This is a genomic window from Corallococcus macrosporus (genome assembly GCF_017302985.1).
Lineage (GTDB): Bacteria > Myxococcota > Myxococcia > Myxococcales > Myxococcaceae > Corallococcus > Corallococcus macrosporus_A.
The window spans coordinates 2,610,344-2,723,715 of the sequence record NZ_JAFIMU010000007.1; the positions used below are offsets into that span (position 1 = coordinate 2,610,344).

At 69.7% G+C, this 113,372-nt stretch carries 98 protein-coding genes and 1 tRNA gene (2 of these 99 running past the window's edge); 63 read left to right on the forward strand and 36 right to left on the reverse strand.

Annotated elements, in window-relative coordinates; genetic code table 11:
* On the reverse strand, positions 1 to 207 hold the beginning of the coding sequence (locus JYK02_RS23175) for a malonic semialdehyde reductase (protein WP_207054088.1). It extends 396 nt beyond the left edge of the window; only the first 207 of its 603 coding nucleotides appear in the window; its start codon is at positions 205 to 207; its stop codon lies beyond the left edge, outside the window.
* 129 nt (positions 208 to 336) lie between these two features.
* Between JYK02_RS23175 and JYK02_RS23180 the strand changes: the two genes are divergently transcribed.
* Positions 337 to 687, forward strand: a complete 351-nt coding sequence (locus JYK02_RS23180) for a winged helix-turn-helix transcriptional regulator (RefSeq protein WP_207054090.1) — start codon at positions 337 to 339, stop codon at positions 685 to 687.
* Between the two features lie 28 nt (positions 688 to 715).
* Here the strand turns inward: JYK02_RS23180 and JYK02_RS23185 are convergent, their stop codons facing one another.
* From JYK02_RS23185 to JYK02_RS23195, 3 genes are all read right to left on the reverse strand, one after another.
* Positions 716 to 1,462 (reverse strand): SDR family oxidoreductase, encoded by a 747-nt coding sequence (locus tag JYK02_RS23185; protein ID WP_207054091.1) that lies wholly within the window; start codon positions 1,460 to 1,462, stop codon positions 716 to 718.
* Between the two features lie 166 nt (positions 1,463 to 1,628).
* Entirely contained in the window at positions 1,629 to 2,852 is a 1,224-nt protein-coding gene (locus JYK02_RS23190; protein WP_207054094.1) for a PLP-dependent aminotransferase family protein, read from the reverse strand.
* Between the two features lie 2 nt (positions 2,853 to 2,854).
* On the reverse strand, positions 2,855 to 3,325 hold the full coding sequence (locus JYK02_RS23195; RefSeq protein WP_207054096.1) for an Lrp/AsnC family transcriptional regulator: 471 nt from the start codon (positions 3,323 to 3,325) through the stop codon (positions 2,855 to 2,857).
* Between the two features lie 242 nt (positions 3,326 to 3,567).
* Here JYK02_RS23195 and JYK02_RS23200 point away from each other — a divergent pair, with 242 nt between their 5' ends.
* From JYK02_RS23200 to JYK02_RS23220, 5 genes are all read left to right on the forward strand, one after another.
* Positions 3,568 to 4,254 (forward strand): TetR/AcrR family transcriptional regulator, encoded by a 687-nt coding sequence (locus JYK02_RS23200; protein ID WP_207054098.1) that lies wholly within the window; start codon positions 3,568 to 3,570, stop codon positions 4,252 to 4,254.
* A 9-nt stretch (positions 4,255 to 4,263) separates the two neighbouring features.
* Entirely contained in the window at positions 4,264 to 5,259 is a 996-nt protein-coding gene (locus JYK02_RS23205) for a 3-oxoacyl-ACP synthase III family protein (protein ID WP_014400603.1), read from the forward strand.
* Positions 5,260 to 5,299: 40 nt separating this feature from the next.
* Positions 5,300 to 6,856: an acyl-CoA synthetase gene (locus JYK02_RS23210; RefSeq protein ID WP_207054100.1), complete on the forward strand. Its 1,557-nt coding sequence runs from the start codon at positions 5,300 to 5,302 to the stop codon at positions 6,854 to 6,856.
* A 48-nt stretch (positions 6,857 to 6,904) separates the two neighbouring features.
* Positions 6,905 to 7,960, forward strand: coding sequence for an alpha/beta hydrolase (locus JYK02_RS23215; RefSeq protein WP_207054102.1), 1,056 nt, complete (start codon positions 6,905 to 6,907; stop codon positions 7,958 to 7,960).
* A 143-nt stretch (positions 7,961 to 8,103) separates the two neighbouring features.
* Complete coding sequence (locus tag JYK02_RS23220) at positions 8,104 to 10,101, forward strand: esterase/lipase family protein (protein WP_207054104.1); 1,998 nt, start codon at positions 8,104 to 8,106, stop codon at positions 10,099 to 10,101.
* A gap of 54 nt (positions 10,102 to 10,155) precedes the next feature.
* Here JYK02_RS23220 and JYK02_RS23225 read toward each other — a convergent pair whose 3' ends face one another.
* Both JYK02_RS23225 and JYK02_RS23230 read right to left on the reverse strand, forming a co-directional pair.
* Positions 10,156 to 10,749 carry a DUF4276 family protein gene (locus tag JYK02_RS23225; protein ID WP_207054106.1) on the reverse strand — a complete coding sequence of 198 codons (594 nt, stop codon included), beginning with the start codon at positions 10,747 to 10,749 and terminating at the stop codon, positions 10,156 to 10,158.
* Entirely contained in the window at positions 10,746 to 11,909 is a 1,164-nt protein-coding gene (locus tag JYK02_RS23230) for an AAA family ATPase (protein WP_207054108.1), read from the reverse strand. Before JYK02_RS23230 ends, JYK02_RS23225 begins: the two co-directional genes overlap by 4 nt.
* A 201-nt stretch (positions 11,910 to 12,110) precedes the next feature.
* On the opposite strand from JYK02_RS23230, the gene JYK02_RS23235 reads away from it, so the two are divergent.
* The 8 genes from JYK02_RS23235 (at position 12,111) to JYK02_RS23270 (ending at position 21,434) form a co-directional block, all read left to right on the forward strand.
* Entirely contained in the window at positions 12,111 to 13,601 is a 1,491-nt protein-coding gene (locus JYK02_RS23235) for an acyl-CoA synthetase (RefSeq protein ID WP_207054110.1), read from the forward strand.
* A 148-nt stretch (positions 13,602 to 13,749) separates the two neighbouring features.
* Positions 13,750 to 14,487, forward strand: a complete 738-nt coding sequence (locus JYK02_RS23240) for a response regulator transcription factor (protein WP_207054112.1) — start codon at positions 13,750 to 13,752, stop codon at positions 14,485 to 14,487.
* Positions 14,484 to 15,926 (forward strand): ATP-binding protein, encoded by a 1,443-nt coding sequence (locus JYK02_RS23245; protein WP_207054114.1) that lies wholly within the window; start codon positions 14,484 to 14,486, stop codon positions 15,924 to 15,926. Before JYK02_RS23240 ends, JYK02_RS23245 begins: the two co-directional genes overlap by 4 nt.
* A gap of 45 nt (positions 15,927 to 15,971) precedes the next feature.
* Positions 15,972 to 17,306: an efflux RND transporter periplasmic adaptor subunit gene (locus JYK02_RS23250; RefSeq protein ID WP_207054116.1), complete on the forward strand. Its 1,335-nt coding sequence runs from the start codon at positions 15,972 to 15,974 to the stop codon at positions 17,304 to 17,306.
* A gap of 60 nt (positions 17,307 to 17,366) precedes the next feature.
* Positions 17,367 to 18,113 carry an ABC transporter ATP-binding protein gene (locus JYK02_RS23255; RefSeq protein ID WP_207054117.1) on the forward strand — a complete coding sequence of 249 codons (747 nt, stop codon included), beginning with the start codon at positions 17,367 to 17,369 and terminating at the stop codon, positions 18,111 to 18,113.
* Positions 18,110 to 19,342 (forward strand): ABC transporter permease, encoded by a 1,233-nt coding sequence (locus JYK02_RS23260; protein WP_207054118.1) that lies wholly within the window; start codon positions 18,110 to 18,112, stop codon positions 19,340 to 19,342. Before JYK02_RS23255 ends, JYK02_RS23260 begins: the two co-directional genes overlap by 4 nt.
* Positions 19,342 to 20,733, forward strand: a complete 1,392-nt coding sequence (locus JYK02_RS23265) for a TolC family protein (RefSeq protein WP_207054119.1) — start codon at positions 19,342 to 19,344, stop codon at positions 20,731 to 20,733. The genes JYK02_RS23260 and JYK02_RS23265 overlap by 1 nt, the downstream gene beginning before the upstream one ends.
* Before the next feature lie 335 nt (positions 20,734 to 21,068).
* A complete protein-coding gene (locus tag JYK02_RS23270) occupies positions 21,069 to 21,434 on the forward strand; it encodes a helix-turn-helix transcriptional regulator (RefSeq protein ID WP_120529550.1) in 366 nt (121 codons plus the stop codon).
* Between the two features lie 52 nt (positions 21,435 to 21,486).
* Here the strand turns inward: JYK02_RS23270 and JYK02_RS23275 are convergent, their stop codons facing one another.
* From JYK02_RS23275 to JYK02_RS23290, 4 genes are all read right to left on the reverse strand, one after another.
* Positions 21,487 to 23,019 carry a response regulator gene (locus JYK02_RS23275; RefSeq protein WP_207054120.1) on the reverse strand — a complete coding sequence of 511 codons (1,533 nt, stop codon included), beginning with the start codon at positions 23,017 to 23,019 and terminating at the stop codon, positions 21,487 to 21,489.
* Positions 23,012 to 25,063 (reverse strand): hybrid sensor histidine kinase/response regulator, encoded by a 2,052-nt coding sequence (locus JYK02_RS23280; RefSeq protein ID WP_207054121.1) that lies wholly within the window; start codon positions 25,061 to 25,063, stop codon positions 23,012 to 23,014. Before JYK02_RS23280 ends, JYK02_RS23275 begins: the two co-directional genes overlap by 8 nt.
* Positions 25,060 to 25,698 (reverse strand): hypothetical protein, encoded by a 639-nt coding sequence (locus tag JYK02_RS23285; RefSeq protein WP_242588857.1) that lies wholly within the window; start codon positions 25,696 to 25,698, stop codon positions 25,060 to 25,062. Before JYK02_RS23285 ends, JYK02_RS23280 begins: the two co-directional genes overlap by 4 nt.
* 70 nt (positions 25,699 to 25,768) lie before the next feature.
* Positions 25,769 to 26,428, reverse strand: coding sequence for a cobalamin-dependent protein (locus JYK02_RS23290; protein ID WP_207054123.1), 660 nt, complete (start codon positions 26,426 to 26,428; stop codon positions 25,769 to 25,771).
* Positions 26,429 to 26,722: 294 nt separating this feature from the next.
* On the opposite strand from JYK02_RS23290, the gene JYK02_RS23295 reads away from it, so the two are divergent.
* From JYK02_RS23295 to JYK02_RS23305, 3 genes are read left to right on the forward strand one after another with little or no spacing between them, the layout of a single operon-like run.
* Positions 26,723 to 27,202: an RNA polymerase sigma factor gene (locus tag JYK02_RS23295; RefSeq protein WP_014400585.1), complete on the forward strand. Its 480-nt coding sequence runs from the start codon at positions 26,723 to 26,725 to the stop codon at positions 27,200 to 27,202.
* Complete coding sequence (locus tag JYK02_RS23300; RefSeq protein ID WP_207054124.1) at positions 27,199 to 28,041, forward strand: ActD-like protein; 843 nt, start codon at positions 27,199 to 27,201, stop codon at positions 28,039 to 28,041. The genes JYK02_RS23295 and JYK02_RS23300 overlap by 4 nt, the downstream gene beginning before the upstream one ends.
* Positions 28,038 to 30,305 (forward strand): caspase family protein, encoded by a 2,268-nt coding sequence (locus tag JYK02_RS23305; RefSeq protein ID WP_207054125.1) that lies wholly within the window; start codon positions 28,038 to 28,040, stop codon positions 30,303 to 30,305. The genes JYK02_RS23300 and JYK02_RS23305 overlap by 4 nt, the downstream gene beginning before the upstream one ends.
* A 48-nt stretch (positions 30,306 to 30,353) precedes the next feature.
* On the opposite strand, the gene JYK02_RS23310 is transcribed toward JYK02_RS23305, so the two are convergent.
* Complete coding sequence (locus JYK02_RS23310; RefSeq protein WP_207054126.1) at positions 30,354 to 30,857, reverse strand: DUF6748 domain-containing protein; 504 nt, start codon at positions 30,855 to 30,857, stop codon at positions 30,354 to 30,356.
* A gap of 262 nt (positions 30,858 to 31,119) precedes the next feature.
* On the opposite strand from JYK02_RS23310, the gene dnaN reads away from it, so the two are divergent.
* From dnaN to recF, 15 genes are all read left to right on the forward strand, one after another.
* A complete protein-coding gene (gene dnaN, locus JYK02_RS23315; RefSeq protein WP_207054127.1) occupies positions 31,120 to 32,226 on the forward strand; it encodes a DNA polymerase III subunit beta in 1,107 nt (368 codons plus the stop codon).
* A gap of 112 nt (positions 32,227 to 32,338) precedes the next feature.
* A complete protein-coding gene (locus JYK02_RS23320; RefSeq protein ID WP_207054128.1) occupies positions 32,339 to 33,547 on the forward strand; it encodes a hypothetical protein in 1,209 nt (402 codons plus the stop codon).
* Between the two features lie 190 nt (positions 33,548 to 33,737).
* Complete coding sequence (locus JYK02_RS23325; RefSeq protein ID WP_207054129.1) at positions 33,738 to 34,607, forward strand: nucleotidyltransferase domain-containing protein; 870 nt, start codon at positions 33,738 to 33,740, stop codon at positions 34,605 to 34,607.
* A 5-nt stretch (positions 34,608 to 34,612) separates the two neighbouring features.
* Positions 34,613 to 36,586: an SAVED domain-containing protein gene (locus JYK02_RS23330; RefSeq protein WP_242588858.1), complete on the forward strand. Its 1,974-nt coding sequence runs from the start codon at positions 34,613 to 34,615 to the stop codon at positions 36,584 to 36,586.
* Between the two features lie 63 nt (positions 36,587 to 36,649).
* Positions 36,650 to 37,195: an RNA polymerase sigma factor gene (locus tag JYK02_RS23335; RefSeq protein ID WP_207054130.1), complete on the forward strand. Its 546-nt coding sequence runs from the start codon at positions 36,650 to 36,652 to the stop codon at positions 37,193 to 37,195.
* Entirely contained in the window at positions 37,195 to 40,188 is a 2,994-nt protein-coding gene (locus JYK02_RS23340; protein ID WP_242588859.1) for a CHAT domain-containing protein, read from the forward strand. The genes JYK02_RS23335 and JYK02_RS23340 overlap by 1 nt, the downstream gene beginning before the upstream one ends.
* A gap of 45 nt (positions 40,189 to 40,233) precedes the next feature.
* The gene (locus tag JYK02_RS23345; protein WP_207054132.1) at positions 40,234 to 40,656 is read left to right on the forward strand and encodes a hypothetical protein; all 423 of its coding nucleotides are present in this window, start codon (positions 40,234 to 40,236) and stop codon (positions 40,654 to 40,656) included.
* A complete protein-coding gene (locus JYK02_RS23350) occupies positions 40,653 to 42,071 on the forward strand; it encodes a hypothetical protein (protein ID WP_207054133.1) in 1,419 nt (472 codons plus the stop codon). The genes JYK02_RS23345 and JYK02_RS23350 overlap by 4 nt, the downstream gene beginning before the upstream one ends.
* Before the next feature lie 9 nt (positions 42,072 to 42,080).
* The gene (locus JYK02_RS23355; RefSeq protein ID WP_242588860.1) at positions 42,081 to 43,220 is read left to right on the forward strand and encodes an SMODS domain-containing nucleotidyltransferase; all 1,140 of its coding nucleotides are present in this window, start codon (positions 42,081 to 42,083) and stop codon (positions 43,218 to 43,220) included.
* Entirely contained in the window at positions 43,217 to 45,028 is a 1,812-nt protein-coding gene (locus JYK02_RS40795) for a ThiF family adenylyltransferase (RefSeq protein WP_207054134.1), read from the forward strand. The genes JYK02_RS23355 and JYK02_RS40795 overlap by 4 nt, the downstream gene beginning before the upstream one ends.
* Before the next feature lie 6 nt (positions 45,029 to 45,034).
* Entirely contained in the window at positions 45,035 to 45,520 is a 486-nt protein-coding gene (locus tag JYK02_RS23365) for a Mov34/MPN/PAD-1 family protein (RefSeq protein WP_207054135.1), read from the forward strand.
* Positions 45,521 to 45,743: 223 nt separating this feature from the next.
* The gene (locus tag JYK02_RS23370) at positions 45,744 to 47,069 is read left to right on the forward strand and encodes an SAVED domain-containing protein (protein ID WP_347402557.1); all 1,326 of its coding nucleotides are present in this window, start codon (positions 45,744 to 45,746) and stop codon (positions 47,067 to 47,069) included.
* A 105-nt stretch (positions 47,070 to 47,174) separates the two neighbouring features.
* The gene (locus JYK02_RS23375; RefSeq protein WP_207054137.1) at positions 47,175 to 47,975 is read left to right on the forward strand and encodes a hypothetical protein; all 801 of its coding nucleotides are present in this window, start codon (positions 47,175 to 47,177) and stop codon (positions 47,973 to 47,975) included.
* On the forward strand, positions 47,972 to 48,868 hold the full coding sequence (locus JYK02_RS23380) for a type VI immunity family protein (protein ID WP_207054138.1): 897 nt from the start codon (positions 47,972 to 47,974) through the stop codon (positions 48,866 to 48,868). The genes JYK02_RS23375 and JYK02_RS23380 overlap by 4 nt, the downstream gene beginning before the upstream one ends.
* 88 nt (positions 48,869 to 48,956) lie before the next feature.
* Positions 48,957 to 50,087: a DNA replication/repair protein RecF gene (gene recF / locus JYK02_RS23385; protein ID WP_207054139.1), complete on the forward strand. Its 1,131-nt coding sequence runs from the start codon at positions 48,957 to 48,959 to the stop codon at positions 50,085 to 50,087.
* Here recF and JYK02_RS23390 read toward each other — a convergent pair.
* Positions 50,084 to 50,470, reverse strand: coding sequence for a hypothetical protein (locus JYK02_RS23390; protein ID WP_207054141.1), 387 nt, complete (start codon positions 50,468 to 50,470; stop codon positions 50,084 to 50,086). The genes recF and JYK02_RS23390 overlap by 4 nt on opposite strands.
* Before the next feature lie 247 nt (positions 50,471 to 50,717).
* Between JYK02_RS23390 and JYK02_RS23395 the strand changes: the two genes are divergently transcribed.
* From JYK02_RS23395 to JYK02_RS23450, 12 genes are all read left to right on the forward strand, one after another.
* Positions 50,718 to 51,224, forward strand: a complete 507-nt coding sequence (locus JYK02_RS23395; RefSeq protein ID WP_207054143.1) for a hypothetical protein — start codon at positions 50,718 to 50,720, stop codon at positions 51,222 to 51,224.
* Positions 51,221 to 52,015 carry an MlaE family ABC transporter permease gene (locus JYK02_RS23400; RefSeq protein WP_207054145.1) on the forward strand — a complete coding sequence of 265 codons (795 nt, stop codon included), beginning with the start codon at positions 51,221 to 51,223 and terminating at the stop codon, positions 52,013 to 52,015. Before JYK02_RS23395 ends, JYK02_RS23400 begins: the two co-directional genes overlap by 4 nt.
* A 13-nt stretch (positions 52,016 to 52,028) precedes the next feature.
* Positions 52,029 to 52,856: an ABC transporter ATP-binding protein gene (locus JYK02_RS23405; RefSeq protein ID WP_207054147.1), complete on the forward strand. Its 828-nt coding sequence runs from the start codon at positions 52,029 to 52,031 to the stop codon at positions 52,854 to 52,856.
* Complete coding sequence (locus tag JYK02_RS23410) at positions 52,853 to 54,043, forward strand: MlaD family protein (protein ID WP_207054149.1); 1,191 nt, start codon at positions 52,853 to 52,855, stop codon at positions 54,041 to 54,043. The genes JYK02_RS23405 and JYK02_RS23410 overlap by 4 nt, the downstream gene beginning before the upstream one ends.
* A gap of 127 nt (positions 54,044 to 54,170) precedes the next feature.
* A complete protein-coding gene (locus tag JYK02_RS23415) occupies positions 54,171 to 55,076 on the forward strand; it encodes a zinc metalloprotease (protein ID WP_207054151.1) in 906 nt (301 codons plus the stop codon).
* A gap of 228 nt (positions 55,077 to 55,304) precedes the next feature.
* Complete coding sequence (locus JYK02_RS23420; RefSeq protein ID WP_207054153.1) at positions 55,305 to 56,204, forward strand: zinc metalloprotease; 900 nt, start codon at positions 55,305 to 55,307, stop codon at positions 56,202 to 56,204.
* 155 nt (positions 56,205 to 56,359) lie between these two features.
* Complete coding sequence (locus tag JYK02_RS23425) at positions 56,360 to 57,523, forward strand: pyridoxal-phosphate-dependent aminotransferase family protein (protein WP_347402558.1); 1,164 nt, start codon at positions 56,360 to 56,362, stop codon at positions 57,521 to 57,523.
* A gap of 269 nt (positions 57,524 to 57,792) precedes the next feature.
* On the forward strand, positions 57,793 to 58,422 hold the full coding sequence (locus JYK02_RS23430) for a DUF2378 family protein (protein ID WP_207054155.1): 630 nt from the start codon (positions 57,793 to 57,795) through the stop codon (positions 58,420 to 58,422).
* 190 nt (positions 58,423 to 58,612) lie between these two features.
* On the forward strand, positions 58,613 to 60,241 hold the full coding sequence (locus JYK02_RS23435) for a sensor histidine kinase (RefSeq protein ID WP_207054157.1): 1,629 nt from the start codon (positions 58,613 to 58,615) through the stop codon (positions 60,239 to 60,241).
* On the forward strand, positions 60,238 to 60,615 hold the full coding sequence (locus tag JYK02_RS23440) for a response regulator (RefSeq protein ID WP_207054159.1): 378 nt from the start codon (positions 60,238 to 60,240) through the stop codon (positions 60,613 to 60,615). The genes JYK02_RS23435 and JYK02_RS23440 overlap by 4 nt, the downstream gene beginning before the upstream one ends.
* Before the next feature lie 115 nt (positions 60,616 to 60,730).
* The gene (locus tag JYK02_RS23445) at positions 60,731 to 62,899 is read left to right on the forward strand and encodes a cation:proton antiporter (RefSeq protein WP_207054161.1); all 2,169 of its coding nucleotides are present in this window, start codon (positions 60,731 to 60,733) and stop codon (positions 62,897 to 62,899) included.
* Positions 62,900 to 62,904: 5 nt separating this feature from the next.
* The gene (locus JYK02_RS23450) at positions 62,905 to 63,723 is read left to right on the forward strand and encodes a helix-turn-helix domain-containing protein (RefSeq protein ID WP_207054163.1); all 819 of its coding nucleotides are present in this window, start codon (positions 62,905 to 62,907) and stop codon (positions 63,721 to 63,723) included.
* Here JYK02_RS23450 and JYK02_RS23455 read toward each other — a convergent pair.
* Entirely contained in the window at positions 63,720 to 64,478 is a 759-nt protein-coding gene (locus tag JYK02_RS23455) for a GNAT family N-acetyltransferase (protein WP_207054165.1), read from the reverse strand. The genes JYK02_RS23450 and JYK02_RS23455 overlap by 4 nt on opposite strands.
* Before the next feature lie 110 nt (positions 64,479 to 64,588).
* Between JYK02_RS23455 and JYK02_RS23460 the strand changes: the two genes are divergently transcribed.
* Together JYK02_RS23460 and gyrB are read left to right on the forward strand one after the other, a co-directional pair.
* Positions 64,589 to 65,044: a hypothetical protein gene (locus tag JYK02_RS23460; RefSeq protein ID WP_207054167.1), complete on the forward strand. Its 456-nt coding sequence runs from the start codon at positions 64,589 to 64,591 to the stop codon at positions 65,042 to 65,044.
* A 122-nt stretch (positions 65,045 to 65,166) separates the two neighbouring features.
* The gene (gene gyrB / locus JYK02_RS23465) at positions 65,167 to 67,623 is read left to right on the forward strand and encodes a DNA topoisomerase (ATP-hydrolyzing) subunit B (protein WP_207054169.1); all 2,457 of its coding nucleotides are present in this window, start codon (positions 65,167 to 65,169) and stop codon (positions 67,621 to 67,623) included.
* Positions 67,624 to 67,743: 120 nt separating this feature from the next.
* Here gyrB and JYK02_RS23470 read toward each other — a convergent pair whose 3' ends face one another.
* Together JYK02_RS23470 and JYK02_RS23475 are read right to left on the reverse strand one after the other, a co-directional pair.
* The gene (locus tag JYK02_RS23470) at positions 67,744 to 68,301 is read right to left on the reverse strand and encodes a hypothetical protein (RefSeq protein ID WP_207054170.1); all 558 of its coding nucleotides are present in this window, start codon (positions 68,299 to 68,301) and stop codon (positions 67,744 to 67,746) included.
* A gap of 147 nt (positions 68,302 to 68,448) precedes the next feature.
* On the reverse strand, positions 68,449 to 71,298 hold the full coding sequence (locus JYK02_RS23475) for a serine/threonine-protein kinase (protein WP_242588861.1): 2,850 nt from the start codon (positions 71,296 to 71,298) through the stop codon (positions 68,449 to 68,451).
* A 295-nt stretch (positions 71,299 to 71,593) separates the two neighbouring features.
* On the opposite strand from JYK02_RS23475, the gene JYK02_RS23480 reads away from it, so the two are divergent.
* The 3 genes from JYK02_RS23480 (at position 71,594) to JYK02_RS23490 (ending at position 74,677) form a co-directional block, all read left to right on the forward strand.
* Positions 71,594 to 72,937, forward strand: a complete 1,344-nt coding sequence (locus JYK02_RS23480) for a hypothetical protein (RefSeq protein ID WP_207054174.1) — start codon at positions 71,594 to 71,596, stop codon at positions 72,935 to 72,937.
* A complete protein-coding gene (locus JYK02_RS23485) occupies positions 72,934 to 74,055 on the forward strand; it encodes a metallophosphoesterase family protein (RefSeq protein ID WP_431603491.1) in 1,122 nt (373 codons plus the stop codon). The genes JYK02_RS23480 and JYK02_RS23485 overlap by 4 nt, the downstream gene beginning before the upstream one ends.
* A gap of 124 nt (positions 74,056 to 74,179) precedes the next feature.
* Positions 74,180 to 74,677, forward strand: coding sequence for a hypothetical protein (locus JYK02_RS23490; RefSeq protein WP_207054175.1), 498 nt, complete (start codon positions 74,180 to 74,182; stop codon positions 74,675 to 74,677).
* 71 nt (positions 74,678 to 74,748) lie between these two features.
* Here the strand turns inward: JYK02_RS23490 and JYK02_RS23495 are convergent, their stop codons facing one another.
* The 8 genes from JYK02_RS23495 to JYK02_RS23530 form a co-directional block, all read right to left on the reverse strand.
* Entirely contained in the window at positions 74,749 to 76,122 is a 1,374-nt protein-coding gene (locus JYK02_RS23495) for a hypothetical protein (RefSeq protein ID WP_207054176.1), read from the reverse strand.
* 35 nt (positions 76,123 to 76,157) lie between these two features.
* Positions 76,158 to 79,271 carry a TonB-dependent receptor domain-containing protein gene (locus tag JYK02_RS23500; protein ID WP_207054177.1) on the reverse strand — a complete coding sequence of 1,038 codons (3,114 nt, stop codon included), beginning with the start codon at positions 79,269 to 79,271 and terminating at the stop codon, positions 76,158 to 76,160.
* Between the two features lie 146 nt (positions 79,272 to 79,417).
* Positions 79,418 to 79,849, reverse strand: coding sequence for an ExbD/TolR family protein (locus JYK02_RS23505; protein WP_207054178.1), 432 nt, complete (start codon positions 79,847 to 79,849; stop codon positions 79,418 to 79,420).
* Between the two features lie 16 nt (positions 79,850 to 79,865).
* The gene (locus JYK02_RS23510; RefSeq protein WP_207054179.1) at positions 79,866 to 80,273 is read right to left on the reverse strand and encodes a biopolymer transporter ExbD; all 408 of its coding nucleotides are present in this window, start codon (positions 80,271 to 80,273) and stop codon (positions 79,866 to 79,868) included.
* Positions 80,257 to 81,018, reverse strand: coding sequence for a MotA/TolQ/ExbB proton channel family protein (locus tag JYK02_RS23515; protein ID WP_207054180.1), 762 nt, complete (start codon positions 81,016 to 81,018; stop codon positions 80,257 to 80,259). Before JYK02_RS23515 ends, JYK02_RS23510 begins: the two co-directional genes overlap by 17 nt.
* Before the next feature lie 31 nt (positions 81,019 to 81,049).
* The gene (locus tag JYK02_RS23520; RefSeq protein WP_207054181.1) at positions 81,050 to 81,826 is read right to left on the reverse strand and encodes an energy transducer TonB; all 777 of its coding nucleotides are present in this window, start codon (positions 81,824 to 81,826) and stop codon (positions 81,050 to 81,052) included.
* 82 nt (positions 81,827 to 81,908) lie between these two features.
* The gene (locus JYK02_RS23525; protein WP_347402559.1) at positions 81,909 to 83,129 is read right to left on the reverse strand and encodes a glycosyltransferase family 87 protein; all 1,221 of its coding nucleotides are present in this window, start codon (positions 83,127 to 83,129) and stop codon (positions 81,909 to 81,911) included.
* Between the two features lie 42 nt (positions 83,130 to 83,171).
* Positions 83,172 to 84,563, reverse strand: coding sequence for a dihydrolipoyl dehydrogenase family protein (locus JYK02_RS23530; protein ID WP_207054182.1), 1,392 nt, complete (start codon positions 84,561 to 84,563; stop codon positions 83,172 to 83,174).
* A gap of 386 nt (positions 84,564 to 84,949) precedes the next feature.
* On the opposite strand from JYK02_RS23530, the gene JYK02_RS23535 reads away from it, so the two are divergent.
* The 5 genes from JYK02_RS23535 to JYK02_RS23555 all read left to right on the forward strand — a co-directional run bounded on the left by JYK02_RS23535 (position 84,950) and on the right by JYK02_RS23555 (position 88,424).
* Complete coding sequence (locus tag JYK02_RS23535) at positions 84,950 to 85,354, forward strand: ribosome-binding factor A (protein WP_207054184.1); 405 nt, start codon at positions 84,950 to 84,952, stop codon at positions 85,352 to 85,354.
* Positions 85,351 to 86,508, forward strand: a complete 1,158-nt coding sequence (locus JYK02_RS23540; protein ID WP_207054186.1) for an RtcB family protein — start codon at positions 85,351 to 85,353, stop codon at positions 86,506 to 86,508. The genes JYK02_RS23535 and JYK02_RS23540 overlap by 4 nt, the downstream gene beginning before the upstream one ends.
* Before the next feature lie 159 nt (positions 86,509 to 86,667).
* Positions 86,668 to 86,741: transfer RNA gene (locus JYK02_RS23545), tRNA-Gln, on the forward strand.
* Between the two features lie 58 nt (positions 86,742 to 86,799).
* Positions 86,800 to 87,330 carry a non-proteolytic archaemetzincin-like protein gene (locus JYK02_RS23550; protein ID WP_207054188.1) on the forward strand — a complete coding sequence of 177 codons (531 nt, stop codon included), beginning with the start codon at positions 86,800 to 86,802 and terminating at the stop codon, positions 87,328 to 87,330.
* A gap of 137 nt (positions 87,331 to 87,467) precedes the next feature.
* Complete coding sequence (locus JYK02_RS23555) at positions 87,468 to 88,424, forward strand: TolB family protein (protein WP_347402560.1); 957 nt, start codon at positions 87,468 to 87,470, stop codon at positions 88,422 to 88,424.
* Here the strand turns inward: JYK02_RS23555 and JYK02_RS23560 are convergent.
* From JYK02_RS23560 to JYK02_RS23575, 4 genes are read right to left on the reverse strand one after another with little or no spacing between them, the layout of a single operon-like run.
* Positions 88,421 to 88,969 (reverse strand): DUF3592 domain-containing protein, encoded by a 549-nt coding sequence (locus JYK02_RS23560; protein ID WP_207054192.1) that lies wholly within the window; start codon positions 88,967 to 88,969, stop codon positions 88,421 to 88,423. The genes JYK02_RS23555 and JYK02_RS23560 overlap by 4 nt on opposite strands.
* A gap of 10 nt (positions 88,970 to 88,979) precedes the next feature.
* A complete protein-coding gene (locus tag JYK02_RS23565) occupies positions 88,980 to 89,516 on the reverse strand; it encodes a DUF3592 domain-containing protein (protein ID WP_207054194.1) in 537 nt (178 codons plus the stop codon).
* Positions 89,517 to 89,524: 8 nt separating this feature from the next.
* Positions 89,525 to 89,995 carry a DUF3592 domain-containing protein gene (locus JYK02_RS23570; RefSeq protein ID WP_207054195.1) on the reverse strand — a complete coding sequence of 157 codons (471 nt, stop codon included), beginning with the start codon at positions 89,993 to 89,995 and terminating at the stop codon, positions 89,525 to 89,527.
* Positions 89,996 to 90,055: 60 nt separating this feature from the next.
* Positions 90,056 to 90,478: a DUF3592 domain-containing protein gene (locus tag JYK02_RS23575; RefSeq protein ID WP_207054196.1), complete on the reverse strand. Its 423-nt coding sequence runs from the start codon at positions 90,476 to 90,478 to the stop codon at positions 90,056 to 90,058.
* Between the two features lie 172 nt (positions 90,479 to 90,650).
* Between JYK02_RS23575 and JYK02_RS23580 the strand changes: the two genes are divergently transcribed.
* Entirely contained in the window at positions 90,651 to 91,139 is a 489-nt protein-coding gene (locus tag JYK02_RS23580) for an ankyrin repeat domain-containing protein (RefSeq protein WP_207054197.1), read from the forward strand.
* Between the two features lie 76 nt (positions 91,140 to 91,215).
* Here the strand turns inward: JYK02_RS23580 and JYK02_RS23585 are convergent, their stop codons facing one another.
* Entirely contained in the window at positions 91,216 to 93,426 is a 2,211-nt protein-coding gene (locus JYK02_RS23585) for a (Fe-S)-binding protein (RefSeq protein ID WP_207054198.1), read from the reverse strand.
* 455 nt (positions 93,427 to 93,881) lie between these two features.
* Between JYK02_RS23585 and JYK02_RS23590 the strand changes: the two genes are divergently transcribed.
* The 4 genes from JYK02_RS23590 (at position 93,882) to JYK02_RS23605 (ending at position 98,994) form a co-directional block, all read left to right on the forward strand.
* The gene (locus JYK02_RS23590) at positions 93,882 to 94,043 is read left to right on the forward strand and encodes a hypothetical protein (protein ID WP_207054199.1); all 162 of its coding nucleotides are present in this window, start codon (positions 93,882 to 93,884) and stop codon (positions 94,041 to 94,043) included.
* A gap of 457 nt (positions 94,044 to 94,500) precedes the next feature.
* Positions 94,501 to 95,877 carry a vWA domain-containing protein gene (locus tag JYK02_RS23595; protein WP_207054200.1) on the forward strand — a complete coding sequence of 459 codons (1,377 nt, stop codon included), beginning with the start codon at positions 94,501 to 94,503 and terminating at the stop codon, positions 95,875 to 95,877.
* A gap of 165 nt (positions 95,878 to 96,042) precedes the next feature.
* Entirely contained in the window at positions 96,043 to 98,358 is a 2,316-nt protein-coding gene (locus JYK02_RS23600; RefSeq protein WP_207054201.1) for a protein-disulfide reductase DsbD family protein, read from the forward strand.
* A gap of 48 nt (positions 98,359 to 98,406) precedes the next feature.
* Positions 98,407 to 98,994 carry a redoxin domain-containing protein gene (locus JYK02_RS23605; RefSeq protein ID WP_207054202.1) on the forward strand — a complete coding sequence of 196 codons (588 nt, stop codon included), beginning with the start codon at positions 98,407 to 98,409 and terminating at the stop codon, positions 98,992 to 98,994.
* A 58-nt stretch (positions 98,995 to 99,052) separates the two neighbouring features.
* On the opposite strand, the gene JYK02_RS39850 is transcribed toward JYK02_RS23605, so the two are convergent.
* Positions 99,053 to 99,949 (reverse strand): oxygenase MpaB family protein, encoded by an 897-nt coding sequence (locus JYK02_RS39850; RefSeq protein WP_207054204.1) that lies wholly within the window; start codon positions 99,947 to 99,949, stop codon positions 99,053 to 99,055.
* 287 nt (positions 99,950 to 100,236) lie between these two features.
* On the opposite strand from JYK02_RS39850, the gene JYK02_RS23615 reads away from it, so the two are divergent.
* Entirely contained in the window at positions 100,237 to 100,473 is a 237-nt protein-coding gene (locus JYK02_RS23615; protein WP_207054205.1) for a hypothetical protein, read from the forward strand.
* Between the two features lie 34 nt (positions 100,474 to 100,507).
* Complete coding sequence (locus JYK02_RS23620; protein WP_207054206.1) at positions 100,508 to 101,122, forward strand: DUF6992 family protein; 615 nt, start codon at positions 100,508 to 100,510, stop codon at positions 101,120 to 101,122.
* A gap of 15 nt (positions 101,123 to 101,137) precedes the next feature.
* Here JYK02_RS23620 and JYK02_RS23625 read toward each other — a convergent pair whose 3' ends face one another.
* The 7 genes from JYK02_RS23625 to JYK02_RS23655 all read right to left on the reverse strand — a co-directional run bounded on the left by JYK02_RS23625 (position 101,138) and on the right by JYK02_RS23655 (position 108,624).
* A complete protein-coding gene (locus JYK02_RS23625) occupies positions 101,138 to 102,052 on the reverse strand; it encodes a S1C family serine protease (protein WP_207054207.1) in 915 nt (304 codons plus the stop codon).
* Between the two features lie 12 nt (positions 102,053 to 102,064).
* The gene (locus JYK02_RS23630) at positions 102,065 to 102,955 is read right to left on the reverse strand and encodes a S1C family serine protease (RefSeq protein ID WP_207054208.1); all 891 of its coding nucleotides are present in this window, start codon (positions 102,953 to 102,955) and stop codon (positions 102,065 to 102,067) included.
* A gap of 162 nt (positions 102,956 to 103,117) precedes the next feature.
* Positions 103,118 to 104,293: a hypothetical protein gene (locus tag JYK02_RS23635; protein WP_207054209.1), complete on the reverse strand. Its 1,176-nt coding sequence runs from the start codon at positions 104,291 to 104,293 to the stop codon at positions 103,118 to 103,120.
* 191 nt (positions 104,294 to 104,484) lie between these two features.
* The gene (locus JYK02_RS23640) at positions 104,485 to 105,342 is read right to left on the reverse strand and encodes an ROK family protein (protein ID WP_207054210.1); all 858 of its coding nucleotides are present in this window, start codon (positions 105,340 to 105,342) and stop codon (positions 104,485 to 104,487) included.
* Positions 105,339 to 106,532 carry a glycosyltransferase gene (locus JYK02_RS23645; protein ID WP_207054211.1) on the reverse strand — a complete coding sequence of 398 codons (1,194 nt, stop codon included), beginning with the start codon at positions 106,530 to 106,532 and terminating at the stop codon, positions 105,339 to 105,341. Before JYK02_RS23645 ends, JYK02_RS23640 begins: the two co-directional genes overlap by 4 nt.
* On the reverse strand, positions 106,533 to 108,026 hold the full coding sequence (locus JYK02_RS23650; protein ID WP_207054212.1) for an asparagine synthase C-terminal domain-containing protein: 1,494 nt from the start codon (positions 108,024 to 108,026) through the stop codon (positions 106,533 to 106,535).
* 58 nt (positions 108,027 to 108,084) lie between these two features.
* Positions 108,085 to 108,624 (reverse strand): hypothetical protein, encoded by a 540-nt coding sequence (locus JYK02_RS23655; RefSeq protein WP_207054214.1) that lies wholly within the window; start codon positions 108,622 to 108,624, stop codon positions 108,085 to 108,087.
* Positions 108,625 to 108,749: 125 nt separating this feature from the next.
* Between JYK02_RS23655 and JYK02_RS23660 the strand changes: the two genes are divergently transcribed.
* Together JYK02_RS23660 and JYK02_RS23665 are read left to right on the forward strand one after the other, a co-directional pair.
* Positions 108,750 to 110,678 (forward strand): RecQ family ATP-dependent DNA helicase, encoded by a 1,929-nt coding sequence (locus JYK02_RS23660; RefSeq protein ID WP_207054216.1) that lies wholly within the window; start codon positions 108,750 to 108,752, stop codon positions 110,676 to 110,678.
* Between the two features lie 304 nt (positions 110,679 to 110,982).
* Positions 110,983 to 113,372, forward strand: the 5' portion of a protein-coding gene (locus tag JYK02_RS23665; RefSeq protein ID WP_277991436.1) for a TerB N-terminal domain-containing protein. 58 nt of this gene lie beyond the right edge of the window; only the first 2,390 of its 2,448 coding nucleotides appear in the window; its start codon is at positions 110,983 to 110,985; the stop codon falls past the right edge of the window.

The following is a 113,372-nucleotide window of genomic DNA, read 5'->3' on the forward strand; positions in this document are numbered from 1 at the left end:
GAGCCTCTCCTTGGCCTCGCGGCTCTTCACGAACACCAGGCGCACCGGCTGGCTGTTGACTGCGGTGGGCGCCATGCGCGCCAGCTCGTAGATGCGGCGCAGCGTCTCGTCCGTCACCGGCCGGTCCTGCCAGCCCGAGTGCGTGCGTGCCTCGATGAAGAGCTGCTCCAGCGCGTCCGTGTCCAGGGCCGTGTTCGTCGTCGCCATGCGGGGTGTCCTTTGTTGCGAACACCCCATGGCTACCCGTGTCACTTTTATTTCGCAAGTTACTTCCAAAAAGTAAGTGCGTGCCGCGAAAAGAGGGCGGGCGCTATACTCGGGGCGGAGGCGGACACGATGCATGACGACTCAAGCCCGCTGTGCACGCGTTTCCTGGCGGCGGCGGACCTGCTGGGCCGGCGCTGGACGGGCGTCATCCTGCGCATCCTGATGGACGGGCCGTGCCGCTTCGGGGAGCTGACGGAGCGCATCGGCACCATCAGCGAGCGCGTCCTGTCGGAGCGGCTCAAGGACCTGGAGGCCGAGGGCATCGTGGAGCGCCACGTGGACCCGGGTCCGCCCATCCGCTCCGAGTACCGTCTGACGCAGAAGGGTCAGGCGTTCTGGAAGGTCATCGACGAGCTGGGCAAGTGGGCGGAGAAGTGGGTGGAGGTGAAGCCCGCGCCCCGGAAGCGCAAGAGCGCCTGAGTCCGGAGCGCGGTGGAAGCTGCGCGGCCTAGAAGTTGTGGCCGCCGTCCACGTCGATGGTGCGGCCGTTGAAGTAGTCGCACTCGACGATGAACTTCACGGCCTGCCAGATGTCCTCCGGCTCGCCGATGCGGCCCACCGGGATGGCGGCCACCAGCGCGTCGCGGGCCTTCTGGTTCATCCCCTGCGTCATGGGCGTTTCAATCATGCCCGGGGCGATGGCGCCCACGCGGATGCCGAACGGCGCGAACTCACGCGACCAGGTGACGGTGTTGGCGGCGAGCGCGGCCTTGGCGGACACGTAGTTGGACTGGCCGCGGTTGCCGTGCCGCGCGATGGACGACATGTTCACGATGACGCCGGGGCGCTGGTCCGTCTCCACCATCTTGGTGACGACCTCGCGCACCATCAGCGTGGCGCCGGTGAGGTTCACGCCGATGACCGCGTTCCAGTCCGCCGTGGACAGCTTCTTGATCTGCCCGGTGGTGCGGTCCTTCTTCACGAGCAGCGCGTCGCGCAGGATGCCCGCGTTGTTGACCAGGCCATTGAGGCCGCCCATGGCGCCGTGCGCCCACTGCACGAAGTCCGTGACGTCCTGCTCGTTGGACACGTCCAGCTTGCGCCGGTGGATGCCCGCCGGCAGCGCCGCGAGCTTCTCCTCGTTGACGTCGCCAACGGCCACCTGGCCGCCCGCCTCACGGATGCGCTGGGCGAAGTGCGCGCCCATGCCCTGCGCGCCACCCGTCACGATGATCTTCAGGTCCTTCAGCTGCATGTGCCTCTCCTTGGGCGTTCCGAAAAAACGCGCGCAGGGTACGCACACCGCACGGGCGCTGGCCAGCGCCGCGGAGGCTGAAACCTGAATCAAGCTTCAACTTTTTGGGAGGCCCCGGTCCCCGACGCGGTGCGTTGGGGGCCGGGCTGCCCGGAACGACGGACGGCTACAGCGCGTCGGAGATGACGGAGCCCAGCCGCTTCATGCCCTCGACGATGAGCTCGGGCGGGCGGTTGGAGTAGTTCAGCCGCATGAACTGGGGCTTCTGGTCGTTGGCGAAGAAGGGCGCGCCGGGGACGAAGGCGACCTTCTGCTCCACGGCCAGGGGCAGGAGCTTCGCCGCGTCCAGGCCGCCGGGCAGCTCCACCCAGAGGAACATGCCGCCGTCCGGCCGGGTCCACTGGGTGCCCTGGGGCATGTGGGCCTTGAGCGCGTCCAGCATCGCGTTGGCGCGCTGGGCGTAGATGGGCATCAGCGCCTGGATGTGGCCCGCGTAGTCGAACGTCTCCAGCAGCCGCGCCGTGGCGCGCTGGGCGAGCGTGGCGGTGTGCAGGTCCGTGGCCTGCTTCGCGATGGTCATCGGCTTGAGCAGCGCCTTGGGGCCCGTCACCCAGCCCAGGCGCAGGCCGGGGGCCAGCGTCTTGGAGAAGGTGGACAGGGACAGCACCACGCCCTGGTCGTCCAGCGACGCCAGCGACGGCAGGTGCACGCCCTTGAAGCGCAGCTCGCCGTACGGGTCGTCCTCCAGGATGACGAAGCGGTGCTCCTGCGCCAGCCGCACCAGCGCCTTGCGGCGCTCCAGGGACAGGGTGGTGCCCTTGGGGTTCTGGAAGTTGGGGATGACGTAGAGCAGCTTCGGCTGGCGCTTCTTCAGCAGGGCCGCCAGGTCGTCCGTGTCCATGCCCGCGTCGTCGCTGCGCACGGTGGCGAACTCCACCTCGTAGCCGCCGAAGGTCTGCAGCGCCGCCAGGTAGCTGGGGTCCTCCACCACCACCAGGTCGCCCGGGTCGAGCAAAATCTTCCCCGCCAGGTCCAGGCCCTGCTGCGAGCCGCTGGTGATGAGCACCTGGTCCGCGTGGACGTTCTGGCCCTTGCGAGCCAGGTGCCCGGCGATCCACTCGCGCAAGGGGGCGAAGCCCTCCGTGGTGCTGTACTGGAGCGCGGAGCGCCCGTCCGCGTCGCTGGCGAAGGTGTCCGCGAACGCCTTGGCGATGGCGTCCTTCGGGAAGAGCTCCGGGGCAGGCAGGCCGCCCGCGAAGGACAGGATGTCCGGGCGCTCGGCGATCTTGAGGATCTCCCGCACCGCGGACGTCTTCATCCGGGACATGCGCTGGGACAGCCGGTAGGCCGGAGGAGGGGGCAGGGGTGCACTCATAGCGTCCGCGCTCATGTTCATTCTCCGTTCAACAGCTCATCGGGGACACGCACGTGCGTGTCTTCCTTCAAGGTCGACAGGACGATGGTGGTGCTCGTGCGGGTCACACCTGGAATGGTGCGCAGCGTCTCCACGAGCAGCGAGTCCAGCGTCCGCGTATTCGCGGTCTTCACCTTCAAGACGTACGAGTCCTGCCCCGCGACCCGGTGGGCCTCCAGCACGTCCTCCAGCTCGGCGACCTTCTTCGCGAAGCCTTCGAAGTGCTTGGGGTGCTCGATGCTCACCCCGATGAAGGCGGTGATGTCTTTTCCCAGCTGCGTCGCGTCCACGCGCGCCGTGTAGCCGGTGATGACGCCCTTCTCCTCCAGCTTGCGGATGCGCTCCGCCACCGCCGGCTGGGACAACTTCACCCCGCGTGACAGCTCCAGCTGCGTGGCCCGGCCATCGCGCTGAAGCATGTCCACGATTCGATAATCCAGGGCGTCCATGGGGCTTGGGACCTTATTTTTATAAGCATCCTTGGCAGACGGCGGTGAAGTTATATGCAGATGCCGGGGAATGCAAGTCCGTTTGCATGCAAAAGGGTTGACGTGGGTGAAGGGTCCTCCACCCGACCCTGGACGTCTGCCGGGGACGTGTTTGACGCCCTGCGTCCGTGTCTGTCTTTGACGCAAGGAGCCATCCATCCGCTTTGACAGGGCGGTCGGCCGGGTGCTACCCGTTCTGAAAGATGAATCGCCCTTCAACTTCAGAACGCGTCCCCGTCACGCCGCGCGGTCAGCGGACGCGGCAGAAGCTGTTGAAGGCCGCGGAGGCGGTGTTCGGCGACAAGGGCTACGAGCGCGCGTCCATCGCGGACCTCACGCGCAAGGCCAGCGTCGCGCTGGGCACCTTCTACGTGTACTTCCCGGACAAGCAGTCCATCTTCGTGGAGGTGGTGGACGAGCTGGGCGCGCGCCTGCGCCGCCTCATCGCGGAGTCCACGGCCGGGTGCACCACGCGCCTGGAGGTGGAGCGCGAGGGCCTGCGCGCCTTCTTCCAGTTCGTGCGCCAGCACCCCAACCTCTACCGCGTGGTGCGGCAGGCGGAGTTCGTGGACGCGGACTGCTACCGCCGCTACTACGACCGCTTCGCCAAGGGCTACGTGCGCGGCCTCACGCAGGCCATGGACAAGGGCGAGGTGCGCCGGATGGATCCGGAGGCGCTCGCCTACTGCCTCATGGGCATTGGCGACTTCCTGGGCATGCGCTGGGTGCTCTGGGAAGAGGACATGGGCCTGGAGCGCGTGCTCGACACGGCGATGGCGCTCCTGTCCCACGGCCTGCCCTCGCCTCTGCAGCCCGTTCCCGCGAAGCCCTCGAAGCCCACCCCCCCCAAGCCGTCCCCCCGCCGTCCGTCACGCGGTCCCCGGAGCTGAATCACCGTCATGCGTTACGCGAACATCCTGTCCACCGGCCGCTACGTCCCCGAGAAGCTCCTCACCAACGCCGACGTGGAAAAGATCCTCGGCGAGAAGGTGGACGAGTGGCTCCAGCAGAACGTGGGCATCAAGCAGCGCCACGTGATGGCGGACAACCAGGCCACCAGCGACCTGGCCGTGGCCGCCGCGAAGGAGGCCCTGGCCCGCGCGAAGGTGGACCCCAAGGAACTGGACCTGGTGCTGGTGGCCAGTGACACGCCGGATTACCTCTCCCCGGGCACGTCGTCCGTGGTGCAGGCGAAGCTGGGCGCGGTCAACGCGGGCACCTACGACATCAACGCCGCGTGCGCGGGCTGGGTGACGGCGCTGGACGTGGCGTCCAAGACGATTTCGTCGGACGACAGCTACCAGCGCATCCTGGTGGTGGGCGCCTACGGGATGACCCGGTACGTGAACTGGAAGGACAAGAAGACCTGCACGCTGTTCGCGGACGGCGCGGGCGCGGTGGTGCTGGGCGCGTCCGACAAGCCGGGCTTCCTGGGCGCGAAGCTGCTGGCCAACGGCGAGTACCACGACGCGCTGGGCATCTACACCGGCGGCACGAACCGGCCCGCCACGGCGGAGACGCTGGCGCTGACGGACGGCAAGCCCGCGGTGCAGTTCGTGCGCAAGTTCCCCTCCACGTTCAACACCGAGCGCTGGCCCATGCTGCTGGACACGCTGCTCAAGCGCGCGGACCAGACGCTGGACGACGTGAAGCTGTTCGTCTTCACGCAGCTCAACCTGCGCACCATCGAAGCCACCATGAAGGCGCTGAACCAGCCCATGGAGAAGGCGCACTACACGATGGACAAGTGGGGCTACACGGGCTCCGCCTGCATTCCCATGACGCTGGATGACGCGGTGGTGCAGGGCAAGGTGAAGAAGGGCGACCTCGTCGCCTTCTGCGCCAGCGGCGGTGGTCTCGCCATGGCGTCCGCCCTCTACCGCTGGACGGCTTAGTCCCCCCACACCCCACCTCATTCAGACAGGAGTTCTTCGCATGTTCATCGGGGACTGGATGGGGCGGGGTGCCCTTTATTGGCCGGAGGCGGTGGCCGTGGTGGACGTGGCGCGCAAGGACGCGGGCCGCTTCACCTACCGGCAGATGAACGCGCGCGCCAATGCGCTCGCGGGCTGGCTGCGGGACGTGGTGGGCGTGCAGCGCGGCGACCGCGTGGCCATCGTCGCGCACAACGGCGTGGAGTACCTGGACACGCTGTTCGCGTGCGGGAAGCTGGGCGCCATCTTCGTGCCCTACAACTGGCGGCTGCACGCGGCGGAGCTGACGGAGGGCGTGCGCGCCATCCGCCCGCGCGTGCTCCTCTTCGGGGACGACTTCAAGGACGCGGTGGCCCAGGTGCGCGAGCACGTGGGGGACGGCCTGCGCCTGGTCTCCCTGGAGGCGCAGGGGCTGCCCGGCGCCGACCCGTACGAGAAGGCCATGGCGTACGCGCCTTCCGCGCCCGTCACCAACGACGCGGTGAGCGAGGAGGACATCCTCTGCCTGCTCTTCACCGGCGGCACCACCGGCCGCTCCAAGGGCGCGAAGGTGTCGTACCGCATGGTGGCGTGGAACACGCTCAACACGCTGGTGCATGAAATCCGCCAGGGCGACGTGACGGTGACGCACACGCCGCTGTTCCACACGGGCGGGCTGCTCGTCTACACGCTGCCCCTGCTCACCGTGGGCGGCACCGTGGTGCTGATGCGCCGCTGGGACCCGGACGAGATGCTGGGCCTCGTCGCGAAGGAGAAGGTGACGCTCTTCTTCGCGGTGCCCACGCAGTACCAGCAGTTGATGGACTCGCCGCGCTGGAAGGGGACGGACTTCTCCTCCGTGCGCTTCGTGACCAGCGGCGGCGCGCCCCTGCCGGTGACGCTGCTCCAGGCGTGGCAGGCGGTGCACCCGGTGCCCTTCAAGCAGGGCTTCGGCATGACGGAGTTCGGCCCGGGCATCTTCAGCATGGGGCCGGAGTTCGCGGTGTCCAAGGCGGGCTCCATCGGCCGGCCCAACTACTTCATCGACGCGAAGCTGGTGGACGACGCGGGCAAGGCCGTCCCCGTGGGCGGGGTGGGGGAGCTGGTGCTGAAGGGGCCCTCCATGTGCTCCGGCTACTTCGAGGACGAGGCTGGCACCCAGGACGCCATCGACGCGGACGGCTGGTTCCACACCGGGGACCTGGCGCGCGTGGACGCGGACGGCTTCTTCACCATCGCCGGCCGCAAGAAGGACATGTTCATCTCCGGGGGGGAGAACGTGTACCCGCTGGAGCTGGAAGCGGTCCTGTACGAGCACCCCGCCGTGCACCAGTGCGCGGTGGTGGGCGTGCCGGACGCGAAGTGGGGCGAGGCGGGCCGGGCCTACGTGGTGCTCAAGCCTGGGGCCGAGGCCTCGGCGGACGCGCTGCTCGAGCACCTCAAAGGCCGGGTGGCGCGCTTCAAGGTCCCCAAGCGGGTGGAGCTGGTGAAGGCCCTGCCGGTGTCCGCCGCGGGCAAGATTCTGAAGCGCGAGCTGCGCGAGGCGGCCATCGCCGCGGACGCGCGGGCCGCTTCGTGACGCACGGACTTTCTTCTCTTCAAAGGCAACACACATAGGAGCGCGCACATGGCTGATACATCCAGGAAGGTCGAGATCCGGGACATCCCCACGCAGCGGCTCCGTGTGCGCGCGCGGCTGGTGGGCGAGGAGGGCTTTCCCGTCATCTTCGTGCACGGCAACTGTTCCTCGTCCGCGTTCTTCGAGTCGCTGATGAAGACGCTGCCCCAGGGCTTCCGGGGCATCGCGCCGGACATGCGCGGCTACGGGCACACGGAGGAGAAGACCATCCACGCGACGCGCGGCATGCGCGACTTCAGCGACGACCTGGTGGCGCTGATGGACACGCTGTCCCTGAAGCGCGCGGTGTTCGTGGCGCACTCGGCGGGCGCGGGCATGGTGATGCAACTGTCCCTGGACCACCCGGAGCGCGTGGCCGGCCTGGTGGTGGAGGCGCCGCTGTCGCCCTACGGCTTCGGCGGCACGAAGGACGCGGACGGCACGCCGTGCTGGGCGGACTTCGCGGGCTCCGGCGGCGGCACGGCCAACCCGGACTTCGTGCAGCGGCTGAAGAACAAGGACCGCTCCACGGAGTCGCAGACGTCGCCGCGCAACGTGATGAACGGCTGCTACGTGAAGCCGCCGTTCCGCCACCCGGACGAGGAGAAGCTCCTGGACTCCGTGCTGGACACGCACGTGTCGGACGAGCTGTACCCGGGCAACTTCGCCAAGTCGCCCAACTGGCCGGGCGTGGCGCCGGGCACCACGGGCATGAACAACGCCATGGCGCCCGCCTACTACAACACCTCCGCCTTCGCGGCGCTGAAGAACGGGCCGGACGTGCTGTGGATCCGCGGCGCGGACGACGCCATCGTTTCCGATACGTCACTGTTCGACTTCGGCTTCCTGGGCAAGCTGGGCGCGGTGCCCGGCTGGCCCGGGGAGGAGCAGTACCCGCCGCAGCCCATGGTGTCGCAGATGCGCAAGGTGATGGAGCGCTACGCGGCCAACGGCGGCCGCTACCGCGAGGTCGTCCTCCACGACACGGGCCACAGCCCGCACCTGGAGAAGACGAAGGAGTTCCACGACCTGCTCGTCCCCTTCCTGCTGGAGCACAACCGCTAGGCGTTCCGCCGTTTCCTGACGCGCGGTGAGGCACGCGAGGCCTTCCGGGGAGCCCCTGGGGCCCGTCGTGTGTCCGCGCGCGTCCGCTTGTCTGTCGTCGCAGTCTGCTGTCGCCGCAACCGTCACCCCCCATGGAGGTACGCATGCGAAGCACCTGGACGTTGTCACTCACCGCCGCAGCGCTGCTGGCTGGCTGCGGTGCGGAACCCACCGCGGAAGCCCCCGCTGCTCCGGAGGCTCCGGAGTCCATCGCCACGGCCGAGGCCCCGCTGGACGCGGACCTGGCGCCGTACTTCGACGCCATCCCCACCAACTTCACCACCAACTACCGGGTGGTGGGCACGTACACGCCGCCCTCGTGGTCCTGGGGCCAGATTGAGCTCTTGGAAGGCCGTCAGCGCTTCCGGTCCGAGTACTACAACCCGCGCACGCTGAAGCTGCGGGACCAGGACACGTACCAGTCCAGCGACTACCCGCTGCGGACGTACTTTGGTTCGCTGAACCAGCAGCTGGTGAACGCGTTCAACCTCTACTACGCGAACAGCTGTGCCACGACGACGGGGGCCACCTGCCCCACGCCCGGCCCCACCAAGCCGGAGGCGCGCTTCGTCCTCTTGCACAAGGGGCGGGCCACCGCGGCGCGCACCTGTAACGTCAACCTGACGCCGACGCTGCTGGTGCACGGCGCCATCCAGGACGGCAACGTCTGGATGTTCCCCAACGGCAACAACGGTTCGGGCGGCACCTACGGCGGCGCGTCGCAGTTGACGGGCATGGTGCAGGACCTGGAGTCGAAGGGCCGCTGTGTGTACGCGCTGACGTTCGGCTCGTTCCACGGCGACAACTTCAACCACGCCATCCACGTGGCCAACGCCGTGCAGCGCGTGAAGGCGCTGCACCCTGGCGTGGCGCGGGTGGACGTGGTGGCGTGGAGCAAGGGCGTGCTGGCGGTGGACCCCTGGCTGGAGAACGCTGCCACGTGGGGCGGCTTCAGCACGACGCGCTTCTTCGAGCGTCTGGCGAAGGAGCAGGCCTCGCAGGTGCCGGCGTATGACGACTCGGTGCGCGTGTACGTGCCGCTGTCCGGTCCGCACAAGGGCATCGACCTGAACTTCCGCCACCCCATCCACACGCTGACCATCGCGAGCACGGCCTCCAACGCGCCGGTGGGCCGTGGCCCGATGCCGTGGACGTACTTCTCCGCGATGCAGTGCGTGACGTTTGGTTACAGCGTGCCCTGGTTCAACAACCCCTACGCGGAGAGCGTGTGCAAGGATTCCGGTGGCGTGTGGACGGACTACTTCCGCCGCATCTACCTGTCGAACATCACGGGCCTGTCCAGCACGGGCACTCCGGTTTACGCGAGCTCGCTGCAGACGCTGAACACGAACCAGGGCCTGTCTTCGTCGTCGTTCAACTTCGACGACTACAACATGAGCCTCTTCGGCGCGGTGAACACCAGCGGCAAGTACGTGACGGCGTACCCGGGCCAGTTGCAGGCGGCGTATGACCTGCGTGGCACGTACCCCATCCCGGACCGCAGCGCGTCCGCGTGGGACAACATCGACCCGGACGAGAACCGCTACTTCCCCTGGCTGGACACGAAGCTCGTCTACAACCCCTACAACCCCTGGGTCGCCGCGGGCTACATGGCGTCCAGCGACCACCGCGTATGCCGCACGACGGCGTTCGACCCGGTGGGCTCGCCGTGCTTCGCGTACCACGCGTACAACACGAACCAGAACCGTGAGGCGTACGACTCGCTGAACTACGGCAAGTACCGCATCATGGACGGCCTGGGCATCAACGCGGCGATGGAGATGGGCGGCAAGTTCATCACGCGTCTGGCGGAGCACGGCCTGGATTCGCGCCTGCCGTCGCTCTACGTGCTGTACGGCACGGCGGGCGGTTCGCAGCCCTTCGAGACGGACGGCATGACGTCCACCACGTCCACGCTGCGCAGCGACGGCGTCCTCTTCGAGGCGAGCATCGCGGCGATGACGCAGCTGACCCAGGGCTGGACGACGACGAAGAAGACCGCCGACGCGAAGCAGGAGGGCATGGCCTATGACCACCTGAGCATGGGCATCACCCCGGCGGTGTGGAACAAGATCTCCGCGCACTTCGTTTCGCGGGACTGATGTCGTGACGTGAGGAGCACGGGCGTCGGTGTGACGCCCGTGCTTCGTCACGGGTCAGGGGCGCGGCGGGGCGGGAACGCCGAGCAGGGTGCCCATGTCCCGGACGAGCTTGTCGAAGGAGTCCGCGCGGCGGGCGGCTTCGAGGTCGAAGGCGCTGGTCAGGGCGGGCTGGTCGATGGTTTCGCTGTAGCCGCTGGGCATGTGCTTGCCGAGCCAGCCCTTCGCATCGCGGATGCTCTCAGGCTGGGGTGGAGCACTCAGGCTGGCGGGGAGCCCGCGCTGGCCGCGCAGGGATTCCGCGGCTGTGAGAAACCACGCTTCGTATTCACACTGTGCGACGACCACGGAGATGGTCCGGTTGGCTCGCTGCGCTCTTGCCCAGGTCAGGAGCCGTGGCCCGAGTGCACAGGGCAGGTCCTTGTCGGCATCCAGCAGGACGAGGATGCGGCCATCGTCGCCTACCTTCCGGGCCGTCAGCTCGATGGCCCGGCGCAGTTCGTCTTCCTTGACGAGCTGGCCTCGTGGGATGCGGTGCGGGAGGAGGACTTCCGGGTGGACCGAAGGCGCCAACCACTGCGTCAGGCGCCTGACGAGAATCGGCACTGCGAAAACCTCGCCGTGTCCCTCGACGATGAGTCCCAGCTTCATCCGGCGTCGTGCTCCCAGAGCTTGAGCTGATCCGTTCGAGGAATTGCCTCCCTGTCAGGAGACAGTTGGTTGGCCTTCAGCAGCTCGCCTGCCGTGTACAGGCGGTCCCGGAGTGCCAACCGGGTCTCCGCGTCGACTGGCGCGATGAGGCTGCGGCCCTCTTCTGCGACCACTGAGAGGATTTCGTCGCCCTGGATGCTTGGGTCATCGAGCAACTCCGGACTGTGGCTGGTGACGATGACCTGGGCGTACTGGGATGCATCCCGGAGTGCATCACGCAGGACGCCTGCGGCTGCCGGATGGAGCGCGGCCTCGGGCTCCTCGATGCCCACGAGTTGGATCCGTGGTTCGACCCGCGTCTGGAACAGCGCGACCAGGATGCCGAGTGCTCGGAGTGTGCCGTCGGACATGCTGATGGCCAGAAACTCCCGGTGCCCTTCTGTGCCCCCGATTTGTTGCAGGAACTTCAGCGTCTCCAGGTGACCGGCGTGGGTGGGTTCCACGCCAGCCAGCCCCGGCACGATGGCACCGAGATACTCCTCAATGCGCCGCTTCGTGGTGTCTCCAGCCTTGCTCCCCAAATGCTCCAGAACGCTGGGCAGATTGGACCCGTCACGGGCAAGGAGGTCTCCCTTGTCAGGCACCTGGAGCATTCGGAGTTGTTCTGGATTGATGTTGTAGATCCCCAGGTTCGAGAGTGCGTCGAAGATGGGGCGGAACTCCGGGAGGCCTGACGCGTTGACCAAGTAGAGGCGGTCATTCGAAGCGGGCGGCGAAACGGGCGAGGGCTTGATGAGGAGGGTGCCTGCGCGGACGTAGTACTTCGCCGCGCCTACAACGCATTCTTCTTCCTGCACTACGTAGGTCCCGAAGCCGTGACGAGCGATGCTGACGGCAAAGTGGCCGCTTGAATTGTCGGGTAGCCGGAAGTCGAGGCGAATGCTGAACTGGCCAGACCCGCCTGGCGCGCGTCGCACGAGGTTGAAGGCTCCTCCCCGACTGCGGACCGCTTGGTCCAGCGAGGTCTGCAGGGCATCCGTGATGAGCCGCAGCGCATCCAGGAAGTTGCTCTTGCCGGAGCCATTCGGGCCCACGAGGAACGTCAGCGGTCCCAGGGCGACGTCGCAAGCCTCGATGCTGCGGAAGTCACGCAGGGTCACACGCGAAAGCAGGGGAGCCCGGCGCCCAGGTGGAGTGGCAGAGGACGGCCCGGGACTCTCGGCGGAAGGCATCTGACGGTCTCCAACAGTGCGGCAGGCACTGCATCGTGCCAGTAGCATCGTGGGAGGGGTAGATCTGGTACCAGATTGAGTAGCCAGAACCCGATGCAGGACGTGCATCGTGGTCTAGCCTGGAGCCGCATGCCCATCGTCCACGACTGGCTGGCCCGGCGGGCTTCGCTCGCCCCGGAGCGCTTGGCGCTCGTTGATTCGCTTCGGGGTGGGCGGCGCATCTCGTGGGCGGAGTGGAATGACTCCGCCCACCGGACCGCGCTCTTGCTTCGCGGCCTGGGCGTGGGCGTGGGCGACCGCGTCTCCGTCCTGGCCTTCAATGGCGTGGAGACGCTGGACCTCGTGTTCGCGTGCGCCAAGCTGGGCGCCGTGCTCCAGCCGCTCAACTGGCGCCTGGGCATTGAAGAACTCCACGGCCTGCTCTCCGATGTAGCTCCTTCTGTCGTCCTCTTCGGACCGGAGTTCCGCGCTCAGGTGGAGGCCCTGCGCTCCCGGCTCCCGGCGCACTGGGTCTGCCTGACGGATCCGCTCTTCTGCTCCCGCGAGACCCTGACCGGCGCTTTGCCGTCCGTCGAACTGGAGGCGGACGCGCCCTGGGTGCTCTGCTCCACCGGCGGGAGCACCGGGCTTCCGAAGTCCGCCGTGCTCACGCATGGCTCGCTCACGGCCAATGCCGTGAACACCGTCGTCAGCTGGGGCCTCACCCGGGACGACGTCGCGCTCGTCAACGCGCCCCTGTTCCACACCGGCGGACTCAACGTGTTCGCGCTGCCCCTGGTGTACGTGGGCGGTGCCTCCGTCGTGTGCCGCGCGTTCGACGTGGCGCAGACCTTCGACCTCATCGACTCGGGCGCCGTGAACCTCGTGTTCGGCGTGCCCACCATGTTCATCGAGATGCAGCGGCATCCGCGCTTCGACGACGTGGACTTCTCCCGCCTCAAGCTGCTCATCAGCGGCGGCGCTCCCTGTCCCGCCCCCGTCTTCGAGCGCTTCTTCGCTCGCGGCATCCCGTTCCGCACCGGCTACGGCCTCACCGAGGGTGGCCCCAACAACTTCTTCCTCCCGGACGCCGTCATGCGCTCGCACGCGGGCTTCGTCGGCGTGCCCCTGTTCCAGGTCGAGGCGCGCATCGACGGTGAACAGCGCCCCGGCGACGTGGGCGAGCTGCTGCTGCGCGGCCCCCACCTGTGCGCCGGTTACTGGTGCCGCCCGGAGGAGACCGCTCGCACCTTCGTGGATGGCTGGCTGCGCACCGGGGACCTGGCCTCCCGCGACGCTCGGGGGTTTTTCCGCATCGAGGGCCGCGCCAAGGACCTGATCATCTCTGGCGGTGAGAACATCCACCCCTCCGAGGTGGAGAGTGTCCTCGCCGGCCACCCCGACGTCGCCGAGGTCGCCGTCATCGGCGTCCCCGACCCGAAGTGGGGCGAGGTCCCTCGGGCCCTCATCGTCCCTCGCCCAGGCACCGAGCCGACCCTGGAGGCGCTGGTGGCCTTCTGTTCGGGACGCCTTGCCCGGTACAAGCTGCCCCGCACGCTGCGGCTGCTGGACGCCCTGCCGCGCACCCCGGCTGGCAAGGTGGACCGGCGGGGGCTCGCCCGGATGCACGGCGAGGGCTGAATTTCAGTTCCGTTGCGCCCGTCCCCCTGAACACCCCTGGGATGTGCCGCCGGACCCTCGTTCGTAATATTTCGTCATGGGCCCGTAGCCCCCTGGAAATGTAGGGGTGAGAGGTTGCAGATCCGCCCCCCTCGCGGAGAACCGACCCATGGAGAACACCCCACGCCCCACGACCTCCGAGGAAGCCACCATCCAGGTGCTCCTCGTCGAGGACGATGAACGCCTGGCGCGGCTCACCGCCCGCTACCTCCAGGAGCACGGCATCATCGTGACCGTGTCCGCGTCCGGCACCGACGCGCTCCAGCAGACGTCCCGCCACACCTACGACGTCATCCTCCTGGACCTCATGCTCCCCGGCCGCGACGGCCTGGAGGTCTGCCGAGAGCTGCGCACCCGCACGGACGTGCCCATCATCATGCTCACCGCGCGCGGCGAGGAGGCCGACCGCGTCCTGGGCCTGGAGTCCGGCGCGGATGACTACCTGCCCAAGCCGTACTCGTCCCGCGAGCTGCTGGCCCGCATCCGCGCCCAGGTGCGCCGCGCGCGCGGCAAGGTGGGCCCCACCAGCCACCCCGTGCACGCGGGCCGCCTGGTGCTGGACCCTCGCAGCCTGAGCGCGTCCCTGGACGGCAAGCCGCTGTCGCTCACGACGTATGAGTTCAGCCTGCTGCGCGTCCTCGCCGAGCGCGCCGGTCGCGTCCTCAGCCGCGAGCAGCTGCTGGACCTGGTGAAGGGCAGCGCGGACGAGGTGTTCGACCGCTCGGTGGACGTGCACATCTTCCGCCTGCGCCAGAAGCTGGAGGTGGATCCGCGCAACCCGCGCCTGCTCAAGACGGTCCGCGGCGCCGGCTACATGCTGGCCACGGAGACCGAGGCGGAGCCGTGAGGTTCTTCCGCCTCCCCATGGGCCTGCTCCCCCGCATCTACCTGGTGGGGGTCATCCAAATCGTCCTCGTGGGCGTGTCGCTCATGCTCGCGCGCGACCTGTTGCGCAACGAGTCCTGGCGCAACCGCTTCGACGACGAGCTGTCCTACTTCCTCGACGAGTGGTCCACCCGGCGCGACGACCCCGCCGCGCTCCAGGCGTCGCTCGACCGTGCGCAGCAGCGCATGGGCATGCGGGTCACGCTGCGCGCCGCGGACGGGACGCTGCTCGGCAACACGCGTCCGGACCCCGTGCCCGCGCTCAGTCCGGAAGAACTCTCCGCCGTCACCTCGCGCGTCACGCGCAGCGGGCCTCGCGGACCCATTCCCGGGGTGGGGGGAGGCCCCGGCCGCTTGCTGGTGGTGAGCCCCTTCCCGGGCCCCATCCAGGTCTATGCCGCCGTGTCCCTGCCTCCGCCCCCGCCGCCTCCGGATGGCGACCGGCAGACGGCCATCATCGTGGGGCTGGTGCTGGCGTGTACCGCCATCACCTCCGTCGCCTTCGCGCGCACACTCGCGGGTCCGCTGGAGAAGCTGGCCAGCGCGGCGCGCGCGTTCGGCGCGGGAAGGCTGGACGTGCGCGCGGGCCTGCGCCGCAAGGACGAGCTGGGCCTGGTGTCCGAGGCCTTCGACGAGATGGCCGGCCGCATCACCCAACTGCTGCGCTCGCAGAAGGAGCTGCTGGCCAACGTGTCGCATGAGTTGCGCACGCCCCTGTCCCGCATCCGCGTGGCGCTGGACCTGGCCGCGGAGGGCGACGCGCAGACCGCGCGCGAGCTCTTGCCCGACATCACCGAGGACCTGTCCGAGCTGGAGCGCCTGGTGTCCGACGTGCTCACCACGTCCCGTCTGGAGCTGGTGACGGACGGCGCGAGCGGCGGCGTACCCCCGCTGCGGCTGGAGCGCGTGGACGCGAACGCGCTGGTGGACAAGGCCGCCGCCCGCTTCCGCTCCGCCCGGCCGAAACACCGGCTGGAGGTCCAGGTGGACGGCGCGCTGCCGGCGCTGGAGGCGGACCCCGTGCTGCTACGGCGCGTGTTGGACAACCTGCTCGACAACGCGGGGAAATATTCAGAGGCCGGCACCACCGTGAAGCTGCACGCCCGGGCGGAGGGCGGCGGCGTCCAGGTGGAGGTCCGGGACCAGGGCATCGGCATCGAGTCCGAGGACCTGGCGCGCGTGGGCACGCCCTTCTTCCGCACCGACCGCAGCCGCGCCCGCACCACGGGCGGCGTGGGGCTGGGGCTGGCGCTGGTGCGCCGCATCCTGGACGCGCACCACGGCCACCTCACGCTGGAGAGCCAGCCGGGCCAGGGCACCACCGCGCGCGTCATGCTCCCCGCCGCGGGGGCGGCGACGGACACACCGGACGGTCGCCTCGCCGTGGGTCATCTTTCGTAATAGAGACGAGATTCGCCGAAACATTTCAAAACGTAGATAAGGGGCATGAAGGCCTTGAGCGAGATGCCGCGGGAAGCGCCGGCCCTGGCGCCGGTGGAGCTGGAAGAGGACGAGGGTCGCAAGCGCGGAGTGCCGCGCTGGGCCTGGATCCTGGCGATCCTGGTGGTGGCGGGCGCGGGGGTGTTCTGGCGCATGCGCGCTGGAAGCGACGCGGACGCCGTCACCTACGACACGACCCCCGCCGAGGCGCGGAAGCTCATGGCCAAGGTGACGGCCACCGGCACCGTGGCGGCGCTGGTGACGGTGCAGGTCGGCAGCCAGGTCTCCGGACGCATCCAGGAGCTGATGGTCGACTACAACTCGCAGGTCAAGAAGGGGCAGGTCATCGCCCGCATCGACCCGCAGCTGGTGCAGGCCGCGCTGGACCGCGCGAAGGCGAACATGACCGCCGCGCGCGCGAACCTCCAGAAGGCGCGCGTCAACGCGGACGTGGCGAAGAAGCAGGCCGTGCGCTCGAAGGAGCTGCGCGCGCAGCAGTTCATCTCCCAGTCGGAGCTGGAGACGGCCGAGTCCGCCGCCGCCAACGGACAGGCGGAGGTCACGGCCGCGGAGGGCTCGGTGGCCCAGGCGCAGGCCGCGCTCAACGAGGCGGAGGTGAACCTCAAGTACACGACCATCGTGTCGCCCACGGACGGCATCGTCATCTCGCGCAGCGTGGACGTGGGCCAGACGGTGGCCGCGTCGCTCCAGGCGCCCGTGCTCTTCACCATCGCGGAGGACCTGCGCAAGATGCAGGTCAACACCAGCATCGCGGAAGCGGACGTGGGCAAGCTGCAGCCCGGCATGAAGGCCACCTTCACCGTGGACGCCTTCCCGGGGGAGACCTTCAACGGCGTCATCCGGCAGATCCGCAACGAGGCCATCACCGTGCAGAACGTGGTGACCTACCTCGCCGTCATCGACGTGCCGAACCCGGACCTGAAGCTCAAGCCGGGCATGACGGCGAACGTGACCATCGTCACGCAGCAGAAGGACCAGGCGCTCTCCGTGCCCAACACTGCGCTGCGCTACCGCCCCGTGCCGTCGCCGAACGCGCCGACTCCGGCCCAGCCCGCCCCCGCCGGCATGCGCACCGTCTACGTGCTGCGCCGCCAGCCGGAGCAGAAGCCCCAGCCCGTCGCGGTGAACGTGCGCACCGGCATGACGGACGGCACCTTCACGGAGGTGGTGGAGGGCGAGCTGAAGGCGGGTGATCGCGTCATCACCGCGGCGAACTCGCCCGCGGGCGCGACGCCCTCCTCGCCGGCTCCGTCGGGCGCGAGCCCCCTCGGTGGCGGGGGAGGCCGGGGCATGGGCGGCGGCCGTCGCGGCGGGTTCTAGGCGCGCGCGGCCGTTCCAATCACAGACACCGAGGGCAGGGGAAGGGACAGAGGCAGACCGATGGACGCGGAAACGAAGCGGGCACCCCCCGTCATCCAGCTGAAGAACGTGGCGAAGGTGTACAAGTCTGGCGACGTGGAGGTGCGCGCCCTGCGCGGCGTGGACTTCACGGTGGAGCCGGGCGAGTTCGTCTCCATCATGGGCTCCTCCGGTTCGGGCAAGTCCACGCTCATGAACATCCTGGGCTGCCTGGACCGGCCCACCTCCGGCGAGTACCTGCTCAACGGCCGCGAGGTTGCCCGCCTGGACCGCGACGGCCTGGCCCGCGTGCGCAACCGCACCCTGGGCTTCGTCTTCCAGAGCTTCAACCTGCTGGCGCGCACCACCGCGCTGGAGAACGTGGAGCTGCCCATGCTGTACGCGGGCGTGCCCTCCAAGGAGCGGCGCGCGCGGGCGAAGGAAGCGCTGGAGCGCGTGGGGCTGGGGGCGCGGTTGGACCACCACCCGAAGCAGCTCTCCGGCGGTCAGCAGCAGCGCGTGGCCATCGCGCGGGCGCTGGTGGGGCGGCCTCGCGTCATCCTCGCGGACGAGCCCACGGGCAACCTGGACTCGCGCACCACGGTGGAGGTGATGGCGCTGTTCCAGCAGTTGCAGAAGGAGGGCCTGACGCTGGTGCTGGTGACGCACGAGCCGGACGTGGCCGAGTACACCCAGCGCATCGTGGTGGTGAAGGACGGGCGCATCGTGAACGACAGACGCCAGACGCCGCACCCGGCGGTGGTGCCCGCCGAGGAGGTGGGGACATGAACATCCTGGAGACGGTCGTCCTGGCGCTGCGGGCGCTGCTGCGTTCCAAGACGCGCTCGGTGCTCACCGCGCTGGGCATCATCATCGGCGTGGGCGCGGTCATCGCCATGGTGGCCATTGGCGACGGCGCGAAGGCCAGCGTGCAGAAGGTCTTCGACGCCATGGGCACCAACATGCTCATCATCCTGCCGGGTTCGTCCCGCTCCGGTGGCGCGCGAGGCGGCTTCGGCAGCCAGCCCACCATCACCTGGGACGACCTGGAGGCCGTGCGCACGCAGCTGTCGACCGTTCGCGGCGCGGCGCCGGAGATGCGCTCCAACGCGCAGGTGTTCAGCGAGGACCAGAACTGGAACACCAGCATCATCGGCACGACGACGGACTACTTCATCGTGCGCAGCTGGACCATGGCGCAGGGCGCGCGCTTCACGGACTCGGACAACGAGGCGGGCGCGAAGGTGGCGGTGCTGGGCCAGACGGTGGTGGACAACCTCTACGGCAAGGGCTTCAACCCCGTGGGGCAGGTCATCCGCATCAACAAGACGCCCTTCACAGTGGTGGGCGTGACGGCGCCCAAGGGCCAGTCGCCCGTGGGCCAGGACTTCGACAACACGGTGTTCGTGCCGGCCACCACGTTCCGCCGCCAGGTGCAGGCGCAGAGCCTGGGCACGTACATCACCGGCGCCGTGTTCGTGCAGGCGGCGAGCGCGGACCTCACGGCCAAGGCCCAGACGGACGTGACCAACCTGCTGCGCGAGCGCCACCGGCTGGGCGAGGACGACCCCAACGACTTCGACGTGCGCAACCTGGCGGAGGTGGCCAGCGGTCAGCAGCAGAGCACGGAGACGCTGAGCCTGCTGCTCGCGGCCATCGCGGCGGTGTCGCTGGTGGTGGGCGGTATCGGCATCATGAACATCATGCTGGTGAGCGTCACCGAGCGGACGCGCGAGATTGGCGTGCGCGTGGCGGTGGGCGCCCGGCCGCGCGACATCCTGGCGCAGTTCCTCATCGAGGCGCTGACGCTGGCGGTGCTGGGCGGCATCATCGGCGCGGCCGTGGGCCTGGGCGTGGCGAAGCTGCTGGCCGCGCAGTTCGGCTGGCCCATGCTGGTCCGTCCTGACGTCGCGCTGCTGGCCATCGGGTTCAGCGGCCTGGTTGGGGTCGTCTTCGGGCTGTACCCGGCGCGCAAGGCGAGCCTGTTGGATCCCATCGATGCACTGAGGTACGAGTGATGCGCGCGCTTCCGTTGACGCTTTCGTTGTGCGTCCTGCCCGTGGTCGCGGGGGCCCAGGCGGCCTCTCCGCAGGCCCCGGCCACGCCCCCCGCCGTGCAGCAGTCCCTGTCCGCGTCCGCTGCCTCCGAGGGGCGCGTCATCACGCTGGCGGACGCGGAGACCGCGGCGCGCCAGAACCAGCCGACGCTGCGCTCGGCGCAGGCGAACACCGACGCGGCGCGGGCCCGGGTGGGTCAGGCCTTCTCCGGCTTCCTGCCGCAGGTGAGCGCCAGCGCCAGCTACACGCTGGGCACCAGCAACCGGGACGTCATCCAGGTGGTGGGCGGCGGCACCACGGGCGTGGTGTCCAACACCACGCGGCGCTTCAGCGGGAGCCTGTCCGGGAACCAGCTCCTCTACGACTTCGGCAAGACGACGGGCCGCTACGCCGCGTCGAAGGAGTCGGCGGGCGCGCAGGAGAACTCGCAGCAGCAGGTGCTCCAGGACGCGCTGCGCGACGTGCGTGCCGCGTACTTCAACGTCCTCACGCAGAAGGCCCTGCTGGGCGTGGCGCGGGAGACGCTCCAGAGCGAGGAGGCGCGGCTCAACCAGGTGAACGCGTCCGTGCAGGTGGGCTCGAGGCCGGAGATCGACCTGCTCCAGCAGCGCACCGCGAAGGCCAACGCGCAGGTGGCGCTCATCCGTGCGCAGAACGCGTATGCCACGGCGAAGGCCCAGCTCAACCAGACCATGGGCGTGGAGTCGGCCACCGACTACACCGTGCAGGACGTGACGGTGGCGGCCATCGCCGGTGAAGACGAGGTGCTGGACGCGCTGGTGAAGCGAGCGCTGGAGGCCCGTCCCGACGTCGCCGCGCGCGAGCGGCAGATCCTGGCGCAGGAGTCGCAGGTGAAGGTGACGAAGGCGGGCCACCTGCCCTCCTTGAGCCTCACGGGCAACGCGTCGGACGTGGGGGAGAACCCGTTCAACGACCCGACGCTGAGCGTGCAGGGTGGCATCCAGATGAGCTGGGCGCTGTTCCAGGGCGGGCTGGTGAACGCGCAGACGCGCGAGGCCAACGCCAACCTGCGCGACCTCCAGGCGCAGAAGGACGCGCTCCGGCAGCAGGTGCGGCTCCAGGTGGAGCAGGCGCGGCTCAACGTGGTGGCCACGCGCGAGGCGCTCACCGCCGCGGACGAGGCCCAGGTGAACGCCCGCGAGCGGCTGCGGCTGGCCGAAGGGCGCTACCGCGCGGGCGTGGGCAACATCATCGAGGTCAGCGACGCGCAGGTGGCCTTCACCAACGCCGCCGCCCAGCAGGTGCAGGCCACGTACGACCTGGCCACCTCCCGCGCGGAGCTGGCACGCGCCCTGGGCACGGTGGAGCTGAGCACCGTGGCCTCGCGGTAGGCCCCGGGCATGAAGACTGAAAACATGAGCCAACCCTGAAGGGTGGCAGTGGCGGCAGGACGCTCGAACACCGTAGGAAACGGCGGCTCCAACGTCATGGGTCACCTCCCGACAAGCCCGGAAACATGCGGGGATGCACGCCGTGGAGGCCGTTTCCAGAGGGCACTCCGTCTCAGAAGAGGCATGGGTGTCGGGCTTGCCCGGACTCTGAAAGTCCACCTCCCGCGCAGCGACCCTATGGGTGAACAATGGGAGGCTGACCCGGCAAGTTCTGTCTGTCTGCCTCTATACGTCCTATGCCGTCGGCCAAACGTTTCGGGTCGGCAAGCAAAGGCATGGACAAGAAACTCGCAACCACCATCGGCGCATCGGCACGGGTCGCCCGGGGCCGCATGGAGCTTACGCAGGCCGACGTCGCCGAGCGAATCGACGTGGCCACGGAAGTGTACGGCCGCCTTGAGCGCGGCGGCATGCTCCCCAGCGTCCAGACCCTGCTGAAGCTGTGCCACGAGCTGCACGTCTCCGCGGACGAGCTGCTGGGACTCGCGGCGCAGGGTGCGCCGCCGTCTCGCGCCAGCGAAGCCCCTCCGCCCACGCCGGAGCGTCCGGAAGTGCGCCGGCTCTTGCGCAGCGTGCGTCAGCTGGACCCCGCCCAGGTGAAGCTGCTGGGCCTGGTGGCCAACGCGCTCCAGCGGCGTTGACCCTCTTCCCCTCCCGCCCTTCCAGGGAACCCCGGACCGCGCGCGACCTCCCTCAGAGGTTCGACAGGACGCGATCCAGGTCGGCGGGCCGCACCGGCTTGGTGAGGTGCACGTCGAACCCGGCCTTCAGGGCCTGCTGGTAGGCCTCCGGGTCGCCGTAGCCGCTGAGCGCCACCAGCCGCAGGTTCTGCCCCACGCGCGCGCGCAGCGTCCGGGCCACCTGGTAGCCGTCCAGCCCCGGCAGGCCAATGTCCACCAGCGCCAGCTCCGGCGCGTGCTCCAGGGCCAGCGCCACGCCCTGCACGCCGTCCTGCGCCACCGCCACCTGGTGACCCCACAGCTCCAAGAGGTCGCGCATGGACTGGCGCGCGTCCGAGTTGTCCTCCACCAGGAGGATGCGCCGCGCCCTGCGCGTGTCCAGCACGTTGGCCCCCAGCTTCCGGGGGATGCGGTCCTCGGGGAGCAGGGGCAGCCGCACCACGAACTCGCTGCCCTGGCCCAGGCCCCCGCTGGTGGCGTCCACGCTGCCGCCGTGCATCCGCACCAGCGTGCGCACCAGGGTGAGGCCGATGCCCAGGCCCCCGCGTGAGCGCTCCAGGGACGTGTCCGCCTGGGCGAACAGTTCGAACATGGCGGGCAGCTTCTCCGGCGGGATGCCGATGCCGGTGTCCCTCACCCGCAGCACCGCCTGCGCGCTGCCGTCCACGCCCTCCTGGAAGAGGTCCACGGTGACGGTGCCCTGGTCCGTGTACTTGGCCGCGTTGTCCACCAGGTTGGTGAAGACCTGCTCCAGGCGCGTGGCGTCACCCTCCAGCCACAGCGGCGTGCGCGGCAGGTGGACCTCCAGCTTCAGGCCCCGGGACTCCACGCGCGGGCGCAGGATGGAGAGCAGCTGCTGGAAGCTCTCCGTCAGGTTCACCGGCTCCGTGCGCAGCTCCACCTTGCCCCGGGTGATGCGGCTGACGTCCAGCAGGTCGTCCACCAGCCGCGCCAGGTGGTGCGTCTGGCGCTGGATGATGCCGTGCATCCGCGCTTCCTTGGTGTCCGAGGGCGCCTTGCGCTCCAGGATGCCAATGGCCGTCATGATGGCGGCCAGCGGGTTGCGCAGCTCGTGGGCCAGCATGGCCAGGAACTCGTCCTTGCGCCGGTCCATCTCGATGAGCTGATCCGTGCGCAGCCGGGCCTGCTGCTCCGCGTGGCGCAGGCGCAACAGCGAGCGCACCGTGGCGATGAGCTCCGAGGGCTCATAGGGCTGGGTGAGGTACGCGTCCGCGCCGCCCTCCAGGCCCTGCACCTTCTTGTCCGGCGTGACGAACGTCGCGGACGTGTGCATCACCGCGATGGCGGCCGTGGCCGCGTTGGCCCTCAGGCGCGCGCAGACCTCATAGCCACTGATGTCCGGCAGCTTCACGTCCAGGACGATGACGTCCGGGCGGTGCTCCTCCGCCATGAGGAGGGCGGCCATGCCGGTGGCCGCCTCCAGCACGTGGTAGCCGGACATCTCCAGGATGCGGTTGACCAGGTAGCGGTTGGCCTCGTCGTCGTTGACGTTGAGGACCGTTGCCAGACGCGATTGCTCAGCCACGGGGGTTCACCTCACGCAGCTCCCGGTTACCCCCAAGGCCTGCCTTGGACAGTGCGTCGCGAATGCGGGTGATGGCCACCTCCCGGCTGAGCGTGTGCTTGGCCAGGATGGCGGACGTCTCACGCGCCAGCCGCTGGCGCTCCGACTCCTGCAGCTGGTGGGACGTGTGCAGGATGATGGGGATGTCGCGCGTGCGCGGATCCGCCTTCAGCTCGTCCAGCACGTCGAAGGCGGTGATGTCCGGCAGCACGAAGTCCAGGAAGATGAGGTGCGGGGCGTTCTCCCGCGCGATGCGCACGCCCTCGCGGCCGTTGGATGCCTCCAGGAGCTGGAAGGGCGTGTCCTTGAGCAGCTGCTTGAGCAGGTAGCGGTGCACGTCGTCGTCGTCGATGATGAGCAGCCGCTCCACCGGCCCGGTGCGCGCCATGGCGGCCAGCTTCTTCTGCAGGCGCACCTCGTCCACGGGCTTGAGCCAGAACTCGTCCGCGCCCAGGGCGCGCGCCTTCTGCTCGCGGTCCGTCACGGTGACGACGAGGATGGGGATGTCGCGCGTCTGCTCGCCGTTCTTCATCTCCGCGAGGAAGCTCCAGCTCGTCTCGCCCTCCAGCATCACGTCCAGCACCATGGCGGCGGGGCGCACGCGCTGCATCACCTTGCGCGCGTCGTCCACGGTGCGCACGGGCAGCACCTGGAAGCCGGAGCGCGCCAGGTACTTCTCGTAGAGGAACAGCGTCTGGCGGTCGTCCTCCAGCACCAGCACCGGCGCGCGGCCCGGATCCAGCTTCTCGCTGCGCTGGGTGAGCCCCGTCATCTCCGACACTTCCGGGTGGACGCGCGGCAGGGTGATGACGAACGTGGCGCCTTCTCCCAGCTTGCTCTGCACGGTGAGCGTGCCGCCCAAGAGCTCCGTCAGCTTGCGCGCCAGCGGCAGGCCCAGGCCGGTGCCCTTCACGCGCCGCTGCAGGTGGCTGTCCACCTGGATGAACTCCTCGAAGACGCGCTCGTGGTTCTCCGGCGCGATGCCGATGCCCGTGTCCTTCACGGTGAACACCACCGTGTCGCGCGGGCCCGGCGCGGCGGACACCGTCACGGAGCCGGACTCCGTGAACTTGAGCGCGTTGGAGACCAGGTTGCGCACCACCTGGCTGAGCTTGGACTCGTCCGTCTCCAGCTCCAGCGGCTCCGGCGAGTCCTCGAAGTTGAGCGCCACCGACGAGTCCGGCGGCAACAGGGGCCGGGTCATGCCGCGCAGCGCGCTCAGGAGGTCGGACACGACGAAGCGGCTGTGGCGCAGCGTCGTCTTGCCGGACTCCACCTTGGACAGGTCCAAGAGGTCGTTGACCAGCTCGAAGAGGGCCTCCGCCGAGCCGCGGATGAACTGGACCTGCTTCTCCTGCTCCGGCGCGAGGGTGCCGTTGAGCGGGTTGAGCAGCACCTTGGACAGCCCAAGGATGGAGTGCAGCGGCGTGCGGAACTCGTGGCTCACGTTGGCCACCACGCGGCTCTTGATCTCCGAGGCGCGCTGGAGGCTCTCCGCCTTCTCGTCCAGGGCCGCGTGCAGGCTGCGCACGCCGCGGTTGGACTCCTCCAGCTCGCGGTTGAGGCGGGTCAGCTCCTCCGCGCGGCGCTTGAGCTCGTGCTGCTGGCGCTCCGTCTCGCGGTGGAGCGCGGACAATTCGCCCAGCGTGGTGCTCACCTGGGTGAGCGCGGCGCCGTAGTCCTCCGGCACCAGGCTGCCCACCAGGGCGATGCCGCCGTTGTGCGGCCGGGCGCGGAACGCGAACGCGGCGGGCTTGTGGTCGCGCTGGAGGATGAGCTCCCAGCCGTCCACGGCCTCGTCGCGCGCCTGCACGAGCAGCTTCTCCACCTTGCTCTCGCTGCCGGGGCTGGCCAGGCTCTTGAGCGACTGGCCCGGCTTCACGCCCAGGATGCGCGTGGCCCGTTCGTCGCGCCAGACGATCGTGCCTTCCGCATCGCAGGCCAACGCCAGCTCGCGGCTGAGGGACTCGAAGATCCCGAAGGCGCGGTCATCCTCTTGCATCATGAATGTGTCTCCTCCCACGAAACAGGCGTTCGTGCGAGCAACGTTCGCGCTTCCGGATGCGCGCTTCCCAGGACGGCCTTTAGCGCGTCCAGGCATTGGAGAAGGTTCAGGGGCGAAAGCCCCCGCTGGGGCCAGAAGCCCGCGTACCACTGGAGGTGGGCGTCCCACAGGTCCGTGCGGTCCATCGCGAGTGCGTCCGCGAGATAGGACAACTGGAGGTGGACCTCTTGTTCCAGGCGGGGCCGGCTGCCGGGCGGCAGCGGGGCCTCCAGCCGCCGGACGGCCGCGCTGGTGATGACGGCCAGGTCCTCCTCCAGCCGGTGGGCGGGACCGTCTTTGTAGCGCAGCGCCTGACGGGCGGCCTGGACGTAGACGCACGGCTGCGAGTCCGGGCCGAAGCCCTCCGCCTGGAGGGCGCGCAGGAGCCCCTCGAAGTGCTGATCCAGGTGCAGCGAGCACATGCCGCGCGTGACGAGCAGGGTGCGCAGCCAGCGCGCGTAGTCCTCCAGGATGGCGGGGCGGGACGCGTCGAGCGCCTGGACGAGGTAGCGCACGTGGAAGACGGCGTCCTCGTCGCCAAAGCGGCGGGCGCGCTGGATGCCGTAGCGCGCGGTCCAGAACGGATCTTCGTACAAAGCTTGAACAGAATTGGAAGCGAGGGACGCGGTCCGGGCTTCCACCTGATGGCTCACGTTCGACATGGTGTCAGACCCCGAGCGTGCGGCAGGTGGTGGAGACCAGCTCGCGGACGCTCTTGCCGAAGAAGGTCACGGCCAGCTCCTCTTCGAGAACGGGACCCCAGTCGAAGGCGAGCCCGCCCACGGCGATGGGCAGGGACGGGGACACCTCGCGCACCTTGCGCACGGCCTCGCGGACCTGCGGCATGTGGAAGGGCATGGTGACGGAGAGGGCCAGGAGGTTGGGCGGGGTCTCGCGCACCATGCGGGCCAGGTGATCCGCGGGCACGTTGGCGCCGAGGAAGCGCACGTCGAAGCCGGCCATCTCCAGGAAGTCGCTGGCCATGCGCGCGCCCACCTCGTGCAGCTCGCCCTCCACGCACGCCATCATCACGATCTTGCCGTTGGACGGGTCGCGGGGCAGGTGGCGGTACAGGTGGGCCAGGACGTACTGGGAGATGGCGGTGGCCAGGTGTTCCTGGGCCACGGAGATGGTGTTCTCCTGCCAGAGCCGGCCGATTTCGTACTGCGCGGCCTGGATGACCTCCAGGTGCAGCTCCTGGAGGGGGATGCCGCACAGCAGGCCGTCATCCACGAGCAGGCGCAGGGCCTCCTGACGATTTCCGGAGAGCTGCGCGGCCAGGTACCGCGCCCGCAGCGTGTCGATGGCAGGGGTCGATTGGATCACGAGAACCAGGGCGGTGGCGGACGGGGCAGGGTAGGGAGCTTCCGACTTTCGTTAAACCCTGGAGCGTCCGACCGCATTGGTAAGTGAACACTTATCGCTGCTGGGGGGCAGCCGGCTGCTTTTCTGCTTGCAGCTCAAGCGAACTCCCGGGTGGGCGGCGGGAAGCCGGGATTTCCCCGGCCCGGGGTGGCCGGGATGGGGGGAAACGGGGTAGGGACGCCGCTTTCTTCAAAAAGGCCGGTGACAGATTTCGGGGGCACCGGTGTTCCCCTGGCCAACCGGGAGGCGCGTGCGGTGTCCGTCGATGTGGAGGCCTATTACCGACGCTATGGCCCCCAGGTGCTCCGGCGCTGCCGCTTCCTGCTGCGCGACGAGGAACAGGCCGTGGACGCCATGCATGACGTGTTCGTTCAACTGCTGCGCTACCAGGCCGCCCTGAAGGACGCGGGGCCCTCCAGCCTGCTGCACCAGATTGCCACCCGGGTGTGCCTCAACCGCCTCCGCGGCGCGAAGCGGCGCCCCGAGGACCGCGACGACGAGCTGGTGCTCAAGATCGCCGCGTCCGGCGACACCGAGGCGCGCACCGCCGCCCGGGGCCTCCTGGACCGGCTCTTCGGCCGCGTCCCCGCGTCCAGCCGGGACATCGCCGTGCTCCACCTGGTGGACGGCATGACGCTGGAGGAGACCGCCCGCGAGGTGGGCCTGTCCGTGTCCGGAGTGCGCAAGCGCCTCCGGGCCCTGTCCGCTGTCCTGCAGGAGCTGGAGGCCGCATGACGTCCCCCCACCGCACCCCGGACTGGCTGCTGGAGCGCATCGCCCTGGGGGAGCTGCCCCCGGACGAGCTCGCCGCCGCCCGCGACCGCCTGTCCCGCGAACCCGATGGCCCCGCGCGCCTCGCCGCCCTGGAGGCCGACTCGCGCGCCACCCTGGAGGCCCTGCCCCCGGACCGCGTCGCCCGCGAGGTGAAGGCCCGCTTCGCCCGCGCCAGCGCCCCCGCCGCGCCCCGCGCCGAGGCCCCGCCCGCGCGCCCTTCCTGGCGCTTCCTGCCCGCCCTGGTGCCGGTGCTCGCCGCCGCGACCCTCTTCGTCCTCGTGCGGCCGGGAGCGTCGTCCCAGGAGCAGGAGGCGCGCGACCCCTGGTCGGCGACGGGGAGCACCCCCGGCGTCCTGGAGCCCACCCGCAGCAAGGGGCTCCAGCCCCGGCTCGACGTGCACCGCCAGGCCGCCACCCGCACCGAGCGCCTCACCGACGGCGCCCCCGCCCAGGCCGGTGACGTGGTGCAGCTGTCCTATACGGCCGCCGGCCACGCCCACGGCGTCATCCTCTCCGTGGACGGCCGGGGCACCGTCACCCCGCACCTGCCCGACCCGGGCGACACGTCCGCGCAACTGGAGCGCGGCGGCACGCACCTGCTGCCCCGCGCCTACGAGCTGGACGACGCCCCGGGCTTCGAGCGCTTCTTCCTCATCACCGCCGACGCCCCGTTCGAGCTGGACGGCGTGATGGCCGCCGCGCGCGTCCTGGCCGCATCCCCCGAGGCGCGCACCGCGCCGCTGACCCTGCCCGCGGGCCTGGGCCAGACGTCCTTCCTGCTGGAGAAGCCCTCCCCATGAGAGCGCTCGTCATCCTCCTGTTCGCGCTGGGCGCGATGTCCTCCGCCCACGCCGCGGAAACCGGCGCCGTGCGCCGGCTGGCCCTGTTCGTGGGCGTCAACGACGGCGGCCCGGAGCGCGTGCGGCTGCGCTACGCGGAGACCGACGCCAAGGCCTTCGCCCTGGTGCTGGCGGAGCTGGGCGGCGTGCTGCCCCAGGACCGCGTGCTGCTCATGGACGTGGACCGCGCGGGCGTGCTCGCCGGCTTCGACCGCGTGCGCAAGCTCGCCGAGGGCGTCCGCGCGTCAGGGGCCCGCCGCGTGGAGGTGCTGCTGTACTACTCCGGCCACTCGGACGACGAGGGGCTGCTGCTCAAGGGCCAGCGCCTGGACTACGGAGAGCTGCGCCGCTCGCTGGAGGGACTGCCCGCGGACGTGAGAATCGCGGTGCTGGACTCGTGCGCGTCCGGCGCGTTCGCGCGCAAGAAGGGCGGCGTCGCGCGGCCCGCGTTCCTGGTGGACTCCGGCATCCAGGTGAAGGGCCACGCCATCCTCACCTCCTCCAGCGCGGACGAGGCGTCGCAGGAGTCGGACCGGCTGGGCGGCTCGTTCTTCACGCACCACCTCCTGTCCGGCCTGCGCGGCGCCGCGGACGTCACGCACGATGGCCGCGTCACCCTCACGGAGGCCTACCAGTTCGCCTTCCACGAAACGCTCGCGCGCACGGAGCGCACGCAGGGCGGCGCGCAGCACCCCAACTACGACATCGAGCTGGCCGGCACCGGTGACCTGGTGATGACCGACCTGCGCGCCACCACCGCGGGCCTGGTCCTCACCGAGCCGCTGGAGGGCCGCCTGTACGTGCGCGACGCGGTGGGCACGCTGGTGGTGGAAGTGCAGAAGGTCTCCGGCCGCGCCACCGAGCTGGGCCTGGCCCCCGGCGCCTACCGCGCCCGGCGCGAGTGGGACGGAGGCGTGTCCGAGGCTGCCTTCACGCTGAAGGAGGGCGCGCGCACGCCGCTGTCCCCCGGCGACTTCCTGGGCGTGGGCCACGAGGCCACCGTGATGCGCGGCGGCGGTGGAGGCAGTGCTCCGCTGTCCCCGCAGGGCCGTCAGATGCTGCCGGTGAACCTGAGCCTCGTGCCGTCCATGAGCACCAACACGCTGAGGGCGGGCCGCGCGCTGGTGGAGAACCGCTTCGCGCTGGGCGTCGTCAACGGCGGCGCGGCGCTGGGCGGCGGGCTGGCGCTGGGGCTCGCCGGCAACGTGTACGACGCGGAGGTGTCCGGCCTGGCCATGGCGCTGGGCTTCAACACGTCTGGCGCGGACGTGTCCGGCGCGCAGCTGTCGCTCGTCACCAACGTGGCGGGCGGCGCGGTGCGGGGCGCGCAGGCGACGCTGGGCCTCAACGTGTCCAACGGCGACGCGAGCGGCGTGGGCCAGCTGGCCCTGGGCGCGAACGTGGCGCGCGGCGCGCTGGGCGGCGTGCAGGCGGCGCTGGGCGCCAACATCACCACGGCGGACGCCACCGGGTTGCAGCTGTCACTGGGTGCCAATCACGCGAACGGCACGATGAAGGGCGTGCAGTTCACGCTGGGCGTCAACTCCGTGGCGGCGGCCGCGCGGGGCATCCAGGGCTCCGTGCTGCTCAACCGCGCGCCGTCCCTCACCGGACTGCAGCTGGGGTTCATCAACGTGGGCGGTGACGTGTCCGGCATGCAGCTGGGGCTCATCAACGTCGCGGACACGGTGAACGGCATGCAGCTGGGGCTGGTGAATGTCTCCGACGAGGTGAACGGCGTGCCGGTGGGCCTGTTCACCTACGAGAAGAAGGGCCAGCTGCACCTGGAGGTCTACGGCAGCGACGTGCAGCTCACCAACCTGGCGCTGAAGTTCGGCGGTAGGTACTTCTACACGACGCTGCTCGCGGGCCTGGGCCCGGACGACCGCTTCCAGCGCTTCAGCCTGGGACTGGGCCTGGGCGGGCACATCCCGCTGGGCTCGCGTTTCTGGGCGGACGTGGACGTCGCGGGCAGCCAGGTGCTGTCCACGCGCGCTCCGTTCTCCGGCAGCACCAACAGCCTGCTCACACAGGCGCGGCTCATGCTGGGCTTCCAGGTGATGCCCCGGCTGGCCGTGTTCGCCGGGCCCACCTACAACGTGGCGTTCACCTGGGGCGAGCCGGAGTTCGCGAAGCTGACCACGCTGCCGGTGCGCTCGCACAACTTCGACGCGAACACGCGCATGCAGCGCTGGCCCGGCTTCCAGGTGGGGGTGCGGCTCTGAGGCGCTTTGCCGGGACCGCGCGGGACGCGGTCCCAGGCCCGCGCCACTTCAGCCGACGAGGCGGGTGGCGCGCAGGACGACGGCGTCGCCCGCGGGGCCGGCCTTGAGCCGCTTGTCCAGCGAGCCCTCCACCTTGAGGCCGGGGCCGCCCTTGGCGGCGCGCTGCATGAGCTCCCCCAGCTTCGCGTCGTCCCCGCCGGTGACGGCGCTCAGGTCGATTTCGTGAAGGGTCTGGAGCTTCTTGTCCGGCGCGTCCGCGCTGAACAGGTCGTAGTGGTCGCAGGGCGGCGCGAAGCAGCGCTTGCCGTTGTCCTTGACGATGTAGACGGTGCTGGTGGTCATGGTGGCGTCTCCGGTTGAGGGGGTGGGGGCGGCCGTGCCGGGCTCGTCCGCGGCACCCGCGGGCACGTTCACATCGGTCCGCTTCAGGTCGGTGGGGGCCGCCGCGCCGGGCACGTCGCCGGAAGGCTGCGCGGTGGGGGAGGACGGCGTGCTGCACGCCACCGGGCCGAGCACGAGCACGGCGGACAGGATCAGGGAGCGGGCGTTCATGGCGACTCCGGAAGGAGGACGGGTGCCCTCCTTCAACGCGGGAGGGGCACGGCCAGGTCCACTCTGCCCGGCCGCGCGCCCGCCCACCAGGGCAACAGGGGCCTTTTTCCTCCATGTCCCACCTGGACACCCGGACAGTCCGGAACCGGGCGGATCATGTCCATAAAGGGGTGCCAAGACGGTGGTAGGGGCCATCCGTTCGTTGTACACCCGCGCCCCAAGAGATCGGCCTCCGGGGCCGTGACCTGTAAGGACGCCCACGATGGAATTCCGCATCGCCGCCGACGAGCTGAAGAAGGCCCTCTACCGCGCCCAGGGCATCGTGGAGCGCAAGACGACGATGCCCATCCTCGCCAACGTGCTGCTCACGGCGAACAAGGGCAGTATCACCGTCACGGCCTTCGACCTGGACATCGGCATCGTGTCCGAGCACGCCGCGGACGTGTCCAAGCCGGGCGCCGTCACGCTGAGCGCGAAGTACGTCTTCGACATCGTGCAGAACCTCCCGGACGCGGAGGTCACGCTCAAGAAGCTGGCGAACAACTACGTCGACATCTCCTCCGGCTCCGCGCACTTCAAGATCGTCGGCATGGCCGCCGAGGAGTACCCGAAGCTGCCCAAGGAGGAGAACGCGCCGCTGGTGCAGATCTCCGGCAACGTCCTCCTGGAGATGATCAAGAAGACCCAGTTCGCCATCTCCAGCGACGAGACGCGCTACATCCTCAACGGCGTCTTCTTCGAGCCGCAGCAGAGCGGCAAGGTCCGCATGGTGGCCACGGACGGACACCGGCTGTCGCTCATCGAGCGCGAGATGTCCGGCGACTTCAAGCTCAAGAGCGGCGTCATCATCCCGCGCAAGGGCCTGATGGAGTTGAAGCGCCTCCTGGACGAGGCCCCGGACGCGGAGTGCCACCTGGGGTTCGCGGAGAACTCGGCGCTGTTCAAGAAGCCGGGCCTCACCATGGTGATGCGCCTCATCGACGGGCAGTTCCCGGAGTACCAGCGCGTCATCCCCAAGGAGGGTGAGAAGGTCGTCCTCGTCCCCAAGGTGCGCCTGCTGGAGGGCCTCAAGCGCATTGCCCTGCTGTCCGCGGACAAGAGCAACGCCATCCGCATCGGCCTGGAGAAGGGCAAGCTGCTCATCACCGCCAGCAACCCGGACCTGGGTGAAGCGCGCGACGCGCTGGACGTGGACTACAAGGGCAACGACATCACCATCGGCTTCAACGCCCGCTACCTGATGGACGTGCTGGGCGTGACGGAGACGGACGAGGTCAGCTTCGAGCTGGGCGACGAGCACAGCCCGGGCGTCCTGCACGGCCCCGGCGACCGCAGCTTCACCGCCGTGGTCATGCCCATGCGCGTCTGAGCCGGGCCCTTCGTCCACCTTCCCACGTCGGGAAGGTGGCACCGTTCCTGGCCTGACGCTCCGCGCCAAGGGGAGGCCTGCGCCCGGCGCGGCGGGTCCTTATGATGGGACCGTGGCCACCCGTCCGGACGATCTCAGAGCGCGGCTGGAGGACCGAGCGGACCTCCTGGAGGCCACGCGCCTGCGCTACCGCGCGCTCAAGGGCGTGCTGGAGTCCTTCTTCTGGAAGGACCGGATCCGCAACCACTTCGAGCTCTTGCGTGAGGTGGCCACCGCCCAGCCGGAGGTGGACGCGACGCTGGGCGCGCTGAGACGCCGCGTGGAGGCGGAGGCCTGGCCGCGCGACGCGGCGCCCGTGCGGCTGATGCACGAGGTGGAGCGCCTGCGCGAGGCGGTGGAGCGCGCGGCGGAGCGGCGGCTGTCCTCGTCGTCGGATGACGAGGAGGAGGACGTGCCCGACACGCTGGGTGCGAGGCTCTTGCGCCTGGAGACGGAGGTGCTGGACGCGGCGCCGCTGCTGGGCGGACGCATCTGGGCCCAGGCGGTGGAGCTGTTGCCGCGCAACCTGCCGGAATTGCGCGCCGCGTGCGCCGCGGGTGAGGTGTTCGAGCGCGTGTTCAAGCGCCCGGTGACGGAAGGCGCGCCGGCGTTCTCCGACGAAGAGGCGCGAGAGCTGGCCCGGGCGCTGCCGCTGGGCGCCGCCGCGCTGGTGGCGCTGTGGGAGCGGCTGGAGCGCTACGACAGCCGGGGCAGGGTGAAGGACTTTCTCCAGCGGCGCATGCGCCGAGCGCCGACGCGGGTGGCGCGCAGCGGGCCGGAGCTGCTGTTGCACGCGGCCTTCTGGCACGACGTGGCGAGGGTGCGCGTGCGAGCGGTGCTGGAAGCGGAGCTGGCGCCGGTGGTGCCGCGCGAGCACGAGCTGCCCGCGCTGTTGTCCTGGAGGGCCGCGCTGACGGAGGACCCGGCGCTGCGGCTGTCCGCGAGGAGCGTCTTCACGGAAGGCCGGGCCGGGCTGGTGGAGACAGCGGCGGCGCTGGCGGCCCTGTCGCGTGAGCGGCCCCGGGGCGCATGGAGTGAAGAGGTGGCGTGGGCGCGGCTGGAGCAGTCCGCGCAGCGAGCGCGCACGGAGGAGGGGCCGGAGGCGGAGGCCCTGAGGGACGCGTTGCGCCTCTTCGTGATGCTGCGAGGCCAGGCCCGCACGCCCGCGCGGCTGTTCTCCCCGGAGCACGCGAAGCCCGCGGGCGGAGACGTGGCCCGCAACGGAGACCTGGTCGCACTGGTGCAGGCGGCGCGTCACGCGGCACTGCGGCAGGGCGGCTGAGGACAGGGGCCCGTCTGGGGCAGCGCGCGGGCGCGTAATCAGCGTTGGCTGGCGGTAGCCGTGCTCCGAGGACAACGCGACCCTGTGGGGGCTAGACCGACGTGCCCCGTCTCACCCGCTCGAGAGGGCTCCTGCCAATGTAATTCCCACGGTCTCCTTCGTTTCCCTGATGCGAGAGGGAGATTCAACGATGCTGACCGTGGCGCAGGCATTTGAAAGGTTCATGCAGTCCCTCGAATTGCACGAGGGGGAGTCCCGCGAGGCGAAACGGCAGGAGCGTCAGGTCTTCGACGCCATGCGCCGCCAGCTCGGGCCCAAGGAATCCATCCTCTCTGGGTCCTATGGCCGGAACACAGCCATCCGGCCTCTCCACGACATCGACCTCTTCCTGATTTTCTCAGGAGGAAACGGACATGGAGAGACGCTCTCACCCGAGGCGTTCCTGCTGCGCGTGAAGCACGCGCTCGAAGCGGCGTTTCCCGACAAGGAGGCGCGTTTGCAGAACCGCTCGGTCAACATCGAGTTCACAGGGACGGGCATCGGTTTCGACGTGGTCCCTGCAATTGAAGATCCGAGGCAGCGAAACCTCTATCACATCCCTGATCTGGACCAGGACACGTGGATCTTGAGTGATCCCCGGCGTCATCAGGTGATTTGTGACGCCGCGAATGAGCGCGCGAAGAAGAAGCTGAAGCCGCTCATCAAAGCCGTCAAGCGCTGGAACCAGCAACAGGGAAGGCCGGTGCGTTCGTTCCTGCTGGAGGTCTTAGCTTACGAAGGCATCGCAACCCTCCCACAGGGCGCCAGCTACGCCGAGGGCATGGCGCACCTGTTCAAGTTCATGAGCGGGCGCGTCGAACAGACGTGCCTGGAGCCGGCGGGGTTGGGGCCTCCCGTCAACGCTGGAATCAGCCCGGGAAAGCTCCAGCAGGCCCAGCAGCGGCTTTCGGGGGCGTTGCGCCAGGCGGTCTGGGCGCTCGAGCAGGAACGCAGGGGAGAGATGGCTTCGGCGAACGGAGTCTGGCGCGAGCTGTTGGGCCCCGACTTCCCGGTGAGGTAGATGCCATGTCCCAGCCGCGCGAGCTGTCGCTCCAGTTGGTGCGTTCGGAGAACCCCGGCAAGGCGTACGCATTCGATGGCATGCCCCAGGCATACACCTCGATTGACATGCACCACCGGTCGGGACACAGCGTGTTTCCCTGGGACCGCATGGAGGCCTTGAAGGCTGCCCTGACCCAACCGCGCATGTCGGAGGCGGATCAGTCCCGTATCGGAAGCCTGCTGCGGGATTTCCTGCTGGACGCATTGAAGGAGCAAGGGGGGTGGGGGCTCTACGAAAGGGAGCTGTTCCAGGCCGAGGATACGGGAGCACCTTTACTGCTGCGGCTTCGGTTCAACTCGGTGGAGTTGTTCACCCTTCCCTGGCCGTTGGCGCAGCTCTCGGATCAGCGCCGGCTGGGGGCCCTCAAGCACTGCGTGATTACGCAGGAGTGGGTGGGTGAACCGCGCTTTCCCACGCCCGGGTGCGAACCGGGTCGTGTGCTGTTCGCCTGGTCCGACGCGGGCGGCGCAGTAGGGGGGCAACAGCACCTGGATGCGTTGAAGGAGGCCTGCCCAAACTCCGATTCAAATGTGGAAATCTGCCCGGAGCTGAGCCTCGAAGCCCTTCGGGAGCACTTGAACCGGGCAAAGCAGGAAGGCAACCCGTTTCGGGTTCTTCACCTCCTCTGCCATGGGACGAAGCTAGCGGACGGAACCTACGGACTGGTCGGGTCGGATCCGGTCCGTCCCGGTCGGCCGCTGCCCATCGGAATGAACGGGCTGTCGAATCTTCTGGGCCAGGAGCACGCTTCCCAACTCCATGCCGTGGTCTTGAGTGCCTGCCATGGAGGGCACCCTGGAGACGTGGGAAGCATGTTCGGGGGGGTGGCCCTGCATCTCCACAAGCTGGGGATTCCCGTGGTCATTGCCTCTCTGATGCCACTCTCGGTGACCGGGTCGGTGGCCCTGACCCGCGCGTTCTACCGGACGCGTTGCCAGCTCAAGCGCCCGCTGTATGAGGCCTATCAGGTCGCCCTGGCAGCGCTCCCGGCCGATTCGCTCGATTGGGCTTCGCTTCAGTTCCTGGCGTCCTCGCCGCGCCAGCCTGAGGTCCCGGTGGAGCCTCGCCGAGTGACCTTCTCGGAGAAGGAGGCCCTGCCTGAGTCGCTCTCCGGCGAAATCTCCTTGGCGTACGAGCTGAACTACAACGTAGCTCCCGCTGCGGTACGACGCGCCTTGGCGGGGAAATCCAGGGAGGTCTTGGTCCTTCAACCCCTTGACAAGGTGGGAGAGGCCTTGCCTTCGTCGCAATCGGAGTGGCGCCAGGCCCTGCGTCGCGCGGATGCGCTCGTGGAGTCCTTGGGAACCAAGGTCACCTGCGTCCATCTCTTTGGGCGCGCTCCCTTGCCCCTGATGTTCCATCTGGGGTGGCGCTTGAACCGGATGGGGCTCAAGGCCTACCAGTTCCGGAGGATGGGAAGCGATGAATGGGACTGCTTCTACGACTCGGGAAGCGCCGTCCCTCTGCCCACGGAGCCATTTTTCAAGCAGGAGCCCTTGCCAACCCCCGAGGCCTGTCGCGAAGCCGGGGGACGCCTGGCCCTCTCCGTGGAGGTGACTTTGTCTGTCACCGGGGAGGATGTGGCTCGCTGGCTGGGGTATGAGAGACCTCCCGCTCTGCTCCGCCTCGTCGCTGCCAGGGGCCCCTCCCGGACAGCGCTGGGAGGTCCAGCCGACGCAGCCAGGGCGCTGGATGAGTTCTTGAGCTGCCTGGAACGCATCCGGGAAACATTGCCCCAGGTACGGGAGATCTGGCTGGCCATGGCCTGTCCCGCCAGCCTCGCGGCGGCCCTGGGGCGTGCCTACAACCCGAAGGCGCAGCCCCGCATCAAGCTCTTCAACTTCCGGCAGGGTCCGGAAGGGTATGTGGAACTGCCCTGGAACCCGCACGAGCCCCCGAAGAAGCGGCGGCGGCGATGCCCCCCGTGGCGCGCGTGAAGGCCGACGTAACATCCGCCCGGTCCTCCGTTTCCCTGGTGGGGAAGGACCGGAGATGCGGTCATGACGAACGCCGGGGAGCGCGTGGCCCTTAATTACGACCACTGGCAGGACAAGTACTACCAGCTGCTGCTGCCCATCGCGGAGCGGCTCTGCAGGGGGGCACAGGGGTTGGATCCCAAGGACCTCGTGCAGGAGACACTCCTTCGCTTCATCAAGCACTTCGCGGGCTCCCTGGACGACCGGGGAGATGAGCCCATGGATGGCTGGCTCATCGCCGTGATGAACCGCCATTTCGTGGACTTGCAGCGGAGCGCCATGGGTCGGAAACGTGCCGAGGACGATCCGACCATCACCCGCTGGACCCTGGGGCAGGGGGAAAACACGTCCACCTACGAGCGCATCACGCCAGAGCGCTTCGACCGGGCCGTGGACCAGCTCCCTCAGCTGCAGCGCGTGACCTTCCTGCTCCATGTCCAGGGCCTGGGCAACCAGGAGATCGCCAGGCGCCTGAACATCAAGCCGAATGCCGTGGCCAAGCGCCTGTTCGATGCGCGCCAGCGGTTGAACGAACTCCTCCTGCCTTACGTCGATGAAGGAACCCACTGATGTCCAAGCCCTGTGACCAACTGCCGCTCTTCGCGGATGGAGATCTGCCGCTCGCGGAGTCCCAGGCGTTTGGCAGACACCTGGCAGACTGCGCGCACTGTCAGACGGAGCTGACGCGGCACCTCCAACTTGACCAGATGGGGCGGCGCTACCTGGAACGGCACGGTCCCATCACCATTCCGTGGCACGCCATGCCTCGCAACCGATGGTTCGCCGCGGGGGCGGCCCTGGTCGCGGTCGCGCTCGGGGTGCTCCTGGGCGTAGGCGGAGTGGGCCGGCGGGTGTCTTCTCCAGAGCCCGCGCTGTGGGCCGGGACGTCGCGGACGCTGGAAGCACGTGTCACCTACCCGGGGGCGGACCAGTACCGCAGACCTGCCCAGGCGTTGATGGGCGGAGGCACGCCCTCCGCCACCGCCAGTCGACCGCTGACGGTGATGAGTGAGCTGGAGCGACGGGGTGACCTGTCCCAACTCGTGGCCGCTTACCTCACCGCGGGCCCTCCGGAGCCCAAGAATGCGAAGGATCTCCTGGCGCGGATGCAAGCCGAGCGGCAGGGGGACCCGGCTGACGTACTCAGCGACATGGGCGCGGCCTACTACGCCTCAGCGAAGACCCAGGATCCAGCCTGGGCGCTGCGCGAACTTCGAGAAGCCTTGCGACTGCTCCATCAGGCCCTCGTGCTCAAGCCCACCCATCTCCAGGCACACTGGAACCGCGCGCTCGTGTACCGGGACCTGGGCCTGCCGCTGCTGGCCATTCAGGACCTGGAGGCAGTCGAGGCGCAGGAGACCAACCCCGCCTGGCGTACAGAGGCCCGCGAGAAGCGCGTGAAGCTCGCGGACGTGACGACGCGCCAGCAGCGATGGGAGGCCGCGAACAGCGCGGGCGCCGAGCTCGTGGCGCGCGGTGCCCAGGCGCTTGATGAGGCCATGCGGTACGCCGATGTACCGATGATGCGGCGTGACTTCTACCATGCGGTGCGAAGCCGCACCTCGCGCGAGGATGTGCTCGCGCTCCTTCCGCTGGCGGAGGCACTGGACTCGAAAGCAGGCCAGCAGACCGTGCTGGCCGACTATCTCCGCTCGGTTGCGAACCGGGACTTCTCACGCCGGGCCCCGCTGGCGGAAGCCTACGGACGGTGGGCCATGGGGACGGTGGAGCCCTCTGGAAAAGAACCCCTGCTGCGTACTTTCCTGGCCTCGAACGAGGACGACATCACGCTGGGCGCGTTGGTGATGTTCTCACCCCGGGGACCCGACTCGGAGTACGCGGAGAAGCTGATCACGCTGGGAAACAGCAATCCGGACCCTTGGTTCAAGGTCCTGGCGCTGCAGGAGCGCGCGGACCGCTCACGCCAGAAGGACCGGTATGAGCTCGCGCTCTCGGACTTGAGACAGGCGCTGGAGCTCTGCACGCAGGAGCACCTCGTCTATCGGTGCACGGAGGTTCGCAACGACCTGGCGTATGTGTCCGGTTGGCTCTTCCAGCTTCAGGAGGCAGAGCGTTTCGCCCGTGAAGGTCTCACCCAGTCGAGACTGGGCCAGTGGGAGCAGGAGCGCATGCTGCTCCAGGCGCTTGGCAGTGTGGCCCGCATGGCCGCGGACGTGACGCTGGGCCGGGCCTATTTCGGAGAGGCCTTGCTGATGGGGGGCGGGAAGGAACTCGCGCGCAACATCCATGAAAATCTAGCGCATCTGGCCATCAAGGCACTGGAGCTGGATGTGGCCCGGGATGAAATCAACCAGGCCCTGGCTACCGGGCTGCCATTGACCCAGCATGGGGTGGCCGCGCTGGCGGACATTGCCCGGACCCGTCGTGCTGCCGGAGACGTGGAGGCCGTGCAGCAGGGATTGGCTTCGGATGCCCCGGTGACGGAAGGCCAGCATGCCTTCGTCAAGTCCCTTCAGGGACGGTTCCTCCTGGAGGCGGACCCTGCGCAAGGGCATGCGCTGCTGGTGGACGCCATCGAACAGGCGACACGTGCCGCAGCCGCGGCCAGCGGAGCGGGTTGGACGGACATCACGGCGCAACATGCCCGCGCCTACGGTTTCACCTCGCTCATCTTCGACAATGCCCGGAGGGGGGACTTCGCGACGGCCCTGGCACGCTTTGGGAACGAGCTGGGCTTCGACACACCGGGAAACTGTGTCCTGGGGCTCACCGAGGACACGGAGCGACAGTTGTTGGTGGGGCGCGGGGCGGATGGACAGCTCCTGAAGCGCTACATGCCGACGCGGACGAAGCGGATGCCGGTGGACATGACCGACGTGGTCCCACCGGACATGGTGGAAGCCCTGCGGCCCTGCGCCTCGGTGGACGTGCTGGCCCGACCGCCCCTCCAGGGCCGTTCGGGCTTGCTGCCGGCGGACATGGCCTGGCGCTACCGGGCGCTGGCCGTGGCTCGGCAGCCTCCGGTGGGACGGGGCACCCACCTAGTCGTCAACGAGGTCCGTTACGCCGAGCAGCGCAACGAAACGCCCCTGCGGTGGACCGCGCGCATCACGCCCGACGAAGACCTGATGACCCTGACCGACCTGGCGGCCACTCCCAGCCGCGTGTTGGCGGAAATGCCCAAGGCTTCGGAGGTCGACCTGGCGACCCATGGAAAGGTCGCGCCGGGACCGAAGAGCACCTACCTGTTGCTGGCGCCCGAGACGAACGGCTCGGACATGCTGACCGAGGAACTCATCCGCAAGATGAAGCTGCCCAAGGCCCCCCTCGTCATCCTCGCGGCCTGTGAGGCGGCACGAGGTACGACGGCCCTCCACGAGCTCGGCAGCCTCCCCAATGCCTTCCTGGCCGCGGGAGCTCGCGGCGTGGTGGCGGCGACCTTGCCCATCCCCGACGAAGACTCGTCCGTGTTCTTCGGGAACGTGCGGGATCGCCTCCGTGCGGGAAGCCCGCTCGGCACGGCGGTCCGCGACGAACGGCAGCAGTGGTTGCAGCGAAGCGCGTCCCACAGCTGGGTCAACGGGGTCCTGGTCTTCGAATAGGCAGACGCCGCCGACCACAGTCAACATCTTTCAGGAGGAGAGACAATGCATGGGAAGGCATTGAAGCCACAGGTGTATTCGAAGTGGGATGGCCGCCCGTTCTTCGAGGGACAACCCGAGGAGGGACGTCAGGTCTATATCGAAACGTCCCTGAAGGGGTTCGTCGGGTCTGGGGTGATGGACGGGGTCGATCGCATCCTTTTTGAAGTCCATGGCACCCATTCGGAGCGTCCCAGCTTCGAGGCCCAGGTCCGGTCGGAGGGAGCCGCGGTCTTCCTGGGTCCCCCACCGACCGACACCAACGCGGGGGGCACCAAGGCGGGCTCCGGCACGGACCGTCCCGGGCTGACGCTCCCCGAGCCTGAGAAGGCCTCGGCGCTTCGCCAGGGCACGGAGGGCACGGCGAAGACTCCTGCCACCACTGCTCCCACCGAGCAGCTTCCGGACGCGAAGAAGGAGAAGCCATGACCTTCCATCTGTTGCTGGCCCATGCCGGGAGCGGGAGGCCCGTCTTGGAAGAGGGCCTCCCCTGGGAAGCCTTCGCGGACGCGCCGACGCCAGAGCCGGTGCCTACGCCTTCCCATCTCCACAACTTCGCGGGACCGCCGGACCAACTGCGTGAACAGCGCTGGGCGCTGCTGGTCCCGGACACGCCGCGGGGGCGGGCCGTGGAAGTCCGTCTCGCGCGCCTGTGTGAGCTGCGGTCCCGGGAGCAGGGGGCTCCGGTGGAGACCTACCGGGTGCCGCCAGGAATGGATGCGGTCCAGGCGGATAACTTCCGTGTCCGGACGTTGCACGCCTGGACGCGTCCCGAGCGGGAGCATGCGAGATATGTGCTACTGGCGGGAGGGCTGGAGGAGCTCTCGCTGGAGCTGCAGACCTCCCTCGTGGAGGACGGGGGCTGCTTCGTGGGCCGCCTGGCGTTCGATGAGGAGGCGGACTACTCGTCCTACGTCGAGAAGGTCCTGGCCTACGCCGGTGCCTCCGAGCCGCACCGACGGGCCCGTGCGGTGTATCTCGCCGTCGACGACAGGTCGCTCGCCACGCGGGCGGGGCAGCGAAATCTTGTCGAGCCGACCGTTGAGCGGTGCCGGGAGGAGCACGGTCAAGACCACTTCCCCGCGAGCGAGCTCCTGGAGGAGACGCTTCCGGAAGGGGCGCTGGAGCGGCTCTTCGAGGTGGCTGGAGCGGCTGTTCCAAGCCTGCTCTTCACGATGAGCCACGGACTGGGTTCCCCTGAAGGAGGCTGGGGCAGTGCGCTGGCCCAGCGGCAGGAGCAGGGCAACATGTCCCTCGGGGGAGGCGTGGCGCTGACGCCAGCGGAGCTCCGGCGACGGCCGTTCCTGCCGGGCGGTGTCTGGTTCTACGTCGCCTGCTTCGGGGCGGGCACACCCCTCCAGAGTGTGTATGAGCCCTGGATGAAGCAATTCGTGGAGTCCGGGATGGCGTCCGCGCGCATCCTGGAGCGCATCCGCTGGTCACGCCCGGCGGATGGGCGCCCGTTCACCGCGGCCTTGCCACAGGCCGCCCTGGCGAATCCCGAGGGCCCACTCGCGGTTATTGCCCACCTGGACATGGCCTGGATCCATGCCTTCCACGACGTGCTGACGGGCCAGTCCCATGCATACCGGCTCGAATCGGTGATGACGAAGTTGCTGCAGGGCTACCGCGCGGGCGTGTCGCTCCAGATGCTCTTGCGTTACGCGGGCCAGCTGGACGCCCGGCTGGGTCGGCAGCATCAACAGGACGCTGCGAAGCCATCCAAGGACCCCTTGCCGCAGGACGTACGCATCGAGCGAGCACGCCTGTGGATGGAGCGACATGACGTCACCCGCTACGTCCTGCTGGGAGACCCGGCGGTGCGGCTCGTGACGCCAGGCTGAAGGTCGGCGATGGGCGCGGGTAATAACCGCCGCGCCCACCGTGATTTCCGTACCATGACCCTTCCTTTGCATCGGTACTTCGAAGATTTCCTCCACGACATCCGTCCAACGCCTAGCCAGATCAAAGAGATGCGTGAAGGCCATGCCAGGCTTCGGGAGCGTCTTCAGGCCGATACTGCGCTTGCGGGTGGCTTCGTCAGCATGTTCCTGCAAGGCAGCTACCGGCGATTTACGGCGGTTCGACCCAAAGACGATTCTCGAGCCGATGTCGATCTGGTCGTAGTCACCAAGATGAAAGAGTCTGAGTTTTCTCCGGCGCAGGCCATGAGCTGCTTCAAGCCTTTCCTGGAGAGGCACTACAAGGGTAAGTACAGACAGCAAGGGCGCTCCTTCGGCATCGAGATGTCACGCATCGACATGGACTTGGTGATTACCGCCGCGCCCATGGAGGCTGAAGCAGGTACCTATGGTGAGTTGTTGAAGGCCGAGGCGTCTTTGTCTTCATTGCGCCTTGATGAGGACTTTTCGTCCGAGCCGTTGTTCAAGTCCGACCGTCAGGAGGAGGCGCTCTGGAAGCTTCATCCGCTCCGGATCCCGGATCGCGACCTGGGCGCGTGGCAGGACACCCACCCGCTGGCCCAGTTGAGTTGGACGCACCGGAAGAACGACCGTTGTGGAAGGCACTTCGTCAACGTGGTCAAGGCGCTCAAGTGGTGGAGGCTCGTCCACCTGGAGTCGCTGCCGAAGCGGCCCAAGAGCTATCCCTTGGAACACCTACTGGGGGACTGCTGCCCGGATGGCATCGATTCCATCGCCGAAGGCGTAGTCCGGACCCTGGAGGCCTTCGTGGACAATTACGCCCTCCATGCCGCCGCCAAGATCGTGCCTTCCGCGGAGGACCGGGGGGTGAAGCAGGACGTCATGGCCCGCATCGACGGGAACGACTTCGCGGCGTTTCACGAGCAGGCGAAGAAGGCCGCGAAGCTGGCGCGCAAGGCCTTCGAGTCCCCCGATGCCCAGACCGCAGCGCCGCTGTGGCGGGAGCTCTTCGGAGGCAAGTTCCCTTCCGCGCCGGAGGGAGGCTCGAAGAAGTCGTTCACTCCCCACGAGGGAGGAAGCGGGGGTGTGGATTCCGGCAGGTTCGCGTGAAGCAGGCGCCGGAATTGACGCAGGACCTGCGCCTGGGGCGGCGGGCCCTGGATGGTCGTGCTGACGTCGTACTGCTCGGCGACTTGTCGTGGGACCCGGAGACGTCGGTCTGGGTGCTGCCGCTACGTGTGCGGGCGGACACGCGTGAGAGCACCCTTCCCGAGTGGACGGATTGGTACGTCTTCATCGACGCGAACTATCCCCTGGGGAGCATCGACGTCCATCCCGCGAAAACCGGAAGCATCGAAGACACCTACCCGCACCAGCGGTTGAACACGCCGGGACCGGCCACCCAGCCCTGGCGCGATGGGCGGCTGTGCCTCCAGACGGGAAGGGCGTCCCTCGGCTTCAGGGTAGAGGAAGAGGAAGCCCGCGACGCCGCAGGCCGACTTGAGTGGTATGTCCACGCGCTCCAGGATTGGCTCGCGGCCGCGGCACGCGGTCAGCTCCTTGCGCCGGGACAGCCCTTCGAGCTTCCGGATCTACCGATTCGGGACCGTGCCCGGGTCGTCTTCAGCGAAGGCCCCGAGACCTTCGCCCGCTGGAACGAACTCCCGGATTCACGAGGGTGGGCGGAGCTGGTGCCGTTGCCCGGCAACCCACGGGTGTTCGCGGTGCGCGCCTTCTATTCGTTCGAGGGGCGCTGGCTGTTCTCCGTGGAATGGGGAGACCTGCTCAACAGGGTCCCACGCAGGCGCTGTGTGCGGATTCCATGGATGCGCTGTAAGGAACTCCCCTTGCTTCCGGTCCACGCCGCGCCCACCACATGGCAGGACCTGGAGCGCGCCGCCAAGGCTCAGCATTGGGACTTGAGGGGTGACTTGATGGCGTTCGCTGAGCGACTCCGGGATGGAACGAGACACCTCTGTCTCGTGGGCTTCCCCGTGGCCGCGAAGGTAGGGGAGCCCGCCGTTCGGACGCACTGGTGGGCGGCGCGACTGCCGAGCTTCTCCCACGGAGACGTAGCACCGCGCGGGTACGCTCGGACCAAGCAGAACCGTCAGCGATATGACCTGACGAACCTGTTCGCCAAACCACTGCCGGTGGATTGGCTCCGGACCGATGACTGGGCTCCCGAAGAGCTTCGCAGTCGTGGGGCGCTGCCGGAGGAACTGCGGCGTTCATGGGTCTTACTGCTCGGTGCGGGAGCGCTGGGGGCCGCGGTCGCGGAGATGCTGGTGCGGGGAGGCGTGAGCCGGCTGGTCGTCGTGGACCCCGACATCGTCGAGGGTGGCAACCTGGTCAGGCACACGCTGGACCTGACGGAGGTAGGAGTCTCCAAAGCGCGTGCACTCGCGGAGCGATTGCGCTCCATCAGTCCGGACCTGCAGGTTCATGCCCTCGCGCAGTCGTTGGAACTGGCGCCCCAGCAGCCCCACTGGCTCGTGTCCCGGTGCGAGACGGTCATCGACTGTACCGCTTCCAACGATGTCCTCCACGCGCTGGCGAGAATCACATGGGAGGGGCCCCGGCTCTTCTTCTCAGCGTCCTTTGGTGTAGGGGCGCGGCGGGTCCTGTGCTTCAGCGCCACGGGCACATCTTTTCCCGTGGAGGCTTTCTGGGCGCAGTGCGGGAAATGGATCCACGAGGACTACAAGGAGTTGCTTCGCACAGACCTGCCACGAGAAGGCGTCGGGTGCTGGCATCCGGTCTTTCCTGCCCGGGCGGATGACGTGATGCTGGCTGCGGCCATCACCGTGAAGGCATTGGTGCGGTCCGCGACGCTGCGTCCCATCACCCGGGTGGAGACCTATTCCCGCGAGGGGGCGGACGATGATTTCCAGGGATACGCCAAGTGGACGGCGTAGGTGCGCATGCCGGACCTTGAGTTTCGTTCAGCGGATGCGTGCTTCCGGGTGCACCTGCCCCAACCCCTGGTGCGAAAGCTGCTCAAGCTTTGCCTTGCTTCGAAGCGACACGAGACAGGTGGCATCCTGGTGGGGCACTACTCTGAAGCGCTCGACTGCGCCCGGCTTCGCGAGGTGTCCGGCCCACCACCGGACTCCGCGCGAGGGCTGACGTGGTTCGAACGCGGAACGAAGGGGCTGCAAGCGCTGCTCGACCGCAGCTGGAACTCCCGCCGCGACCATTACCTCGGGGAGTGGCATTTCCACCCGTTCGCGGCGCCAATTCCCAGTGCAACGGATTTGAGGCAGCTCATGGCAATTGCCCGTGCCCCCCGCTACCAGTGTCCGGAGCCGCTATTGCTGATTGTCGGTGGGGACCCCGCAGGCGAATGGTCCATCAGCGTCCACGTCGTTCCCCGAGATGCCGAGGCGGTTCCCCTTTCACAGGTGTGATTTCTTGGGACGTGTAATTCCTGAGCTGTCGTCCGTCTTTCAGGTGACGTGACCCCATGGTGGTCCCGTCCGTGAACCCATGGGCGAACAAAGCGCATCCCGGATGCAGGGCGACCGTTACCAGCACCTTTTCAGCTGGTACGTATTGCTGTCATTGCTGGACGAGGAAAGTCCATTCGCGTCCGCCTTCGTCGAACACCCCGAGGCGGGGGCGGCGGACGACGTGACCCTGCACCCTCACCCCGGTGCAACCGTGGCCAGCCGGTACATGCAGGTGAAGTGGCATGTGGACCACCGGGCGCTCTACACGTTGGAGGGGTTGACGGAAACGGTCGGCCGGGGACGGTCCCTTCTCCAGAAGCTCTTCGCGTCCTGGAACACGCTGCGCGGACAGGGCCCCGTGGAGGTGTGGCTGGTGAGCAACTGGTCCGCGGATCCGGAGCTGGGCGGGTATCTCCAGGGTCGGGACTGGCGCCTCACCGAGGACTTCTTCGTGGAGGCTCCGGCCGGGAGGCTGAAGGCGGCTCGGTCGCGCTGGCTGGAGCACCTGGGCGTAGAGTGGGACGTCCTGCGCGTTTTCTGCGCGGACCTGCGGTTCCGTCTGGGCTTGGCGAGCATGGTGGAACTGGAAGAGCGCGTGGACGAGCGCATGCGCATGCATGGGCTGCGGCAGGGCCCGGAACCTCGGGCCATCGCGCTGGATGGTATCCGGGAGTGGATCGAGGCCGGTGGCGAGGCCAAGCGGCTGGACCGGGCGAAGCTCCGGGTGTTCATCCGGGACCGGGGACTCCTGGCGTCGAAGACCGACACGCCGGGCGTGGGACTCTGGATTCACGGATGGGCGCGGCGCCAATGGCGTGAGCCACCGGCGGTGGAACTGGACTGGACGCCGCACTTCGACCGGGACACCCGTGCGGTGCCGACGGAAGCAGTCTGGCGCGAGCAGCTGCTTCCCGAACTGCGCGAGGCGCGGCGAAGGCTGGCGTCACGGCCTGCGGAGTCAGTGATCGACTTCCGGGGCAAGGTACCGCTATCGGTCTCGCTGGCCGTGGGCACCTGTTTCCCGGAGGTGGCGGGCGACCGCTTCCAGGTCGAGCAGGCGACGCGGGGCGAGACGGTGCTGTGGCGCTCGGATGCGAAGCCGACGCAGCGGCAGCTCCAGGGCACCGAGCACGAGAGCGCTCCGGATGCCATGGACCTGTTGGTGGTGTTCCAGCTCACGGGCGACGCGAGGCCGGACGTTGAGCGGTTCCTGGCCAGTCATCCGCGGCGGTTCCGTGCGGTTCTTGTGTTGGAGCCAGAAGGTGGGCCCCACGACGGCGCGGTGGGCTCGGACGGGGACGCGGTCGCCTTCGCGGTGCTCGCGCGCGAACGCATCCGCCAGGCCCGCGTGCGGTGGCGCACCGCCACCACGCACCTCATCCCCTACGCTCCTGCGGGCTGCTGCCTCTTCCTGGGCCAGCGCCTCAACGCGATGGGGCCGGTGGTGGCCTACGAGCGCACCGCCGCGGGCGGCTACGTCCCCTTCATGACAGTGGAGACAGGGTAGTAGCCAGAGCCCGCGAAGAGGAGCCGTCCACTGCTAGCTGCATCTGAATGGCGGACTTCTGACCGGTCATGTTGGTGGGCCTGCGGGCACGATACGTTCCGGCGCATGGGCTGGAGGTTCGTACATCTGTGCGCGGCCATCGCGTTGCTCACGGCCTGTGCCGGTGGGCGCTCACGGCGCTCCGCGCACGGTGATCTGCGCTACGCCGACACGGAGACCGCCGCGAAGGCGCGCCATGCGGCCTGGGTCGCCCAGCAGGGGACTGCTTCCGCCACGGCCTCCGTCCTGGTCCAGGCCGCCCCGGTCATCCTTGGCTTGATGCAACGTCACCACACCGCGGACGAACTGGAGGAGCGGCTCGCGGAATGCGCCGTCCAGGCCGAGCGTCAGGGTAACGCACGGTTCTTCGAAGGCCGCCCGCCGACGCGGAAGGAGTGTGGCGAGGTGGTGGGGCGCGACCGCTGCGGAAACCCCATCACACGGGCCATGCAGCTCGGGAAGCAGAAGCACGTCCTGGTCCTCCAGTGCGCGGAGGAGGTGCTCAAGGAGCTTTGGGCCGCGCCCTACAGCATCGAGCAGCGCTATCGCTACTATCCGAACGCCAAGCTCGTGGAGACGATCAGCCTGGAGAAGGAAGCGCGGATGCTCGCTGATGGCTGCACCGACGAACTTCGGGGAACGATCAAGCCGGACCTCGTCCTCCATGGGGACCGCAACCTGCTCAAGGCTGTGCTCACCCTGGACTTCAAGTTCCCCTGTCCTCAGAGCAACGAACCACAGTGGACTCCCTATCGAGAGGGCAGTCCCTACGCGGGACAAACGCAGAAAAAGGTCTACGAGGATGCTCTGGGTGGTAGAGCCCTGCTCGTTTCTCCTGACAAGGGAGTGATGCGCAGCCGACCATGAGTGCGAACTTCCCCACCCTTCGTCTTCATTACAGGGATGGCGTGGTCGCGGCCCGCGATGGTGTCGTGGTCTCGTTCTTCATGCCTCATGACCACAAGATCGTGGCCCAGGCGTGCTGGCGGGCCTTGGAGTCCTACGTTCGAGCCATCCCGCCTCAGTCGCTGAACTGGTACGGCGCGGATGATGGAGATGTCCTTGAGCTGGATGAGGACGGATGGGAAGTCATCCGCAAGCGGATGGTGGATCAGCCCTCCCGCCTGGCCTGGTACGTCAGCTTGTCCGACTTGGATGGGGGCACCGGGGGATACCAGTTCGAGTACCACAGCTGGCGGATCCAACACCCGCTCCGCGCTGGGTCCAGTACCGCGATGTCCTTCACCTTCCCGACCGAATTCCTCCTGGACCAGGGTCCCCAGCGGATGCGTGCCTTGGTGCTGGAGTTGGCTCGGGAACTGCCCTTCCATTTCGGCTACGCCAGCTTCGCCCTTGTCTCTCGACAGGGCTCCTGGACCGCAGGGGACTGGAAGGTCCTGGATGAGTACTTCGCGCGCTATCTGGGCGTGGATCTGCCTGATGTCGACAGCATTGGAATCCAGGCCCTGGGCGCGCACTGGCTCACGTTCCTGGGCCCACCGCTGCTGGACCGGATGGGGGGCTTCGAAGCGCTGCGGCAGGCACTGCCGTTCCCGGAGGTTTCCTTCCTGCCCATGGAACAGGAGCGCCTGCTGGTGACCCTGAGCGAATGGCCTGACGCCATCGACGTCGAGAAGGCACCCATTCCGCCCCAGTACCGCGCCCTGGCCTGCTTCCTGAAACCCTTCATGTACAAGCCAGAGGAGGATGACGGCATCGGCAACTACCTGGACCGCTGGCGGCGAAGGCTCTGTCCGTAGCGCCCCCTCCAGCCGAGGGAGCACCCCACATCCTGGCCCTGTCAGGGGACGCATGTAGTACGAAGCTCTCCCCCTTCACGGTGACGCTGTGCGCCTCCTCTCGCTCCAGGTCCAGGACTTCCGCAACCTCCCGACGGTGCAGCTCGCACCCAGCACCCACGCGACCATCGCCGTGGGCCAGAACGGGCAGGGGAAGACCAACCTCCTGGAGGCGCTCTACTTCCTCGCCACCCTCAAGCCCCTGCGCGCCGGGCGCCTGTCGGAGCTCGTCCGCTGGGGCTCCTCCGCCGCTCGCGTCACCGGCCGCTTCCTCCTCAAGGGCGCCGAGCGCGAAATCTCCGTCGAGGTCGGCGGCGGCACCCGCCAGGCCCTCGTGGACGGCAAGAAGGCCTCCAGCCTGGAGGACTACTTCGGCGGAGTCTCCGTCGTCGCCTTCACCCCGGATGACCTGGAGGTCATCAAGGGCGGCCCCGACGCGCGCCGCGCGTTCCTCGACCGCGCCGTGTTCAACCGCTTCCCCGCCTTCCTCAAGGAAAGCCGCGAGTACGCCCGCGCCCTCAAGAACCGCAACCGCCTGCTCCGCGATGGCGCCACCGTCGACGCCGCGTACCTCGACGCGTACGACGAGACCCTCGCCCGCTCGGGCGCCCGCCTCTATGCCCGCCGCCGCGCGCTGATGGCCGAGCTCGCGCCCCGCGCCCAGGCCACCTTCGGCTCCATTGGCCGCACCGCCGACCCCGCCGTCTACGGTTACCACCCCGCGCACCTCGGCGCCGACTTCGCCCACGCCGACGAGGCCGCGCTCGCCTCCGCCCTGCGCGAGGCCCTCTCCGCGCGCCTGAGACGCGACCTGGACCGCGGCTTCACCTCCGTGGGCCCGCATGTGGACGACGTCTCCGTGACGCTGGGCGGCCGCAGCGCGCGCGCCTACGCGAGCCAGGGGCAGCAGCGCGCCCTGGTGCTCGGCTGGAAGATCGCGGAGATTGAAAACCTGGAGGCCGCCATGGGCTTCCTCCCCCTGCTGCTCCTGGATGACGTCTCCAGCGAGCTGGACCCCGAGCGCAATGCCTATCTCATGGGCTACCTGGCCCGGAGCGGCGCGCAGGTCTTCCTCACCACCACCGACGCGGGGCTCGTGCGAGCCGCCGCCGCCAGTGACACCCTCTGGCTCACCGTCCACGCGGGACAGGTGGCCACCGAAGCGCCGTCACAACCCTAGTGCACCCGCCGCCGGTGCCAGGGCCAGTGCACCGGTCCCCGGCGCGCGTGATGCTGTGGCAATTCCTGCCGCGTCACGTGCCCGAAGTACTCGAAGCGGAACTCCGCCCAGAGCAGCCCGAACGCCACCGCGAACAGGAATACCGCCAGCGTCAGCCACCACACGGTGCCCGTCGCCAGCGCGGCGATGAACAACACCCCCAGCACCGCCGACACCCCCAGCGACACGTCCCGCAGGCGCTTGGACTCGCTGAACGCCATTCCCATGGCCAGCATGGAGATGGCCAGCAGCGGCCACGCCAGCCAGTACGCCGTGCGCGCATACAGATTGGCTATCGACAGCAGGAACAACCCGAATCCGAATATCGCCAGTCCGCCGTCCATCGAATCCTCCTCGTGAGAATCCCCCGGCTCCCGGCTGAACATGCGCCTTGCCCGGGTCCCCAGCACCGGACCCCTCTCTTCCGACCGGAGCCCTCCCGGGGCGCCGGGCCCTCGTCCGGCGCGAGGTTCGCGAATGGGCTCGGAAGTCGACGTTCGTCCAGACGAAGTTCTTGCGGACCTGACGGGCGTGCACCATGACCATGCCCGCCGTCCCACCGGGCCCCTCCGGGACGAACGAAATGGTGCCATGTCGCGTTTGCTGCTGACGCTCGTGCTGTCCGCCCTCCTCGCGGGGTGCCACCGCGCGACGTTCGAGGACTCGGTGCTCCAGAAGTCCGACGTGAAGTACCGCGTCGGCCCGCTGTCCAACACCGTCTGGGAACGCCAGGGCTTCGACGACAACGACCTGGCCTTCGTGGAGCGCGGCGACACCGGCCGCGTCATCGCCACCAACTCCACCTGCAAGGACCACGACGACCCGTCCCTCCAGGTCCTCACGAAGCACCTGCTCATGGGCTTCACCGAGCGCCAGGACCTGGGCCAGCGCACCTTCACCCTGGACGGCCGCGAGGCCCTGCGCAGCCGCTACGTCGCGAAGCTCGACGGCGTGCCCATCCAACTGGAGCTGGTGGTCGTCAAGAAGGACAACTGCGTCTTCGACTTCAGCTACGTCGCCCCCGTGGGCACCGCCGACGCGCGCATGGCGGACTTCGAGAGCGTCTTCCAGGGCTTCCACGCGGAGCGCCGGCGATGATGCCCGAAGCGAAGCTCTTCTCCGGAGGCCCCAGCCTCAAGGAGCGGCTGAAGGAGCGCATGGAGTCGCTGGGCGCCCTGTCCGTGATGACGGGCCAGGTGTTCAGCCGCGCGGTGCGTCCCCCGTATGACTGGGCCGGCCTCGTCTTCCACACCGAGTCCCTGGGCGTGCGCTCGCTGCCCATCGCGCTGCTCACCGCGACGTTCGCGGGGCTCGTCATCTCGCTGCAGTTCGGCTACTTCCTCGCCCGTTTCGGCGTGCAGTACACCGTGGGGCGCGTCGTCATCCTCACGCTGTTCCGCGAGCTGGCCCCCGTGCTCACCGCGCTCACGGTGGGCGCGCGCATCGGGTCCGGCATCGCCGCGGAGCTGGGCTCCATGACCGTGACGGAGCAGGTGGACGCCATCCGCGCGCTGGGCGCGGACCCCTTGCGCAAGCTGGTGGTGCCGCGCGTGTTCGCGTGTCTCATCGTCATGCCGGTGCTCACCGTGTTCTCGGACGTGGTGGGCCTGGTGGGCGGCGCGCTGGTGGTGAAGTCCCAGTACGGCATCTCCCTGGATCAGTTCTTCCAGGGCGCGCTGGATGCCGTGCTGATGGGTGACTTCGTCTCCGGCGTCATCAAGGGCGCCGTGTTCGGGCTCATCATCGGCCTGGTGGGTTGCTTCAAGGGGCTGGCGGTGGAGGGCGGCACGGAGGGCGTGGGCCGCGCCACCACGCAGACGGTGGCCATCACCTCCGTCACCGTGTGCCTCGCGGACTTCTTCATCACGAAAATCACGCTCTACTTCTGAAGCCGCCCGCACCATGCGCAAGGCCCGCCACCACCGAGACCCCGCCGTCCCCTTCGCGTTCCGCAAGCCCACGCCGGGCGAGGAGCTCATCCGCTTCGACGGCCTCATCAAGCAGTTCGGCCCCAAGCGCATCTACGACGGCGTGGACCTGGACGTGCGCGCCGGAGAGACGCTGGTGGTGCTGGGCGGCTCCGGCGTGGGCAAGAGCGTGCTGCTCAAGTGCCTCATCGGCCTTCTGCACCCGGACGGCGGCAGCATCCTGTTCGAGGGCTACGACGTCGCGAAGTTCTCCGAGGAGCAGTTCCTGGAGGTCCGCAAGCACGTGGCCATGGTGTTCCAGGGCGCGGCGCTGTTCGACTCGCTCAGCGTGGCGGAGAACGTGGCGTACCCGCTGCGTGAGCACTTCAAGAAGATGACGCGCGCTGAAATCCAGAAGCGCGTGGCGGAGAAGCTGGAGCTGGTGGACCTGCCCAACACGGAGAAGCTGATGCCGTCGGACCTGTCCGGCGGCATGCGCAAGCGCGTGGGCCTGGCGCGCGCCATCGCGACGGACCCGGAGGTCATCCTCTGGGACGAGCCCACGACGGGCCTGGACCCCGTCACCACGCAGACCATCAACGAGCTGATTGATTCCATGAAGCAGCGCCTGGGCGCGACCTCCATCGTCGTCACGCACGACATGGTGAGCGCCTTCGTGCTGGCGGACCGGATGGCCATGCTGGCCAACCGCAAAATCGTCCAGGTGGGCACCCCGGAGGAGATGCGCCGCTCCCAGGTGCCGGAGGTGCGCGCCTTCATCGACGCGCGCCGCCTGGAGCTGAACCCCCGGGGAACACCATGAGTCTCTTCACCACGACCTCGAAGGAAAAGCGCCTGGCCGTGAGGGCGGGCCTCTTCGTCGCCATCGGCCTCGCCGTGGCGGGCGTCGTCGTCTTCTTCATCGGCCGCGAGTCCAACCTCTTCCAGCGCCAGGTCATCTTCCGCGCCTACTTCCAGAGCGTGGACGGCCTGAGCGACCAGTCCCCCGTGTGGATTGGCGGCCTGAAGGTGGGCCGCGTGAACAGCGTGTCCTTCTCCCCGGACCTGAAGGACAGCCGCCTGGAGGTGGAGTTCCAGGTGGCCAGCGCCTACGCGAACCGCGTGCGCAAGGACTCCGTGGCCCGCCTCTCCAGCATGGGCGTGCTGGGCGACAAGGCGGTGGACATCTCCCTGGGCAGCGCGGATCAGCCGCCCGTGGAGCCCGGCGGCGTCGTCCAGTCCAGCAGCGGCGGGGACCTGGCCAACCTGATGTCCAGCGCCAGCCGCGTGATGGAGAACTCCGTCCAGATCAGCGAGTCCCTCAAGGACGCCGTGAAGGTCTACGCGAACCCGGAGCTGTCCCGCGACCTGGCCCGGAGCGTCGCGTCGCTGCGCTCCATCATGGAGGAGGTGGAGAAGGGCAACGGCGCCCTGCACGCCCTCATCTACGACCCGCGCACGGGCCAGGAGGTGAACACGCTGCTGGCCAACGCGTCCGGCGCCGCGAAGCGCATGGACGGCGCGCTGGGCCACGTGGAGGCCATCCTGGGCGAGGTGCGCCGGGGAGACGGCACCGCGCACGCGCTCATCTACGGCCAGGACGGCGCGGTCGCCATGCGCGAGCTGGGCGCGGCCGCCGGCCAGCTCGCGGGCCTGCTGGAGGACGCGAAGAAGAGCCCCAACGGCGCCGTGCACCAGCTCATCTACGGCGACGCGAAGGGCATGTTCGCGGACCTGGGCAGCGCCGCCGCGGACATCAAGACCATCACCGCCACCGTGGCCAAGGGCGACGGCACCCTGGGCGCGCTCGTCAACGACCCCACCGTCTACGACGACCTGCGCGAGGTGCTGGGCAACGTGAAGCGCAACCGCATCCTCCGCGCGCTGGTGCGCTTCTCCGTGAACAACCACGAGTCCCTGGACCAGGTGGGCGCCCCGCAGACCGCGCCCACCCCGCTCGCACCTTCCACCGACGCGGGCGCGCCCGCCGCGCCGGCCTCAACGCCTTGAGCCATCCATTCGCGTCACCGTGTGAGTCCATACGGTTTCACAGTCATTCCAGGACTGTCTGTGTATTGACTCGAATAGGCTTGCAGGCGTATTTCCGGCTCCCCTGCTTTTAAAGGAGTTGGGAACAATGCTTCGTCACGTCGCGCAGCGCAGTGGCCGTGTCGCGGTGGTCCTTGGCACCCTGATGTCCCTGGCCGGTTGCAGCAGCGCCCCGGCTCCGGAAGAGCAGGCCCCCCAGACTCCGGCGGAGGAGACCGCCACCCAGCAGGCCATCCCGCACCGCGGCTGCGCCACCATCGAGCCGTCCGCCGATGAGAAGCTGGAGATTGAAGCGGCGCTGGCGGCGCGTGGCGTTTCCGCCAAGCGCGCGGTGGGCTCGGTGAACGTGCCCGTGTACTTCCACGTCATCCGCCAGGGCACGGGCATCTCCAACGGCGACATCCCGGACTCGCAGATCACCAGCCAGATGAACGTGCTGAACGCGGCGTACGCGAACACGCCGTTCAAGTTCACGCTGGCCGGCACGGACCGCACCACGAACAGCACCTGGTTCAACCTGACCCAGGGCAGCAGCGCCGAGCGCTCCATGAAGTCCACCCTGCGCAAGGGCGGCAAGGAGTCGCTGAACATCTACTCGGCGAAGCTGGGCGGCGGTCTGCTCGGCTGGGCGACCTTCCCCTCCAGCTACACCAGCAGCCCGTCCATGGACGGCGTGGTCATCCTCTTCAGCAGCGTCCCCGGCGGCACGTCGTCCCCGTACAACCTGGGCGACACCGGCACGCACGAGGTCGGTCACTGGGTGGGCCTGTACCACACGTTCCAGGGCGGCTGCGCCAGCCCGGGTGACTCCGTCAGCGACACGCCGCCGGAGGCCTCGCCCGCGTACGGCTGCCCCGCCGGCCGTGACACCTGCTCCGGTGGCGGCGCGGACCCCATCTACAACTTCATGGACTACACCGACGACAGCTGCATGAACACCTTCACCGCCGGCCAGAGCGCCCGCGCGGACAGCCTGACCGCGACGTACCGCTAGAAAAAGCGCAGCGGCCGTGGCCGATGTGACAGCGCCGGGGTCCCCGATCAGGGGGCTCCGGCGTTTTCATTTTCGGGGATGAAGCACGGACAGGCCGTATCCCGGCCTGTGACGCTTGGTTTGTCTTCAACGGGTTTTGCTGGGAATTCAATTTTACCGCACCCGTTGACTAGAACTGTTTCATACGTGTATTGGTGTCTCCCCCACTTTTCGAGGAGTTGGGAAACAATGCTTCGTTTCGTCGCGCAGCGCAGTGGCCGTGTCGCGGTGGTCCTTGGCACCCTGATGTCCCTGGCCGGTTGCAGCAGCAGCGCCCCGGCTCCCGAGGAGCAGACCCCGGCGGAGGAGACCACCACCCAGCAGGCCGTGCCGCACCGCGGCTGCGCGACGGTGGAGCTGACCGCCGATGAGAAGCTCGAGGTCGACGCGGCGATCGCGGCGCGTGGCGTGTCCGCCAAGCGCGCGGTGGGCTCGGTGGACGTGCCCGTGTACTTCCACGTCATCCGTCAGGGCACGGGCATCGCCAACGGCGACATCCCGGACTCGCAGATCACCGCGCAGATGAACGTGCTGAACGCGGCGTACTCCAACACCCCGTTCAAGTTCACGCTGGCGGGCACGGACCGCACCACGAACAGCACCTGGTACAACCTGCGCAGCGGCTCCGCGGCCGAGAAGAAGATGAAGGCCGCGCTGCGCAAGGGCAACGCCGGCACGCTGAACATCTACTCGGCGAACCTGTCCGGCGGCCTGCTGGGCTGGGCGACCTTCCCCTCCAGCTACACCAGCCAGCCCTCCATGGACGGCGTGGTCATCCTCTACAGCAGCGTCCCCGGCGGCTCCGCGGCCCCCTACAACGAGGGCGACACGGGCACGCACGAGGTCGGCCACTGGCTGGGCCTGTACCACACGTTCCAGGGCGGTTGTAACAACCCGGGCGACTCCGTCAGCGACACGCCGCCGGAGGCCTCGCCCGCTTACGGCTGCCCCGCCAACCGTGACACCTGCGCGGGTGGCGGTGCGGACCCCATCACCAACTTCATGGACTACACCGACGACAACTGCATGAACACGTTCTCCGCCGGCCAGGTGGCCCGCGCGGACAGCGTGACCGCGACGTACCGCTAGTCCACGGCTTCGCTTCCTGAAGTTCCCGACGCCGGAGTCCCTACTGCACGGGGGCTCCGGCGTCTTCCTTTTCCAGCGTGGACAAGCCGGGCCCGCGCTGGCCACAGTGGGGGACCGCCCTCCGTCCGGAGGGGGCCTTCAGGAGGAGTGGCGCCGTGAGAGACCTGTTGATGATTCCCGGGCCGGTGGACGTGGACGCGGAGGTGTTGCAGGCGCTGTCGGCGCCGGTGCCCGGGCACCTGGACGCGGGCTTCATCGCCACCTTCGGCCGGGCCCTGAAGCGCCTGCGCGAGGTGTCGCTCGCGCCGGGAGCCCAGCCCTTCGTCGTCTCCGGCAGCGGCACGCTGGCCATGGAGCTGGCGGTGGCCAACCTCGTCGAGCCCGGCGACCGCGCGCTGGTGGTGAACACCGGCTACTTCAGCGACCGCATGGCCCACATCCTGGAGCGCCACGGCGCGAAGGTGACGCACGTGCGCGCGGGCGCCGTGGGCAGCGCCCCGGAGGTGGACGCGGTGGAGGCGGAGCTGCGCAAGGGCGGCTTCAAGCTGATGACCGTCACCCACGTGGACACCTCCACCGCGGTGCTCGCGCCGGTGGAGCCGCTGGTGAAGGCCGCGCGTCAGCACGGTGTCCTCGCCGTGGTGGACGGCGTGTGCGCCACCGCCGGAGAGGCCTTCCACCAGGACGCGTGGGGCGCGGACGTGTACCTCACCGCCAGCCAGAAGGCGGTGGGCGTGCCCCCGGGCCTGGCGCTCCTCACGGTGAGCCCCCGCGCGCTCGCGGCATGGAAGGCGCGCAAGGCCCCCGTCGCCAGCGTGTACGCGGACTGGGCGGAGTGGCTGCCGGTGATGGAGGCCTACGAGTCCGGCAAGCCCGCCTACTTCGCCACCCCGCCCACGTCCCTGGTGTGCGCGCTGGACGTGAGCCTGGGACAGATCCTGGCGGAGGGCATGGAGGCCCGCTTCGAGCGCCACCGCAAGATGGCCCGCGCCTTCCGCGCCGCCTGGAGCGCGCTGGGGCTCAAGCCGGTGCCCACCTCCGAGTCCGTGGCCGCCAACACCCTGAGCGCCGTGTACTACCCGGAGGGCGTGGATGCGTCCTTCGTGGGCCGCGTGAAGGCGCAGGGGGTGGCCATCGCCGGCGGCCTCCACCCGGAAATCAAGCCGCGCTACTTCCGCGTGGGCCACATGAACCGCATCAGCGCCGGGGACGTGCTCGTCACCGTGGGCGCCATCGAGCGCGCCCTCCATGCCTCCGGCCACCGCGCCACCGCCGCCGGAACCGGCGTCGCCGCCGCCCAGGCCGCGCTCGCTCAGTAGGCCTCCGGGTGGGGGGCCTGACCCCCAATCTTTTCTCAGGCCACAGGAAAAACCGTCCGCCCTCCCATTAGATTTGTGTACGCTACCAGATAATGTCAGGTACTTCCGGGCTTACAGGGATTCCTTGGCGTTTTGGTAGAAATGTGTGATTGGGCTGGACGGTGTGAGCGGGGCGTGGGCCCCGGCACCTGTGAGGGGGAAGGGCTGCGCTGGCGGACGGGACCCGGTGGAACGGGTGGTCCGCTCCAGCGCCTGAAGTGGAGGTGGGTATGGATCGCGGACCGGTGGAAGGTTCGTCGAGGGCGGCGGGCAGGGCGGATGAGAGCGCGGCGTGGCACCTGACGGAGCGGTGCCTGGCCGCGACCCCGGAGGATGGCGCCCGGGGGATGTTCTTCCAGGGCGTGGTGGGGGTGGTGGGCTTCCTCCAGGGGGAGGAGGCGCAGGCGCGGTGCCTGGCGGCGTCCGGGCTGAAGCAGCTGAACGCCGCGGAGCTGTACCCGGTGGCGCGCTTCCTGGCGATGTCCGCCGAGGCGACCCGGCTGCTCCGGCCCCAACTGGGGGATTGGGCCCAGTCGCTGCGCTACATCGGGACGCAGGCCACGGTGGACTTCCTGGGCTCCATGTTCGGCCGGGACCTGATGCAGGCGGCCGGGCGCAACCCCCGGAAGATGCTCCAGCACCTGATCGAGAACTACCGGGTCGCGGTGAGCTACGGCGAGCGCAGCGTGCTCTGGACCGGCGACCACAGCGCCCGCTTCGTGATGCGCCGGGACTTCATGCCCGCGCCGTACCACGAGGGGGTGCTCCAGGCGGCCCTGGAGGCCGTGGGGGCCCAGGACGTCCAGGTGCACGGCCGGCAGCTGTCCCTGCTGGACACCGAGTACGACGTCTCCTGGTAGTCCGGGCGCGCCCCACCCGCTGCGTGGGGCCCTCTGGCGGCCCCCGGCGGGACGTTCACCAGCCACCGCTCGGTGGTGAACGTCCGCCATTTCTCCCGCTGGCGTGACAGGGAGGGCCACTAGCATGTGGTGAGAGAGGCCCACACCCCATGGGAGGCGTCACGCGAATGGAGACAGGCGGGGCCCGGGCATGACGCCCTTCCGGCTGTTGCTGGTGGAGGACAGCGTCAATGACGCGGCACTGGTGACGGCGGAGCTGGAGCAGGCGGGCTACCTGCCCACGACGCGGCGCGTGGATTCGCTGGAGGCGCTGCGCGACGCGCTGGCCGCCGAGCCGTGGGACCTGGTGCTGTGCGACTACCGGCTGCCGCGCTTCAGCGCGCTGGACGTGCTGGCGCTCTTGCACGGGCAGGAGCGGGACGTGCCGCTCATCGTCCTGTCCAGCCAGCTGAGCGAGGAGCAGGCCGTCACGCTGATGAAGGCGGGGGCTCGCGACTGCTTCTCCAAGGACCGGATGGCCCGGCTGGGCCCGGCGGTGGCGCGCGAGCTGGAGGAGACGCGCGTGCGCCGCGAGCGCGCCCGGGCGGAGGTGGACCGCGACATCCTGGCGAAGGCCAGCGAGCTGCTCACCGCGTCCCTGGAGCAGGCGGCCCGGCTGGACCAGCTGGTGCAACTCATGGTGCCCCGGGTGGCGGACTGGTGCGCCTTCTTCCTCCAGGACGCTGACCAGGGCGGCCTGCGGCTGGTGGCGCTGGCGCACCCGGACGCCGCGCGGCGCGCCCACGCGTGGAAGCTGGACCAGCGCTTCCCGCTGGACCCCCAGGCCGCCGCGGGCCCCGCGCACGTGCTGCGCACCGGCCAGCCGGAGTTCATGCCGGACGTGCGCAAGCGCCCGGAGCCCATCACGAAGGACGCCGCGCACCAGCGCGCCATCGAGGGGCTGGGGCTGCGCTCGGTGGTGAACGTGCCCCTGCCCGGCAACGAGGGCCGGCTGGGCGTGCTGTCCCTGGGCACGCTGGGCGAGCGCACCCTGTCCCAGGTGGACCTGGCGCTCGCGCTGGAGCTGGCGCGCCGCACGGGGCTGGTGCTGGAGAACGCCCGCCTCTTCCAGGAGGCACGCGAGGCGGTGCGCCTGCGCGACGAGTTCCTCACCGTGGCCGCGCACGAGCTGCGCACGCCGCTGACCACGCTGCGGCTGCAACTGGGCACGCTGCTGCAGCGCTCGGAGGCGCACCACCTGGAGCCGGACGTCGTCACGCGCCTGGAGCGCAGCGTGCGCCAGGTGCGCCGGCTGGGCACGCTGGTGGAGGGGCTGCTGGACGTGTCCCAGCTGTCCAGCGGCGAGCTGTCGCTGATGCCCGAGCGCTTCGACCTGGAGGAGCTGGTCGCGGAGGTCCTGGAGCGCTTCCAGGCGGAGGCCCGCGCGGCGGGGTGTGAGCTGCGGCAGTCCCCCCGCCGCGGGCTGTGGGGGACGTGGGATCGGCTTCGGGTGGACCAGGCCGTGGCGGCGTTGATATCCAACGCGCTCAAGTTCGGTCCGGGACGGCCGGTGGAGGTGGACGTGGGGAGGGAAGGGGGCTTCGCGCGCATCCAGGTGCGCGACCGGGGCATCGGCGTACCCCTGGACCAGGTGGAGCGCATCTTCGAGCGCTTCGGCCGCGCCGTCAGTTCGCACTCGTATGGAGGCCTGGGCCTGGGGCTGTACCTGGCCCGCCGCGCGGCGGAAGCGCACGGCGGACGGGCCTGGGCGGAGCCGGCCGCGGAAGAGGGCGCGCGCTTCACGCTGGAGTTGCCGCTGGAGAAGGAGACGCGCGAGTGAGCCGGCCGCTGTTGGTGGTGGACGACGACACGGACCTGCGGGAGGCGCTGGAGGAGGTCCTGCGCGACGCGGGCTACACCGTGCTGGGCGCGGGCAACGGCCTGCAGGCCCTGGAGGTGCTCCGCCGGGAGCCGGTGCCTCCCGCCCTGGTGCTGCTGGACATGATGATGCCCGTGATGGACGGCGCGACCTTCGGCCGCCAGATGCGCCAGGTGGACGCGTGGCGCGACATCCCCGTGCTCGTCTTCTCCGCCTCCGCCAACGCCCGGCAGGTCGCGGAGGAGATGGGCGCCTGCGGCTACCTGCGCAAGCCGGTGGACGTGGAGACGCTGCTCAGGTCCGTGGCCGCCCACAAGGTCCCCGAAACCGCCTGACCTCTTCCGGGGAAGTCCCTCCGCGCGGGCCTGCCTGCCCTTTGCGCGTGGGTTGACGCTGCGCGCGGGGGCTTGGTAAGTGCAACCTTAACACTTTCCCCGCGAGGCCTGTCAGATGAACCCCCACATGCTCGCCCAGCTCCTGGTTCAACTCATCGTCATCATCGCGGTGTCGCGGCTCATTGGCCGCGGCGCGCGCTGGCTGGGGCAGCCCCTGGTCATCGCGGAGGTGGTGGCGGGCATCGCGCTGGGGCCGTCGCTCCTGGGCTGGCTGGCGCCGGGCGCGATGCACTGGCTGTTCCCGCCGGAGTCCATGCCGTTCCTGAAGATGCTGGCCGAGGTCGGGCTGGTGCTCTTCATGTTCCTCATTGGCCTGGAGCTGGACCCGAAGCTGCTCAAGGGGCGGGGCCACGCGTCGGTGGCCATCAGCCACTCCAGCATCGTCGTCCCGTTCGCGCTGGGCGCGGCGGCGGGCGCGCTGTGGCTGTACAGGTCGCTGTCCAGCCCGGACGTGCCGTTCTCCTCGTTCGTGCTGTTCATGGGCGTGTCCATGAGCATCACGGCCTTCCCGGTGCTGGCGCGCATCCTCAGCGAGCGCGGGATGATGCAGTCGAAGCTGGGCGCCATCGCCATCGCGTGCGCGGCGGTGGACGACGTGACGGCGTGGTGCATCCTGGCGTTCGTGGTGTCGCTGGTGCGCGCGTCGGACCTGGCGCACGCGGGGCTCACCACGCTGTTCGCGCTGCTCTACATCGGCTTCATGCTGCTCTTGGTGAAGCCGTTCCTCGCCCGGCTGGGCGCGCGCGTGGCCAACCGCGAGGGGCTCACCCAGAACGTGGTGGCCATCACGATGGTGCTGCTGCTCGGGTCCGCGTGGACCACCGAGTACATCGGCATCCACTCGCTCTTCGGCGCCTTCATGTTCGGCGCGGTGATTCCGAAGGAGGGCGGGCTGGCGGCGGCGCTGGCGGAGAAGCTGGAGGACGTGGCGGTGGTGCTGCTCTTGCCCGTGTTCTTCGCCTTCAGCGGCCTGCGCACGCAGATGGGCCTGTTGGCCACCCCGGAGGCGTGGCTCACGTGCGGCGTCATCATCCTCCTCGCGTGCCTGGGCAAGTTCGGCGGCAGCGCGGTGGCCGCGCGCCTCACGGGCCTGCGGTGGAAGGAGGCGGGCGCCGTCGGCATCCTGATGAACACGCGCGGCCTGATGGAGCTCATCGTGCTCAACCTGGGCCTGGACCTGGGCGTCATCTCGCCCACGCTCTTCACGATGATGGTCATCATGGCGCTGGTCACGACCTTCATGACCACGCCGCTGCTGAAGCTGCTGTATTCGCCGGAGGACCAGGCGCGCGAACAGATGGTGCAGACGCCGGAGGGGCCGCTGCCCTCGCCCGCGTACACGGTGCTGCTGTGCGTGTCGCACGGGCAGGCCGGCCCGGGCATGGCGGTGCTGTCGCGCGCGCTGTCGGGCGAGCGCAACGAGGCGAACCTCTACGCGCTGCACCTCTTGTCCCCGGAGCGCTCGCTCAAGGCCCGCGGGGAGGAGGCGCTGGACCCCTCCGCGGCGTCCGGTGGCGCGCTGGCGCCGCTGGTGGGGCGCGCGGAGAAGCTGGGGCTGTCGGTGCGCACGCTGTCGTTCGTGTCGTCGGAGCCCGCGCGGGACATCTGCCGCACGGCGCAGGCGAAGCGCGCGGACCTGGTGCTGCTGGGCTGGCACAAGCCGCTGTTCAGCCAGACGGTGCTGGGCGGCACGGTGCACGAGGTGATGCAGGAGGCGGGCGGCACGGTGGCGGTGCTGGTGGACCGCGGCCTCACGCAGGTGCGCCGGGTGCTGGTGCCCTTCGTGGGCAGCCGGCATGACCGGGCGGCGCTGGGGCTGGCGCGGCGGCTGGTGAAGCAGGCCGGCGCGGAGGTGACGGTGCTGCACGTGACGTCGCCGGACGGCGCGGGCGCGGGCCGGGCGCAGGTGGAGGAGCTGTTCCCCGCGGACGAGGGCGCCGCCGTGAAGCTCAAGGTGGTGCGCCACGCGTCGCCGGAAGAGGCAGCGCTGGAAGAAGCGAAGGCGGGTTACGACCTCGTGGTGGTGGGCCTGGGGGCCGAATGGGGCCTGGAAGACCGGTTGTTCGGCGTACAGCGCGAGCGCATCGTGCGCGACGCGCCCGCCTCGCTGCTGCTCGTGCATCATCCGGAGGCGGCGACGGTGCTGGCGCGCACGCCGGAGGAGGCCCGGACGCAGGGCTCGCCCCCGGAGACGACGACGCAGCCGCTCGGCGCGCGGAGCTGACCGCCATGCACCTGGGAGCCACACTGCGCCTGCTTCGAGTGGACGCGGGCCTGTCCCTGCGGGACCTGGCACGGCGCATCGGCGTGTCCAGCGCGTACCTCAGCCGCGTGGAGAACGGCGTGGACGCGCCGCCCACGCAGGAGCGGCTGACGGCCATCGCCCGGGAGCTGGACGTGCCCCCGGGGCTGCTCATGGACGTGGCCAACCGGGTGAGCCCGTACGTGGCGGGCTACCTGGAGGACGTGCCCGCCGCGGGGACGCTGATGCTGGACATCGCGCGGCGCAAGCTCACCGGCGCGCAGCTGGCGCGCGTGCGGGCCTTCCTGGACGCGGAGTTCCCCCTGCGCGAGGTGCGCGGCGACGAGCCCGTGCCCCCGCTGGCGCCGCTGCTCTCCCCGGAGCGGGTGGTGGTGCAGCTGTCCTGCGGGGACTACGAGGACGCGCTGGACGTGGCGGCCGGGCGGCTGGCGGCGGAGCTGTCCGGCGTGGACGCGGCGGCGCTCGCGCAGGGGCTTCGAAAGCGCGAGGGCGAGACGCCGTCCCAGGTGGGCAACGGCGTCGCGGTGCCGTACGCGTTCGTGCCCGGCGCGTCCCCGGTGGCGGCGCTGGTGACGCTGGCCCGGCCCCTGAAGGTGGACGCGCCGGACGGCCAGGCCCTGCGGCTGGTGGTGGCCCTGGTGGACGGCCACGTGGGCCGCGCGCGGCTGATGCGGCTGGCGCACGTGGCCCGGCTCGCGGGGCGCGGGCTGGCGGACCGGCTCCAGGGCGTGGAGGACGCCCGGCGGGTGCTGGAGACGCTGGAGGAGCTGGAAGCGCTGCGCTAGCGCGGCTGCGGCGGCACCCAGTGCTCCCAGGGGCCGAGGTCCCGGAAGCCCAGGTGCCGGTACACGCGCAGGCCCGCCGGGGTGGACTGGAGCACCGTCGCGGTGCACCCGCGCTGGCGCGCCCCGGAGATGAGCCCGCGCATCACCGCCGACGCCAGCCCCAGCCCCCGGGCCTCCGGGTGCGTGGCCACCAGGTACACGCCCGCGGTGTCCGCCACGTCCACCGCCAGCCCGCAGGACAGCGCCTTGCCGTGCTCCTTCGCCACCACCGTGTGCACCGGCACGGGCAGCGGCGGCCGCCGCCAGACGGAGAGGATGTCCCGCCACTCCGGGCCATAGGTCTGGATGTTGATCTCCACCAGGTCGCCCATGTCCTCCACCGTCTCCACGGGCACGCCGGGCGCCGCGTCCGGCAGCTCGTGCAGCCAGGCCCCCATGGCCACCACGGTGAAGTCCGGCCGGTAGCCCTTCGCGCCCAGCACCCGCGTGGCGTCCCGCTGCCCGGGCGTCAGGGTGACGCGCCAGCGTGAGAGCCCCAGCCCCCGGTAGAAGTCCGTGAGGGCCGGCAGCGCGGCGGCCAGCGCGTCCACGTCCGTGAAGAGCACCTGCTGGAAGTGCGCGTCCGGGTACGACGGCAGCGCGAACGCCTCCACCCCGGGGAGCTGGAGGTGGCGCAGCGAGCCGCGTTCGGACTGGAGGCGTTTGAAGGCGATGAGGTTGGTGTGGAGTCGAGAAGTGAGTTCGGCATCCGTCATGCGGGCCGGCAGACTAGGCACGGGGACGACGGGCAAAGAACAGCCGTGGAGGAAAGGACGCGCGCACGGTGCGCCAGGGGGTTAGGTTTCCATCCCTTCCCCTGCCGACCATGACCCCGCGCTTCTTCTCGTTCGATCCGCGTCCCACCCGAATCGCCCTCGTCCTGGGCGCGTGCCTCCTGGCGGTCCTCACCGCCTGGGCCCTGGCGGACTACCGGGGCGGCGGGGGGCTGGTCGCCATGGCGCGGGCCGGCATCAGCGCGGGCCTGATGCTGACCTTCCTCGTCTCCGTGCACCGCCTGCGCCCGCGCGCCGGGTGGGGCATCACCCTGGATTCCGCGGGCGTGCGGGTGGCCCGGCCCTTCAGCGGGCAGCCGCTCGAATTGCACTGGGGCCAGATTGATTCCGTGCGCCGGGTCGGCCGCAAAGGGAGCGTGCTCGGGCTGTTCCTGAAAGAAGAGGGAAGGGTGCTCGTGACGAGGCATCTCTTCGCCCGCGAAGCTGTTTATGAAGAGTTGATCGCGGCGCTGGAGGACCGCCTCCCGCCCTCGCGTTTCGACGCCTGATTCATGAATCTTTCCGCAGCCTTGCGTGGGCTCCCGGAGCTTGTCCGGGATGCCCGGTGGTGGTAGGCACAACAGGCTTGAGCCCTGTCGCAACGGCAGCCTTTCCCAAGGACACGCTTCACATGGAAAAGACCCCCGCTACCGGTGTCGCGCCGACCGCGCCGCCCGCCGAGTATGGGACGGACGCCATCACCAAGCTCGAAGGGCTGGAGGCCGTCCGCAAGCGCCCCGGCATGTACATCGGCGACACGATGACCTACGGGCTCCACAAGCTCGTGTACGAGGTCGTCGACAACTCCGTGGACGAGGCCCTGGCCGGCCACTGCACGGACATCGACGTGGTCATCCACGTCGACGGCTCGCTCAGCGTGCAGGACAACGGCCGCGGCATTCCCGTGGGCCCGCACCCCGACCCCAAGTTCAAGGGCAAGGACACGCTGGAGGTCGTCCTCACGGAGCTGCACGCCGGCAGCAAGTTCGGCAACGGCGCGTACAAGGTCTCCGGCGGCCTGCACGGCGTGGGCGTCACGTGCGTGAACTTCCTGTCGGAGTGGTTCAAGGTCCGCGTCCAGCGCGCCGGCAAGGTCTTCGAGCAGACGTACGCGCGCGGCGTGTCCAACGGTTCCCCCCAGGAGGTGGGCACCACGGACAAGCGCGGCACGATGATCCACTTCAAGCCGGACTCCACGGTGATGGAGACGGTGGACTTCAACTTCGAGACGCTCAGCCAGCGCCTGCGCGAGCTGGCGTTCCTCAACGCGGGCCTGCACATCACCATCCGCGACGAGCGCACCCAGAAGGAGCACGACTTCAAGTTCGACGGCGGCATCTCCTCCTTCGTGGAGTACCTCAACAAGGCGAAGGAAGCGCTGCACGACAAGCCCGTCTACATCAAGTCGGAGCGCGAGGGTGTGTCGCTGGAAATCGCCATGCAGTGGAACGATGGCTACGACGAGCGCATCTTCACCTTCGCCAACAACATCAACACCCATGAGGGCGGCAGCCACCTGTCCGGCTTCAAGGCCGCGCTCACGCGCACGCTCAACAGCTACGCGGAGAAGGGCGGCCTCTGGAAGGACCTGAAGGAGACGCCCACCGGCGAGGACGCGCGCGAGGGCCTGTCCGCGGTCATCTCCGTGAAGCTCTCCAACCCCCAGTTCGAGGGCCAGACGAAGACGAAGCTGGGCAACAGCGAGGTGAAGGGCCTGGTCGAGCAGATGGTGAATGATCAGCTCGCCACCTTCCTGGAGGAGAACCCGCCCCTCGCGAAGAAGGTCGTGGTGAAGATTGGCGACGCGTGCCGCGCCCGCATCGCCGCGCGCAAGGCCCGTGAGACGGTGCGCCGCAAGGGCGTGCTGGACGGCGGTGGCCTGCCCGGCAAGCTCGCGGACTGCCAGAGCCGCGACCCGAACGAGAGCGAGCTGTACATCGTCGAGGGTGACTCCGCAGGTGGCTCCGCGAAGCAGGGCCGGGACCGGCGCAACCAGGCCATCCTCCCGCTGCGCGGAAAGATCCTGAACGTGGAGAAGGCGCGCTTCGAAAAGATGCTGACCAGCGCCGAAATCGTCACGCTCATCACCGCGCTGGGCACGGGCATCGGGGCGGAGGACTACGACCCGGAGAAGGCGCGCTACCACCGCATCATCCTGATGACGGACGCCGACGTGGACGGCAGCCACATCCGCACGCTGCTGCTCACGTTCTTCTACCGGCAGATGCGCGAGCTGATTGACCGGGGCTTCGTCTACATCGCGCAGCCGCCGCTCTACAAAGTCACGCGCAACAAGAAGGACACCTACGTCAAGGACGAGCGCGCGCTCAACGAGTACCTGCTGCGCATCGCCGCGGAGCACTGCCGGGTGAAGACGCCCGCGGGGGAGCTGGGCGGCGCGGACCTCAAGGCGCTCCTGGAGAAGGTCATCACCTACGAGGAGCGGCTGGAGAAGCAGGCCAAGCGCCGCGACGCGCGCATCGTGGACGCGCTGGCCCAGGCCACCGACCTGCGCGCGGAGACGCTCGCGGACGGGGCGGCGGTGGAGGCGCAGCTCGTCACCATGCGCGAGTACTGCCAGCGGCGCATGCCGGAGGTGATGGGCCGGCTGTCCACGCGCCTGGAGAAGGACGCGGAGCAGCAGGAGTCCCAGCGGCTGGTGGTCACGACGGACGTGAACGGCTCCATGCGCGAGTCCGTCTTCGACCAGGCCTACCTGTCCTCGCCGGAGTACCTGGAGCTCGTCGCCCTGCGCGAGGTCTTCCACTCGCTGGGCAAGGCCCCCTACCGCGTCCAGGTGGACGGCGGCGAGGTCACGGCGTTCTCCGTGCAGGAGGTACTGGCCGCGGTCCGCAAGGACGCGCAGAAGGGCCTGGGCCTGCAGCGCTACAAGGGTCTGGGTGAGATGAACCCGGAGCAGCTCTGGGAGACGACCATGGACCCCAACCGCCGCACGCTGCTCCAGGTGCGCGTGGAGGACATGGTGGAGAGCGACGAGATCTTCTCGCTGCTCATGGGCGAGGCGGTGGAGCCCCGCCGCGAGTTCATCGAGCGCAACGCGCTGGACGTGCAGAACCTGGACATCTGAGGTCCAGGGGGAAGAAAGACCCGTGGGCCCGGTGCCGTGTCCCGGCTCCGCGCCCACGCGCCCTTCCCATCCTTTTCGAGCCGGGCCGCGGGATGCGGCTTGGGCGGCCCCCGTGAGCCCTTACGGAAGGAACCTGGCAACCAGCGACCAGCGCGAGGAGGCCCCCGCGCGCATGTTGAGGATGGCGGTGATGCCGATGACGCCCGCCATGGCGGCGATGTTCGCGATGCCGCCCGCGTCCAGCGCCCGCATCGTCTTCGCGGCCTTCTCCGGCGTGCCCGCGGTGGGCGTCAGGCCCGTCTCCACGGGGACGGCGCCCTCAGGGGCCTGCTTCGCGAGGAAGGCCCCGCCGAAGATGTTGGCCGCGCCCAGCGCCACGGTGGCGCCCAGCAGCACGTCCTTCGCGATGACCAGCCCGCGCGTGGTGCGGTCGATCTCCCGGCCCGTCAGCCGCGAGCGGCCCACCAGCCAGGTGATGGCCGCCAGGCCCACGGACGCCGCGTTCACGATGTTGAAGCCGTTCCAGGCGGCGTTCACCACCTGACCGCGCTCCGACTTGGAGCCAATCACCTTCACCGCGGGGTTGAGGGCCACCTTGCCGAAGAGCGAACCCCCGAAACCGGCGGCGAGCCCCAGGTTGTGCAGCACCAGGCCGGTGGAGGACAGGACAGGCATCATGGACGGACTCCATTGGAGAAGAAGTGGATGTCCGTGAGGGTAGGCACTGGGGCTGATCGCGGGAGCAGCACGCCAGGGTGATGCCCGTGGTGGATCCACGCCCGTCTTCCAGGCGTCCTCCCGGGCGGGGGCCCGGCTGCCCGGCCGCTACCGCTCGGAGCTCTTGGCGCCGCGCAGCGCCTCCGCGCGCTCCTTGCGGGACATGTTCGTCACGTCGACGATGTCCACGTCCAGCGCGCCCGCGTTGTCCCCCAGCTGCAGGTCCGGGAAGACGCAGCGCAGGTCCTGCACGCCGGACACCTGGTAGCGCTTGCCCGCCTCGAAGAGGCGGTGCGAGCTGCGCACGGACTCTGGCTTGGGGCCCTTCTCCACGCACAGCACCGTGTGCACGCGGCCGTTCGTGCCGGAGCGCACCTCCGCGAAGTCGTCGCGCACGGTGAAGGCGTAGGTGGACTTGGGGTTGAGGCCCTTGAGCAGCATCTGGTGCAGGGGCTTCACCTGGAGGGCGTTCTTGTCGGCCTCGAACAGCACCGAGCGGGGCGGGATGTACGCGGACTGCCGCAGGTGCACGCGGACGGCGCCGCGGTTGTCCTCGGGGCCGGTGTCGTCCAGGGCGAAGAAGTGGAGCTTCTTCGCGCCCTTGAGGGTGCGCGGCGCGCTGCTCACGAAGCCCACGGCGTTGTCCGCCGGCAGGTCTCCTTCCGCGTAGTAGACGAGCGTGCCGGACGCGGTGCCGTCGCCTTCCGCCAGCGCCGCGCTGCCCTCGGTCCACACGGAGTAGGCCGCGCCGGGCGACACGTCGATGGTGGCCGTCGGGTACTCCGGCAGGGGCAGCGCGTTGTACATGGGGCGCAGCACCAGCAGGCGCGTGGGGTACTCCACGTGCCGCATGTCGCGGTCGGGGAGCTCCGCCTCGGCCACGGCCGCGGTCCCCGCGTCGGTGGTGGAGGCCAGTCCCCCGTCCGTCTCCGTCGCGGTGCCGCCGTCCGCGCCGGGCACACCCGCGGCCACGACGGCGGCGGCGGTGCCCGCGTCCGGGATTGCGAGGCCCGCGTCGAGCGTGGCGGTGGGGATCTCCGACACCATCTGCGTGGTGCCGGGCGCCACCTCCAGCTCCGCCCGCAGGTGGACCTCCGGCTGGTTGGGCGTGAAGCGCCGCGTCCAGGCGCGGTAGCCCGGGCGGGTGACGACGATGGTGTGGGGCGTGCGCTGATCCGCGCCGATGATGCGGCTGGGCGTGTTGCCCACCGGCCGGCCGTTGACCACGACGGCGGCGCCCTCCGGGGTGGAGGTGATCCACAGGACGACGGGCGCGTCGGCCCCCTCGCCCTCCTCGGCCGGGGACAGGAAGTGGAGCAGCAGGCCGATGACGAGCACCACGCAGGTGACGGCGAACACGCCGATGCTCAGCTGCCGCACCTGCCTGGCGCGCTTGCGCTCGCGCTCGGCGGCCTCGGCGGCCAGCTTCTCGCGCGCGTCGTCCGCGGTGGTGCGGGCGCGGGGGCCCTGCTTCTCCTCGGGCTCCGGCGGCTCGGGCGCGATGGCCGTCTCCACCGGCGTGTCATGCGGCGCGGCCAGGGTGGGCAGCGCCTGGGGCATCGCCGTGGGCTCGGTGCCGCCGTCGGTGTCCGGCTCGGCCTCGAGCTCGGGCGGCAGGGGGCGGCGGCCGGTGCCGGTGTTCTCGCGGGTGCCCCCCGGCGTCACGCGGCGCGCGCCGGTGGTGCTCTTGCGCACGGCGGTGGCCTGGGTGGACGAGCGGCGCGGAGCGTTGCCGTCCGTCGCGGGGCGCAGGCCGGGCGCGCTGCCCGACGCGCGCACGCCGGGGCTGGAGGGCCGCGCCACGCCCGGGCTGGACGCTCGGGCCGCGCCGGAGCCGCTGACGTTGCCCGTGCTGGAGGACCGGCCGTTGCTGGAGGGCAGCCGCGCGCGGCCCTGCGAGGGCTCCGACCCCGGCGACTGCCACGCGGCCAGCTGCTCCTTGAAGCCGGGCGGCAGCTCCACCTTGCGTCCCTCGGCGGCCAGCTCCTCCGCGAAGAGGTACGTCATGAGCTGGCTCAGCATCGTGGGCGTGAAGCGCGGCGTGTCCCGGTAGAGCAGCTCCACCGCGGACTCGCTCAGGTCCTTCGCCGTCTGGTAGCGGGCCTCGCGGTCCACCGCCATCGCGTGCGCGATGATGGTCTCCAGGTCCTCGCCAATGGTCGGGTTGATGGCGGACGGGGGCAGGCAGTCGCCGGTGATGATGCGCGGCAGGACGGTGACGAACTCGCCCTCGAAGGGGCGCCGGCCGCAGAGCATCTCGTAGAGGACGACGCCCGCGGCGTACACGTCCGTGCGCGCGTCCAGGTCCTGCCTGCCCTGCGCCTGCTCCGGGGAGAAGTACGGGTACTTGCCCTTGAGCGTGCCCGGCGACGTCTTGGCCTCCACGGCGCTCGTCGCCTTGGCGATGCCGAAGTCGATGACCTTGACCTCGCCCTCGTAGGAGATGAGGACGTTGTCCGGGGACACGTCGCGGTGGACCAGGCCCAGCGGCTTGCCGTCCTCGCCCACGTGGCGGTGCGCGTAGTCCAGGCCCTCGCACAGCTTGCTGGCGATGTGCAGCGCCAGCGGCTGCGGCAGGAACCCGACGCCCGCGCGTGAAGCCCGGCGCAGCACCTTCGACAGGGGCTGGCCGTGCACCAGCTCCATGGCGATGAAGTACTGCCCGTCCACCTCACCGAAGTCGAAGACCTGCGCGATGTTCCCGTGCGTCAGGCCCGCCACCAGGCGCGCCTCGCTGATGAACATCTCCACGAAGTCGTGGTCGTCCACGAAGTGCGGGAGGATCTGCTTGATGACGCAGGGCTTGGTGACCCCCATCGCGCCCGTCATACGCGCGCGGTAGGTGACCGCCATGCCCCCCGCGGCAAGCTTGGAGACCAGGACGTACTTGCCGAATTGCTGGGGACTGGGTTCTGCCACGGGCGGGAGGCGGGGCCGGGATTGGGGAAGCCCCAGCATACTCGCCTTCCAATGAAAGTCCCGGGCGCGCTCGCATGGCATGCGAAGATTTCGCTCCGGGTGCTGGAGGGGCTGGCACACGCGTCCTGGTGGGTCGGAAGCGCCCTCGGGTGGGAGGGGACGTCCCGGGTGGGGGCGAGGGGGGCGTGAGGCGGACTGTTTTGCCTGTTCACACTTCTTCACGCTGCTTCGTTCAGCGCATTCCGGGGGCGGGGTTATCACCTGCGCCATTCCGGGCTTCGGGCCGGGGTGGGGGTGGTTGGAAGGCCGCCCCCAGGGAAGCGAGACGACGGTCATGGGGCATGGGCGCCCGGTGTGGAGTGCGCGGGCCACCTTCGCGGTGGTGCTGGGGCTGGTGCTGGCCTCGGGGGCGGCGCGGGCGCAGGACGGCGGGGGCTTCCTGTCCGCCTTTGAACTGCTGGCGAGCGGCCCGGAGCTGGGCGGCAGCGACATCCCCCGGGACGTGCCGCCGCGCCGGGCCTCCCCGCCGCCGGTGGTGCCGCCGGAGGTGATGGCCCGGGTGCTGACGGAGGGCGGGCCCCGGCCGGTGCCGGTGGCCTCCGCGGACGAGTCCGGGCCGGTGGTGGCGCCGGAGGGTGGCCGGGTGTCGGAGCCCCGCGTGCGCCTGACGGACGGTGGCCCGAGGCCGCCGTTCAAGGCGCTGCCGGTGGCGGTCGCGGTGGTGCCCGGGTTGCTGCTGCACGGGTTGGGGGCGTGGACGGCGGGGGACTCGCAGGCGGCGCGAGGGCTGTTCGCGGCGGAGGCCATCGGGCTGGGGCTGATTGGCGCGGGGCTGGTGCCCATCGCGTTGACGGGCGCGTCGCGCAAGACCATCGGGCCGCTGTACGCGGTGACGCTGACGGGGGCGGGGGTGTTCTCGCTGTCGATGCTGGCGAACCTGTACGCGGTGACGTCGCCCGCGTTCGACCCGGGGCGGGTGCCGGACACGCTGCCGCCGCTGGAGTTCGACCTGGGCTACCAGTACGTGCACGACGCGACGGCGGAGTACCGGAACTTCTTCGCGCTGGGCGCGGTGGCGCGGCTGTCGGCGGTGCGGCTGGAGGCGTCCGCGCGGCTGGCGCCGGACGAGGGCAACACGTTGATCCGCGCGGGCGCGGCGTACCGGCTGTGGGGCGCGCCGGAGCGGACGCTGGGGCTGGGGGACGGCACGGCGCTGGATGTGGAGGGCTTCGCGACGTACCACCGCTATCCGACGGAGGGCTTCACGCTGGGAGGCGCGGAGCTGGCGCTCCGGGGTCGCTACGCGATGGCGCGGTTCGGTCCGCGCTTCGCGGGCTCGTTCGTGGAGGGCGGCGTGGGGATGTCGTTCCAGGGCTACAGCTATCCGGGGCGCGTGAGCGACGACAACCTGCACACGCAGCTGCTCTACACGTTCGGCTACGGCGTGTGGCTGGGGCGCGGAGGGCCGCTGCGGGGCGAGGCCACGCTCTACTACGACCACCGCAAGGACGGGCTGGTGGGCGGCCTGCGCGGCCGGGGCGGCGGCATGGTGGGGTCCTTCGGTCTGAGAGGGCGCGTGCTGGTGACGGAGCGCTGGGGTGTGGCGGCGGAGGCGCAGGCGGGCGGAGCCCTGATGGGGCGGCTGTCGCTGGTGTACGCGGTGGGAGGTGACACGTGAGCGGTGGACTTCGGACCCTGGGCGCGCTGGGCCTGACGGCGGCGCTGCTGTCCACGGGCTGCATGCGTCCCAGTGAGGACCGCGCCGTGCGTGACACGCGCGTGGGGCAGGCGCAGGCGGACGCGCTGACGGTGGAGGTGGAGGGCGGGCTCGCGTCGGTGCGCACGCTGTCGTCCGGCACGCTGGAGCTGTGGGGCCAGGCGCCGGCGTTCACCACGCGCGTCGCGGCCGGAGCCGACGCGCGCATGGACTGGCTGTTCACGGTGCACAACGCGATGCCGGACGCGGAGCTGACCGCCGTGGACGAGGCCGGCACGCCGCTGACGGTGGAGGCGCTGCCGGACGCGCACCCGACGATGAAGGCGTGGCGCGTGGCCCTGCGGCCGGGGACGACGGCGCGGCTGACGGTGGCCCCGCCGGACTGGGACACGCGCGAGCCCTTCCGCTTCGCCGCGCTGGCGGACGTGCAGGAGGCGCTGTCCAAGGTCGGGGACATCTACGCGCGGCTGAACGAGGACCCCTCCCTGCGCTTCATCTTCTTCGCGGGGGACCTGACGGAGTTCGGCACGCGCGAGCAACTGGAGGAGTTCCAGCAGCGGCTGGAGGCGGACTCGCGCATCCCGCTGTTCGCCACGCTGGGCAACCACGAGACCTTCTCCGACGACGCGCGCGAGTACCACCGGCTGGTGGGCCGAGGCAGCCAGCACTTCACCTTCCGGGGCGTGCACTTCAGCCTGGTGGACTCCGGCAGCAGCACCGTGGATCCGCTGGTGGAGGAGGCGCTGGACGGCTGGCTGGAGGAGGCGCGCGACGCGGTGCACGTGGTGGCGATGCACATCCCGCCCCTGGATCCGATTGGCGTCCGGGGCGGAGGCTTCGCGGTGCGCAACGAGGCCGCCGGGCTGGTGGGGAAGATGGCGAGGGCGGGCGTGGACCTGACGCTCTACGGCCACATCCACTCCTTCTATTCGTTCTCCAACGCGGGCGTCCCGGCGTACATCTCCGGAGGCGGCGGCGCGATTCCCGAGCGCTTCGACGGCGTGGGCCGGCACTTCCTGGCGGTGGACGTGGATCCATCCACGGGGGTGCGGGACGTGGGTCTGGTGCGGGTGGATTGATCAGCCCGGGCCTTGACGGCGGATCCGGAGCCCAGTTTCCGGGCTGTTGGAAGACCCCCTTGAAAGGGCACTGAACATCTGGGCAGATAGGCGCCGTTCAAACGCCTTGTGAGGAGGCCTGCCCATGTTCGATTCCCCCGAGAACGATTCCATCTCCCCCGCGCTGCGCGCGCTGCTCGAGCTGTTCGCCACGGACCTGGCGGACGTGAAGTTCCCGGACGTGGACACGGCGGTGCTGGGCGAGTCCGCGGCGCACGTGCGTGAGAAGGCGGAAGCGGTGGCCCGCGCGCAGGCGGCGCTGGACGCGGCGAGGCAGGCGCTGAACGAGAGCCAGGAGTCGCTGCTGCAGAAGGGCCAGCGCGCGCTGGCGTACGCCAAGGTGTTCGCGGAGGACGACGCGGACCTGGGCGCGAAGCTGGAGGCCATCCACCTGCCGCGTCCGGTGCGCAAGGCGGGCGGAGCCACGGTGGAGCCGGTGAACGCCGCGCCGGGCAGCGACGACAACGCCCCGCGCCGCCGCGGCCGTCCCCCCAAGCTGCGCCCGGTGGCCAACCTCTTCACGGACGGAAGCAACGGCCCGGACTCCGCGCAGGACGAGGCGCCGGCCAGCCTCCAGTCGTAACCCCGTAAAAAGAAGACCGCGTGCCCCCGTACGGCGCTGCCGGGAGCACGCGGTCATGGTTCACCGAAGGGCTAGTTCTTCGGGAACGCAGTCCAGCCCGCCAGCCAGTTGCTGCTGCCCACCGCGCCGACGAAGCGCGCGCTGGTGTCGAAGCCCGCGCCCGGGGTGGCCGCGTTGTCCGGGTTCAGCGCCGGAGAGCCCGCCGCCGGAGCGAAGTTCGGGGCCTCCAGGTCCAGCGCCGCCGTCAGCTGCGCGTCCACGACCTTGTTGTTCAGGCCCGCGGCCAGCACCTTCTCCGCCTCCACGAACTTGCTCACGTCCGGATCCGTCACCGTGCCGGCCGCGTCCTTCTTCGGGTTCGGCGCGTTGGGGATGGAGACCGTGTCACCCTTGTTGGACCAGAAGAACGTGTTCTGCACGCTCAGCTCCGGCGTGGCCGCGTTCCACAGCGCCGCGGAGGCCGTGCCGTCCACGTCGATGGCCTTGTCCGCGAAGCTGGCCACGATGACGTTGCGCAGGATGCCGCCCGCGCCCGTGTTGAACACCAGGCCCTCCTGCGCCGGCGTCGTGCCCGCCGGACGGCCGGAGCCGATGAACGTCGCGTTCCAGATCTCCGGCACCGTGTGCGGCTGCGCGGCGTTGTCGTTCTTGTTGCCGGAGGCCTCGATGCCGCGGTTGCCCACGGTGGCGTTCTGCTGCACTACCAGGAACTGCACCTTGCCGCGCCAGCCCAGGTCGTAGTCCAGGCCGTCGTCGTCCGGCTGGCTGATGACGATGTGCTTCAGGCCCGCCGTGCCGCCGAACATCTCCACGCCGTCGTCGGCGCCCTTGTGCACCTGCACGTAGTCGATGTCCGTCGCGCTGCCGCACGCGCCCGTCGTCAGGCCGTTGAGCTCGTTGTCCTCGGCCAGCTCGTAGCCCGCGAACTCGATGCGCGCGTACTTCAGCTTGCCGCAGTCGTGCGCGTCGTCCGTGCCGCCGTACTTCGTGCGCGTGTCACCGCTGGTGGCGAAGAAGCCCTCGATGGTGTTCTCACCGCCGGCCACGTTGATGCGCGCCTTGCCCAGCAGCACCACGCCGCCCCAGTCACCCGCCGCGCGCGCCCCCTCCGCCTGCGAGCTGGTGAAGACGATGGGCTTCTCCGCCGTGCCCACCGCGTGGAGCTTCGCCTCGCGGGTGATGACCAGCGCGCTGCCCGTGTCGCCCTTGATGGTGACGCCCGGCTCGATGGTGAGCGTGCCGCCCTCCACGAACACGTAGTCCTTCAGCGTGTACGTCGTGCCGGCCTTCCACGTCGTGTCGCCGGTGATGCTGCCCTTCACGTCCTGCTCGGTGGCCTGCGGGTCGCCGCCGTCCGGGGTGTTGTCGTTCTTGTCGTCGTCGCCGCAGCCGGCCAGCAGCGCGAGGCTGGAGAGGGTGAGGACGGAGGCAAAGAGGCTTTTCATGTCGGTGCGTCCTTTCAGTGGGGAAATGGGAGGAACTACAGGGCCCAGCCGAGCGCCGCGGTGAACGCCACGCCGGGCTTGTACGTCTGCACCGTCACGTCTCCCTGGCGGAGGGTGACGGACGCGTTGAGGAGGTTCGCGGCGGTCAGCTTCAGCTGCGTCGCGCCCAGCTTCTGGGTGAGGCTGAGGTCCACGCGGTGGAAGGGCCGCTCGTACACGTCCGGCAGGCCCTGCACGCCGACCTCGCTGATGCGCGGGCCGTACACGTTGTAGAGCACGGCCACTTCGGTGCCGCTCTCCGGGCGCTCGTAGCCCACGTTCACGTTGACCACGTAGGGGGACTGGCCCTGGAGCGGACGATCCTTGTTCGTCTGCGCGCCCACCACCGCGGAGTCACCCAGGTCCACCTGCGACTGGATGAGCGTGAGGTTCGCGCCCACGCGCACCGGACGCAGCGAAGGGCTGAAGCGCGCCAGCGACGTTCTCGCCTCCAGCTCCACGCCGTAGCTGTCCGCGCCCGCGGCGTTCTCGAAGCCCAGGTCGCCCGAGTCCGGGTTGCGGATGACGCGCTCGATGGGGTTCTGGAAGCGCTTGTAGAAGGCGCTCGCGGCCAGCACGTCGTTCTCGCCCACGAACCACTCGGCGCGCACGTCCACGTTGTGGATGCGCGTCTCCAGCAGGTCGGGGTTGCCGGACACGTTCCGGCGGCGGACGAAGTCGAAGAAGATGAAGGGCGCCAGCTCGCGGAAGGTGGGCCGCGCCAGCGTGTAGCTGTAGCCCGCGCGCAGGTTCACCTCCGGCGACAGCGCGTAGGTGGCGTTGAGCGACGGCAGCACGTCCAGGTAGTGCTGATCCGCGCCGCCGCTGTCGCTCTCCACGCCGGTGAACGGGTCCTTGAGCGTGAGCGTCTGGGAAGACGCCTCCAGGCGCACGCCGCCCACCAGGCGCAGCGGCTCCACGGGCTTGTAGTCCGCGGACACGTAGCCGGCGTAGATGCCCAGGAAGGCGTTGTAGGCGTCATCCGCGCGCGTCGTCTCACGCACGCTGATGGAGGTGCCCAGGTTCTCCGGGGAGAAGAGCTGCTCGGGGGACTGAGTGCGGTCCACCGGCTCTTCCGTGAGCAGGTAGCGGAAGCGGCGCGCGTTGAAGTCGCGGAAGGACACCTGCGTGAGGCCGCCCACCTTCAGGCGGAAGTCGGAGGTGAAGGGCAGGGTGAGGTTGAGGCTGCCGCCGGTGGACGTCTCGCCCAGCTCCGCGAAGAAGCGCTCGCCGCTGTTGGGCTGGTTGGGGAAGGACAGCTGCGCGTCCGGGCTGCTGAGGGCGGCGCTGTAGAGCGTGTCGCGCGTGTCCGGCTCGTGGCGGTCCACGCGGGAGATGTTGGCCTGCCAGTCCACCTCCGAGTCGCCCAGGAGGCCCAGGCGGTGGAAGCCGCGCAGCTGCGTGAAGGACAGCGCGCGGGTGATGAACTGGAGGCGGGTGCTGGCGTAGGTGTCGCCGCGCACGTTGTTGTTGCCGTTGGCGGCGTACGTGCGCGTGTCGGTGCCGCGCGTGTAGAGGCTGAAGAGGGTCAGCTCGTTGTCGCGGTCGAACTGGTAGCCCAGGCTGGCCAGGCCGCTGAGGTTCGCGGTGGAGAAGCCCTGCGTGGTGCGCGCCACGTCCTGGGAGATGAGGCTGCCGGACTCGTCACGGGCCGCGCGGGCGAAGTCACCCGTCTGCACGCCGTCGCGGTGGCCGTAGTTGACGGTGGCCAGGTAGCCCAGGCGCTGGTTGCCGAAGCGCAGCGTGTCACCCAGCGACGCGCCCAGGCCCAGGTTGGGGGCGGCGCGTGCGGTGCGCTTCTCCCAGACGTTCGTGAAGCTCTCCCACTGACCCTCCAGTTGCTGCGCCGTCTCGCCGCCCGCGCCCAGGCGGTGGTCGCGGGGGATGGCGTCCGGCAGGCCGCGGTCGGAGGAGGCGAAGCCCAGCGTCTCGCCGAAGCCGCCCTGCGCCTGCGCGTTGCGCTCGCGGAAGGTGGTGACGGTGTCGCCGCCCAGGGTGAGGCGCGGCTTGAACTCGAACTGGGACGGGTAGGTGTTGGTCTCGATGAGGAGCGTGCCGCCGCCGAAGGTGCCCGGCAGGTCCGGCGTGTAGCTCTTCACCACGTTGAGGTTGGCGAGCAGGCTCGTGGGGAACAGGTCCAGCGGCACGCTGGGCTCGTCCGGCTCCGGGCTGGGCAGGAGCGCGCCGTTGAGGAGCGTGGTGGCGTAGCGGCCACCCAGGCCGCGCAGCAGCACGTAGCGGCCGTCCACCACGGTGGCGCTGACCACGCGCTTCACGGCGTCACCGGCGCTGGAGTCCGGCGTGCGGGCAATCTCCTGCGCGCTGATGGCGTCGGAGACGGCGGCGGCCTTCTTGCGGTCCTGGAGCAGGGCGCCCTCCGCGCGGCGGTCGGAGCGCGCCTCGACGACGACCTCCTGCACCGCGCCCACGTCCGCGCTGAGCGCGACGTCCAGCTTCGTGGCCTTGCCCTGGGTGACGACGACGCCCGTGATGCGGCGGCCCTGGTACACGTCGTAGAAGGCGCGCAGGTCGTACTTGCCCGGCGGCAGCGCCAGCTTGTAGTTGCCGTCCAGGTCGGTGAGGGCCTGCTTGTCGGCGCCCGTCACGACCTTCACGGTGGCCTCGATGAGGCCTTCACCGTTCGCCTCGTCCGTCAGCCGGCCGTAGATGCCGGTGAAGCCCGGAGGCGGCGCGGCGGACCCGGCCAAGGCCTCATCGCCCATCGCGGCCTCGTCGGAAGCCGTGGCCTCCGAGGGCGTGGCAGCGTCGGCCGGAGTGCCGGACTGCGCGGCGGCCGGAGCGGACGGATCCGCGGCCTGCGACGGCGCGGTGTTGCCGGGCAGCGGGGTCGCGGCGCTGCCAGGCTGCGTGCCCAGCGACGGCGCGGGGCTGGTGGGCAGCGCTCCGTCCGGCTGCGACGGCGCGGAAGGAGCGGGCGTCGAGCCCGGGACGGGCGGAAGCTCTCCGGCGGGCTGCTGGCCGGGGGAGGCGGAGGGCGAAGGCGCGGCGGGCGCGGTGGAGTCCGCGCCGGGCGCCTGCGCGGAGGCAGGCAGGGTGATGAGCACGAGTGACGCGACAGCGGCGCGCACGAAGGTCGAGAAAGACAACACGGCTCTCCTTGCCGACAGCGACGCGCACTCAACGCGACGCCCGTGGCATTGGGATGAAGGGTTTGTGACGTCTGTGGCGGGGGAGGGAAAACTCGGCGTCACGAACCGCGCGCGGCTTCACACCGCCGCGCGCGGGGCGCCTGGAGTCAGTCCGCCAGTCGTTCCGGCAGCACGGCGACGGTGATGTTCCCGCCCCGCGCCAGGTCCAGCACTTCCATGGCACTGCCGTACGGCACCGCGTCGCTCGCGTCGAAGAAGACGATCTTGTCCGCGCGCGCGTTGAGCATCCGCTGCAGCCGCGCCACCACCTGGTCGCGCGGCACTTCCTCGTGGTTGATGCGCAGCTTTCCGGCCTTGTCCACCGTGAGCACCACGGGCGGCTTCGCGTCCGGCGGGGGAGGCGTGGCCTCCTCCTTCTTGTCCGGCTTCGCGGGCACGTTCATCCACAGGTTCTTGGTCATCAGCGGCGTGACGACCATGAAGATGATGAGGAGGACGAGCACCACGTCCACCAGGGGCGTCACGTTCATCGTGGGGCGGACACCGCCGCCCTTGCTGCCACCGACGTCGAAAGCCATGGCGCGTGCCTCCCCTTCAGTTCTTCTTCCGGTCGATGACCTGGAGACTGATGCCCGGGAACCCGATGTCCTGCATCGCCTTGAACACGCCGCGCACCTGCGCGTACGCCACGCCCTTGTCCGCCTTGAGCACCACGGGCGCGTCCGGCTTCGCCTGGTGCAGCGCCTTCAGCTCCGCCACCAGCGCGTCCCGGTTGAGCTGCTTGCGGTCCAGGTAGAACGACCCGTTGGCCGCCAGGCTCACCGTGGTGGGCTCCAGGTTCTTGTTCTCCGCGTCCGGGTTCATCGCCGCGGGCAGGTCCACCGCGGCGCCGGCCTCCAACTGCGGCGTGACGACCATGAAGATGATGAGGAGGACGAGCACGACGTCCACGAGGGGCGTCACGTTCATCTCCGGCGTGAGGCTCCTACGCGTGGCCGACATCGCCCGCCTCGGTCCGCGTGGAGACGACGTCGGTGGCACCCGCCGCGTGCGAGCCGCCGTGGCCCGCCACCGCGCGCTTGTCGCCGGCCATGTCCTCCAGGTGGTCCATGAACTCGCTGCGGGCCTGCTCCAGGGAGAGCAGCAGCGCGTCCGCGCGGGTGGACAGGAAGTTGAACATCAGCACCGCGGGGATCGCGACCAGCAGGCCCAGCGCCGTGACGACGAGCGCCTCCGCGATACCGGCGGACACCGCGCCCAGGCCGCCGGAGCCCTCCTTCGCAATGCCGGCGAAGGCCTCGATGATGCCCACCACCGTGCCGAGCAGACCGACGAACGGCGCCACCGAGCCCACCGTGGCCAGCACCGACATGCCCCGGCGCACGTCCGCGGTGATGCGCTCGTTGATGCGCACCAGGTCGCGGCGCGTGAGCTCCACCGCGCCCAGCTTGCCGGCGGGAGCGCGCGACTTCGCGAGGAACGTCTTCATGCCGCCGCCCAGCATCATCGCCAGGTGGCTGCTCTTGTTGCCGTCCGCCTCCTTCACCAGCGCGTCGTGCTGCTGCTGCGCGAGCAGCGGACCGGCGCGGCCCGCGAACTGACGGGACGCCGCGCGCGAGCGGAAGAAGACGAACAGGCGCTCGAAGAACACCGCCAGCGACGCGACCGCGAAGGCAATGAGCGTCCAGGCGATGCCCAGGGCGAAGACGCCCATGTGCTCGTAGATTTCCTTGAGATTGAAGTTCATGGCGGTGGCTCTCCGAAGCGGGAGGAAGGCGTCAGGACTTGAGGCGGAAGGGGACCTTGAAGATGCGGAAGACGGCGGTCGGCTGACCGGAGACGACGGCGGGCTTGAAGCGCCACGTGCGCACGGCGGCCAGCGCGGCGCTGGCGAAGGGCTCATCGCCGCGCATCACCTTGAGACCGGTGACGCGGCCGTCGACCTCGACGACGCCCTTGAGGATGACCAGGCCCTCGAGCCCCTTGGAGCGGGCGTCGGCGGGGTACTCGGGGATGAGGTTCGCGGCCAGCGGCTCCGGCGGCGTGCCCGTCTCCGGCAGGTTGATGGGCTGCGCGCGGCCGCCGCCAATGGCCATGCCCTCGCCGCTGCCGGTGCCACCCACCACACCGCCAGGGACGAGCGTGCCCGTGCCGCCGACGGCCATGGGCGCCGCGGCGACGACTTCCTTCTCAGCCTCGGGCGGCTTGTCGAGCGGCACCGCGTCCGGGGCCTTCAGCGGCGCGGGCGCGACGGTGGGCACGGCCGCGGGCGGAGGCGCGGCCTTGGCGACAGGGGGCGCGGCGCGCGGCGGAGGCTTCGCGACGGGCGGAGGCGGCGGGGGCGGCGGCTTCACCTCCACGACGGGAGGCGGCGGAGGGGGAGGGGGACGGAAGACGACGTCCACCTTCTTCTCCTTGATGACCTCCTTCACGGTGTTGGCCGCGGTCATCGCCGCCACCGCGATGAGTCCGAAGACGGCGACCGACGCGGTGGTGGAGAGCGCGAACCGCCGGGCGGCGGGGGCGCTGGAAGCGCTGTCGAACGTTTCGAACATGACGGGGACGCATATAGCGACGCCGTGTGTCACGAAGGTTCAGGCTCCGTGACACTTTGCCCCCGGCCGTGTCTCGATTGGGTCACGAACCGCGAGCGTTCAAAAAATCGCGCGGCAGGTGCGTCACGGCCTTGTCGGAGAGAACCGCCGTGGGCGTCCCGTGACGCCGCGTCTGCCACAACAGCGCGATCAGCAGCGCGGTGTACGCGAGCGCGAAGGGCCTGAAGAGCAGCACGCGCCGGGCGAGCTCCGCTCCCAGCACCGCGTCCGACACGGCCACGCCGATGAGCGCCACCGCCGCCACGCACGCCTGCCCCAGGCGCGAGCGGCCCTCCAGCGCCGCGCGGATCACCGGCCACGCGAGCAGGTAGTTCGCGCGCCACGCCAACGGTGACAACAGCGTCACGCCCAGGCAGCAGAACGCGAGCAACTCCACGGGCCCGGGTCGCGCCCACACCAGCGCCACGACGAACAGCCCCAGCGCCACGGCCTGCGCCAGCGTCATCGCGCCCTCGGGAGGAATCGACTCCGGAGGCAGCACCAGCGACAGCAGCAGCGTGGGCAGGCCCTGCGGGTTGTGGCCCAGCGCCCACGGCGGCGTGGTGCGCGCCAGGGTCTCCGTCCAGTCACGCAGTTGTGACAGCGTGCCCGTCCACCCGTAGCGGCCCAGCGTGGGCAGCACCAGGAGGACGCCGAAGAAGGCCGTGGTCCCCACGACGCGCCAGTGTCTGCGGGCCAGGAAGAACAACCCCAGCAGCGCGGCCGGAGGCTTGAGCAGACACGCGACGGCGAAGGCCGCGCCCGGTCCCCACACGCGGCCCCGCTCCGCGCCCACCGCCGCGAGCACCAGCAGCCACAGCAGCACGGCGTCCACCTGGCCGTAGAAGATCTCGAAGGAGAACGCGGGCAGCAGCACCGCGGTGGCGAGCACCGGCGCCCATGCCCACGGCGTCGCCTCCTTGGAGGCAGGCAGCGCGCGGCGCGTGAGCACGGACACGGCGCCGAGCGCGAGCACGGACCCCAGGTTCCACAGCGCCACGGCCGCGCGCGGAGGCACGGCGGTGAAGGGTAGGAACAGGGGCGCGGTGACGGGCGCGTACTTGAACGGCATGGTGCCGTCCTCCGCGCGGTAGAGGTCCGTGCCCTCGCGGAAGCGCTCGGCGGCGGTGAGGTAGACGCGGAAGTCCGCGCCGCGGCGGGGATGCTGTCCCACCGCCACGGCCGCCACGGCGAGCACCAGCAGCAGCGCCCACTCCACCTTCAGGGATGCGCGTTGGCGGTGCTCGTTCACGGGCAGGGACACGGTGGGGCGCGCACCATTCCACGCGGGGGCGCCCCGCCGCAATCACAGGCCGTAGGCTTCCAGCAGCCGCAGCCACACCTCGCTCACGGTGGGGTACGACGGCACCGCGTGCCAGAGCGTGTCCAGCGTCACCTCGCCCGCGACGGCGATGGTGGCCGCGTGGAGCATCTCGCCCACGCCGGGGCCCGTGAACGTGGCGCCCACGATGACCCGGCGCTGCTCGTCCACCACCAGCTTCGCGGTGCCCTTGAGCCCCTGGCCCATGACGGACGCGCCGGCCACGTTGCCCAGGTCGTACTGCACCGTCTTCACCGGCACGCCCGCCTTGCGAGCCTTGTCCTCGGTGAGCCCCACGCTGCCCACCTGCGGGTGCGTGAAGACGACCTGTGGCGTGGCCTTCGCGTCCGCCCACGCCTTCACCTGCTTGCCCAGGAGGACGTCGCCCAACAGCCGCGCCTGGTACTTGCCCATGTGCGTGAGCAGGTTGCGGCCGTTCACGTCGCCGCACGCATACAGCCAGCCGCCGTCCACGCCCTTCGCGCGGAGCTGATCATCCACCTCGATGGACGCGCCGGGCTTGAGCCCCACCGTGTCCAGGCCCAGGTCGTCCGTGCGCGCGGTGCGGCCCATGGCGACGAGCAGCGCGTCCGCGCGCAGCGTGTCCCCACCGGTCAGCGTGATGGTGTACTCGCCCTGCGCGCCGGAGCGCTGCACCTTGGTGGCCTGCGTCTCCAGCAGCACGCGCACGCCCGAGTCGCGAAGCGCCTCGGCCACCTGCTCGCCCACGAAGGGCTCGAAGCGCTTCAGCACGCGGGGCCCGCGCTGCACCAGCGTCACCTCCGAGCCCAGCTCGCGCCACGCCTGCGCCAGCTCCACGGCCTCCACGCCGCCGCCCAGCACCACCAGCCGGCCCGGCACGCTCTTGGCGCCGGTGCCCTCGCGGTTGTCCCAGGGCCGTGAGTCCTTCAGGCCCGCGATGTCCGGCAGGCGCGGCTTGCTGCCGGTGGCGACGACGACGGCCTGCTTCGCCTCCAGCTCGCGCACCTTGCCGTCCTTGCCCGTCACGGCCACCTTGCGCGCACCGGCGAGCCGGCCCTGGCCGCGCACCACGGTGAGCTTCGCGCCCTCCGCCCACTTCACCTGGCCCTTGTCGTCGTAGCCGGACACCATCTGGTCGCGGTGCTTGAGCACGGCGTCCGCCTTGAGGGGGCCCTGGATGAGCTCGCGGACGCCGGGCGTGTGCTTCGCCAGCCACAGCGTCTCGCTGGGGTGCAGGAGCGCCTTGCTGGGCATGCAGGCCCAGTAGGAACACTCGCCGCCCAGGAGCTCGTGCTCCACCAGCGCGACCTTCAAGCCACCCGCCGCCGCCCGCGCGCCCGCGTTCTCACCCGCGGGACCCGCACCCATCACCACCACGTCGAAAGTCTCGGCCATGAAGCCTCCCGCCCCCTGCTTGCCCGGGGAAGGCCGCCCCGCCAATCGGACCCGCGTCGCGCGTCGGCTGGTGGATGGAGTGGCTGGTCACCAGGAAACAGCCGGCGTGTCAGGGCCCGGGGATTCGCGCGTCAGGGCGCGGACGGATGCGTGTGTTCCCCCGCGTCCGGTGGACGGTCCGCGCCGTGGCGCGGCGGGAGGTGTGCCATGGGACGTGTCGCCAGGGATGTGTCGGTTCGCTCCGCTCAGGTGCGCGTCTAGCGTCACCGGCGGCGTCCATCGCAGGGACGCCTCCGCCGTGAGGTCCAGACGGCGTGCCCGCGCGGTCACTCGTGTGCACACCCCGGCCGTGCTCCGGCACGGCCGACAGGAATCCGTCTTCGTTCATGTCCTCTTCCAGGCATCGCCGTCCCCGCGCGTCCTCCCGGCGCTCGGGTTCCTCGCTGTTCCATTCCGAAGCCCCGTCCGCGCGTCACCTGCGCGTCCAATCCACCCTCTCCGAGGAGCTCTCGCTGCTCTTCCGCGGTGAGCTGTCCGACCCACAACTCGAAGGCGTCGCGCTGACGTCGTGCGAGCTGTCCCCCGAAGGCCGCATCGCGAGCATCGGCTACACGCTGCCGCACGACGCGGACCCCGCTGACGTGAAGGAGGCCCTCTGCCGGGCGGAGGGCTACCTGCGCTCGCAGCTCGCGCAGCAGCTGAACCTCAAGCGCACCCCGCACCTGCGCTTCGTCCTCGTGGGCACCGCCCCGCGCACGGACCCAGAAGACGCGGAAGGGGGTGACGCATGATGCCCCGTGTCCTCGAGGTCCCCTCGGGCGCGGTGCCGCTCCTCGCCTGGGCGCGCACGGTGCCCGCGTCGGCCCTGAAGCAGCTTCAGCAGCTCGCCTCGCAGCCCTACGTCACGGAGCACGTGGCGGTGATGCCGGACGTGCACCTCGCGTCGGGCGTGGCGGTGGGCACGGTGTTCGCCACGCAGGCCCACGTCGTCCCCGGCGCGCTGGGCAACGACCTGGGCTGCGGCGTGAGCGCGCACCGCTTCGCCTTCCCCGCCGCCTCGCTGTCGCGCGCGGACCTGGAGCGGGTCCTGTCCCAGCTCGCCCGGGTCATCCCGGTGGGGGACGCGGTACACCGGGGACGGGGCCTGCCCCTGCCTCCCGGGCTCGAGTCCCCACCGCTGTCCACCCAGAAGCTGGCCCGGGCCTGGGAACGGCTGGCGCCACGCCACCTGGGCACGCTCGGGGGCGGCAACCACTTCCTGGAGCTGGACCGCGACGGAGCGGGGGACCTCTGGCTGCTCATCCACTCCGGCTCGCGGGGCGTGGGGGGCGCGGTGGGGGAGCACCATCAGCGCGTGGCCCAGGCGCTGGGCCAGGGCACACCGCCCGCGCTGCGCACGGACACCGAAGCGGGCCAGGCCTGCGTCCAGGACCTGGAGCTGGCGTGCCGCTTCGCCCGGGCCAACCGGGACCGGCTCGCGGTCCGGGCGCTGGCGGTGCTGGCGGACGAACTGGGCGTGGCGCCGGACGCGGACAGCGCCGTGGACGTGCACCACAACCACGTCGCCTCCGAGACACACTTCGGCCGCGCGCTCTGGGTCCACCGCAAGGGCGCGGTGGGGCTGGACGCGGGGGCCCGGGGGCTCATCCCCGGCTCCATGGGCACGGCCTCCTACGTCGTCGAGGGCCGCGCGGAGCCCCGCGCCTTCCGCTCCTGCTCGCACGGCGCGGGCCGCGTGCTCAGCCGTAGGGAGGCCCGCGCCCGCATCCACCCGGACGCGCTGGTCCACGCCCTGCGCCGCGTGGTGTTCGACCCGGGCCGCGCTCCCGCCCTGGTGGAGGAGGCGCCCGCCGCCTACCGGGACCTCTCCGAGGTGCTGGAGGACGAGGCGGACCTCGTGACGCCCCGCGTCCGGCTCACGCCCCTGGCCGTGCTCAAGGGCTGAGGGCCTGGAGGGGGAGGGGGGCGCCTGTCGGGTGGATGACAGCCTGGGGAGGTGATCCACCCCCCGTACTCCAGGACCGGAGGGGCCCATCGTCAGAGTGGGTTCCCGCGCCCGTCAAAGTGCCGTAGTATCGGCCCACGAGTACGCGTGCGAACCTGCTGGGGCGTCGTCTAATGGCAGGACGTCAGACTTTGACTCTGATTATCAAGGTTCGAATCCTTGCGCCCCAGCCACTCCGCTCCGGGGGGACGCGGTAACGTCGTCCGTCCGGAGGCAGAAGGCGGTGGGCTGATGCCGCAGAAGACGCTCCTGCTGGTCACCGTGGGCAGTCCACCGTCCGCGCTCGTGAACGGCTTGCAGGAACCGCTGGCGACCCATCTGGGCGTCAGCACGGTCGTGAGCCGGATGGCGCTGTCGTCGCCGGCCTACGCCTTCAACAAGGACCGCGGCCAGTACCACTGCAACGCCATCATGCGCCGGCTGGGCACGGTGCTGGAGGAGTCGCCGCAGGACCTGGTGATGGGCGTGACGGACGCGGACCTCTTCGAACCGGACTCGCCCTTCGTCTTCGGCCAGGCGGACCGCGAGTCCAAGGTCGCGGTGATGAGCCTGTACCGGCTGCGCCAGGGCGCGGAAGGGGAGACGCTCCGCCGCCGCGTGCAGGTGGAGGCGGTGCACCAGGCCGGGCACCTCATCGGCCTGTCGTACTGCGAGGACTCGCGCTGCGTGATGTTCTTCCCGCAGTCCCCGCAGGACGTCGACCGCAAGTCGCTGGGCCCCTGCAACGTCTGCCGCAACGAACTCAACCGCCTCAACCGCTGAACGCCCGTGCGCGCTCCCGGACACGGGCGCGCGTGAATGCCTCCGGATGCGTTGACGTCCTGTCCCGCGCGGCCTGTAGTGTTCAGGCGCGGTGTGTGTGTGACAGGGCCGGCACAGCGGGAGACAGGAAGATGGGCATGCGGCGATGGCTCGGTGGTGTGGTGGCGGTGGGGATGTTGGGGGCGTGCGAGCCCCTGGATGACGCGGGTGGTGGTGGCACCACGGGCGACGTCCTCTTCGACCGGGGGTTCGCCTTCGTGCGCGAGGACCGGAACATCTACGTGGTGGACGACGACGGCGACCCCAACAGCCCGCAGCGGCTGACGACGGGCGGCGGCGCGTACACGCCGTCCATCTCCCGCAACGGCAACAGCATCGTGTTCGTGCAGAAGTCGGGCAGCACGTCCTCCATCCAGACGGTGCCGACTTCCGGTGGTCCGGTGTCCACGCTCATCAGCAGCAACGACACGGCGTGCGGCGCGTGCACCAACTTCCGAGGGCCCACGTTCAGCCCGGACGGGCGCACCATCGTGTTCGCGTTCGACCGGGGCTCGGGCTCGCAGAGCGCGCTGGGAAGCATCGCGGTGGATGGCAGCGGCTTCAAGGACCTGACGCCCGGCAACACCATCGCGTACGGCTCGCCGTCCTTCTTCCCCAGCGGGAGCACGGTGGTGGCGCCCGCGGGCAGCAACACGTTCCAGTACAACCAGCTCGCGTTCGTGCCGGTGGGCGGTGGCAGCCCCAGCTTCGTGTCGCTGGGCAACGAGGTGCTGGCCATCGCGAACCGCGCGGTGGTGTCCCCGGACGGCCGGCAGATCGCGCTGGACGGGCGGCTGTCGTCCGGCAGCACGCGCATCTTCGTGGGCAACGTGACGTCCGCGGGCATCAGCGGCGCGCTGCGGCGGCTGACGGACTACACGGCCAGCACGGTGCAGGAGAGCTTCCCCAGCTGGACGAACAGCACGCAGCTGGGCTTCCTCTTCAACGACTCCGGCGGTGACCCCAGCATCTACCGCGCGCCGGTGTCCTCCACGGCCAGCTCCGTCACGCTCGCGGTGCCCTCCGCGAACGAGCCCTTCTACGGGCCCAACTAGTACTCGCCGAGCTGCCGCTTCTCCCAAGGGGGAGGCGGCCTCGTGGGCGGGGACGGCTCGTCCAGGTTCCGGAGGAGGCGCGAAGGCGTGGGCTTGCGCGGCGCCGGGGCCTGATTCGCGGGCGCGAGCATCAGGATGACGAGCAGGACCAGCACCACCGTGATGACCATCACGCCCATCAGGGTGCCCAGCAGTCCGACCTCGGTGCCCACGAGCTGGTAGCGCCGGGGGTTGTGCGCGAGGTAGAGGGCCTCCACGGGTTCTCCCACGACAGGAGGCGCCTTGTTCCTGGTGTAGCTGCCGCGGAGCTCCGAGCCGTCTTGCAGGTGCAGGACGTACTTCACGATGAAGTAGGTGCTGGAGTCCCACTCCTCCTCGGTCACCTCGACCACCTCACCCCGGGCGAGCAGTCCCTCCTCCCGGAGCTTCAGGGTCAGCTCGTGCTGGAGGAGCAGCACCACCAGGACCCCCACGATCATCAGGAGAAACACCACCACCACGAAGAGCCGAACGGGGTCCAGCGCGAGGGCGGCCATGACGCTCATCCCGTGCCCCCTAGTAAGCCCCGAGCTGCCGCTTCTCCCCGGAGGGAGGCGGCCTCGTGCGTGGAGAGCCTTCATACTGCTGGAGCCTGCGCGAGGGCGCGGTGCCTCGCGCCTCCGGGGCCTTCTTCGCGGGCGCGAGCGTCAGCAGGAAGACGAGCACGAAGAAGAACATCACCACGCCAATCACCGCGGTCGCGGCGCCCAGCAGCCCGACCTCCGTCCCCACGCGCTGGTGACGGTGGGGATTGTCCGGCAGGTAGAGGACCTCCAGGGGGTCCCCTTCGGAAGGGACGCCGGACAGGAGTCCGGACCGGTGCGTCTTGTACTCGCCACGGACCTCTCCCCCTTCCTGCGGGAAGAAGACGTACTCCACGACGCGATGGTGCCCGTACAGCCAGCTCCCGCGGACGCGGACCACCTCGCCCCGGGCATGCAGCCCCTTCTCCTCCAGCTCCCGGGTGAGCTGGTACTGGAGCAACAGCTGCACCAGCACCACCAGGGGAACACCCACGAGGAGCGCCGCGATCAGCAGTGGGGGCAGGGGCATGGCGGCGCTCAGGATGACGGGGGGAGGGAAGTGGAGGCAACGGGGGGCGCCTCAGGCACCGCCCTGGCGAACAGTGCCACCCCTCCGATGAGCGTGAGGAGCACCAGCACGACGCTGAAGAAGAGGGCGAGCCCCAGCGACATCATCCCGTGACCCTCCGGGAAGCTGTGGCGCGGGTCGTCCCGGTCGTAGAGCACGGAGACCCGGTCGCCCACGCGCAGCCGCTTCCACAGCTCCGAGGAGACGCCGCGCTGGAGCTTCTGGCGCGTGCCGCCCTCCGGCGTGAAGCCGTAGTGCAGCACGTAATCGCTGTCATCCGAGGCCGCGAGGAACTCCTTCTTCACCACCGTTCCCTCCGCGTGCAGCCCCTCGCTCAAGAGGCGCGTGTCCCGCCGGTAGGACCCCCACGTCAGCACCAGCAGGGTCACCCCCAGCACCACGAACGTCGCACCCAGCACCCGCGCCGCGAAGAGGGCCACGCCATGCCTCCTGCCTCCCCCTTAAGCGGGCACCCGGCGGCGCGAAACGGCACTGCCCTTTCAGGGCACGTAGAACACCCTGGCGAAAGCCACGACCATGAGGACCACCAGGCCGAAGACTCCGGCCATGACGGTGTGCCGCTCCACCTCTGACTCCGCGCATTGGTGCCGGTGGGGGGCTTCCTGCAGGTAGCGGACCTCCACGGGGATGCCCTCGAACACGGACTGGGATGGCAGCCGGTGCTTGTGGACCTTGTAGTGGCCGCGGAGCTCCGGCCCTCCCGGCGGGCGGAAGACGTACTCCACGACGAAGACACTGGCCTTCAGCCAGCTTTCACGGACGCGGACCACCTTGCCCCTGGCGACCCGTCCGCGCGCCCTCAGCGCCAGGGTGAGCCGGTGCTGGCGCACCAGGAGCCCCATCACGCCCAGCGGCGCCAGCACGAAGAAAGCCGTGAACAGGACCAGGTTGAGGGCGTGCATGGGCGAACTCGGGAGGCGGCAGCGTACCACTCCCCTCCAAGCGGGCAGCCGGCGGTGCGAAAGGGCAATGCCCTCCATGCCCCGCGCGTAGAGCCAGCGCGGGGGGCCCTGCCCTGGCATCGCGTCCGCTGAACCGCCATGCTCCCGCGCGTCCCTGCCGGAGGTCCTCACCGTGTCCCTGTTCGATGCCGTCGCCGCGGGTGACCGCGCCGCCCTTTGCGCCCAGCTCGACGCGGGCGCGGACCCCAACCCCTTCGACGCGGAGGGGCGCACGCCGCTGATGGCCGCCGCGCGCTCGGGCCAGGACGCGCTGGTGCGCGCGCTGCTGGAGGCCGGCGCGGACCCCACGCTGCCGGACTCCCTGGGGGAGACGCCCTTCGTCGCCGCCGCCGCCTACGGCCACGTCCACGTCTGCGCGCTCCTGTCCCCCCACGCCACCGCCGACGAGAAGGACATGGCGCGCACGCTGCTGCGCAACCAGGGCATCGACGAGATTCCCGCGCGCCCCTCGCGCGCCTCCGAGGTCGCGCCCGACGACTTCCGCCGCAAGCTCGCCTCCGCGGGCGCCTACGTCGCGGGCAAGCTGGGCGATGACGGCGCCACGAAGCGCCTGGAGCGCGTGCTGCGCTCGGAGGGCAACGCGCCCAAGGGCCGCAAGTAGCAAAGGCGAAGGGCCCGGCCGCTCCCATTTCGGGGAGCCACCGGGCCCTCGGTACTTCAGGAGCCGGACGGAGGAACTACTCCGGCTTGGCGCTCACCACGGGGCTCGGCGCCACGGTGCCGCCCTTGTTGCTCGTCTCCATGGAGTCCGCGACCAGCTCGGTGATGTCCTTGATTTGAATCTGCTCACGGCCGGTGTCGTTCTTCGCGTCGTTGAGCATCGTGGAGCAGAACGGGCAGGCGACGGCGACGATGCCCTTGCCACCCTGCTCCTTGTAGTCGCCCACCATGCCCGGCTTCTTCTTGTCCGCGGCGTCGGGGAACGGCGTGGTCGGGTCCTCCGCGTGCTTGAGCGTGAGGGCCACCTCGTTCATGCGGTTGTGGTTGATGCGCGTGCCGATGTGCTCCTCCATCCACATCCGGCCGCCACCGGCGCCGCAGCAGAAGCCCTCGCGCTGGCTGCGCTGCATCTCCACCACCTCCAGACCCGGGATGCTCTTGAGCACTTCACGGGGCGCGTCGTACACGCCGTTGTGCCGGCCCAGGTAGCAGGGGTCGTGGTAGGTGAGCTTCGTTCCGGCGTTCATCACCGAGGACAGCTTGATGCGCTTGTCCTTGAGCAGCTCGTTGATGAGCTGCGTGTGGTTGATGACGCGGTACTCGCCGCCGAACTCCGGGTACTCGTTCTTGATGGTGTTGAAGCAGTGCGGGCACTGCGTGATGACGGCCTTCACGCCCATCGCGTTCCAGGACTCGACGTTCGTCTTGGCCAGCGTCTGGTACAGGTACTCGTTGCCCATGCGGCGCGCGGAGTCGCCGTTGCACATCTCCTGCTTGGACAGCGTCGCGAAGGACACGCCCGCCTCGCGCATGATTTTGACCAGCGCGCGGCTGACCTTCTTCTGCTTGTCGTCGTAGCTGCCCGCGCAGCCCACGAAGAAGAGGTACTCGTACTCGCCGCCGTCACCCCAGGTGGGCAGCGCCAGGTCCTCCGCCCACTCGTCGCGCCGGTCCTGGCCGATGCCCCAGGGGTTGCCCTGGCGCTCCATGCCCTCGAACACGCGCTGGATTTCCGGCGGGAACTCCGCCTTCACCTGCACCTGGTAGCGGCGCATGTCGATGAGGCGCGGGACGTTCTCGATGAACACCGGGCAGGCCTGCTCGCACCAGCCGCAGCTCGTGCACGCCCACACCGTCTCCGCCTTCAGCGCGCTGCCGACAATCTCAGGCAGCGGCTCCTTCACGTGGTTGGGGCCGTAGCCCTCCTCCACCCAGCGCTCGTTGTCCCAGATCCAGTGCTTCAGGTCCTGGTTCACGCCCTTGTGCGTGAGCGGCTTGCCCGTGATGTACGTGGGACAGTGCGTCTGGCACCGGCCGCACTCCGTACACGAGTAGAGGTCCAGGCCGTTCTTCCAGGTGAGGTCCTTCACCGTGGCGGCGCCGAACTCCTCCTTCTCCAGGTTGGGCGTGGGCAGCTTGCCGGTGGAGTGCGTGCGCTGGAAGAAGACGTTGGGCAGGCCCGTGATGATGTGGAAGTGCTTGCCCAGCGGCAGGAAGTTCAGGAACGCCAGGATGATGGTCAGGTGGATGAAGAAGCCCGCCACGCCCAGCACGTGCGCCGTGGTGGCGCCCAGGGGCATCATCGCCAGGCCCATCAGGCTGGTGACCGGCTCCCACCACACCATCGCGGACGGCGCCGCCGGCACCTGGGTCGCGCCCATGGGCACCTGCTGCGCGGCGGCGTGCGCGGCCACCATGTGGCTGCCGCCGAACATGAACTCGGTGATCATCAGGCCCGCGATGAAGCCCAGGATGAGGTAGGCCTCCCAGGACTGGGACATGCGGTCCGGCTTCACCTTCCAGCGCGTCCAGACGAAGTACGCCACGCCCGCGAGCGCCAGCGCCGCCACGATGTCCTTCACCAGCAGGTAGACCTTGTAGAGGCCCAGCAGCGGCGGGGCCACGTCCCACGCCGGGTGGGAGAGGTCGGTGAGCACGTCCAGCGCGGTGGACGAAAAGCCCATCACGAACAGCATCACGGTGCGCACCGCCAGCACCATGAACGCCGCGTAGATGAAGATGTGGAACAGGCCCGGCGTGAACTCCTCCGGGTCCACCATGCGCTTCTGGCCCAACCCGAAGCGCACCAGCTGCGCCACGCGGTAGGGGATGTGGTCCAGCCGGTTCTCCTTCTTCATCGCGAGCAGCACGCCCACGCGGCCGGACATCGTGATGACGAAGACGGAGACGAAGCCTGCCAGCAGCAGGCCGGTGATGATGGGGTTCATGGAACCTCGGGACCCTCTGGGGCCGCACGGCGGGCAACGCCCGGTTGCTGCGACGCGGCAATTCTGGAGTGGTAGTCAACCCTAGCAGGGGTGATTCGCGAATCAAGCACCCTGCGGAAGGCGTGTCCGGCAGCGGTCCCTGCACAGCTTCCAGACCGCCGTCCAGGCCGGTGCCCTTCTAGTCCCCATCCCGGGCTTCCCGTACGGGAAAAGGCCGTGCCTGGTGTGCTGGACGGCAGCCGGCCGGGCGTGTCCCGGCGGACGGTTCCAGAACTTGGGGACGCCAAGGGCTTTACAAAACGGAAGCGGGCTCCCAACATGTCGGTAAATCGGTCAAGATGCGCTTGTAAAGGGACCCGCATGGGGCGGGCCCGGTTGACCGACGCAGGGCGTCCAAGGGGACGCGAGCCGTCCAAGGCCGTACACCCCGTGAATGGAGCGCCAAGGAGCCGGACATGAGCCACGACGAGAGCACGTACCTGGACGAGGGGTTGGAAGACCTGGAGCAGTCCGCGACGGGTGAACACGGCCGTTCGGTTCCGCTGGACCCGACGGATGACCGGCGCTGGGGCCACCTGGACGAAGAGGCCTGGGGCGGCTGGCACGTGGCGGAGTGAACCGAAGCCCCCGCGGCCGGTGGACTGCGCGGGGGCCTCCGTTGAGTCGTTGATGCAGTGCGCTGCATGCCGTGACGCTCCCCGACGAAGGCCGGGTCGAGCCCCGCGGAGCGGTCCCCGGGAATGACCGGTGCCGGACCCTCCGGAAGTAAATCCGTAAAAGGTTGAACGAATCTGCCGAAACACGGGTGTCTGTGGGTGACGCAGGGCGTCCCGAGCCGCGCCGGCCAGGTTCAGGCGCGGGTGATCGCCGGAGTCACGAGGGCGCGCGGGACGCCGGGGCCGGTCGGGCCGGACACGTTGCTTTCACGACCGGAAACCCGACATCCTCTGTGGGAACAGCGACAGGGTTTCCGGGCGGACGCGGGCCAGCGCAGGGGCGTCCGGGGCCAGGGGGCCGTCGCGACGAAATCGCGGCAGCAGCGGGATGGGGCCACCCCACCATGCGGGAGTGCGGATGAAGCAGACGGCCTGGGCAGTGGAGCGCGACGCGGAAGGCGGCCGCGAAGTGCTGCTGCTGGTGACCCTGGAGGCCGAAGCGGAGACGCCTCGGGCCCCGGTGGCGGTGAACCTGGTCATCGACCGCAGCGCGTCCATGCGGGGCGCGCCGCTGGCGGCGGCGGTGGAGGCGGCGCGCGCGCTGGTGGAGCGCGCGGGGCCCAAGGACTACGTCGGCCTGCTCACCTTCGACGCGGACGCGGAGCAGGTGCTGCCCGTGCGCGCCATGGAGCCGAGCGCGAAGGCCGCCTTCCTGAAGACGCTGTCGCGCCTGGACTCGGGCGAGGGCACCGCGCTGCACGAGGCCGTGGAGCAGGGCGCGGAGGCCGTGCGGCGCGTGCTGGTGCCCGGCGCCCGGCCGCAGCTGCTGATGCTCACCGACGGCGAGCCCTCCGTGGGCCCCACCGCGCTGGGTGAGTTCAAGGTGCTGGGCCAGCGGGTGCACGACTCCGGCGTGGCGCTGCACGCGCTGGGGCTGGGGCGGCACTACCTGCCGGAGATCCTGGAAGCCCTCACCGGCCCGTCCGGCACGGGCTTCACGCACGTGGACGACGCGGAAGGCCTGCCGCTGGCGGTGGGCGCGCTGGGGGCGGAGCTGTTCGGTGAAGTCGTCGCGGACGCGCGCGTGTACGTGCTGCCCACGGGCTTCGCGGACCTGCGCTGCCGCCACCGCTACCCGTCGCGCGTGGAGGGTGACGCGATGAGCGCCGCGCTGGGGGCGGTGTCGCACGCGTTCCCTCGCCGCGTGCTCTTCGCGGGCGTGCTGGAGAAGGGCGACTGGAACCTCACCGTCACCGCCTCGTACACGGAGCACGGCGACACCCGGCGGCTGTCCGTGCCGGTGACGCGCCTGCTGCCGGACAGCGAGGAGGGCCGCTTCGTGCGCGCGGTGTCCGCGGAGCTGGAGCTGGTCTCCTATGAGGCCGCCGCGTGGAAGGCGCTCTCCCGCCGTCAGCAGGACGCGGCCGAGCGGGCGCTCGAGGGCGCGGACAAGGGGCTCTACAAGCTGGCCCGCCTGGGCTCCGCGGACGTGCCCGCGCAGCGGCACGTGGACCGCCTGTCGGACCTGCGCCGGGCGGTGGAGCGCCGGGCGGCCCAGCCGTCCGCGCTGGGCGTGCGCCGGGCGCAGTCGGAGGTGTCCCGCATCACCATGAGCCGCATCGGGCCGGCGCTCCCAGCCGCGGCCGTGGCTCCCGTGCAGGCCCAGGTCCAGGTCCATGACGGACCGCCGGCGCCCCGGGCCCTGCCCGCCGTGGCGAACGGCGGCGCGCCCAAGCCGTCCACCCTGGACGGCGCGGCGATGCTGCCCTGGAAGACGGGCAACACGGAGTCGTAACCGCCCGGACTCCTTGACCGTATGGAGATGGCGCGGGGCCCGGATGGGTCCCCGACGCCGGGCGTGCGGGCGTGCGGAATGCCCGGCTGCCCGGAAGGTTGAGTGCACCCTGTGGGGACGCATCCCAGGTAGCACGGCGTTTCCAGGTGGATTAACGGGAGTCGCATGACGCATCCGTGGAGCAAGAGGTCTGGAAGCCGGCTCGGTGGGCTGGCCGCGGTGGGCGCGTTGCTCTTGGCGACGTGGGCCCAGGCCGCGCTGCCGTCCACCGCCGTGGGCAGCACCGCGCCGGACGAGGGCGACCCCCGCCTGGAGGGCGCGCTGCTCCTGGACGCCACGCAGGTGAAGGCGGGCGGCGACTTCCGCGTGGGCGTGCGCCTCAGGATGGACCCGGAGTGGCACGTCTACTGGAAGAACCCGGGCGACTCCGGCCTGGCCACGGACGTGTCGTGGGACATCCCGGGCGTCACGGTGGGCGATTTGCGCTGGCCCTTCCCCAGCACGTTCCGCACGCCGGACGGCTTCATCACCACGCACGGCTACCACGACGAGGTGCTGCTGTTCGCGCCCGCGCACGTGTCCGACAAGGCCACCGGCACGCTGATGGTGTCGGCGGCGGTGGATGCGCTCGCGTGCAAGGTGCACTGCATCCCCGCGCAGCTGGTGCTGTCGCGCACGGTGCCGGTGGGGCCGGAGACGGTGCCGGACGTGGAGTACGCGCCGCGGTTCGACGCGGCCCAGGCCCAGGTGCCGCTGGCCGCGGGGGCGCAGGGAGCGCCGCGCGTGGCCCTGGCGCTGGACGGCACGTCGCTGTCGGCGGGCAAGCCGTTCACCGGCACGCTCACCGTGACGACGGCGGACGGCAAGCCCTTCGCGGGCGACGTGGAGGGTGACTTCTTCGTGCCCGGCCGCATCGCGGGCGTGGACACCGTGACGCTGAAGCCGAAGTCGGCGGGGGCGTTCGCGCTGCAGGGCCAGGCGTCGTCGGTGGTGCCCAAGGGCGAGCCCCGGCTCACGGGTTCGCTGCGCCTGGGCACGAAGGCCACGGGCTTCACGGCGGTGGACGTGGACACGGCGCTGGCGCCGGTGGTGGCGGATGGCTCGGTGGCGGCGGCGGCGCCCTTCAAGGTCCCGTCGGTGAAGGACGCGCTGGGCAAGGTGAAGCCCGCGGCGGCGGCGCCGGTGGCGGCCGAGTCGCCCATGGGGCTGGGGCTCGCGCTGCTGTTCGCGTTCCTGGGCGGCGCGCTGCTCAACCTGATGCCGTGCGTGTTCCCGGTGCTGGCCATCAAGGCGTACGGCTTCACGCGGATGGTGCAGGAGGAGAAGGGCAAGGTCGCGTCGCACGCGGCGGCGTACGCGGGCGGCATCCTGGCGACGATGCTGCTGTTGGCGGGCGCGGTGCTGGCGGTGCGCGCGGGCGGCAACAGCGTGGGCTGGGGCTTCCAGTTCCAGGAGCCGCTGTTCGTCGCGGGCGTGAGCGCGGTGGTGGTGGCGTTCGCGCTCAACCTCTTCGGCGTCTACACGGTGGGCACGGACGGCACGGCGCTGGCGGGCAAGGTGGACCAGAGCCACGGCCTCATGCGCAGCGCGGGCGAGGGCGTGCTCGCGGTGGTGCTCGCGACGCCGTGCTCGGCGCCGCTGCTGGGCACGGCGGTGGGCTTCGCCTTCGCGGCGGGCGCGGCCACGGTGGTGGCGGTGTTCGTGGCGCTGGGGCTGGGGCTGGCGCTGCCCTTCTGCGTGCTGGTGCTGGTGCCGGGGCTGGCGAAGCGGCTGCCCAAGCCGGGCATGTGGATGGAGCGCGGCAAGCAGTTCCTGGGCTTCGCGCTCCTGGGCACCACGGTGTGGCTGGTGTGGGTGATGGGCGGGCTGGCCGGCGTGGACGGCATGGCGCGGCTCCTGGCGTTCCTCATCGCGGTGGGCCTGGGCACGTGGCTCTACGGCCAGTCGCAGGGGCTGGAGGGCGGGCGCCGGGGCGTGACGGTGGCGCTGGCGGTGCTGGTGCTGGTGGGCTCCGGCGCGGTGGCGCTGCGCTTCGAGGAGGCGCAGGCATCCCTGGAGACGCGCGGCGCGGTGGCGTCGTCGCATGGCGGCTCGCAGCCGTGGGACGAGGCGGCGGTGACGGCGGCGCTGGCGGCGGGGCAGCCGGTGTTCGTGGACTTCACGGCGGACTGGTGCCTCACGTGCAAGTTCAACGAGCGCACCGTGCTGTCGCGCGAGGACGTGCGGCAGGCGTTCCTGAAGCACAACGTGGCCTTCTTCGTGGCGGACTGGACGCGGCGGGACGCGCGCATCACCACGAAGCTGGCGGAGCACGGCCGCGCGGGCGTGCCCATGTACCTGGTGCTGAGCCCGGGCGCGCCGGACAAGCCGGAGGTGCTCAACGAGCTGCTCACCGCGGACAGCGTCATCCAGGCGGTGCGGCGCGCGGCGGAGTGCGGGTCGCCGTTGAAGGGTGGCTCGGTGGTGTGTGCCCGGCCTTGAGCCGGGATGTTGTTCGTGTGCGGCGTTCAACTCACTGGAGGTTCCGTCATGAAGCAGGTCTTCAAGGCACTGGCTGTCACCGCGGCGTTCGTGTCCGCGCCCGTCTTCGCCGCTGACACCGCGGAGGTGGGCAAGCCCGCTCCGGCGTTCACGCTGAAGGACGAGGCGGGCAAGGCCCACTCGCTGTCCGAGTACAAGGGCAAGGTGGTGGTGCTCGAGTGGGCGAACCCGGAGTGCCCGTTCGTGAAGCGGCACTACGAGGCCAAGACGATGCAGAACACGCAGAAGGGCTTCGACGCGAAGAAGGTGGTGTGGCTGACGGTGGACTCGTCCGCCACGCACGACGCGAAGAGCGCCGCGGAGTGGAAGAAGAAGGAGGGCTTCAGCCAGCCGGTGCTCATCGACACGGACGGCAAGGTGGGCAAGAGCTACGCGGCGAAGACGACGCCGCACATGTACGTCATCGACGCGCAGGGCGTGGTCCGCTACGCGGGCGCCATCGACAACGACCCGCGCGGCAAGGAAGCCAACAAGGTGAACTACGTGCAGACGGCGGTGGACGCACTGCTCAACGGCAAGCAGGTCCCCACCGCGACCTCCGAGCCCTATGGCTGCTCCGTGAAGTACAAGAGCTGAGCGACTGTCCGTCGTGAGGTTCCAGGCCCGTGTCCCCGAGAAGGGACACGGGCCTTCTTCATTCCGCGTCGCGGTGGGCGTAGTCCGGGCCCAGGCCTTCGATGCGGTAGGTGTTGCCCGGGTAGGTGCGGTTGAGCGTCGTCTCCAGGGTGGAGGGATAGCGCTCCAGCGAGACGTGGCGTTTGACGTGCTTGCGCAGCTTGAGCGCGCCCCGGACCAGGCTGCCCACCCAGGCGGGTGGGGACTCGAACTGGATGGCGGGCAGCAGGCGCTTGGGCACCAGGCTCAGGCTGATGGGGGACACCAGCGGGCGCAGCGGACGCGGCACCCAGCCGGCCAGGATGTCCACCGTGGACTGGGCCACGCGGTGGCTGGCCGCGTCGGGGACGAACTCGCGGGCCTCGTAGTCGCGGATGAAGGCGTCGTAGGCGGCCTTGTCCTCCGGGATGTCCTTCAGGCCCATGCGGCGGCCAATCTCACACCAGTAATGGAACCAGGCTTCGCGCTCGTGTTCGGTGAAGGGACGCCAGCCGTAGTCCTGCACCCACTGGATGGGGAAGTCGATGAACGTCCACAGCACGAAGAGGAAGTCCTCGTTCGGGATGCGGAAGAAGGAGTGGATGTGATTCATCTGCTCCAATGACTTGCGTCCGGCCTCCACGTCCCAGCCGCACTGCATGAACCGCGCGATGAGCAGCCGCGTGTCGTCGTAGCGCTTCTGGCCGTGCTTGCGGAACTCGCCGGTGCGGTCCAGCAGGCGGGAGACGGAGCGGCTGCCGTAGGTGTGGAAGAGGGCGATCTCCGTGGACCGAACGATGTCGAAGGGGAATTCGTAGTTGGTCAGCAGGTGCACGATGCGCTGGCAGTCCCGCCGTGCATCCAGGGAGGCGATCTCCCGGCCCACCTCCGGCAGGCGCGGCCGCCAGAAGGGCTTCCGGTAGACAGGGCCGGGCACGCCGACCGCGGGGCGCTTCCCTCCAGCGGAGAAGGGACAGCCGGCGGGGACAGCATCCTCCAGGGGACGTGCGTCGGGTGCCGGGTGGGCCATGGCGGGACAGCTCCGGGAAGTGAAGAGGGCGGTGATGCTAGCCCGGTCCCTCACGGTATGCCCTGCTCCTGGAGGATGAGGAGGCCCGGCCGGTGGCGCGTCATGCGGCCAGCGGGGCGGGCGCGGTCTTGTCGGAGCGCGAAGGACGCCAGAGCTTTCCGGCAGTGACCCGGCTTCCCCCAGGAGACACGCACATGGCTGACAACAAGGGCGACCCCATCAAGGGCGACGAGCGCACGGACACCCAGGACGCGGAGACGCTGCGGCGCGAGGCGCGGCATCAGGCTCCGGACTCCGAGCGGCGCGACGCGGCGGACGAGGACGTGGGCGAGGACCGCATCCTCCAGAAAGGCATTGGCGGCTACGGCGCGCAGGAGGGCACGGAGCCCGAGAGGAAGGCGCCGCCGGTCCGCGACAACAGCAAGCAGTAGCGCCGCGCGAACCTGTCGGGCCTAGAGTGCCGCCATGGCTCCTGCCCGCCTCGTGTGTTCCTGCTGCGTCCTGGTGTTGTTGTTCCTCGCGATGCCAGGCGTGGCACAGGAGGCGTCAGCACCGGATGCGAAGGCGTGGCTCGCGGAGCACAACGCGGAAGCGGTGCGCGTGAACCAGACCGCCATGGGCATCCTGTTCGGCTGGGCGGTGCTGAACATCGGCACGGGCGTCGCGGGGCACTTCGCCAGCGAGGGCGAGACGCGCGCCTTCTTCCAGGCGAACGCGGCCTGGAACGTGGTGAACCTCGTCATCGCGGGGCTCGGGTATCACGGACAGGCGACGGCGGATCCGGCGTCGTGGGACCTGGCGCGCAGCCTGGCCGAAGGGCAGCGGATGGAGAAGCTGCTGCTCTTCAACGCGGGCCTGGACGTGGGCTACATCGCCTTCGGCGGGCTCTTGTGGGAGCGCGGGCTGCGCAAGGACTCGGACCGCCTGAAGGGCTGGGGCAAGAGCGTGCTCATGCAGGGCGCGTTCCTGCTCGTGTTCGACGGTGTGCTGACGTTCCTCAACGCGAAGCTGAACGGGGAGCTCACGGCGCGGCTGGTGCCCGCGCCAGATGGCGTGGGCTTCATGCTGACGTGGCCGTGAGCGTCCCCGTTGAGGTCAGGCCGCCACCGGCTCGCGGCGGTGACGGGCCCGGGCGGAGACGTCCTTGCGGCGGCCCTTGCGCAGCACGTCCAGGTGCACCTCCTCCTCGGTGGCGAGCGCCATCAGCCGCTGGAGGTCGTCCACGCTGTTGACCGCGCGGCTGTTGATGCCGAGCAGCAGGTCGTCCGGCTGGAGTCCGGCGTCGTCGGCGGGCGTGCCCTCCTGCACCTTCAGCACCCGCACCGCGCGAGGCTGGCCGGTGTCCTTGGCGAGCGCGGGCTCCAGGTTCACCGCCGTGGCGGCGATGCCCAGGAACTTCCGGTCCACCCGGCCGCGCTGGATGAGCAGGCTTGCGACCCAGGTCGCCGTCGTGGCGCTCACCGCGAAGCCGATGCCCTGCGCGAAGGGCAGCACCAGCGTGTTGAGCCCCACCACGCGCCCGCGCGTGTCGAGCAGCGGCCCGCCGGAGTTGCCCGGGTTGATGGCTGCGTCCGTCTGAAGCATCCCCTCCAGGATGACGCCGTCGGGCAGGGTGATGGAGCGGTTGATGGCGCTCACCACGCCCAGCGACACGGACTGCTCCAGGCGGAAGGGATTGCCAATGGCCATCACCAGTTGCCCCACGCGCACCGTCTCCGGAGCCGCGAGCGGCAGCGTGGGGAAGCCATCTCCCTCCGCGCGCACCACGGCGAGGTCGGTGGGAGCATCCCCGCCCACGAGCGTGGCCCGGCGCTCTTCGCCATTGTGGAGCTGCACGGTGAGGCGCTTGGGCGTGCGCATCACGACGTGCCGGTTGGTGAGCACGTAGCCGTCCGGCGTGAGGAACAGGCCGGTGCCGTGGCCGCGTGCGTGCTCCACGCCGACCACCGCGGGGGCCGCGCCAGCCACGAGTCCTTCCAGGTCATCCGAGAGCTGCTGCAACAGTTTCATGGCCGGCTCCTTTCAAGAACGCTTGCCCACGGTGATGGGCACCTCGCGCAGCTCGCCCGCGCGCAACACCTTCGCCTGGATGGACGCGCCCACCTTCTCGTCGCCCAGGTAGCCCAGCAGGTCCTCCACGCCGTGCAGCGACTGGCCGCCCAGGCTCACCAGCACGTCGCCCAGCAGCAGCCCGGCCTTCTGCGCGGGGCCGTCCGGATCCACGGAGAGCAGGATGAGGCCCGCCTTCGTGCCGTCGATTTCACGCGGCAGGCGCACCGGGTACGCGCCCACGCCCAGGTATCCGCGGCGGATGCCGCCGTGCTCACGCAGCGAGTTCGCCACGCGCGTCAGCGTGCCGCCGGGAATCACCACCGCGGCGGTGCGCGAGAAGGCCGCCGTGGGGAGGCCCAGGAAGCGGCCCTGCGCATCCACGAGCGCGCCGCCGGAGAAGCCGGGAGGCAGGTCCGCGTCGGTCTCCAGGTAGCGGTCCACCTGACCGCCCGCGTGCGTGCGCCAGTCGCCGCCGAACGCGCTGACGATGCCCCACGTGGCACGAGCGGTGCGGCCCGGCCGCCCGATGGCCAGCACCACGTTGCCCACCTTCACGTCATCGAGCGGCGCGGGAGCGAGCGCGGTGAGGCCGGTGACGTCGGCCTTGAGGAGGGCGAGGTCGGTGCTCGGGTCGCGGCCGACGAGCTCGGCGGACACCGAGCGGCCGTCCGCGAGGCCCACCTGGATGGAGCCCTCGTGTTCCACGGCGTGGCTGGTGGTGAGGATGTGGCCGTCGGCATCCCAGACGACACCGCTGGCGCCCCGGCGACGGCGGGCCTCGACGCGGACGAGGGAGGGAGCGATGCGTTCGACGACGGAGGAAATGGACTGCGAGAGGGACTGGAGGGCGTCGGTGGACATGGCGTGTTCCTTTCGAGCCAGAAACTAAAGGGCTCGAAATCGCGCCACATCGGCGGACCGGGCAGGACGGCGACCTACCCGTTCGGGCAGGAGGCCTCTCCTTGTGGGGAGAGGTCCTGGCCAGGCGGGCGGCTCGACAGCCACCCAGCCCAGGTGAAGCGCTTACTGAGGCAGATGCCTCATGGCTTCCCTGACATAGGAGTCTTGTGTACGGCCTCTCTGATTGAGTGCGCCGAGGAACTTGCTCAAGTCGCGTTCTCCGCGGTTGTGGACCAGCATGGTCACCTCCGCGGATTCCGGGAAGGTCAGGGGGCGATGAAGCTGTTCACGCGCTCTCTGGTTTACCCTTGTGGCGTTCTGGTTGATGAGGATCCGCGACATGGCAATGCCGCTGTTGTCTGTCATCGCATTGCGCAGGGTCTGGCCGTCCCTGCTGTTGAACAGGGCGCGGGTGGCGAAGCCAGCCCGGTGTTCACCGTGGCGGTTGGGAACCTTGACATAGGCCTTGAGGTCACCTCGCTGGAGCCCCAGGGCCGAAATATTCGCTGCGAAGTCTGGCTGCGCCATGAGGTTGTTCACGGTCTTGAGCGCCTGGGCTTCTATCTCGCTCCTGGACCCTCTCAGAGCGGTCCGGGGCATCTGTGCCCGGAGTTGAGCGCCTCGGAACATCCGTTCGATATCGCTCGCGGGAAGCCCGGTTTCCTGCACGAAGCGAGCGCGGTTGTTCGCGGTGTAGGTGGCGATCTTCTGCTTCAGGTCTTTTTCCGAAAGCCCGCCCGGCGGGACCTGCTTTGAAATGGAATCGAAGTGCTGCTGTGTGTCCGCAGCGATCTTGTTGAGGTCTTGGAGTTGCTTGGAGCTGAGATTGTAATGCTGAGCAAGGGCGGGGCTGCTCTGGAGCAGGCCCACCGCCGTCGAACCGATGAGCTGGCCTCGGCCAAATGACGCCGGCGTCCCTGAGGCATTCCGGAGCGTGGCGGGATTCTCGCCCTGGTTGTTGTTGCTTTCATGCTTCTCGATGGCCGTGATGATTCGATTGGTGTCGCGAGAGAAGTTGAGCGACTTCAATGGGATTCCAGCCGAAGGGTCGGTCGCCCGTGGGTTGGGGCGGGTCCGGGTGCCATAGGAGTAATCGGCCTGGGTCGAAGCTCGATTGTTGCTCGGGGCCGCGGTCTGGTGGGCACGATTCGAGTTGCCTGCGGGGGTGGGGCGGTCGAACCCGCTCTGACCGTCATGGGCCCGGACGGCAAGGCTCCGCACGGCTTGCGAGGCGTCTTCCACTGTCTTCGCGAGCGCACCGGTCTGGAGCTTGTCCAGGGCCTGGGTCACCTGGCCCACCGGGCCAGGAATCTTGAATAGAGATGAGAGAGATTGAAGTCCGCTGGGCAGTCGCACGATCACCGTCCTGGGCGCACACTTCAGGCAATGGGCAGCCTTCGCGGAATCCGAACAGGTCTTGGAGTGGATTGCAAAAGCAGGTGGGTTGGCATTGTCTGCTTTTCAATCCGGCTTCTCTTGCGCTTTTCGGCTCAATCCCTGTCGAGCAGGGCGCCTCCGGGGCCGAAGCCCAGGGACAGGCACAGCACGCGGTGTCCCTTCACCTGGGGCGCCCTTCGCGCGGATTCGGCCGCGAGCTCCGCGTCGTTCAGCACGAACACCGGGCCTCCTGTGTCTGGCAGGCCCGCGTGGGCGAGGATGTCCGGCACCAGCGATGCCGTGCCTTCGAAGCCGTAGGTGCAGCCTCCGGGCATCAGGTGCTCATCCAGTGGGCACGGCAATGCCAGACACAGCGCGTCCGGAGGCACGCTCGCGTCCTCCGCGAGGAACGTCCGCAGTGCTCCCGCGATGAATGCCACCGTGTCCCGGATGTGATGCCCGTCCGCGGGACGCGGCTGGCCGATGAACAGCGGGGGCAGGGTGGAGAGGTCCCGCTCGAAGACTCGCGTGGCGCCGTGACGCGCGACCTTGATGCTCGTCTGGCCCACGTCCACGCAGAGCGGACTTCGTGCGCCCTGGGCTTCCAGCATGCGCAGCCCCGCGCGTACCGGGGCGAAGCGCGGTGACAGCGCGATGTGCACCGGACAGCGCAGCGACGCCGTGGCCTCCCTCAGCGCGGCGGGAAAGCCGTCCAGCTCCGCCAGGCCTCCACTCAGGTATGCCGCGTCCGGCGCGTGCCGCTTCACCAGCAGGAAGAGCGCCTCCGCCAGCGGCGGCATCACTCTCGCCGAGAGCGTGGCTCCGGGCACTCCCGCGCGCCGGTCGTCCTCCACCCACGGCGAGCCCAGCAGTTCCCACAGCTCACGCCCGAACACGGGCAGGTTCCACACCTCCAACGGCGTGACGCCCTCGGGGGAATGCCGGCGAGGACTCCACCTCGGAGGACTCATGCCACGAGCCCGGCGATGCGTTCGGCGGCGGTCCTCGCGCCGTCGTGCGCCCGGTAGGAGCGGGAGATCTCCGCCACCCGGTCTCGCATGGAGGACTTCGGTGCAAGCAATTGCGCGATGGCGTCCCGGCAGGACTCCACCGTGAGGGTCCTCGGGTCTCTTGCGAGCCCTGCTCCGGCCTTCTCCAGGAAGTGCGCCTGCACGGGCTGGTCGTTGCACACGGGCAGCAGCAGCATCGGCACTCCCGCCGTCATCGCCTCCATCACGGAGTTCGCTCCACCGTGGGAGATGAACGCGGCGGCTCGCTCCAGCACCTGCCGCTGCGGCGTGTAGCGCACCGCCACCACGTCACCGGGCAGCGTGCTCGGGAAGTCCGAGTCCGCCAGCTCTCCCGCGCACAGCACCAGCGTCACGTTGAACGGCTTCGCTGCCTCCGCGATGAGGCGGAACAGCTCTGGCTGATAGGAGATCTGACTGCCGAAGGACACGTACAGCACCGGCTTGTGGCCCAGGCGCTCCCAGGGGAAGGGCACCTCGTCGCCCCGGGCTTCCGGCGGAATCGACGGTCCCACGAGCAGCGTGTCCGGCGGCACTCCCGCGTCCGGGCCGAGGAAGGCCTCGGTGGCGAAGATGACGTTGAGCCTTGGCGACAGGCACTCGCAGGTGCGGAAGCGCGCGTCGAAGCCGTGACGGCGGAACAGGGCCTGACGGTCGTCCTTCAGGGCTCGCACGTTGCGCAGCAGGGCGATGTCCGGCCTTGGCTCCAGCAGTGTCAGCGCGGAGGACACGCCCGCCCACGGGATGCCCTCCGTGTGCGCCGCGAGCACCGCCGCGTACTGCATCCCGTCCAGGGCCATCACGTCGGGACGGAAGGCCCGCACCACTTCGCGCACGGGCTCCAGGAGCGCGGGGGCCGCGTCCAGCAAGAGGCCTCGGATCCACTTGCCCAGCGCCACGTCATCGAGCACCAGCTTCGCCAGCGCCTCGCCTCCCGTCTCGATGCCCGGCGGCGCGGCTTCGACGTGCGGCAGGCGCAGCACCTCCACGCCCAGGGACTCGAGCTGCGGCGCGGGCTCGGGAATGCACAGCCAGCCGACGGTGTGCCCCAGGCGGCGCAGCCACTGGGCCACGCCTGCCATCGGGTTGAGGTGGCCCTTCTCGGGCGAGGTGGCGATGAGGACTCGGGACATTCAGGGGGGCGCCTTGGTGTGGGCCTGGAGCATGGCCAGGGACATGAGGCGCATCAACAACCGATCCATCGGACCGGCCTGGGCATCGTCGGGCGGCAGGCGGAAGTAGCGCCCCAGCAATCCCAGCATCGCCTGCGTGTCGATGACCTGGAGGGAATCCAGGCGCGCGGGAGAGAGCCACTCGCGATACAGCTCCAGCCAGCGCTCCCGCACCGGGCTGGAGAGCGCGGTGTGCCCATAGCGGGGCGTCTTGCGCGCGAGGCGGACCTCGTCCGGCACCAGGGACCGCACCGCGTGCCGGAACAGCCACTTGCCGAACCCGTCCCGCAGCAGCACGGACTCCGGCAGGGCCAGCGCCACCCGCGCGAAGCCTTCATCCAGGTACGGCGTGCGGACCGTGAGCCCATGGGCCCGGGCGCCCCGCAGCTCGGGCGGGAGGATGAGCTCGGACAGCACCCACTTCGCGTAGCGCAGCTCCTCGGAGGGGAGCGCGTCCTCCTGCGGCAGATCCCACGGCGCGGGCAGCGATGCGAGCACGGTCCCCAGGTTGTCCACAGGGGAGGCTCGCGAGGCGTGATCGCTGTTTCCGCCCTCGGAAACAGTCCTCAAGTTGTCCACAGGGGCAGCGTCTTCACGACGTGCCACGGGTTGATCGGAACGGCCCGGGGGCGGCGTCGTGGATGGCATGGATTCATGATCGCCACGCCGGGCCCCGCCCAGGGGCTTCCCCGAGTTGTCCACAGCCCCCAGCGGCGCTTCATGATCGTGCGAGCCGGCTCGGAATGGAGCCCGCAAGTTGTCCACAAGCGCCATGGCTTCGAGTCCCAGCGCCCGCATGGCCAGCGTCCGGTCCTCATCCACGCGAGCCTTCGCGGAGGCGAGCGCGCCGGGGGTGCCCTGGAGCACTTCGTCCGCTCCCGCGCCGCTCAGGAGGACGGGGCCCGCGCCCTGCCGTCGGGCCTCCCGATAGAACGCGTAGCTGGCCACGGCCCGGGCGTTGAGGATGACGGTCTGGTTGGCGAGGACCGCGTGCTCGAACAGATCCGGGAGCACGGCGTCCGGGATGCGCACGTCCACCAGCTCCGCGCCCGTCACCTTCGCCATCCGCCGCGCGTTGCTCCGCTCCACCGCGTCCGCGAAGTGCACGTCCATGGTCCAGGCGCGCACCTTCCCGGGAGCATGCCGGGCCGCCATCGCGCACAGGGCGGCGCTGTCCACGCCACCGCTCAGGCTCACCTCGTGCGTGCCTGCCTCCACATGAGCCCGCACGGTGTCGGACCAGGCGGCCAGCAGCCGCGCCGCGAGCCCTTCTTCATCCCGTGCCGCCGCTTCACGGAGGACTCGCGGCAGCGCCACCGGGATGGGCTCCGCCTTCGGCCGCAGCCCCGCGTTGGACACGCGGGCGTGGAACAGCAGGCGGCCCACCGCCCGAGGCGACAGGCCGCGCGTGGGAGTCCTTCCCTGGGGTGACGCTCTGGGAGGCCGGGTCGGCATGCGGGCGGCATCATAGAGGCTGTGTCCCGCCGCATCAGGAGGCGCGTGGCGAAGCTGCTCAATCGGGCAGCGCCAGGACGAGCGACGCCATGCCGTTCGTCCGCTTGAGCCCCTCCGCCGAGAGACAGCCCTGGGTCACGTCCACGTTGGCGGAGGACAGGGTTCGCGTGGCGATGGCATTCAAGTACCTCCCCGCCGTGACCGTGCCCGTGCCGACGAGGAGCGTCGTCGTGCCTTCGACCTCCATCCGGGTCTGCGTGAGGGTCACCGTCGAGAAGCCTCCATCGCTCCAGAAGAAGGTCGCCTGCGTCGGGAACAAGGGCCGCACGAGCTCCAGGCAGGTGAGGTCCTCGTGCAGCACGTTGCCCGTGTCCGCGACCGCGGAGGTGATGGGCCTGAAGATGCCCGTCACACAGGCGGGGAAGTGGGTGGTGGACTGGTACGTGACGTCCCGAGGGGTGTTCGTCACGCCCGGGTTGTAGGTCGTGGTGCTCGCTCCCAGGACGCAGGTGACCAACGGTGTTTCCGCCCAGGCCGCGGAGGCAGCCAGGCAGGAGGCGAGGACGAGGCCCTTCAACACGGTCGTGTGCAGTGGCATGTGGAATCTCCCAAAGAGGGCTCCAGGGTCGGGATGGAGGCCCGGAGCGGACAGCGGGCCGCCAGGGAGGGTGGGATATCCTCCAGGGGCGATTCCTCACGGCACACGAACAGGAAGGGCGGGACATGCAGGCGGACGCGGTGGATGTCGTGTTGCGGGAGCGCTTTGGATTGGAGTCCTTCCGGCCGGGACAGCGTGAGGTCCTCACGGCGCTGTTGAAGCCCCAGGGCTCCGCGCTCGCGGTGTTCCCCACGGGCGGCGGCAAGTCGCTGTGCTACCAGCTCCCCGCGCTGCTGCTCGACGGGCTCACGGTGGTGGTGTCACCGCTCATCGCGTTGATGAAGGATCAGATCGACGCCCTGGAGCGGCGGGGCATCCGCGCCGCGCGGCTGGATTCATCGCTGTCACTGGAGGAGTCGCGCGAGGTGACGGAGTCCCTGCGTGACGGGACCCTCAAGCTGCTCTACGTGGCCCCCGAGCGCTTCAACAACGAGCGCTTCATGGGGCTGTTGAGCGAGCTTCAAATCTCCCTCTTCGCGGTGGACGAAGCGCACTGCGTCTCCGAGTGGGGCCACAACTTCCGGCCGGACTACCTCAAGCTCGCGCAGGCGGCGCGCACGCTCCAGGCCGAGCGCATCCTGGCGCTCACCGCCACCGCCACGCCGCAGGTGGTGCACGACATCTGCGAGGGCTTCGGCATCCCGGAGTCGCACGCGGTCGTCACCGGCTTCTACCGGAACAACCTCACGCTGGAGACCACGCCCACCGGCCCGGAGGCGCGAGACGCCCTGCTGGTGGAGCGGCTGAAGTCGCGCCCGCCCGGCTCCACCATCGTCTACGTGACGCTGCAGAAGACGGCGGAGCGCGTGGCGGCGCTGCTGAGCGCGGAGGGGCTGCCCGCGAGCGCCTATCACGCGGGGCTCGAAACCGAGGAGCGCGAGCGGGTGCAGGAGGCGTGGACCCACTCCGCGAAGGGCATCGTCGTGGCGACCATCGCGTTCGGCATGGGCATCGACAAGGCGGACGTGCGCGCCGTGTATCACTACAACCTGCCCAAGGGCCTGGAGAGCTACAGCCAGGAGATCGGCCGCGCGGGCCGGGACGGCAAGCCCTCCGTGGTGGAGTTGCTCGCGTGCCCGGACGACGTGCCCACGCTGGAGAACTTCGCGCTCGGGGACACGCCGCTGCCGGAGGCGCTGGGCGCGCTGGTGAAGGACCTGCTGTCCTCGGGGCCCGAGTTGCACCTGGACATGTACGCGCTGGGCAACCGTCACGACCTGCGGCCCCTGGTGCTGCGCACGGCGCTGACGTACCTGGAGCTGGAGGGCGTGCTGCGCCAGGGCACGCCGTTCTACGCGGGCTACAAGGTGCAGCCATCGGGTTCTGTCGACGCGCTCATCGCGAGGTTCCAGGGCGAGCGCGCGCGCTTCGTGAAGGACCTGTTCGCGCACGCGAAGAAGGGCCGCACCTGGTACACGTTCGACGTCGCCGAGGTCGCGAAGGCGCTGGACCAGCCGCGAGACCGGGTGGTGAAGGCGCTCGACTACTTCCAGGAGCAGGGCTGGGCGGAGGTGCAGGTGGCCGAACCGCGCCAGCGCTACGCGCGGCTGCGCGAGCACGAGGACGTGAAGTCGCTCGTGGCCCTGTTGCAGGAGCGCTTCCAGAAGCGCGAGGTCCAGGAGGTGTCACGGGTCCGCGACGTGCTCCGGCTGGTCACCCACGACGGCTGCCAGAGCAACGCACTGGTGGCCCACTTCGGCGAGCACCGCGAGGCCCCCTGCGGTCACTGCACCTTCTGCCGCACGGGCGTCGCGCGAGTACTGCCACCGCCGCACCCGAGGCCGGACCTGCACGAGCAGTTGGAAGAAGCCACGTTCAGGGCGCTCGTCGCGAAGCACCCGGAGGCGCTGGGACACCCAAGGCAGGCGGCCCGCTTCCTCTGCGGCCTGAGCAGCCCGGCCCTGTCCAAGGCGAAGCTCACCGGGCACAAGCTCTTCGGCACCCTGGCCGAGTATCCATTCGCCCAGGTGCTGGCGTTCTGTGAAGCCCGGTGAGCAGTCAGCAGGACGGACTCGAAGAGCGTGGGCTTTGAGACGCGCAGTAGGACGACCTCGTGCTGATTCGATGGTTCCGGCGGGAGGAACTCGAACGCGACTGGGTTCCCCAAGAATGCCTCCGAGCAAATACCTCGGAGGGAGAGGTCAGTGAGCACCCATTGGAGACGTGACTCCCAGGGGCAGGATGGCTGCCTTTTCCACTCCGACGTGAATGGTAGAATCCACCGGAGATCGGAATTCTTCGACCTCAGGCGGGGGAAACAGCGTCATGGCTGCGTGGATGCGGGAGTTGCCCATCGTGATGGCTGCTTCCCAGTCAGGTGATTCAAACGGCGTCCTGTGTACGCTTGTCTTCCTGGGGCTGCTGGGGCTTGTCTTCTGGGGGCTCGAGTCTGCGCGCAAGCGCCACAAATCGCGCCTCAAGGAAGAGCGCGCAAAGGAGCAAGGACGGGCAGGCCTTGCTGCTCAATCCGCGCCCCTCCCTCAGGTGAACGTCGCACCTCCCAAGAGGGAAGAGGCTCCCCCGCCGCGGATCTCGCAGGCTTTGCCTCGGACCGAACCCCCACGGCCCGAGACGCGCTCCGATGCCCCCGCTCGCGCGCCAGGTCGAATCGAGTCGTCTCCCAAGCCCGTGACGATCCGAGGCGCCACCTGGATTCCGCCTGGCCAGGCGGTGGAGGTGGCAGGCCGGAGGATTCCAGGGGGCATGGTGTATGTCGGAGACAAGCTCGCGGCGGTGAATGTTCCGAGTCCGGAACCCGCCCTCATCAATCCGAGCCTCCACGTCGCTTCCAGGCCGGACCGCAGCGGTGAGGGCATGAACTATTGGCCCTCCTATTCCACCATTTCCCCTGCGTGTCGCGCCGGCTACCTGGAGTGGCTTGAGGAGGGGCGGCGCAGGCCCAACGCCTATATCGGTTACGTCTTCCTCTTCTTCTATGGCCTGGAGCGACGGGTTCTCGTCGACCTGGCAAAGGGGGCTGTGAGCTCCGAGGAAGTGCGTGCCATCGAACAAGAGGTTCAGGGCCTATTGCGTGTCTATGGGACCAACGCCTCGTTTCGTCGGTACGCCACCCAGTTGCAGGATGTCCTTCGCGTCCGGCGAACAGGGGAGGAAGGACTGTTGAAGGAAGTGCCTCAGTTCGCGCTTCGGAGCGAGGGCGAGGCGTCATTCGATGTGCGCATCGCAGTGGGGACTGCTGCGTCCAGACAACTCCCGCTGCCGGCCGACTGGGCCCTGGCTTGGGCGATCGAAGCCAGTGACACACGTCTTCGTACGCCCGCGACCCGCTGCCCGGAGGAGTTCAAGACCCTGTTTCGCGCGCGATACGCTCGCGACCACGGGCCGGGAATCGTGCCCCGTGCGCGAAAGACGCAGGTGAAGGCTCAATATCAGCCCGCGAGTGCCTCCTTCGGTGGCGAGGTTCCGCTCGCCTCGACGACCACCTTTGAAGCCTCTGAATCCTCCCTCAAGCCTCTGCATGCGCTCATCGAGGATTGTTGTATCGAGCTTGAGCCCTTCAGCCGCTGGATTGGAAAGAACCCAGAGGGGCGCAACACCCTGGCGGCGCTGGCGCTGCTTCCTCCGGAACTGGCTGTGGGGCAGGGTGGAAGGGAAGTCCAGGCGCTTCGGTCTACCCTCGAAGAGGCGCTCTCGGGGCGCGGCGTTGCCGCGATCGAGGCTCGCTCGCTCCTGGCGCACTGGCCCACGGCGGTCCCCGACAAGGTGTCCAAGGCCGAAGCGGTGGGACTGGCGCAGACTCTGGAGAAGTTGGGCTTTGGCCTGGAGCCGGATCCCCGCTTCAGTGGTCCCGTCTTGGCGAGGGAGGAATCGGCTGTTGTCTTTGCCCTTCCTCCGGAGTCTCCCAATGCCCCATCTCCGACCTACCTCGCGACATTGGCGACCTTGCATCTGGCGGCCACCGTGGCGACGGCGGATGGCACGGTGAGTCCTGAAGAGAGGACGCGGCTGGACGCAATGCTCGAAAACTCACAGGACCTGTCCATGGCGGAAAAGGTTCGTCTCAAGGCGCACCTGGATTGGTTGCTCAAGCGTCCCGCCTCGACTGCGAGCCTCAAGAAGAGGGTGGACTCGCTGACGCCCACGGCGCGGGCGGCATTGGGCCGTTTGCTCGTGGAGGTCGCGGTGGCGGATGGAAGCGTGGCGCTTCCAGAGCTCAAGACGCTGTCCAAGCTCTATCCCCTGTTGGGGCTTGATGAAGCGCGTGTTCACGCGGACATCCACACGGTGGTCTCCGCGCGGACCGCTCCTGCCGCGGAACCTGTCGCCATGCAGCTGGCAGGTGTTCCCGCGAAGGGGTTCACCCTGCCTGCTCCGCCGGCCGAGCCTCCACCAGAGCCGTCACAGTCGAGGAAGAGCGCCGGTGTTGCCCTCGACATGCGGAGCGTGCAGGCGAAGTTGGTCGAAACCGCGGCGGTTTCCAGCCTGCTGGGAAGCATCTTCGCGGAGGAGGAGCCGGCTCCTGCGACGCCTTCGGCTCCCGCGGTGGGAGAGGCTTCCGTCGCGGGACTGGATGCCGCCCACTCCGCGTTGCTTCGGGCCCTGGTCGCCAAGGCCGAGTGGCCTCGTTCCGAAGTCGAGAAGCTTGCCAGTGGGCTGGGGCTGCTCACCGACGGGGCGCTGGACGTCATCAATGATGCAGCCTTCGGGGTCTGTGGCGAGCCCGTCCT

What these genes read in the sequence shown, in the direction of transcription:
- JYK02_RS23195 (WP_207054096.1), bottom strand. Translation starts at nt 3,325, where the DNA reads ATGGACGCCCTGGATTATCGAATCGTGGACATGCTTCAGCGCGATGGC.
- JYK02_RS23205 (WP_014400603.1), top strand. Translation starts at nt 4,264, where the DNA reads ATGCGTTACGCGAACATCCTGTCCACCGGCCGCTACGTCCCCGAGAAG.
- JYK02_RS23270 (WP_120529550.1), top strand. Translation starts at nt 21,069, where the DNA reads ATGGACAAGAAACTCGCAACCACCATCGGCGCATCGGCACGGGTCGCC.
- JYK02_RS23280 (WP_207054121.1), bottom strand. Translation starts at nt 25,063, where the DNA reads ATGATGCAAGAGGATGACCGCGCCTTCGGGATCTTCGAGTCCCTCAGC.
- JYK02_RS23550 (WP_207054188.1), top strand. Translation starts at nt 86,800, where the DNA reads ATGCCGCAGAAGACGCTCCTGCTGGTCACCGTGGGCAGTCCACCGTCC.
- JYK02_RS23240 (WP_207054112.1), top strand. Translation starts at nt 13,750, where the DNA reads ATGGAGAACACCCCACGCCCCACGACCTCCGAGGAAGCCACCATCCAG.
- JYK02_RS23445 (WP_207054161.1), top strand. Translation starts at nt 60,731, where the DNA reads ATGAACCCCCACATGCTCGCCCAGCTCCTGGTTCAACTCATCGTCATC.
- JYK02_RS23655 (WP_207054214.1), bottom strand. Translation starts at nt 108,624, where the DNA reads ATGCCACTGCACACGACCGTGTTGAAGGGCCTCGTCCTCGCCTCCTGC.
- JYK02_RS23340 (WP_242588859.1), top strand. Translation starts at nt 37,195, where the DNA reads ATGTCCAAGCCCTGTGACCAACTGCCGCTCTTCGCGGATGGAGATCTG.
- JYK02_RS23375 (WP_207054137.1), top strand. Translation starts at nt 47,175, where the DNA reads ATGGGCTGGAGGTTCGTACATCTGTGCGCGGCCATCGCGTTGCTCACG.
- JYK02_RS23640 (WP_207054210.1), bottom strand. Translation starts at nt 105,342, where the DNA reads ATGAGTCCTCCGAGGTGGAGTCCTCGCCGGCATTCCCCCGAGGGCGTC.
- JYK02_RS23625 (WP_207054207.1), bottom strand. Translation starts at nt 102,052, where the DNA reads ATGAAACTGTTGCAGCAGCTCTCGGATGACCTGGAAGGACTCGTGGCT.
- JYK02_RS23490 (WP_207054175.1), top strand. Translation starts at nt 74,180, where the DNA reads ATGTTCGATTCCCCCGAGAACGATTCCATCTCCCCCGCGCTGCGCGCG.
- JYK02_RS23305 (WP_207054125.1), top strand. Translation starts at nt 28,038, where the DNA reads ATGAGAGCGCTCGTCATCCTCCTGTTCGCGCTGGGCGCGATGTCCTCC.
- JYK02_RS23630 (WP_207054208.1), bottom strand. Translation starts at nt 102,955, where the DNA reads ATGTCCACCGACGCCCTCCAGTCCCTCTCGCAGTCCATTTCCTCCGTC.
- JYK02_RS23180 (WP_207054090.1), top strand. Translation starts at nt 337, where the DNA reads ATGCATGACGACTCAAGCCCGCTGTGCACGCGTTTCCTGGCGGCGGCG.
- JYK02_RS23520 (WP_207054181.1), bottom strand. Translation starts at nt 81,826, where the DNA reads ATGTTCGAAACGTTCGACAGCGCTTCCAGCGCCCCCGCCGCCCGGCGG.
- JYK02_RS23345 (WP_207054132.1), top strand. Translation starts at nt 40,234, where the DNA reads ATGCATGGGAAGGCATTGAAGCCACAGGTGTATTCGAAGTGGGATGGC.
- JYK02_RS23350 (WP_207054133.1), top strand. Translation starts at nt 40,653, where the DNA reads ATGACCTTCCATCTGTTGCTGGCCCATGCCGGGAGCGGGAGGCCCGTC.
- JYK02_RS23495 (WP_207054176.1), bottom strand. Translation starts at nt 76,122, where the DNA reads ATGAAAAGCCTCTTTGCCTCCGTCCTCACCCTCTCCAGCCTCGCGCTG.
- JYK02_RS23600 (WP_207054201.1), top strand. Translation starts at nt 96,043, where the DNA reads ATGACGCATCCGTGGAGCAAGAGGTCTGGAAGCCGGCTCGGTGGGCTG.
- JYK02_RS23530 (WP_207054182.1), bottom strand. Translation starts at nt 84,563, where the DNA reads ATGGCCGAGACTTTCGACGTGGTGGTGATGGGTGCGGGTCCCGCGGGT.
- JYK02_RS23265 (WP_207054119.1), top strand. Translation starts at nt 19,342, where the DNA reads ATGCGCGCGCTTCCGTTGACGCTTTCGTTGTGCGTCCTGCCCGTGGTC.
- JYK02_RS23335 (WP_207054130.1), top strand. Translation starts at nt 36,650, where the DNA reads ATGACGAACGCCGGGGAGCGCGTGGCCCTTAATTACGACCACTGGCAG.
- JYK02_RS23220 (WP_207054104.1), top strand. Translation starts at nt 8,104, where the DNA reads ATGCGAAGCACCTGGACGTTGTCACTCACCGCCGCAGCGCTGCTGGCT.
- JYK02_RS23185 (WP_207054091.1), bottom strand. Translation starts at nt 1,462, where the DNA reads ATGCAGCTGAAGGACCTGAAGATCATCGTGACGGGTGGCGCGCAGGGC.
- JYK02_RS23470 (WP_207054170.1), bottom strand. Translation starts at nt 68,301, where the DNA reads ATGATGCCTGTCCTGTCCTCCACCGGCCTGGTGCTGCACAACCTGGGG.
- JYK02_RS23460 (WP_207054167.1), top strand. Translation starts at nt 64,589, where the DNA reads ATGACCCCGCGCTTCTTCTCGTTCGATCCGCGTCCCACCCGAATCGCC.
- dnaN (WP_207054127.1), top strand. Translation starts at nt 31,120, where the DNA reads ATGGAATTCCGCATCGCCGCCGACGAGCTGAAGAAGGCCCTCTACCGC.
- JYK02_RS23515 (WP_207054180.1), bottom strand. Translation starts at nt 81,018, where the DNA reads ATGAACTTCAATCTCAAGGAAATCTACGAGCACATGGGCGTCTTCGCC.
- JYK02_RS23480 (WP_207054174.1), top strand. Translation starts at nt 71,594, where the DNA reads ATGGGGCATGGGCGCCCGGTGTGGAGTGCGCGGGCCACCTTCGCGGTG.
- JYK02_RS23535 (WP_207054184.1), top strand. Translation starts at nt 84,950, where the DNA reads ATGTCCTCTTCCAGGCATCGCCGTCCCCGCGCGTCCTCCCGGCGCTCG.
- JYK02_RS23420 (WP_207054153.1), top strand. Translation starts at nt 55,305, where the DNA reads ATGCTTCGTTTCGTCGCGCAGCGCAGTGGCCGTGTCGCGGTGGTCCTT.
- JYK02_RS23255 (WP_207054117.1), top strand. Translation starts at nt 17,367, where the DNA reads ATGGACGCGGAAACGAAGCGGGCACCCCCCGTCATCCAGCTGAAGAAC.
- JYK02_RS23260 (WP_207054118.1), top strand. Translation starts at nt 18,110, where the DNA reads ATGAACATCCTGGAGACGGTCGTCCTGGCGCTGCGGGCGCTGCTGCGT.
- JYK02_RS23660 (WP_207054216.1), top strand. Translation starts at nt 108,750, where the DNA reads ATGCAGGCGGACGCGGTGGATGTCGTGTTGCGGGAGCGCTTTGGATTG.
- JYK02_RS23300 (WP_207054124.1), top strand. Translation starts at nt 27,199, where the DNA reads ATGACGTCCCCCCACCGCACCCCGGACTGGCTGCTGGAGCGCATCGCC.
- JYK02_RS23415 (WP_207054151.1), top strand. Translation starts at nt 54,171, where the DNA reads ATGCTTCGTCACGTCGCGCAGCGCAGTGGCCGTGTCGCGGTGGTCCTT.
- JYK02_RS23575 (WP_207054196.1), bottom strand. Translation starts at nt 90,478, where the DNA reads ATGCACGCCCTCAACCTGGTCCTGTTCACGGCTTTCTTCGTGCTGGCG.
- JYK02_RS23410 (WP_207054149.1), top strand. Translation starts at nt 52,853, where the DNA reads ATGAGTCTCTTCACCACGACCTCGAAGGAAAAGCGCCTGGCCGTGAGG.
- JYK02_RS23605 (WP_207054202.1), top strand. Translation starts at nt 98,407, where the DNA reads ATGAAGCAGGTCTTCAAGGCACTGGCTGTCACCGCGGCGTTCGTGTCC.
- JYK02_RS23555 (WP_347402560.1), top strand. Translation starts at nt 87,468, where the DNA reads ATGCGGCGATGGCTCGGTGGTGTGGTGGCGGTGGGGATGTTGGGGGCG.
- JYK02_RS23390 (WP_207054141.1), bottom strand. Translation starts at nt 50,470, where the DNA reads ATGGACGGCGGACTGGCGATATTCGGATTCGGGTTGTTCCTGCTGTCG.
- JYK02_RS23250 (WP_207054116.1), top strand. Translation starts at nt 15,972, where the DNA reads ATGAAGGCCTTGAGCGAGATGCCGCGGGAAGCGCCGGCCCTGGCGCCG.
- JYK02_RS23400 (WP_207054145.1), top strand. Translation starts at nt 51,221, where the DNA reads ATGATGCCCGAAGCGAAGCTCTTCTCCGGAGGCCCCAGCCTCAAGGAG.
- JYK02_RS23595 (WP_207054200.1), top strand. Translation starts at nt 94,501, where the DNA reads ATGAAGCAGACGGCCTGGGCAGTGGAGCGCGACGCGGAAGGCGGCCGC.
- JYK02_RS23475 (WP_242588861.1), bottom strand. Translation starts at nt 71,298, where the DNA reads ATGCTGGGGCTTCCCCAATCCCGGCCCCGCCTCCCGCCCGTGGCAGAA.
- JYK02_RS23365 (WP_207054135.1), top strand. Translation starts at nt 45,035, where the DNA reads ATGCCGGACCTTGAGTTTCGTTCAGCGGATGCGTGCTTCCGGGTGCAC.
- JYK02_RS23380 (WP_207054138.1), top strand. Translation starts at nt 47,972, where the DNA reads ATGAGTGCGAACTTCCCCACCCTTCGTCTTCATTACAGGGATGGCGTG.
- JYK02_RS23200 (WP_207054098.1), top strand. Translation starts at nt 3,568, where the DNA reads ATGAATCGCCCTTCAACTTCAGAACGCGTCCCCGTCACGCCGCGCGGT.
- JYK02_RS23620 (WP_207054206.1), top strand. Translation starts at nt 100,508, where the DNA reads ATGGCTCCTGCCCGCCTCGTGTGTTCCTGCTGCGTCCTGGTGTTGTTG.
- JYK02_RS23355 (WP_242588860.1), top strand. Translation starts at nt 42,081, where the DNA reads ATGGGCGCGGGTAATAACCGCCGCGCCCACCGTGATTTCCGTACCATG.
- JYK02_RS23435 (WP_207054157.1), top strand. Translation starts at nt 58,613, where the DNA reads ATGACGCCCTTCCGGCTGTTGCTGGTGGAGGACAGCGTCAATGACGCG.
- JYK02_RS23430 (WP_207054155.1), top strand. Translation starts at nt 57,793, where the DNA reads ATGGATCGCGGACCGGTGGAAGGTTCGTCGAGGGCGGCGGGCAGGGCG.
- JYK02_RS23505 (WP_207054178.1), bottom strand. Translation starts at nt 79,849, where the DNA reads ATGGCTTTCGACGTCGGTGGCAGCAAGGGCGGCGGTGTCCGCCCCACG.
- JYK02_RS23405 (WP_207054147.1), top strand. Translation starts at nt 52,029, where the DNA reads ATGCGCAAGGCCCGCCACCACCGAGACCCCGCCGTCCCCTTCGCGTTC.
- JYK02_RS23215 (WP_207054102.1), top strand. Translation starts at nt 6,905, where the DNA reads ATGGCTGATACATCCAGGAAGGTCGAGATCCGGGACATCCCCACGCAG.
- JYK02_RS23455 (WP_207054165.1), bottom strand. Translation starts at nt 64,478, where the DNA reads ATGACGGATGCCGAACTCACTTCTCGACTCCACACCAACCTCATCGCC.
- JYK02_RS23615 (WP_207054205.1), top strand. Translation starts at nt 100,237, where the DNA reads ATGGCTGACAACAAGGGCGACCCCATCAAGGGCGACGAGCGCACGGAC.
- JYK02_RS23585 (WP_207054198.1), bottom strand. Translation starts at nt 93,426, where the DNA reads ATGAACCCCATCATCACCGGCCTGCTGCTGGCAGGCTTCGTCTCCGTC.
- gyrB (WP_207054169.1), top strand. Translation starts at nt 65,167, where the DNA reads ATGGAAAAGACCCCCGCTACCGGTGTCGCGCCGACCGCGCCGCCCGCC.
- JYK02_RS23650 (WP_207054212.1), bottom strand. Translation starts at nt 108,026, where the DNA reads ATGCCGACCCGGCCTCCCAGAGCGTCACCCCAGGGAAGGACTCCCACG.
- JYK02_RS23565 (WP_207054194.1), bottom strand. Translation starts at nt 89,516, where the DNA reads ATGCCCCTGCCCCCACTGCTGATCGCGGCGCTCCTCGTGGGTGTTCCC.
- JYK02_RS23395 (WP_207054143.1), top strand. Translation starts at nt 50,718, where the DNA reads ATGTCGCGTTTGCTGCTGACGCTCGTGCTGTCCGCCCTCCTCGCGGGG.
- JYK02_RS23235 (WP_207054110.1), top strand. Translation starts at nt 12,111, where the DNA reads ATGCCCATCGTCCACGACTGGCTGGCCCGGCGGGCTTCGCTCGCCCCG.
- JYK02_RS23325 (WP_207054129.1), top strand. Translation starts at nt 33,738, where the DNA reads ATGCTGACCGTGGCGCAGGCATTTGAAAGGTTCATGCAGTCCCTCGAA.
- JYK02_RS23225 (WP_207054106.1), bottom strand. Translation starts at nt 10,749, where the DNA reads ATGAAGCTGGGACTCATCGTCGAGGGACACGGCGAGGTTTTCGCAGTG.
- JYK02_RS23510 (WP_207054179.1), bottom strand. Translation starts at nt 80,273, where the DNA reads ATGTCGGCCACGCGTAGGAGCCTCACGCCGGAGATGAACGTGACGCCC.
- JYK02_RS23190 (WP_207054094.1), bottom strand. Translation starts at nt 2,852, where the DNA reads ATGAGCGCGGACGCTATGAGTGCACCCCTGCCCCCTCCTCCGGCCTAC.
- JYK02_RS23540 (WP_207054186.1), top strand. Translation starts at nt 85,351, where the DNA reads ATGATGCCCCGTGTCCTCGAGGTCCCCTCGGGCGCGGTGCCGCTCCTC.
- JYK02_RS23590 (WP_207054199.1), top strand. Translation starts at nt 93,882, where the DNA reads ATGAGCCACGACGAGAGCACGTACCTGGACGAGGGGTTGGAAGACCTG.
- JYK02_RS23450 (WP_207054163.1), top strand. Translation starts at nt 62,905, where the DNA reads ATGCACCTGGGAGCCACACTGCGCCTGCTTCGAGTGGACGCGGGCCTG.
- JYK02_RS23560 (WP_207054192.1), bottom strand. Translation starts at nt 88,969, where the DNA reads ATGAGCGTCATGGCCGCCCTCGCGCTGGACCCCGTTCGGCTCTTCGTG.
- JYK02_RS23210 (WP_207054100.1), top strand. Translation starts at nt 5,300, where the DNA reads ATGTTCATCGGGGACTGGATGGGGCGGGGTGCCCTTTATTGGCCGGAG.
- JYK02_RS23330 (WP_242588858.1), top strand. Translation starts at nt 34,613, where the DNA reads ATGTCCCAGCCGCGCGAGCTGTCGCTCCAGTTGGTGCGTTCGGAGAAC.
- JYK02_RS23645 (WP_207054211.1), bottom strand. Translation starts at nt 106,532, where the DNA reads ATGTCCCGAGTCCTCATCGCCACCTCGCCCGAGAAGGGCCACCTCAAC.
- JYK02_RS23310 (WP_207054126.1), bottom strand. Translation starts at nt 30,857, where the DNA reads ATGAACGCCCGCTCCCTGATCCTGTCCGCCGTGCTCGTGCTCGGCCCG.